The sequence below is a fragment of the Variovorax sp. SPNA7 genome, from assembly GCF_033807855.1.
GTDB lineage: Bacteria > Pseudomonadota > Gammaproteobacteria > Burkholderiales > Burkholderiaceae_C > Variovorax > Variovorax beijingensis.
This window is the reverse complement of the sequence record NZ_CP138513.1, coordinates 2,807,855-2,919,572: the sequence shown is the minus strand read 5'-3', so window position 1 is coordinate 2,919,572 and position 111,718 is coordinate 2,807,855. Positions and strand designations below refer to the sequence as shown.

The 111,718-nt window shown below is 67.7% G+C and carries 106 protein-coding genes, 1 tRNA gene and 1 riboswitch (1 of these 108 only partly in view); of the genes, 51 read left to right on the top strand and 56 right to left on the bottom strand.

Going from position 1 to position 111,718, the window contains the following annotated elements; all coding sequences use genetic code 11:
- The 9 genes from RZE77_RS13585 to RZE77_RS13545 form a co-directional block, all read right to left on the bottom strand.
- Positions 1-689, bottom strand: partial view of a 3-hydroxyacyl-CoA dehydrogenase NAD-binding domain-containing protein gene (locus RZE77_RS13585; RefSeq protein ID WP_319442268.1) — the 5' end (the start) only. Its footprint begins 1,417 nt before the window's first position; only the first 689 of its 2,106 coding nucleotides appear in the window; its start codon is at positions 687-689; its stop codon lies beyond the left edge, outside the window.
- Positions 690-841: 152 nt separating this feature from the next.
- Complete coding sequence (locus tag RZE77_RS13580; RefSeq protein ID WP_319442267.1) at positions 842-1,537, bottom strand: ABC transporter ATP-binding protein; 696 nt, start codon at positions 1,535-1,537, stop codon at positions 842-844.
- Between the two features lie 349 nt (positions 1,538-1,886).
- Entirely contained in the window at positions 1,887-2,663 is a 777-nt protein-coding gene (locus RZE77_RS13575; protein WP_319442266.1) for an ABC transporter ATP-binding protein, read from the bottom strand.
- Positions 2,663-4,015, bottom strand: coding sequence for a branched-chain amino acid ABC transporter permease (locus RZE77_RS13570; protein ID WP_319442265.1), 1,353 nt, complete (start codon positions 4,013-4,015; stop codon positions 2,663-2,665). The genes RZE77_RS13575 and RZE77_RS13570 overlap by 1 nt, the downstream gene beginning before the upstream one ends.
- Positions 4,016-4,019: 4 nt before the next feature.
- On the bottom strand, positions 4,020-4,973 hold the full coding sequence (locus tag RZE77_RS13565; RefSeq protein WP_012748031.1) for a branched-chain amino acid ABC transporter permease: 954 nt from the start codon (positions 4,971-4,973) through the stop codon (positions 4,020-4,022).
- Between the two features lie 82 nt (positions 4,974-5,055).
- A complete protein-coding gene (locus RZE77_RS13560) occupies positions 5,056-6,294 on the bottom strand; it encodes a branched-chain amino acid ABC transporter substrate-binding protein (RefSeq protein WP_319432515.1) in 1,239 nt (412 codons plus the stop codon).
- A gap of 199 nt (positions 6,295-6,493) precedes the next feature.
- A complete protein-coding gene (locus RZE77_RS13555; RefSeq protein WP_319442264.1) occupies positions 6,494-7,723 on the bottom strand; it encodes a branched-chain amino acid ABC transporter substrate-binding protein in 1,230 nt (409 codons plus the stop codon).
- A 140-nt stretch (positions 7,724-7,863) separates the two neighbouring features.
- On the bottom strand, positions 7,864-9,510 hold the full coding sequence (locus RZE77_RS13550) for a 3-(methylthio)propionyl-CoA ligase (protein WP_319442263.1): 1,647 nt from the start codon (positions 9,508-9,510) through the stop codon (positions 7,864-7,866).
- Positions 9,511-9,639: 129 nt separating this feature from the next.
- The gene (locus tag RZE77_RS13545) at positions 9,640-11,442 is read right to left on the bottom strand and encodes a carboxylesterase/lipase family protein (protein WP_319442353.1); all 1,803 of its coding nucleotides are present in this window, start codon (positions 11,440-11,442) and stop codon (positions 9,640-9,642) included.
- A 200-nt stretch (positions 11,443-11,642) separates the two neighbouring features.
- On the opposite strand from RZE77_RS13545, the gene RZE77_RS13540 reads away from it, so the two are divergent.
- The 6 genes from RZE77_RS13540 (at position 11,643) to RZE77_RS13515 (ending at position 16,449) form a co-directional block, all read left to right on the top strand.
- A complete protein-coding gene (locus RZE77_RS13540) occupies positions 11,643-12,719 on the top strand; it encodes an AraC family transcriptional regulator (RefSeq protein ID WP_319442262.1) in 1,077 nt (358 codons plus the stop codon).
- A 75-nt stretch (positions 12,720-12,794) separates the two neighbouring features.
- Positions 12,795-14,279, top strand: coding sequence for a protein adenylyltransferase SelO (locus tag RZE77_RS13535; RefSeq protein WP_319442261.1), 1,485 nt, complete (start codon positions 12,795-12,797; stop codon positions 14,277-14,279).
- Positions 14,276-14,686 (top strand): peptide-methionine (R)-S-oxide reductase MsrB, encoded by a 411-nt coding sequence (gene msrB / locus RZE77_RS13530; protein WP_124957863.1) that lies wholly within the window; start codon positions 14,276-14,278, stop codon positions 14,684-14,686. The genes RZE77_RS13535 and msrB overlap by 4 nt, the downstream gene beginning before the upstream one ends.
- A gap of 29 nt (positions 14,687-14,715) precedes the next feature.
- Positions 14,716-15,258 carry a septation protein A gene (locus RZE77_RS13525; RefSeq protein WP_021007207.1) on the top strand — a complete coding sequence of 181 codons (543 nt, stop codon included), beginning with the start codon at positions 14,716-14,718 and terminating at the stop codon, positions 15,256-15,258.
- Positions 15,255-15,536: a BolA family protein gene (locus tag RZE77_RS13520; RefSeq protein ID WP_319442260.1), complete on the top strand. Its 282-nt coding sequence runs from the start codon at positions 15,255-15,257 to the stop codon at positions 15,534-15,536. The genes RZE77_RS13525 and RZE77_RS13520 overlap by 4 nt, the downstream gene beginning before the upstream one ends.
- A gap of 127 nt (positions 15,537-15,663) precedes the next feature.
- Positions 15,664-16,449 carry a peptidylprolyl isomerase gene (locus RZE77_RS13515; RefSeq protein ID WP_021007205.1) on the top strand — a complete coding sequence of 262 codons (786 nt, stop codon included), beginning with the start codon at positions 15,664-15,666 and terminating at the stop codon, positions 16,447-16,449.
- Between the two features lie 68 nt (positions 16,450-16,517).
- Here the strand turns inward: RZE77_RS13515 and purL are convergent, their stop codons facing one another.
- Positions 16,518-20,552, bottom strand: coding sequence for a phosphoribosylformylglycinamidine synthase (gene purL / locus RZE77_RS13510; protein ID WP_319442259.1), 4,035 nt, complete (start codon positions 20,550-20,552; stop codon positions 16,518-16,520).
- Between the two features lie 196 nt (positions 20,553-20,748).
- Here purL and map point away from each other — a divergent pair, with 196 nt between their 5' ends.
- The 4 genes from map (at position 20,749) to RZE77_RS13490 (ending at position 26,505) form a co-directional block, all read left to right on the top strand.
- The gene (gene map, locus RZE77_RS13505) at positions 20,749-21,573 is read left to right on the top strand and encodes a type I methionyl aminopeptidase (RefSeq protein ID WP_124957859.1); all 825 of its coding nucleotides are present in this window, start codon (positions 20,749-20,751) and stop codon (positions 21,571-21,573) included.
- A 34-nt stretch (positions 21,574-21,607) separates the two neighbouring features.
- Positions 21,608-24,214, top strand: a complete 2,607-nt coding sequence (locus tag RZE77_RS13500; RefSeq protein ID WP_319442258.1) for a [protein-PII] uridylyltransferase — start codon at positions 21,608-21,610, stop codon at positions 24,212-24,214.
- 88 nt (positions 24,215-24,302) lie between these two features.
- Positions 24,303-25,958: a phosphoglucomutase (alpha-D-glucose-1,6-bisphosphate-dependent) gene (pgm, locus tag RZE77_RS13495; protein WP_319442257.1), complete on the top strand. Its 1,656-nt coding sequence runs from the start codon at positions 24,303-24,305 to the stop codon at positions 25,956-25,958.
- A gap of 28 nt (positions 25,959-25,986) precedes the next feature.
- Complete coding sequence (locus RZE77_RS13490; RefSeq protein WP_319442256.1) at positions 25,987-26,505, top strand: hypothetical protein; 519 nt, start codon at positions 25,987-25,989, stop codon at positions 26,503-26,505.
- Here RZE77_RS13490 and RZE77_RS13485 read toward each other — a convergent pair.
- Genes RZE77_RS13485 through RZE77_RS13475 form a run of 3 tightly spaced genes read right to left on the bottom strand, consistent with a single transcriptional unit; the run spans position 26,460 to position 29,544 of the window.
- Complete coding sequence (locus RZE77_RS13485; RefSeq protein ID WP_319442255.1) at positions 26,460-27,518, bottom strand: amino acid ABC transporter permease; 1,059 nt, start codon at positions 27,516-27,518, stop codon at positions 26,460-26,462. The two genes, RZE77_RS13490 and RZE77_RS13485, sit on opposite strands and share 46 nt — an antisense overlap.
- Positions 27,515-28,513, bottom strand: coding sequence for an ABC transporter permease subunit (locus RZE77_RS13480; protein WP_319442254.1), 999 nt, complete (start codon positions 28,511-28,513; stop codon positions 27,515-27,517). The genes RZE77_RS13485 and RZE77_RS13480 overlap by 4 nt, the downstream gene beginning before the upstream one ends.
- Positions 28,510-29,544 carry an amino acid ABC transporter substrate-binding protein gene (locus RZE77_RS13475; protein WP_319442253.1) on the bottom strand — a complete coding sequence of 345 codons (1,035 nt, stop codon included), beginning with the start codon at positions 29,542-29,544 and terminating at the stop codon, positions 28,510-28,512. The genes RZE77_RS13480 and RZE77_RS13475 overlap by 4 nt, the downstream gene beginning before the upstream one ends.
- Positions 29,545-29,716: 172 nt before the next feature.
- On the opposite strand from RZE77_RS13475, the gene RZE77_RS13470 reads away from it, so the two are divergent.
- Complete coding sequence (locus RZE77_RS13470) at positions 29,717-30,112, top strand: DoxX family protein (RefSeq protein ID WP_319442252.1); 396 nt, start codon at positions 29,717-29,719, stop codon at positions 30,110-30,112.
- A 35-nt stretch (positions 30,113-30,147) separates the two neighbouring features.
- On the opposite strand, the gene def is transcribed toward RZE77_RS13470, so the two are convergent.
- From def to smc, 5 genes are all read right to left on the bottom strand, one after another.
- Positions 30,148-30,687 carry a peptide deformylase gene (gene def / locus RZE77_RS13465; protein ID WP_319442251.1) on the bottom strand — a complete coding sequence of 180 codons (540 nt, stop codon included), beginning with the start codon at positions 30,685-30,687 and terminating at the stop codon, positions 30,148-30,150.
- A 34-nt stretch (positions 30,688-30,721) separates the two neighbouring features.
- Positions 30,722-31,171, bottom strand: coding sequence for a hypothetical protein (locus tag RZE77_RS13460; RefSeq protein WP_319442250.1), 450 nt, complete (start codon positions 31,169-31,171; stop codon positions 30,722-30,724).
- 107 nt (positions 31,172-31,278) lie between these two features.
- Entirely contained in the window at positions 31,279-33,363 is a 2,085-nt protein-coding gene (gene ligA, locus RZE77_RS13455) for an NAD-dependent DNA ligase LigA (RefSeq protein WP_319442249.1), read from the bottom strand.
- Between the two features lie 22 nt (positions 33,364-33,385).
- Complete coding sequence (locus tag RZE77_RS13450; protein ID WP_319442248.1) at positions 33,386-34,489, bottom strand: cell division protein ZipA C-terminal FtsZ-binding domain-containing protein; 1,104 nt, start codon at positions 34,487-34,489, stop codon at positions 33,386-33,388.
- 12 nt (positions 34,490-34,501) lie between these two features.
- On the bottom strand, positions 34,502-38,017 hold the full coding sequence (smc, locus tag RZE77_RS13445; RefSeq protein ID WP_319442247.1) for a chromosome segregation protein SMC: 3,516 nt from the start codon (positions 38,015-38,017) through the stop codon (positions 34,502-34,504).
- A gap of 113 nt (positions 38,018-38,130) precedes the next feature.
- Between smc and RZE77_RS13440 the strand changes: the two genes are divergently transcribed.
- The 4 genes from RZE77_RS13440 (at position 38,131) to RZE77_RS13425 (ending at position 41,349) form a co-directional block, all read left to right on the top strand.
- A complete protein-coding gene (locus tag RZE77_RS13440; protein WP_319432473.1) occupies positions 38,131-38,892 on the top strand; it encodes a hypothetical protein in 762 nt (253 codons plus the stop codon).
- A 68-nt stretch (positions 38,893-38,960) separates the two neighbouring features.
- Positions 38,961-39,290 carry a helix-turn-helix domain-containing protein gene (locus RZE77_RS13435; RefSeq protein WP_319442246.1) on the top strand — a complete coding sequence of 110 codons (330 nt, stop codon included), beginning with the start codon at positions 38,961-38,963 and terminating at the stop codon, positions 39,288-39,290.
- Complete coding sequence (locus tag RZE77_RS13430; protein WP_319442245.1) at positions 39,287-40,585, top strand: type II toxin-antitoxin system HipA family toxin; 1,299 nt, start codon at positions 39,287-39,289, stop codon at positions 40,583-40,585. The genes RZE77_RS13435 and RZE77_RS13430 overlap by 4 nt, the downstream gene beginning before the upstream one ends.
- A gap of 71 nt (positions 40,586-40,656) precedes the next feature.
- The gene (locus RZE77_RS13425; protein ID WP_319442244.1) at positions 40,657-41,349 is read left to right on the top strand and encodes a P-loop NTPase family protein; all 693 of its coding nucleotides are present in this window, start codon (positions 40,657-40,659) and stop codon (positions 41,347-41,349) included.
- On the opposite strand, the gene RZE77_RS13420 is transcribed toward RZE77_RS13425, so the two are convergent.
- The 8 genes from RZE77_RS13420 to RZE77_RS13385 form a co-directional block, all read right to left on the bottom strand.
- On the bottom strand, positions 41,350-41,853 hold the full coding sequence (locus RZE77_RS13420) for a disulfide bond formation protein B (RefSeq protein ID WP_319442243.1): 504 nt from the start codon (positions 41,851-41,853) through the stop codon (positions 41,350-41,352). It lies immediately after the preceding gene.
- Complete coding sequence (locus RZE77_RS13415; RefSeq protein WP_047783468.1) at positions 41,850-42,947, bottom strand: sulfate/molybdate ABC transporter ATP-binding protein; 1,098 nt, start codon at positions 42,945-42,947, stop codon at positions 41,850-41,852. Before RZE77_RS13415 ends, RZE77_RS13420 begins: the two co-directional genes overlap by 4 nt.
- Before the next feature lie 90 nt (positions 42,948-43,037).
- Entirely contained in the window at positions 43,038-43,931 is an 894-nt protein-coding gene (cysW, locus tag RZE77_RS13410) for a sulfate ABC transporter permease subunit CysW (protein ID WP_319442242.1), read from the bottom strand.
- A 1-nt stretch (position 43,932) separates the two neighbouring features.
- Positions 43,933-44,820 (bottom strand): sulfate ABC transporter permease subunit CysT, encoded by an 888-nt coding sequence (cysT, locus tag RZE77_RS13405; protein WP_319442241.1) that lies wholly within the window; start codon positions 44,818-44,820, stop codon positions 43,933-43,935.
- Positions 44,821-45,837 (bottom strand): sulfate ABC transporter substrate-binding protein, encoded by a 1,017-nt coding sequence (locus RZE77_RS13400; protein WP_319442240.1) that lies wholly within the window; start codon positions 45,835-45,837, stop codon positions 44,821-44,823.
- A complete protein-coding gene (locus tag RZE77_RS13395) occupies positions 45,834-46,409 on the bottom strand; it encodes an RBBP9/YdeN family alpha/beta hydrolase (protein WP_319442239.1) in 576 nt (191 codons plus the stop codon). Before RZE77_RS13395 ends, RZE77_RS13400 begins: the two co-directional genes overlap by 4 nt.
- A 20-nt stretch (positions 46,410-46,429) precedes the next feature.
- On the bottom strand, positions 46,430-47,071 hold the full coding sequence (locus tag RZE77_RS13390) for a peroxiredoxin (protein ID WP_012748065.1): 642 nt from the start codon (positions 47,069-47,071) through the stop codon (positions 46,430-46,432).
- Positions 47,072-47,185: 114 nt separating this feature from the next.
- Positions 47,186-48,100, bottom strand: coding sequence for a LysR family transcriptional regulator (locus RZE77_RS13385; protein WP_319442238.1), 915 nt, complete (start codon positions 48,098-48,100; stop codon positions 47,186-47,188).
- A 131-nt stretch (positions 48,101-48,231) separates the two neighbouring features.
- On the opposite strand from RZE77_RS13385, the gene RZE77_RS13380 reads away from it, so the two are divergent.
- Complete coding sequence (locus tag RZE77_RS13380; protein ID WP_319432451.1) at positions 48,232-48,879, top strand: FMN-dependent NADH-azoreductase; 648 nt, start codon at positions 48,232-48,234, stop codon at positions 48,877-48,879.
- A gap of 70 nt (positions 48,880-48,949) precedes the next feature.
- Here RZE77_RS13380 and RZE77_RS13375 read toward each other — a convergent pair whose 3' ends face one another.
- Positions 48,950-49,507 (bottom strand): NADPH-dependent FMN reductase, encoded by a 558-nt coding sequence (locus RZE77_RS13375; protein ID WP_319432449.1) that lies wholly within the window; start codon positions 49,505-49,507, stop codon positions 48,950-48,952.
- Between the two features lie 173 nt (positions 49,508-49,680).
- On the opposite strand from RZE77_RS13375, the gene panE reads away from it, so the two are divergent.
- Both panE and RZE77_RS13365 read left to right on the top strand, forming a co-directional pair.
- Positions 49,681-50,613, top strand: a complete 933-nt coding sequence (gene panE, locus RZE77_RS13370) for a 2-dehydropantoate 2-reductase (RefSeq protein WP_319442237.1) — start codon at positions 49,681-49,683, stop codon at positions 50,611-50,613.
- A gap of 16 nt (positions 50,614-50,629) precedes the next feature.
- Positions 50,630-51,334 carry an Asp/Glu/hydantoin racemase gene (locus RZE77_RS13365; protein ID WP_319442236.1) on the top strand — a complete coding sequence of 235 codons (705 nt, stop codon included), beginning with the start codon at positions 50,630-50,632 and terminating at the stop codon, positions 51,332-51,334.
- On the opposite strand, the gene RZE77_RS13360 is transcribed toward RZE77_RS13365, so the two are convergent.
- The 13 genes from RZE77_RS13360 to RZE77_RS13300 all read right to left on the bottom strand — a co-directional run bounded on the left by RZE77_RS13360 (position 51,321) and on the right by RZE77_RS13300 (position 62,344).
- Complete coding sequence (locus tag RZE77_RS13360) at positions 51,321-52,688, bottom strand: NAD(P)/FAD-dependent oxidoreductase (protein WP_319442235.1); 1,368 nt, start codon at positions 52,686-52,688, stop codon at positions 51,321-51,323. The genes RZE77_RS13365 and RZE77_RS13360 overlap by 14 nt on opposite strands.
- A 72-nt stretch (positions 52,689-52,760) precedes the next feature.
- Positions 52,761-53,660, bottom strand: a complete 900-nt coding sequence (epsC, locus tag RZE77_RS13355; protein ID WP_319442234.1) for a serine O-acetyltransferase EpsC — start codon at positions 53,658-53,660, stop codon at positions 52,761-52,763.
- Positions 53,661-53,799: 139 nt separating this feature from the next.
- Positions 53,800-54,015: a TOBE domain-containing protein gene (locus tag RZE77_RS13350; protein ID WP_007829250.1), complete on the bottom strand. Its 216-nt coding sequence runs from the start codon at positions 54,013-54,015 to the stop codon at positions 53,800-53,802.
- 62 nt (positions 54,016-54,077) lie between these two features.
- Positions 54,078-55,367: an O-acetylhomoserine aminocarboxypropyltransferase/cysteine synthase family protein gene (locus RZE77_RS13345; protein WP_319442233.1), complete on the bottom strand. Its 1,290-nt coding sequence runs from the start codon at positions 55,365-55,367 to the stop codon at positions 54,078-54,080.
- Between the two features lie 36 nt (positions 55,368-55,403).
- Positions 55,404-56,234, bottom strand: a complete 831-nt coding sequence (locus RZE77_RS13340; RefSeq protein WP_319442232.1) for an ATP-binding cassette domain-containing protein — start codon at positions 56,232-56,234, stop codon at positions 55,404-55,406.
- Entirely contained in the window at positions 56,231-57,205 is a 975-nt protein-coding gene (locus tag RZE77_RS13335; RefSeq protein WP_319442231.1) for an aliphatic sulfonate ABC transporter substrate-binding protein, read from the bottom strand. The genes RZE77_RS13340 and RZE77_RS13335 overlap by 4 nt, the downstream gene beginning before the upstream one ends.
- Before the next feature lie 11 nt (positions 57,206-57,216).
- Entirely contained in the window at positions 57,217-58,071 is an 855-nt protein-coding gene (gene ssuC / locus RZE77_RS13330; RefSeq protein WP_319442230.1) for an aliphatic sulfonate ABC transporter permease SsuC, read from the bottom strand.
- 9 nt (positions 58,072-58,080) lie between these two features.
- Positions 58,081-59,250 (bottom strand): FMNH2-dependent alkanesulfonate monooxygenase, encoded by a 1,170-nt coding sequence (gene ssuD, locus RZE77_RS13325; RefSeq protein ID WP_319442229.1) that lies wholly within the window; start codon positions 59,248-59,250, stop codon positions 58,081-58,083.
- A gap of 22 nt (positions 59,251-59,272) precedes the next feature.
- The gene (locus tag RZE77_RS13320) at positions 59,273-59,422 is read right to left on the bottom strand and encodes a hypothetical protein (protein ID WP_319442228.1); all 150 of its coding nucleotides are present in this window, start codon (positions 59,420-59,422) and stop codon (positions 59,273-59,275) included.
- Positions 59,422-60,378, bottom strand: coding sequence for a sulfonate ABC transporter substrate-binding protein (locus RZE77_RS13315; protein WP_319442227.1), 957 nt, complete (start codon positions 60,376-60,378; stop codon positions 59,422-59,424). The genes RZE77_RS13320 and RZE77_RS13315 overlap by 1 nt, the downstream gene beginning before the upstream one ends.
- 35 nt (positions 60,379-60,413) lie before the next feature.
- Entirely contained in the window at positions 60,414-60,548 is a 135-nt protein-coding gene (locus tag RZE77_RS13310; RefSeq protein WP_012748080.1) for a hypothetical protein, read from the bottom strand.
- 119 nt (positions 60,549-60,667) lie between these two features.
- Positions 60,668-61,252 carry an NADPH-dependent FMN reductase gene (gene ssuE, locus RZE77_RS13305; protein WP_319442226.1) on the bottom strand — a complete coding sequence of 195 codons (585 nt, stop codon included), beginning with the start codon at positions 61,250-61,252 and terminating at the stop codon, positions 60,668-60,670.
- A gap of 51 nt (positions 61,253-61,303) precedes the next feature.
- Positions 61,304-62,344: a sulfate ABC transporter substrate-binding protein gene (locus tag RZE77_RS13300; protein ID WP_319442225.1), complete on the bottom strand. Its 1,041-nt coding sequence runs from the start codon at positions 62,342-62,344 to the stop codon at positions 61,304-61,306.
- A 137-nt stretch (positions 62,345-62,481) separates the two neighbouring features.
- Here RZE77_RS13300 and RZE77_RS13295 point away from each other — a divergent pair, with 137 nt between their 5' ends.
- From RZE77_RS13295 to msrA, 5 genes are all read left to right on the top strand, one after another.
- Entirely contained in the window at positions 62,482-62,754 is a 273-nt protein-coding gene (locus RZE77_RS13295; RefSeq protein ID WP_012748083.1) for an oxidative damage protection protein, read from the top strand.
- Between the two features lie 7 nt (positions 62,755-62,761).
- Positions 62,762-64,624, top strand: a complete 1,863-nt coding sequence (gene mnmC, locus RZE77_RS13290) for a bifunctional tRNA (5-methylaminomethyl-2-thiouridine)(34)-methyltransferase MnmC2/FAD-dependent 5-carboxymethylaminomethyl-2-thiouridine(34) oxidoreductase MnmC1 (protein ID WP_319442224.1) — start codon at positions 62,762-62,764, stop codon at positions 64,622-64,624.
- 33 nt (positions 64,625-64,657) lie between these two features.
- Positions 64,658-65,557, top strand: coding sequence for a transglutaminase family protein (locus RZE77_RS13285; RefSeq protein WP_230537788.1), 900 nt, complete (start codon positions 64,658-64,660; stop codon positions 65,555-65,557).
- Between the two features lie 184 nt (positions 65,558-65,741).
- Positions 65,742-67,256, top strand: a complete 1,515-nt coding sequence (locus RZE77_RS13280; protein ID WP_319442223.1) for an alpha/beta hydrolase family protein — start codon at positions 65,742-65,744, stop codon at positions 67,254-67,256.
- Positions 67,257-67,422: 166 nt separating this feature from the next.
- Entirely contained in the window at positions 67,423-68,124 is a 702-nt protein-coding gene (msrA, locus tag RZE77_RS13275) for a peptide-methionine (S)-S-oxide reductase MsrA (RefSeq protein WP_319442222.1), read from the top strand.
- 3 nt (positions 68,125-68,127) lie between these two features.
- Here the strand turns inward: msrA and RZE77_RS13270 are convergent, their stop codons facing one another.
- Together RZE77_RS13270 and RZE77_RS13265 are read right to left on the bottom strand one after the other, a co-directional pair.
- A complete protein-coding gene (locus RZE77_RS13270) occupies positions 68,128-69,159 on the bottom strand; it encodes a class I fructose-bisphosphate aldolase (protein ID WP_319442221.1) in 1,032 nt (343 codons plus the stop codon).
- A 55-nt stretch (positions 69,160-69,214) separates the two neighbouring features.
- Entirely contained in the window at positions 69,215-70,387 is a 1,173-nt protein-coding gene (locus RZE77_RS13265) for an NAD(P)/FAD-dependent oxidoreductase (RefSeq protein WP_319442220.1), read from the bottom strand.
- Between the two features lie 87 nt (positions 70,388-70,474).
- Between RZE77_RS13265 and RZE77_RS13260 the strand changes: the two genes are divergently transcribed.
- The gene (locus RZE77_RS13260) at positions 70,475-71,368 is read left to right on the top strand and encodes a LysR substrate-binding domain-containing protein (protein WP_319432394.1); all 894 of its coding nucleotides are present in this window, start codon (positions 70,475-70,477) and stop codon (positions 71,366-71,368) included.
- On the opposite strand, the gene RZE77_RS13255 is transcribed toward RZE77_RS13260, so the two are convergent.
- Complete coding sequence (locus tag RZE77_RS13255; RefSeq protein WP_319442219.1) at positions 71,365-72,393, bottom strand: aldo/keto reductase; 1,029 nt, start codon at positions 72,391-72,393, stop codon at positions 71,365-71,367. The two genes, RZE77_RS13260 and RZE77_RS13255, sit on opposite strands and share 4 nt — an antisense overlap.
- Before the next feature lie 123 nt (positions 72,394-72,516).
- Between RZE77_RS13255 and RZE77_RS13250 the strand changes: the two genes are divergently transcribed.
- On the top strand, positions 72,517-72,975 hold the full coding sequence (locus tag RZE77_RS13250) for a GNAT family N-acetyltransferase (RefSeq protein WP_319442218.1): 459 nt from the start codon (positions 72,517-72,519) through the stop codon (positions 72,973-72,975).
- Positions 72,976-72,997: 22 nt separating this feature from the next.
- Here RZE77_RS13250 and RZE77_RS13245 read toward each other — a convergent pair whose 3' ends face one another.
- Positions 72,998-73,450 carry a MerR family DNA-binding protein gene (locus RZE77_RS13245; protein WP_319442217.1) on the bottom strand — a complete coding sequence of 151 codons (453 nt, stop codon included), beginning with the start codon at positions 73,448-73,450 and terminating at the stop codon, positions 72,998-73,000.
- A gap of 240 nt (positions 73,451-73,690) precedes the next feature.
- On the opposite strand from RZE77_RS13245, the gene RZE77_RS13240 reads away from it, so the two are divergent.
- The 15 genes from RZE77_RS13240 (at position 73,691) to RZE77_RS13170 (ending at position 90,356) form a co-directional block, all read left to right on the top strand.
- Positions 73,691-74,656 carry a MurR/RpiR family transcriptional regulator gene (locus RZE77_RS13240; protein ID WP_319442216.1) on the top strand — a complete coding sequence of 322 codons (966 nt, stop codon included), beginning with the start codon at positions 73,691-73,693 and terminating at the stop codon, positions 74,654-74,656.
- Positions 74,653-75,615 carry an isoaspartyl peptidase/L-asparaginase family protein gene (locus RZE77_RS13235; RefSeq protein WP_319442215.1) on the top strand — a complete coding sequence of 321 codons (963 nt, stop codon included), beginning with the start codon at positions 74,653-74,655 and terminating at the stop codon, positions 75,613-75,615. The genes RZE77_RS13240 and RZE77_RS13235 overlap by 4 nt, the downstream gene beginning before the upstream one ends.
- Before the next feature lie 24 nt (positions 75,616-75,639).
- Positions 75,640-77,517, top strand: coding sequence for a dipeptide ABC transporter ATP-binding protein (locus RZE77_RS13230; protein ID WP_319442214.1), 1,878 nt, complete (start codon positions 75,640-75,642; stop codon positions 77,515-77,517).
- 70 nt (positions 77,518-77,587) lie between these two features.
- A complete protein-coding gene (gene gsiB / locus RZE77_RS13225; RefSeq protein WP_319442213.1) occupies positions 77,588-79,141 on the top strand; it encodes a glutathione ABC transporter substrate-binding protein GsiB in 1,554 nt (517 codons plus the stop codon).
- Between the two features lie 81 nt (positions 79,142-79,222).
- Positions 79,223-80,143 (top strand): glutathione ABC transporter permease GsiC, encoded by a 921-nt coding sequence (gene gsiC / locus RZE77_RS13220; protein WP_319442212.1) that lies wholly within the window; start codon positions 79,223-79,225, stop codon positions 80,141-80,143.
- 10 nt (positions 80,144-80,153) lie between these two features.
- Entirely contained in the window at positions 80,154-81,074 is a 921-nt protein-coding gene (gene gsiD / locus RZE77_RS13215; RefSeq protein ID WP_319442211.1) for a glutathione ABC transporter permease GsiD, read from the top strand.
- 12 nt (positions 81,075-81,086) lie between these two features.
- The gene (locus RZE77_RS13210; protein ID WP_319442210.1) at positions 81,087-82,166 is read left to right on the top strand and encodes a P1 family peptidase; all 1,080 of its coding nucleotides are present in this window, start codon (positions 81,087-81,089) and stop codon (positions 82,164-82,166) included.
- The gene (locus tag RZE77_RS13205) at positions 82,163-82,984 is read left to right on the top strand and encodes a M55 family metallopeptidase (protein WP_319442209.1); all 822 of its coding nucleotides are present in this window, start codon (positions 82,163-82,165) and stop codon (positions 82,982-82,984) included. Before RZE77_RS13210 ends, RZE77_RS13205 begins: the two co-directional genes overlap by 4 nt.
- Before the next feature lie 810 nt (positions 82,985-83,794).
- Entirely contained in the window at positions 83,795-85,573 is a 1,779-nt protein-coding gene (locus tag RZE77_RS13200) for a nitrite/sulfite reductase (protein ID WP_319442208.1), read from the top strand.
- Positions 85,570-85,965: a DUF934 domain-containing protein gene (locus RZE77_RS13195; RefSeq protein WP_319432368.1), complete on the top strand. Its 396-nt coding sequence runs from the start codon at positions 85,570-85,572 to the stop codon at positions 85,963-85,965. Before RZE77_RS13200 ends, RZE77_RS13195 begins: the two co-directional genes overlap by 4 nt.
- Positions 85,966-85,985: 20 nt before the next feature.
- Entirely contained in the window at positions 85,986-86,618 is a 633-nt protein-coding gene (locus RZE77_RS13190) for a phosphoadenosine phosphosulfate reductase domain-containing protein (RefSeq protein WP_319442207.1), read from the top strand.
- 43 nt (positions 86,619-86,661) lie between these two features.
- On the top strand, positions 86,662-87,615 hold the full coding sequence (cysD, locus tag RZE77_RS13185; protein WP_319442206.1) for a sulfate adenylyltransferase subunit CysD: 954 nt from the start codon (positions 86,662-86,664) through the stop codon (positions 87,613-87,615).
- A complete protein-coding gene (locus RZE77_RS13180; protein WP_319442205.1) occupies positions 87,615-88,952 on the top strand; it encodes a sulfate adenylyltransferase subunit 1 in 1,338 nt (445 codons plus the stop codon). Before cysD ends, RZE77_RS13180 begins: the two co-directional genes overlap by 1 nt.
- A 43-nt stretch (positions 88,953-88,995) precedes the next feature.
- Positions 88,996-89,325 (top strand): ferredoxin FdxA, encoded by a 330-nt coding sequence (gene fdxA, locus RZE77_RS13175; protein ID WP_012747513.1) that lies wholly within the window; start codon positions 88,996-88,998, stop codon positions 89,323-89,325.
- Positions 89,322-90,356 (top strand): NAD(P)/FAD-dependent oxidoreductase, encoded by a 1,035-nt coding sequence (locus RZE77_RS13170; protein WP_319442204.1) that lies wholly within the window; start codon positions 89,322-89,324, stop codon positions 90,354-90,356. Before fdxA ends, RZE77_RS13170 begins: the two co-directional genes overlap by 4 nt.
- On the opposite strand, the gene RZE77_RS13165 is transcribed toward RZE77_RS13170, so the two are convergent.
- On the bottom strand, positions 90,343-91,647 hold the full coding sequence (locus RZE77_RS13165) for an aspartate aminotransferase family protein (protein ID WP_319442203.1): 1,305 nt from the start codon (positions 91,645-91,647) through the stop codon (positions 90,343-90,345). The two genes, RZE77_RS13170 and RZE77_RS13165, sit on opposite strands and share 14 nt — an antisense overlap.
- 117 nt (positions 91,648-91,764) lie before the next feature.
- Positions 91,765-91,872: riboswitch (TPP riboswitch) on the top strand.
- A 76-nt stretch (positions 91,873-91,948) separates the two neighbouring features.
- Between RZE77_RS13165 and RZE77_RS13160 the strand changes: the two genes are divergently transcribed.
- Positions 91,949-93,289 carry a purine-cytosine permease family protein gene (locus RZE77_RS13160; RefSeq protein WP_319442202.1) on the top strand — a complete coding sequence of 447 codons (1,341 nt, stop codon included), beginning with the start codon at positions 91,949-91,951 and terminating at the stop codon, positions 93,287-93,289.
- Here the strand turns inward: RZE77_RS13160 and thiD are convergent.
- Entirely contained in the window at positions 93,237-94,100 is an 864-nt protein-coding gene (gene thiD / locus RZE77_RS13155) for a bifunctional hydroxymethylpyrimidine kinase/phosphomethylpyrimidine kinase (protein ID WP_319442201.1), read from the bottom strand. The genes RZE77_RS13160 and thiD overlap by 53 nt on opposite strands.
- Positions 94,101-94,240: 140 nt before the next feature.
- On the opposite strand from thiD, the gene RZE77_RS13150 reads away from it, so the two are divergent.
- From RZE77_RS13150 to RZE77_RS13125, 6 genes are all read left to right on the top strand, one after another.
- On the top strand, positions 94,241-95,332 hold the full coding sequence (locus tag RZE77_RS13150) for an FAD-dependent oxidoreductase (protein ID WP_319442200.1): 1,092 nt from the start codon (positions 94,241-94,243) through the stop codon (positions 95,330-95,332).
- Positions 95,329-95,532 (top strand): sulfur carrier protein ThiS, encoded by a 204-nt coding sequence (gene thiS, locus RZE77_RS13145; protein WP_319442199.1) that lies wholly within the window; start codon positions 95,329-95,331, stop codon positions 95,530-95,532. The genes RZE77_RS13150 and thiS overlap by 4 nt, the downstream gene beginning before the upstream one ends.
- 34 nt (positions 95,533-95,566) lie before the next feature.
- A complete protein-coding gene (locus tag RZE77_RS13140) occupies positions 95,567-96,388 on the top strand; it encodes a thiazole synthase (protein ID WP_405547534.1) in 822 nt (273 codons plus the stop codon).
- 61 nt (positions 96,389-96,449) lie between these two features.
- A complete protein-coding gene (gene thiE / locus RZE77_RS13135) occupies positions 96,450-97,382 on the top strand; it encodes a thiamine phosphate synthase (RefSeq protein ID WP_319442198.1) in 933 nt (310 codons plus the stop codon).
- Positions 97,379-99,553: a TonB-dependent siderophore receptor gene (locus tag RZE77_RS13130; protein ID WP_319442197.1), complete on the top strand. Its 2,175-nt coding sequence runs from the start codon at positions 97,379-97,381 to the stop codon at positions 99,551-99,553. The genes thiE and RZE77_RS13130 overlap by 4 nt, the downstream gene beginning before the upstream one ends.
- Positions 99,554-99,643: 90 nt before the next feature.
- Positions 99,644-99,719: transfer RNA gene (locus RZE77_RS13125), tRNA-Asn, on the top strand.
- Positions 99,720-99,788: 69 nt separating this feature from the next.
- Here RZE77_RS13125 and RZE77_RS13120 read toward each other — a convergent pair.
- Positions 99,789-100,073, bottom strand: a complete 285-nt coding sequence (locus RZE77_RS13120) for a hypothetical protein (protein WP_319442196.1) — start codon at positions 100,071-100,073, stop codon at positions 99,789-99,791.
- A 268-nt stretch (positions 100,074-100,341) separates the two neighbouring features.
- On the opposite strand from RZE77_RS13120, the gene RZE77_RS13115 reads away from it, so the two are divergent.
- The gene (locus RZE77_RS13115) at positions 100,342-100,746 is read left to right on the top strand and encodes a hypothetical protein (RefSeq protein ID WP_319442195.1); all 405 of its coding nucleotides are present in this window, start codon (positions 100,342-100,344) and stop codon (positions 100,744-100,746) included.
- Between the two features lie 113 nt (positions 100,747-100,859).
- Positions 100,860-101,093, top strand: coding sequence for a hypothetical protein (locus RZE77_RS13110; RefSeq protein WP_145743679.1), 234 nt, complete (start codon positions 100,860-100,862; stop codon positions 101,091-101,093).
- An 18-nt stretch (positions 101,094-101,111) separates the two neighbouring features.
- Here the strand turns inward: RZE77_RS13110 and RZE77_RS13105 are convergent, their stop codons facing one another.
- The gene (locus RZE77_RS13105) at positions 101,112-101,321 is read right to left on the bottom strand and encodes a hypothetical protein (RefSeq protein ID WP_319442194.1); all 210 of its coding nucleotides are present in this window, start codon (positions 101,319-101,321) and stop codon (positions 101,112-101,114) included.
- 239 nt (positions 101,322-101,560) lie between these two features.
- Here RZE77_RS13105 and RZE77_RS13100 point away from each other — a divergent pair, with 239 nt between their 5' ends.
- Positions 101,561-101,770, top strand: a complete 210-nt coding sequence (locus RZE77_RS13100; protein ID WP_319442193.1) for a hypothetical protein — start codon at positions 101,561-101,563, stop codon at positions 101,768-101,770.
- 15 nt (positions 101,771-101,785) lie between these two features.
- Here RZE77_RS13100 and RZE77_RS13095 read toward each other — a convergent pair whose 3' ends face one another.
- From RZE77_RS13095 to RZE77_RS13075, 5 genes are all read right to left on the bottom strand, one after another.
- Positions 101,786-102,088, bottom strand: a complete 303-nt coding sequence (locus RZE77_RS13095; RefSeq protein WP_319442192.1) for a hypothetical protein — start codon at positions 102,086-102,088, stop codon at positions 101,786-101,788.
- 23 nt (positions 102,089-102,111) lie between these two features.
- A complete protein-coding gene (locus RZE77_RS13090; RefSeq protein WP_319442191.1) occupies positions 102,112-103,587 on the bottom strand; it encodes a DegQ family serine endoprotease in 1,476 nt (491 codons plus the stop codon).
- Positions 103,588-103,684: 97 nt separating this feature from the next.
- The gene (locus RZE77_RS13085; protein ID WP_319442190.1) at positions 103,685-105,013 is read right to left on the bottom strand and encodes an ATP-binding protein; all 1,329 of its coding nucleotides are present in this window, start codon (positions 105,011-105,013) and stop codon (positions 103,685-103,687) included.
- Positions 105,010-105,669, bottom strand: a complete 660-nt coding sequence (locus RZE77_RS13080; RefSeq protein ID WP_012747494.1) for a response regulator — start codon at positions 105,667-105,669, stop codon at positions 105,010-105,012. The genes RZE77_RS13085 and RZE77_RS13080 overlap by 4 nt, the downstream gene beginning before the upstream one ends.
- 54 nt (positions 105,670-105,723) lie before the next feature.
- Positions 105,724-106,494 carry an IclR family transcriptional regulator domain-containing protein gene (locus RZE77_RS13075; RefSeq protein WP_012747493.1) on the bottom strand — a complete coding sequence of 257 codons (771 nt, stop codon included), beginning with the start codon at positions 106,492-106,494 and terminating at the stop codon, positions 105,724-105,726.
- Positions 106,495-106,625: 131 nt separating this feature from the next.
- On the opposite strand from RZE77_RS13075, the gene pobA reads away from it, so the two are divergent.
- Entirely contained in the window at positions 106,626-107,807 is a 1,182-nt protein-coding gene (gene pobA, locus RZE77_RS13070; RefSeq protein ID WP_319442189.1) for a 4-hydroxybenzoate 3-monooxygenase, read from the top strand.
- On the opposite strand, the gene RZE77_RS13065 is transcribed toward pobA, so the two are convergent.
- From RZE77_RS13065 to RZE77_RS13055, 3 genes are all read right to left on the bottom strand, one after another.
- Complete coding sequence (locus RZE77_RS13065; protein ID WP_319442188.1) at positions 107,804-108,205, bottom strand: SRPBCC family protein; 402 nt, start codon at positions 108,203-108,205, stop codon at positions 107,804-107,806. The two genes, pobA and RZE77_RS13065, sit on opposite strands and share 4 nt — an antisense overlap.
- Before the next feature lie 65 nt (positions 108,206-108,270).
- On the bottom strand, positions 108,271-108,675 hold the full coding sequence (locus RZE77_RS13060) for a helix-turn-helix transcriptional regulator (RefSeq protein WP_319442351.1): 405 nt from the start codon (positions 108,673-108,675) through the stop codon (positions 108,271-108,273).
- A gap of 542 nt (positions 108,676-109,217) precedes the next feature.
- Positions 109,218-111,548, bottom strand: coding sequence for a xanthine dehydrogenase family protein molybdopterin-binding subunit (locus RZE77_RS13055; RefSeq protein ID WP_319442187.1), 2,331 nt, complete (start codon positions 111,546-111,548; stop codon positions 109,218-109,220).
- Positions 111,549-111,718 lie beyond the last annotated feature (170 nt).

Sequence of the window (111,718 nt, the reverse complement as noted above, 5' to 3'; positions counted from 1 at the left end):
GACATGCCGCCGACCATGTTCTTCGCGAACTGGAAGTAGGCATCGCCCTGCGGGTGCTTGCACGGCAGGTTGCGCACCAGCGGCAGCGCTTCGCCGGTCTTGCCCGCGACGCTCTTGGCGAATGCAACGGCTTCCTCGAACACCGATTCGGGCGAAGCCGCGAGCTTGTCGAACAGCTTCTGGCCCGGCAGGCCGGCGAGCAGTTCGCTCTTGACGGGCTCGCCGCTCACGATCATGTTGAGCGCGGTCTCCACGCCCAGCACGCGCGGCAGGCGCTGCGTGCCGCCGGCACCCGGAATAAGGCCGAGCTTGACCTCGGGCAGCGCGATGCTGGTGCCGGGCGCCGCCACGCGGTAGTGGCAGCCGAGCGCCAGTTCGAGCCCGCCGCCCATGCACACCGAATGGATCGCCGCGACGATCGGCTTGGGCGAAGCCTCGAGCGCGAGGATCACGCTCAGCAGGTTGGGTTCCTGCAGCGCCTTGGGCGTGCCGAATTCCTTGATGTCCGCACCGCCCGAGAACGCCTTGCCGGCACCGGTGATGACGATGGCCTTGACGGCATCATCGGCATTGGCCTTCGCGAGCCCGTCGGTGATGCCGATGCGGGTCGAGAAACCGAGACCGTTGACCGGAGGGTTGGTCAGTGTGATCACGGCGACATCGCCGAGCACTTTGTATTCAGCCGTCATGCTGCGTTCCTTGGTGTGTGAAGAAAAAGAAGAAAAAGCACGAGTGTTCTTTTTCGGGAGATTCTAGGCGTTTGGCGTGGCGCAACAATGGCACGCAGTCGCTGTTGGGACAAGGGGATCCGGGGCGCGGCCCGGATCCCCGGAGGGCTTCTTCAGACCTCGAGCCACTCTTTGCGAGTGGTGGCATCGGCACGCAGGCTGTCGGGCGTGCCGTCGAACACGATGCTGCCGTGGCCCATGACGAGCGCGCGGTCGGAGATCTGCATCGCGATGGTCAGCTTCTGCTCGATCAGCAGCACCGAGATGCCCTTCTCCTTGAGCGTCTTCAGGTACTGCCCCACCAGTTCGACGATCTTGGGCGCGAGGCCTTCGGTGGGCTCGTCGATGATGATCAGGTCGGGGTCGCCCATGAGCGTGCGGCAGAGCGTGAGCATCTGCTGCTCGCCGCCCGAGAGCACGCCGGCCTCGGTGTGCTGGCGCTCCTTCAGGCGCGGGAACATGCCGTACATGTCGTCGAAGGACCAGCGGCTTCCCTTGCCCGATCCTTTCTGGCCGAGCAGCAGGTTCTGGTGCACCGTGAGCTTGGGAAAGATCTCGCGGTTCTCGGGCACGTAGCCGATGCCCAGGTGCGCGATCTCGTAGGCCTTCCTGCGCAGGATGTCCTGGTCCTTCCAGCGCAGCGTGCCCTCGGCGTGCACCAGGCCCATGATGGCCTTGGCGGTGGTCGAGCGGCCCGAGCCGTTGCGGCCCAGCAGCGCGACGATCTCGCCGGCTCCCACGTTGAAGGAAACGCCATGCAGCACATGGCTCTTGCCGTAGTAGGCGTGGATGTCGTGAAGCTTCAGCATGTCAGTTGGTCCGCGGCACGTTGTTGTTGCGGGTTGCCCGTGTTTGAGCGCTCTTGTTCAGGGCGCGTGCACAGGCCACCGGGTACTCCCCTCCGCGAATGTCCCCCGCCTTCGGCTCCTCCTTTATTTCGCTGCGGGGAGCACCCGATGCCCTGTGCACTGGGGCACGCTCTGGGTGCACAGCCGATCAACGACCGTTGCGCATAACGCTCCCGTCGATGGGGTGCCTTGCGCAGCGAAATCAAGGGGGAGGCCGCAGGCCGGAGGACATTCGCTTCGCCGCGTACCCCGTCGGCGGGAGCGCGCCCTGAACGGCGAACAACGCGATGCAAAAAAGAACAGGAATTCATCAATGCCCCGCCCCCTGCGCATCCGCAACCGAAGACCCCAGATAGGCTTCCTGAACCCGCGCATTGGCGCGAACGGCAGCCGGCGTGTCGAAGGCGATGACTTCGCCATACACCACCACCGCGATCTTGTCGGCCAGCCCGAAGACCACGCCCATGTCGTGCTCCACCGTCAGCAGCGTCTTGCCGACCGTCACGTGCTTGATCAGCGAGATAAAGTGCGCCGTCTCGGTCTTGCTCATGCCGGCAGTGGGCTCGTCCAGAAGAATGACGCCGGCGCCGCCCGCAATGGTCACGCCGATCTCGAGCGCGCGCTGCTCCGCATAGGTGAGGTTCACCGCATGCACGTCGCGCTTGCGCTGCAGGCCGATCTGCTTCATGAGCTCTTCGGTGCGCGCGTTGGCGTCGTCCAGGTTCGAGAGAAAGCGCAGGAAGGTGTAGCGGTAGCCCAGGCTCCACAGCACGCCGCAGCGCAGGTTCTCGAACACGCTGAGCTTCGGGAAGATGTTGGTGATCTGGAAGCTGCGCGACAGGCCCAGCCGATTGATCTCGTAGGGCTTCTTGCCGTCGATGCGCTGGCCGTTCAGCAGCACCTCGCCGCTGGTGGGTGCGAGCCGCCCGCTGATCAGGTTGAACAGCGTCGACTTGCCCGCCCCGTTCGGGCCGATGATGGCCACGCGTTCCCCGGCCTTCACGGCCAGGTCCACGCCGCGGATGATTTCGGTCTTGCCGAAATTCTTGCGCAGCGACTTCAGTTCCAATGCGAATTGCGCGCTCATTACGCAGCCTCCCGGCGCTTGATTTCTGCTTCGATCTCTTCCTGCGCCTGGCCCCAGACACGCACGAAGCGGCGGCGCGCCACCTCCAGCGCAGCCAGGCCCACGGCCAGGATCGCGGCGGCGCCGAGCCAGCTTGCCGCACCCGAGGTGTCCAGCGCCATGCCGAAGTAGTTCAGGTTGGGCCCGAGCGCCGCGTTGAGCTGGATGTGATAGATCATCTCGATCAGCGCGGCAGCGCCCACCACCACCGGCACCAGCGCCACGGCCAGCGCCACGTACAGCAGCCAGAAGCGGTTGAACTTGCCGAACTTGGCGACCCGCAGGTTCATCATCACCAGGCTGGCGATGCCGCCGGGCGCGAACATCACCATGAACACGAACACCAGGCCGAAATAGAGCTGCCAGGCCTTCGAGAGCTCCGACAGCAGGATGGACGCGAACACCAGCAGCACCGCGCCGATGATCGGCCCGAAGAAGAACACCGCGCCACCCAGGAAGGTGAACAGCAGGTAGCCACCCGAGCGGATGGCGCTCAGGCTGTCGGCCGCGTTCACGATCTCGAAGTTGATCGACGCCAGCCCGCCGCCGATGCCCGCAAAGAAGCCCGCGATGATGAAGGCGAAGTAGCGCACGCGCTGCGTGTTGTAGCCGATGAACTCCACGCGCTCCGGGTTGTCGCGCACCGCGTTCAGCATGCGGCCGAGCGGCGTGCCGGTGAAGGCATACATGAGCGCGGTGCAGACGAAGCAGTAGGCGGCGATCAGGTAGTACACCTGGATCTGCGGGCCGAAGTTGAAGCCGAAGAAGGTCGGGCCGTACACGCGGTTGGTGGTGATGCCGCCCTCGCCGCCGAAGAAGCTCGGGAACATCAGCGCCATGGAGGCCACCAGCTCGCCGATGCCCAGCGTGATCATCGCGAAGGTGGTGCCCGACTTCTTGGTCGTGACGAAGCCCAGCAGGATGGCAAAGAACATGCCGGCCAGGCCGCCCACCAGCGGAATGGCCACCAGCGGAATCTGCAGCCCGCCCTTGTCGCCCATGTTCATCACGTGGATGGCAAGGAAGGAACCGAGCCCGACATACACGGCATGGCCGAAGCTCAGCATGCCGCCCTGCCCCAGCAGGATGTTGTAGCTCAGGCAGATGATGATCAGGTAGCCCATCTGCGAGAGCATGGTGAGCGCCAGGCTGCTCTTGAACAGCATCGGCGAGACGATCAGCACGATCGCGAACAGCGACCAGATCAGGAAGCGGCCGATGTTCCAGGGCTTGAAGCGGTAGTACTGCGTGGTGGCCGCAGTGGCCGCAGTGGCCGCCGTGGTCGCAGTGGTTGTGGTGGTTGTGCTTGTCATGGCTTCAGTCCTCCCGGGTGCCAAGAAGACCCTTGGGCCTGAAGATGAGAATCAGCACCAGGAACAGGTACGGCAGGATCGGCGCGACCTGCGAGATCGTGAGCTTGAGCAGCTCGTAGCCGAAGGTCTGGTCGGTCACCGTGAAGCCCAGCATCTGCAGGCCGCCGGCAAACGACTGGTCCATGGCCACCGCGAAGGTCTGGATGATGCCGATCAGGAGCGACGCCAGGAATGCGCCGGCCAGCGAGCCCATGCCGCCGACCACCACCACCACGAAGATGATCGAGCCCACGGAGGCCGCCATCGCGGGTTCGGTGACATAGGTGTTGCCGCCCACCACGCCCGCAAGGCCCGCGAGCGCGGCACCGCCGCCGAACACCAGCATGAAGACGCGCGGCACGTTGTGGCCCAGCGCCTCGACCATGTCGGGGTGCTTGAGCGCCGCCTGGATCACCAGGCCGATGCGCGTGCGCGTGAGCAGCAGCCACACCGAGATGAGCATCAGCACGGCCACCAGCATGATGAACGAGCGCGACTTGGGAAACTGCGTGCCGTACAGCGAGAACAGCGGCCCCTGCAGCTGCGGCGGCAGGCCGTAGGGCACCGTCGAGCGGCCCCAGGCGAGCTGCACCAGCTCCAGGATGAGGTACGAAAGCCCGAAGGTCACCAGAAGCTCCGGCACGTGGCCGAACTTGTGGACCCGGCGCAGGCTGTAGCGCTCGAAGGCGGCGCCCAGCAGGCCCACCAGCAGCGGCGCGATGAACAGCGCCGGCCAGAAGCCGACGATGCCCGAAAGCGTGTAGGCGATGTAGGCCCCCAGCATGTAGAAGCTGGCGTGCGCGAAGTTGAGCACGCCCATCATGCTGAAGATCAGCGTGAGGCCGGAGCTCAGCATGAACAGCAGCAGCCCGTAGCTGACGCCGTTGAGCAGCGAGATGACGAAGAATTCGACGTTCATCGGTCTTTCGTGTCAGGTAAGAAAAGAAAAAAGGCCCGAGTGTTGAAGTCGGGCCTCGACCGGTCGGCGCGCGATCAGGCGATCACGAGTTGTTGGGCCGCTTCATCTGGCACGTGGTGGGCGTGCTCGCAACGTAGGCTTCGTAGAACTTGACGGGCGCCAGCGTGTAGCCGGTGTTCTCCGGGCTGTAGGGGTTCTTGGCGTCGGCCTTCTGCCAGCGCGTGATCCACAGGCCCTGCTGCAGCTGGTGGTCGGACTTGCGCATCTCGACATCGCCGTTGAAGCTCTTGAACTTCATGCCTTCCATCGCAGCCGCCACCTTGACGGGCTCGGTCGACTTGGTGCGCACGAAGGCTTCGCTGAGCATGGCGTACACCGTGTAGATGTCGGTGGTGTACATGTCGTCGTTGAACTTCTTCTTGAACTCGTTCATCAGCGGCTGGACGGGGCCGGGCGCGTTGTAGTGGCTGTAGCCCACCTGGTAGACCTTGCCGTCCGAAGCCGCGCCCATGGCGGTGGGCGTGCCGTTGGTCACGGCGTAGTAGGTGTAGAACTTGACGTTCAGGCCCGAGTCGTTGGCCGACTTGATGAGCAACGCCAGGTCGGAGCCCCAGTTGCCGGTGATGACGGTGTCGGCACCCGAGGCCTTGATCTTGGCGATGTAGGGCGAGAAGTCGCGCACCTGGGCCAGCGGATGCAGGTCGTCGCCCACGATCTCGACATCGGGCCGCTTGTCCTTGAGGTTCTGCTTGGCGAACTTGGAGACCTGCTGGCCGTGCGAATAGTTCTGGTTGATGAGGTAGACCTTCTTGATGTCGGGCTGCTCCTTCATGAAGGCGGTCAGCGCTTCCATCTTCATGGAGGTGTCGGCATCGAGGCGGAAGTGCCAGTAGCTGCACTTGCTGTTGGTGAGGTCGGGGTCGACGGCCGCGTAGTTGATGTAGAGCACTTCCTTGCCCGGGTTGCGGGCGTTGTGCTTCTCGAGCGCGTCGATGATGGCCAGCGCCGGGCCGGAGCCATTGCCCTGCACCACGTAGCGCGCACCCTGGTCCATGGCGGAGCGCAGGGCGCTGGTGGTTTCCTGCGGGCTCAGCTTGTTGTCGATGGCGATGACCTCGAACTTCACGCCGGCCGCGTTCTTCTTGTTGAACTCCTCGGCCAGGAACTGGAAGGTCTTGAGCTGGTTGGTGCCAACGGCCGCCATCAGGCCCGACAGCGGGTCGAGCCAGGCGATCTTCACGGTCTCGCCCTTCTGGGCCAGGGCGCCGGCGGCGCTCGCTGCAAGGATGGATGCGGTAGCGATTTTCAGAGCGAACTTCACGATCTATTTCTCCTGGTCAAACCGATTCAAATGGCCGCACGAGAGTACAAGCGTTTGTGGCCCCTACCCTCAGGGAATGCCCGTAAGGAGGCGGCCGCAAGGCCCGTTTCTATCGCGCAGGCGACACTGCAATTCTCAAGGTTGCTACCGCGCGGTAGGCAGCTGCTACCAGCGGGTAGGAATGCGTCCGGATGGACGCTCAGGGGCGCTTCATCTGGCAGGTGGTGGGCGTGCTCGCCACATACGACTCGTAGTACTTCACGGGGACATTCGTGTAGCCGGTGTTCTCGGCGTCGTAGGGGTACTTGGCGCTGGCCTTTTCCCAGCGCGAGATGTAGAGGCCCTGCTGCAGCTGGTGGTCGGCCTTGCGCACCTCGACCTCGCCGTTGAAGCTCTTGATCTTCATGCCTTCGAGTGCGGCCGCGACCTTGACCGGATCGGTCGATTTGGTCTGGACGAAAGCGGCATCGAGCAATGCGAACGTGTGGTAGATCGAGGACTGCGTCAGGTCGTCGTTCATCTTCTTCTTGTAGCCGGCGAGCAGCTTCTGGATCTCGCCGCCCATGTTGTAGTGGCCATAGGCCACCGTATAGATCTTGCCGGCGGAGGTAGCGCCCATGGCCGTTGGGGTGCCGGTGCCGAATGCGTAGTAGGTGAGGAACTTGACGTCCAGGCCCGAGTCGTTCGCCGCCTTGATGAGCAGCGACAGGTCGGAGCCCCAGTTGCCGGTCATGACAGTGTCGGCACCCGATGCCTTGATCTTGGCGATGTAGGGCGAGAAGTCGCGCACCTGGGCGAGCGGGTGCAGGTCGTCGCCCACGATCTGGATATCGGGGCGCTTGGTCTTGAGGTTCTCTTTGGCGAACTTCGACACCTGCACACCGTGCGCATAGTTCTGGTTGAGGAGGTAGACCTTCTTGATGTCGGTCTGGTCCTTCATCCAGGTGGTCAGCGCCTCCATCTTCATGGAGGTGTCTGCGTCCAGGCGAAAGTGCCAGTAGCTGCACTTGCTGTTGGTGAGGTCTGGGTCGACCGCCGCATAGTTCAGGTAGAGCAGTTCCTTGCCCGGATTGCGCGCGTTGTTCTTCTCGACGGCATCGATGATTGCCAGCGCCGGGCCGGAGCCATTGCCCTGGGTGATGTAGCGCGCCCCCTGGTCCTGCGCCGAGCGCAGCGCCGCGGTCGTCTCTTGCGGGCTCAGCTTGTTGTCGATGGCAATGATCTCGAACTTCACGCCCGAGGCGTTCTTCTTGTTGAACTCTTCAGCCAGGAACTGCGTGGTCTTGAGCTGGTTGGTTCCCACCGCCGCCATCAGGCCCGACAGCGGATCGAGCCAGGCGATCTTGACGGTCTCGCCCTTCTGGGCGAGTGCGGCCGTCATGCCGACCAACATGGCACAGGCGGCTGCTGACTTGATGGCAAATTGCATGAAGAGTCTCCGGAGTGAAAGGCGGGATGCCAGCGTACAAGCGCCCCTTTCTTCGCCGCACAGGGATTGCCCGGAAGAAAGGCCGCCGAAGCGGCCTTGCTATCGCATGCGCGACAGTGCGGCCGAAGTTTGGCGCTTGGTCAGGTGGTGGTGGGAAGCTTGTAGTCCTTGAGCAGTTCGCGAAGCTTGGTCTTGAGGATCTTGCCGGTGGCGCCGATCGGAATCGCCTCGACGAACACCACGTCGTCGGGGATCTGCCACTTGGCCGTCTTGCCCTCGTAGAACTTCAGCAGCTCCTCGCGCGCGACCTCGGCGTTGGGCTTCTTCACCACCGCGATGATCGGACGCTCGTCCCACTTGGGGTGGTACACGCCGATGCAGGCGGCCATGGCGACGGCCGGGTGCGCGACGGCGATGTTCTCGATCTCGATGGAGCTGATCCACTCGCCGCCGGACTTGATCACGTCCTTGCTGCGGTCGGTGATCTGCAGGTAGCCCTCGGCGTCGATGGTGGCGACGTCGCCGGTGGGAAACCAGCCGCGGCCCTGCTCGTCGCGGATGAGCGGATCGCCGCCCTCGCCCTTGAAGTATTCCTTCACGATCCACGGGCCCTTGACCAACAGGTCGCCGTAGGCCTTGCCGTCCCAGGGCAGCTCCTTGCCGTCGCCGTCGACGATCTTCATGTCGACGCCGAAGATCGCGCGGCCCTGCTTCATGCGGATCTGCAGCTGCGCATCGGGCGGCAGCGACAGGTGCTTGTTCTTGAGCGTGCACAGCGTGCCGAGCGGGCTCATCTCGGTCATGCCCCAGGCATGCAGCACCTCGACGTTGTAGCTCTCCTGGAACGCCGTGATCATGGCCGGCGGGCAGGCCGAACCGCCGATGACGGTGCGGTTGAGCTTGCTGAACTTCAGGCCGTTGGCCTGCATGTGGCCGAGCATCATCTGCCACACGGTGGGCACGCCGGCCGCGAAGGTCACGCCCTCGGATTCGATCAGCTCGTACACCGACTTGCCGTCGAGCGCCGGGCCGGGAAACACGAGCTTGCAGCCCACCAGCGCGGCCGAGTACGGAATGCCCCAGGCGTTGACGTGGAACATCGGCACCACCGGCAGCACGGAGTCGCGCGCCGACAGCCGCATGACGTCGGGCAGCGCCGCGGCGTAGGCATGCAGCATGGTCGAGCGGTGGCTGTAGAGCGCGGCCTTGGGGTTGCCCGTGGTGCCGCTCGTGTAGCACATGCTCGAGGCCGAGTTCTCGTCGAAGGTGGGCCAGTCGTACGCGGTGGACTGCCCGCCGATCCAGCTTTCGTAGCTCACGAGGTTGGGCACGCCGCTGTCCGCCGGCAGCTTGTCGGCATCGCACAGGGCAATCCATTTGCGGACCGTCGGGCACTTGGCATGCACCGCCTGCACCAGCGGCAGGAAGCTCAGGTCGAAGCACAGGATCTGGTCTTCGGCGTGGTTGGCGATCCATGCGATCTGGTCGGGGTGCAGGCGCGGGTTGATGGTGTGCAGCACGCGGCCGCTGCCGCTCACGCCGTAGTACAGCTCCAGGTGCCGGTAGCCGTTCCACGCCAGCGTGGCGATGCGGTCGCTGAACAGCAACTGCTCGCCGTCCAGCGCATTGGCCACCTGCCGGGCGCGCGATGCGATACCGCCCCACGTCGTGCGGTGGATGTCGCCCTCGACCCGGCGCGAGACGATCTCGCCGTCGCCGTTGTGGCGCTCGGCGAACTCGATCAGCGACGAGATCAAAAGCGGTTGGTCTTGCATCAAACCCAGCATCTACGGACTCCTTTTTGAAATGACTTCATGAAAGCTTGCGAACAACGGATTCACGCAAGCTTCGGCCACTTCCACAATGACACAAACCCGCACTGCCGGATTGAACGGAGCGGCTCTTCGGGGGCCTGATCAAGGCACGGCCGGCACCGGCGTGATCACGGCCGCCGAGGGCGTGGCGTCGAGCCGCAGCTGCGACGGCCATGTCGCCCAGGCTGCACCAAGTTCGGGCGTGTTCGGGTCGCCCTTGCGCATGAAGGCGCCGACGCTGGCCATGACGGCATTGGACAGCGCGAGCCGGCCCGCCTGGTTGGCCTTGCCGCCCATCACGTTGCTGAGCAGCGAGCCGCTGAAGTTGCCGAACACGAACGGCAGGTCGAAGGCATGCGCGGCCCCGTACACGTCGTTCCACGGCGAGGGCTCCCCTGCCCAATCGAGGCGGTAGTGCCAGATGTTCGACTGCTGCGTCTTCATGGTGTTGAGCAGGTTGTCGCGGTTGGCTTCGAACAGGCCCTTCGTGATGACGGCGGTCGCCGCGTTGTAGCCCGTGCCGGGCGTGTCTACCGGAAGGTAGGACGGATCGATGATGTCGGCCACCGTGAGCGTAGGCGGCGCGTCGGGGTCGAAGTTGAACATCATCGAGAAGCGCTGGGCATCGGTGACGATCCAGCCCGGCTTCGGGAAGCCGATGGTTCCCAGCAGCGAGGCGAAGAGCTTGCCCTCGTCGCGCGTGTTGCCGGCCAGCATCGGCACCTTGGCGTAGTTGCCGGCTGCGATGGCGCCGATCGGATCGGCAGGAAGCACCGTGCCGTCGGGAATCGGCGCGACGCTGCCCAGGCCGTTGGCAACCACCGTGGCCAGCATCGCCCCACCCTCCTGCGCGCGCAGGTAATCGGCAATCTGCGCCGGCGTGCGCGTGCCGATGTAGGCCTTGGCGGCGGCCGCGTCGGCGGCGGTGCCGTCGGCCACGAGCAGCTTCTCGAGAATCGACTGCCCCTGCGCGAGCGAAGCCGAGGCCGGCGCCAGCGTCGGCAGCGTGCCTGGCGGCAGGTTGCTCGCGAGCGAGATGCCGCCGCTCATCTCGAAGGCCTTGTGGAACAGGCCCTTGGCCATCGGCGAGGTCATCACCGCCAGCAGGTTGGTGGCGCCGGCCGACTCGCCCGAGAGCGTGACGTTGCCCGGATCGCCGCCGAAGTTCGCGACGTTGTTCTTGATGAAGCGCAGCGCCGCCATGTTGTCGAGCAGCGCGAAGTTGCCCGAGTCGTCGCCCGCGCTGCCGCCCGGGCGCAGCTGCGGCATGTTCAGGAAGCCCAGGATGCCCAGGCGGTAGCTGGCGGTGACGACCACCGCGTTGGCGGCCTTGGCGAGCCGGGCGCCGTCGTAGAGCGGATCGGCCGTGTAGCCCGAGATATTGCTGCCGCCGTGCACGAACAGCAGCACCGGCAGGTTCTGCTCGTCCGTGGCGGGGCGCCAGATGTTGACGAACAGGCAGTCCTCGCTGCCGACCGGCTTGCCCAGCATGGTGCCGATGGTGGCGTCGTAGGTGTTGTTGGCGCCGGGGCTGAAGAGCCGGCCGATCTGCAGGCAGGCATTGCCGAACTTCGCGGCCGGGCGGATGCCGCTCCAGGCCTCGGGTTCCACCGGCTCACGCCAGCGCAGCGCGCCGACCGGCGGCTGCGCAAAGGGAACGCCCTTCCAGAACCAGGTGCCCGAGCTGGCGCTGTCGTCCACGCCCTCGATCTTGCCGGCGGTGGTCTGGCGCACCATGGGGCCATCGGCGGCCGGCGGCGGCGCGGCCGGTGGGGGCGGCGCAGGCGGCGCGGCCGGCAGGAACGAGAACGACGAGCCCGAGGAGCCGCCGCCGCAGGCCGCGAGGGCCAGGCAGGCCGCCGCGGCCAGTGCCCGCGCCGCCGCCGCTGTGGCCGTTGCCGCCATGCCCTGGTTTTCTGGCCGGGCGCGTGCCGCTGCTGTCAGTGCCGTATTCATTTTTTGTCTCCACACCGGGTTAATCGGAATTCCTGCCTGCGCGTCCGGTGGCCATACTCCGGCCCGCCGAACCCCTCAAAAATTCTAGGAACGCACGCCGTTTCCCCCGCTATCGCAAGCGCGCCAATTCAATGACTTCAGGAGCCTCCATGCCGCATGCCCAGCGCCGGCCGCAACGCCGGTCCGGCTGCGCGCAGCAGCCCGAGTTGCGGACCAGTTCGGCCGCCTGGCTCGAAGGCGTGCTCTCGATGTTCGAGGCCGAGGGGCTCGACGTGCCCTCGCTGCTGCGCGATGCAGGCTTCGACCCCGATTCGCTCCATCGGCAGAACGCCCGCATTCCGGTCGACGAGATCTCGGTGCTCTGGCAGCTGGCGGTGGCGCGCGCCGGCAAGCCCACGCTGGGCCTCGCCCGCGACCTGGCCGCCACGCACAGCAAGCTGGGCACGGTCGGCCACGCCATGGCCTGCAGCGCCGACCTGGGCGCAGCGCTCGTGCGGCTCACGCGCTACATGGCTGTCATCTCCGACGCGACCGCCTTCTCGCTGCAGCGCGAGGCGCGCGGCTGCTGGATGGTGATGGAGCACACCGGCGGCAGCCTCCCGATTCCGCGCCAGCGCGTCGAATACGCCCTGCTGACCGTCTTCATGCAGTGCCAGTGGCTCACGCGGCGCGAGCTGCAGCCGCTGGCGCTCGAATTCGTCTATCCGCCGCCCGCCGACGACCGGCTGCACCGCGAGGCCTTCGGCTGCGGGATCCGCTACAACGCGCCGGCCAACCGCCTGCTGCTGTCGGCGGCCGACATGGCGATGCCGCTGCCCACCCACCACCCCACGCTCGGCGAAATGCAGGAGCACCTGCTGGACGACCAGCTGAACCTGCTGGGCCAGACCACCACCAGCACCCTGGTGTGCGCCGAGATCGCGCGCCGGCTGCCGCAAGGCGAACCGCGCCGGCAGGACGTGGCCGCGGGCCTCGGTCTCGCGGAGCGCACCCTGCAGCGGCGGCTGCAGCAGGAGTCGGTGTCGTTCCAGTCGCTGCTCGACCGCACCCGCCGCGAACTGGCGCAGCAATACCTGGCGGAAGACCGCCACACGCTCACCGACGTGGCCGACATGCTGGGCTTCGTCGACAGCAGCAACTTCTTCCGGGCCTGCAAGCGCTGGTTCGGGCTGCCGCCCGCCCAATACCGGGCGCGCATCTGGGACACGCCAGCGCTGGCCCACTGAACAGATTTCGAACGCGTCTTGGCCTCCGATGGCCCGCATCGCCAGGGGTCTCGCGCTCTGCCGGACAATCCGGGCATGAGCTTGCTTGCTGAAGACACGGCCGCCGCGGACCTGGGATTGCGCTGGAAACCCGGATTCCGGGCGCTGGGCCCCGCCTTTCTCACCGAACTGCGGCCGACGCCCCTGCCCGATCCCCCCTACTGGGTGGGCCACAGCGAGGCGGCGGCCCGCCTGCTCGGCCTGCCGGCCGATTGGCGGCAATCGGACGCTGCGCTGGCGGCCCTCACGGGCAACATGCCCGTCGCTGGAACGCAGCCCTTCGCCACGGTGTACAGCGGCCACCAGTTCGGCGTCTGGGCCGGCCAGCTCGGCGACGGCCGCGCCATCATGCTCGGCGAAACCGAGGGCGGCCTCGAGGTGCAGCTCAAGGGCGCGGGCCGCACGCCCTACTCGCGCGGCGCCGACGGCCGCGCCGTGCTGCGCTCCAGCATCCGCGAATTCCTCTGCAGCGAGGCCATGCACGGCCTGGGCATTCCGACCACCCGCGCGCTCTGCGTCACGGGCTCCGACGCCCGCGTGTACCGCGAAATGCCCGAAACCGCCGCCGTCGTGACCCGCGTGGCGCCCAGCTTCATCCGCTTCGGCCACTTCGAGCACTTTGCGGCCAACCAGCGCGACGCGGAGCTGCGCGCGCTGGCCGACTACGTCATCGACCGCTACTACCCGGCCTGCCGCAGCACCGGCCGCTTCAACGGCAATGCCTACGCGGCCTTCCTGGAAGCCGTGAGCGAGCGCACCGCCGCCCTGCTCGCGCAATGGCAGGCCGTGGGCTTCTGCCACGGCGTGATGAACACCGACAACATGAGCATCCTCGGGCTCACCATCGACTACGGGCCGTTCCAGTTCCTGGACGGCTTCGATCCGCGCCACATCTGCAACCACAGCGACACCAGCGGGCGCTATGCCTTCAACCAGCAGCCCAACGTGGCCTACTGGAACCTGTTCTGCCTCGCGCAGGCGCTGTTGCCGCTGATCGGCGACCAGGAAATCGCCGTCGCCGCGCTGGAGTCCTACAAGACGGTGTTCCCACGCGAATTCGAGGGCCGCATGCGCGCCAAGCTCGGCCTCGCGGAGCCCGCCGAAGGCGATCGCGCGCTCATCGAGGGCGTGCTGAAGCTGCTGGCCGCCGAAAAGGTCGACTACACCATCTTCTGGCGCCGCCTTTCGCAGCACATGGCCGACGGCAACGCCGAACCGGTGCGCGACCTGTTCCTGGACCGCGCAGGCTTCGATGCCTGGCTGCTATCCTTTTCGCAGCGCCATGCGCAGGTGCCGCGCGCCCAGGCCGCGGACCTGATGCTCAAGTCGAATCCGAAGTACGTGCTGCGGAACCACCTGGGCCAGCAGGCCATCGAAGCGGCCAGCCAGAAAGACTTCTCGGCTGTGGCAACCTTGCTGGCCCTGCTCGAAACCCCATTTGAAGAACATCCCGGCGCCGATGCCTATGCCGGGTTCCCGCCCGACTGGGCTTCCACGATCGAAATCAGCTGCTCATCATGACCACTCCCATCGAGAAAACCGACGCCGAATGGAAGGCCCTGCTTGCCGAAAAAGGCGCCGAGCCTGCGGCCTTCGAGGTCACGCGCCACGCGGCCACCGAACGGCCCTTCACCGGCAAGTACGAGGCGCACTGGGACGACGGCACCTACCACTGCATCTGCTGCGGCGCCAAGCTGTTCGAATCGGGCACCAAGTTCGACGCGGGCTGCGGCTGGCCGAGCTTCTCGGAAGAGGCCGTGCCGGGCGCCATCCGGAACATCGTCGACCGTTCGCACGGCATGGTGCGCACCGAGAACGTCTGCGCCAATTGCGGTGCCCACCTGGGCCACGTGTTCCCCGACGGCCCCACCGAAACCGGCCTGCGGTACTGCATGAACTCCGCCTCGCTCGACTTCAAGAAGAAATAAGCAACCACCGAACCGGCCCCGCCCAGCGCATGAAACTGATCCTCGACTTCTTTCCGATCCTGCTGTTCTTCGGCGCCTACAAGCTGGCCGACATCTACACCGCCACCGGCGTGCTGATGGCCGCCACCGTGCTGCAGATGGGCATCATCTACGCGCTGGACCGCAAGCTGCAGGCCATGCAGAAGGCCACGCTGGTGCTGATCCTGCTGTTCGGCACGCTCACGCTGGTGCTGCACGACGACCGCTTCATCAAATGGAAGCCCACGGTCCTCTACGGCGCCATGGCCATCGCCCTGGCGGTGGCGCTCTGGGCGCTGAAGAAGAACTTCCTCAAGATGCTGCTGGGCTCGCAGCTCCAGCTGCCGGACCGCATCTGGGGCCGCCTTAACGTGGCGTGGATCGGCTATTGCCTCTTCATGGCGGCCATCAACGGCTACGTGGCGGCCTACTTCACCACCGAGGCATGGGTCAACTTCAAGCTCTGGGGCTACGTGTTCCCGATCGTGTTCCTGGTGGCGCAGGGCCTCTACATCTCGCCGCACCTCAAGGGCGACGACAAGCCCGCATCATGAGCGCAGACCTGAGCCACCCCCTGCCGACCGCGCGCGACCTCGAAGCGGCGCTGCGCGAAGCGCTCCGGCCCACCACGCTCGAGGTGATCGACGAGAGCGGCGCCCATGCCGGCCATGCGGGCGCCAATGCCGAGGGCCGCGGCACCCATTTCCGGGTTCGCATTGCTTCCCCACTGTTCGAAGGGAAGCCCCGCGTGGCGCGCCATCGCCTTGTGTATGATGCCCTCCAAGTTTTTATCGCACAGGGTCTGCACGCCATCGCCATCGAGGTGCTCTGAGTCGTCCGATTGCCGGCACGCGCCGAAACGGCCGCGGCAGCCCCGCCCCCTTTCTTCCCGCTTCTCCGCTTTTTTCCACGCGCTTTTTCCTACACGCGCATTTCCCCTCCAGCCTGATATTCATTTCATGAAAAAACAACTCTTGCAGGCCGTTGCGGCCGCAGCGCTGCTCGGTGCGATTCCTCTGGCGGCCGTGGCGCAGAACGCAGCCATCGTCAACGGCAAGCCCGTGCCCAAGGCGCGCATGGACGTGCTGGCCCAGCAGCTGGCCGCGGCCGGCCGCCCGGTCACGCCGGAGATGCAGGGCCAGCTGCGCGAGGAAATCGTCGCGCGCGAAGTGTTCATGCAGGAAGCGCAGAAGCAGGGCCTGGACGCCACCGACGACTACAGGAACCAGCTCGAACTCGCCCGCCAGGCCATCCTGATCCGCGCGCTGTTCGAGAACTACCGCAAGACCAGCCCGGTCTCGGACGCCGACGTGAAGGCCGAGTACGACAAGTTCGTGGCGGCCAATGGCGGCAAGGAATACAAGGCGCGCCACATCCTGGTCGAGACCGAAGACCAGGCCAAGAAGATCATGGCCGACCTGAAGAAGGGCACCAAGTTCGAGGACATCGCCAAGAAGCAGAGCAAGGACCCGGGATCGGGCGCCAATGGCGGCGATCTCGACTGGGCCAACCCCGCGAGCTTCGTGCCCGAGTTCTCCGAGGCAATGATCAAGCTCAAGAAGGGCGAGACCACCGCCGCCCCCGTCAAGACGCAGTTCGGCTACCACATCATCCGCGTCGACGACATCCGCCAGGCGCAACTGCCGAAGCTGGAAGAAGTGCAGCCGCAGATCACGCAGCAGCTGCAGCAGCAGCGCCTGCAGAAGTACCAGGAAGAGCTGCGCGCGAAGGCAAAGGTCGAGTAAGCCCCGCGGCTTTCCTGCCCCTGAAAAAAGCGGCCTGCGGGCCGCTTTTTCGTTCCGGGCTCTTTCTTTCAGCCCACCCAGCGGCGCGCATTGCGCCAGATGCGCATCCAGGGGCTCAGCTCGCTCCTGTCGCCGCCGGTCCAGCTCATCTGGATGTTGCGGAACACGCGCTCGGGGTGCGGCATCACGGCGGTGAAGCGACCGTCCGGCGTGGTCACCGAAGTCAGGCCGCCGGCGCTGCCGTTCGGGTTGAACGGGTACTGCTCGGTCGGGTTGCCGTGGTTGTCCACGAAGCGCATCGCCGCAATGGCCTTGGCGGCATCGCCGCGGTGCTTGAAGTTGGCATAGCCCTCGCCATGCGCCACCGCGATCGGCAGGCGCGTGCCCGCCATGCCCGCGAAGAAGATGCTCGGCGATTCGAGCACCTCGACCATCGACAGGCGCGCCTCGAAGCGTTCGCTCTGGTTGGTGGTGAAGCGCGGCCAGGCCTCGGCGCCCGGAATGATGTCGGCCAGCTCGGCGAACATCTGGCAGCCGTTGCACACGCCCAGGCCGAAGGTGTCCTCGCGGCCGAAGAAGGCCTTGAACTGCTCGGCGAGCTTCGGGTTGAAGGTGATGCTGCGCGCCCAGCCGATGCCGGCGCCCAGCGTGTCGCCGTAGCTGAAGCCGCCGCAGGCCACCACGCCCTTGAAGTCGGCGAGGTCCGCCCTGCCGGCCTGCAGGTCGGTCATGTGGACGTCGAAGGCCTCGAAGCCGGCCTCGGTGAAGGCGTAGGCCATCTCGACATGCGAGTTGACGCCCTGCTCGCGCAGGATGGCGACCTTGGGGCGCGACTGCAGGACGGCGGGGGCGTTGAGGCTGCTGCCCTCACCCCGGCCCTCTCCCGGAGGGAGAGGGAGGAAGACGTGCATGCCGGGGTCCGAAGGTTCGCCGGCCGCGGCGTGCTCGGCATCGGCGCAGGCCGGGTTGTCGCGCTCGCGGGCGATCTTCCAGCTGACCGAATCCCACACCTGGTGCAGGTCCTGCAGCGTTGCGCTGAACACCGACTTGGCATCGCGCCAGACTTCGAGCTTGCCCTTGCCGGCCTCCATCGTGGAGCTGGCGGGCCGCGTCTTGCCGACGAAGTGGCTGTGGGCGCTGAGGCCGTGGGCGCGCAGCACCTGCATCACCTCGTTGCGCTCTTCGGTGCGCACCTGCAGCACCACGCCGAGCTCTTCGTTGAACAGCGCCTTGAGCGTGAGCTCTTCGCGCCGCGCGCTGACCTGCTGCGCCCAGTTCTTGGCGTCGCCGGTTTCCATGCGGCTGTCGGAGATGCCGTCGCCTTCGGTGACCAGCATGTCGACGTTGAGCGCCACGCCCACGTGGCCGGCAAAGGCCATTTCGCAGGCGGTGGCGAACAGGCCGCCGTCGCTGCGGTCGTGCATGGCCAGGATCTTGCCGTCGGCGCGCAGCGCGTTCACGGCGTTGACCAGCGCGACGAGCTGCGCGGGGTCGTCGAGGTCGGGCACCGTGTCGCCGCTCTGGTTGAGCGTCTGCGCGAGGATGCTGCCGGCCATGCGGTGCTGGCCGCGGCCCAGGTCGATGAGCACCAGCGTGGTGTCGGCCTCGGCGGCATCGAGCTGCGGCGTGAGCGTGCCGCGCACGTCGGCCAGCGTGGCGAAGGCGGTCACGATCAGGCTCACGGGCGAGGTGACCTTCTTCGCTTGCTCGTCGTCCTTCCACTGCGTGCGCATCGACAGCGAATCCTTGCCGACCGGAATCGACACGCCCAGCGCCGGACACAGCTCCAGGCCCACGGCCTTGACGGTTTCATACAGCGCGGCATCTTCGCCGGGCTCGCCGCAGGCCGCCATCCAGTTGGCCGAGAGCTTCACGCGCGAGAGCTCGATCGGCGCGGCCAGCAGGTTGGTGATGGCCTCGGCCACGGCCATGCGGCCCGAGGCCGGCGCGTCGAGCGCGGCCAGCGGCGTGCGCTCGCCCATGCTCATCGCCTCGCCGGCAAAGCCCTTGTAGTCGGCCAGCGTGACGGCGCAGTCGGCCACGGGCACCTGCCAGGGGCCGACCATCTGGTCACGATGGCTCAGGCCGCCCACGGTGCGGTCGCCGATGGTGATGAGGAAACGCTTGGAAGCCACGGTCGGATGCGAGAGCACGTCGATGGCGGCCTTCTGCAGGTCGACGCCCGTGAGGTCGAGCGGCTTGAAGCTGCGGGCGACGCTCTTCACGTCACGGTGCATCTTGGGCGGCTTGCCGAGCAGCACGTCCATGGGCATGTCGACGGGTTGCATGGCCCCGCCCTCGTCGGCCACCAGCAGCTGGCGCTCCTCGGTCGCCACGCCCACCACCGAGAACGGGCAGCGCTCGCGCTCGCAGAAGGCCCTGAACTGTTCGAGCGATTCGGGCGCGATGGCCAGCACGTAGCGCTCCTGGCTTTCGTTGCACCAGATTTCCTTGGGTGCCATGCCCGATTCTTCGAGCGGCACCGCGCGCAGGTCGAAGCGCGCGCCGCGGCCGGCGTCGTTGGTCAGCTCGGGGAAGGCATTGCTCAGGCCGCCCGCGCCCACGTCGTGGATCGCGAGGATCGGGTTGGCCGCGCCCTGCTGCCAGCAATGGTTGATGACCTCCTGCGCACGGCGTTCGATCTCGGGGTTGCCGCGCTGCACCGAGTCGAAGTCGAGCTCGGCGGCGTTGGCGCCCGTGGCCATCGAGCTCGCGGCGCTGCCGCCCATGCCGATGCGCATGCCGGGCCCGCCAAGCTGGATCAGGAGCGAGCCGGCCGGGAACTGGATCTTCTTGGTCTGCGTGGCGTCGATGCTGCCAAGGCCGCCCGCGATCATGATGGGCTTGTGATAGCCGCGCTGCACCGTGTCGACGTCGCTCGCCACGGTCTGTTCGTATTCGCGGAAGTAGCCCAGCAGGTTGGGCCGGCCGAATTCGTTGTTGAATGCGGCCCCGCCCAGCGGGCCCTCGGTCATGATCTGCAGCGGGCTCGCGATGTGCTCGGGCTTGCCGTAGTGGCCCTCTTCGGGCCAGAGCTTCGACACCGTGAAGCCCGTCAGGCCGGCCTTGGGCTTCGAGCCGCGGCCGGTGGCGCCTTCGTCGCGGATCTCGCCGCCCGCGCCGGTCGAGGCGCCCGGGAACGGCGAAATGGCGGTCGGATGGTTGTGCGTCTCGACCTTCATCAGCACATGGCTCAGTGCGCTATCTTTTTGATAGCTTTGCGAGCCCGAAGCCGGAATGAAGCGCTCGAGCGTCGTGCCCTCCATCACCGAGGCGTTGTCGGCATAGGCGATGACGGTGTGCTGCGGGTTCTCTTTCTCGGTGTGGCGGATCATCGAGAACAGGCTCTGCGGCTGGGCCTGGCCGTCGATGGCGAAGCTGGCATTGAAGATCTTGTGGCGGCAGTGCTCGCTGTTGGCCTGCGCGAACATCATCAGCTCGACGTCGCTCGGGTTGCGTCCGAGCCGGGTGAAGGCTTCGACCAGGTAGTCGATTTCGTCTTCCGCCAGCGCCAGGCCGAAACCCGTGTTGGCCGCCACCAGCGCGGCGCGGCCGCCGCCCTGCACGTCGACCAGCGCCATCGGCTGGGCCGGCAGCTCGCTGAACAGGCTCGCGGCCTGCTCGACGCTGGCCAGCACCGATTCGGTCATGCGGTCGTGCAGCGGGCCGGCCACGGCCGCCAGCAGGTCGCCTTCGAGCACGGGCGCCTTGCCGATCAGCGGGGCCTTGAGCTTCAGGTGGTACTGGGTGACCCGCTCGACCCGGCGCAGCGCCAGGCCGCAGTTGTGGGCGATGTCGGTGGCCTTGGACGCCCAGGGCGAGACGGTGCCCAGGCGCGGCGTGACGACCACCGAGGTGCCCGCCTTGGCCGGCGCCTCGAAGGGCTCGCCGTAGGCCAGGAGCGCGGCAAAGCGCTCGTGGCTGGCCGCATCGAGCGCCGTATCGGTGACCACCAGGTGCACGAAACGGGCGCTGACGCCCTCGATGCGCGCATCGATCGCCTGCAGCTTCGGCAGCAGCTGCCGCGCGCGGAAATCGCTGAGTGCGCTGCCGCCCTCGAAAAAGGTTACGACGGGAAGGGCTTGAGATGCGGGCTGCGTCACGGTCGGATGGGCCTGGGGCCGCGTTGGGAATCAGAAAAATCGAGGGGATGGCCGCTGACTGGGGCCATCCGCGTAAGCCCTGAATTTTAGGCCAATGCCGGGTCGCCCCAAGTTGGCCGCCCCCCTCGGGGGGCAGCGGGGCACGAAGTGCTCCGCGTCGGGGGCAGGTTCTTCTGGTGAATGGGATAATTCCGGGATGAGCATTACCTACAAAGACGCCGCAGGCATCGAAGCCATGCGCGTCGCCTGCCGCCTGGCTTCCGAGGTGCTGGACTACCTCACGCCCCTCATCAAGCCTGGCATCACCACGAACGACGTCGACCGGCTGGCCGCCGAATACATGGTCAAGCAGGGCACCACCTCGGCCACCGTGGGCTACATGGGCGCGAGCAGCGTGCCTTTTCCGAAGTCGCTCTGCACCTCGGTGAACCACGTGGTGTGCCACGGCATTCCCAATGACAAGCCCTTGAAGAAGGGCGACATCATGAACGTCGACGTGACCGTCATCAAGGACGGCTGGTTCGGCGACAACAGCCGCATGTACATCATCGGCGATGCCTCCATTGCCGCCAAGCGCCTGTGCAGCATCACCTTCGAAGCCATGTGGCACGGCATCCTGCAGGTGCGCCCGGGCGCCCACCTGGGCGACGTGGGCCATGCGATCCAGAAGTTCGCCGAGGGCCAGGGTTTCTCGGTGGTGCGCGAATTCTGCGGCCACGGCGTGGGCCAGCGCTTTCACGAAGAACCGCAGGTGCTGCACTACGGCCGTCCGGGCACCCTGGAAGAACTCAAGCCCGGCATGATCTTCACCATCGAGCCGATGATCAACGCCGGCAAGCGCGAGGTGAAGGAAGACTTCAAGGGCGGCCAGTACGACGGCTGGACCATCGTCACCCGCGACCATTCGCTGTCGGCGCAATGGGAACACACGGTGCTGGTCACCGAAACGGGCTACGAGGTGCTCACGCTGTCGGAAGGCAGCCCACCCCTGCCCTCGTTCGTCACTTCCACGAAAACGTGAGCCGCGCGAGCGGCGCACGGCCGAGGACACAGCCGTGATCGAACCTGCCAAGATCGATGTCGCCACCTTGCGCGAAGCCTATCGCGCGAAGAAGCTGGCGCTGTTCGACACCCTGCGCTTTGCGCGCGCGCCCACGCGCAGCGTGCACACGGTGCTGCGGCAGCTGTCGGCCCTGGCCGACCAGACGCTGTGCGCGCTCTGGCGCGAAGCCGATTTCGGCGACGCGCTCGCGCTGGTGGCCGTGGGCGGCTTCGGCCGCGGCGAGCTGTTCCCCTACTCCGATGTCGACGTGCTGCTGCTGCTGCCGCCCGAGGGCGAGGCCGGCGCGATCGATCCGGCCCGCATCGAGGCCTTCATCGGCCACTGCTGGGACGCGGGGCTTGAAATCGGCTCCAGCGTGCGCACCGTCGACGAATGCCTGGCCGAAGCCGAGAAGGACGTCACGGTCCAGACCTCGCTGCTCGAATCGCGGCTGATCACGGGCGACAAGAAGCTCTTCGTGGCGTTTCGCAGGCGCTTTGCACGCGCCATCGATCCGCAGGCTTTCTTCGTGGCCAAGTCGCAGGAAATGCGCCACCGCCACCAGAAGTTCGACAACACGCCCTACGCGCTCGAGCCCAATTGCAAGGAATCGCCGGGGGGCCTGCGCGACCTGCAGACCATCCTCTGGATGACCAAGGCCGCCGGCTTCGGCAGCCGCTGGGACGACCTTGCCAAGAACGGCCTGGCCACCCAGTTCGAGGCGCAGCAGATCAAGCGCAACGAAGCGCTGCTCTCGCTGATCCGCGCGCGCCTGCACGTGATCGCCAACCGGCGCGAGGACCGCCTGGTGTTCGACCTGCAGACCGCGGTGGCGGCAAGCTTCGGCTACGAGAGCGAATCGCAGCGCAAGTCGAGCGAGGCGCTGATGCGGCGCTACTACTGGGCGGCCAAGGCGGTTTCGCAGCTCAACCAGATCCTGCTGCTGAACATTGCAGAGCGCCTGCAGCCGATGGACGAGCAGCACACGCCGATCAACGAGCGCTTCTTCGAGCGCGCGGGCCTGATCGAGATTGCAAGCGACGACCTCTACGAGCGCGAGCCGCACGCCATTCTCGAAACCTTCCTGCTCTACCAGAAGACCATCGGCGTGAAGGGCCTGTCGGCACGCACGCTGCGCGCGCTCTACAACGCGCGCCACGTGATGGACAGCAAGTTCCGCAACGACCCGGTCAACCACCAGACCTTCATGCGCATCCTGCTGCAGCCTTACGGCATCACGCATGCGTTCCGGCTCATGAACCAGACCTCGGTGCTGGGGCGCTACCTGCGAGTGTTCCGCAGCATCGTGGGGCAGATGCAGCACGACCTGTTCCACGTGTACACGGTGGACCAGCACATCCTGATGGTGCTGCGCAACGTGCGGCGCTTCTTCATTGCCGAACATGCGCATGAATACCCGTTCTGCTCGCAGCTCGCGGCCGGCTGGGACAAGCCGTGGATCCTTTACGTGGCGGCGCTGTTCCACGACATCGCCAAGGGGCGCGGCGGCGACCATTCCACGCTCGGCGCACGCGACGTGCAGCGCTTCTGCAAGCAGCACGGCATCGCGCGCGAAGATTCCAGGCTGATCGAATTCCTGGTCGCGGAGCACCTGGTGATGAGCCAGGTCGCGCAGAAGCAGGACCTGAGCGACCCCGAGGTGATCGGCGCCTTCGCCAGGCGCGTGGGCAACGAGCGCTACCTCACGGCGCTCTACCTGCTGACGGTGGCCGACATCCGCGGCACCTCGCCGCGCGTGTGGAATGCCTGGAAGGGCAAGCTGCTCGAAGACCTGTACCGCTACACGCTGCGCGCGCTCGGCGGCCGCATGCCCGATCCCGACGCCGAGGTGGAATCGCGCAAGCGCGAGGCGCTGGTGCAGCTTGCCCTGCACGCGCAGCCCTTCGAGGCCCACAAGGCCCTGTGGGCCACGCTCGACGTCGGCTACTTCATGCGCCACGAAGCCACCGAGATCGCCTGGCATGCCAAGCAGCTCTCGCGCTTCGTGCCGCCGCCCAACGTGCCGGTCGACCCCAAGGCGCCGCCGATCGTGCGGGCCCGTCTTTCGCCGGTGGGCGAAGGCCTGCAGGTGGTGGTCTACACGCCCGACCAGCCCGACCTGTTCGCGCGCATCTGCGGCTACTTCGACCAGGCCTCGTTCAGCATCCTCGATGCGAAAGTACACACCGCGACCAACGGCTACGCGCTCGACACGTTTCAGGTGGTGACCACCTTCCTGCCCGACCACTACCGCGATCTCATCAGCATGGTGGAGTCGGGCCTGGCGCAGACGCTGACCGAAGCCGGCCCCCTGCCCCCGCCCAGCGTGGGCCGCGTGTCGCGGCGCGTGCGCAGCTTTCCGATCAAGCCGCGCATCAGCCTTTTGCCCGACGACAAGGCCCAGCGCTGGCTGCTCAACATCTCGGCCAGCGACCGCGCCGGGCTGCTCTATTCGGTGGCGCGCGTGCTCGCCCGGCATCACCTGAACCTGCAGCTCGCGAAGGTCACCACGCTCGGCGAGCGCGTGGAAGACACCTTCCTGATCAGCGGTCCGGAACTGCAGGGCCAGAAAACGCAGCTGGCCATCGAGACCGACCTGATGGAAGCGCTGGCCTCCTGAGGCACGCTTGCCGCTTGTTTCATCCGCGGGCGGATCCTGCGGCATGATGGTGCCGACTCTTGATTCAACTCGAACGGCAACCCTCGACATGAGCCAGAAAACCAATCCCCTCGCAGGCCAGCCCGCACCGCTGGACCTGCTCGTCAATGTCCCGCGCCTCGTCTCCGCCTACTACGCGGGTCGGCCCGATCCCTCGGTGCCTTCGCAGCGCGTGGCCTTCGGAACCTCGGGCCACCGCGGCTCCTCCTTCGACGACGCGTTCAACGAATGGCATGTGCTGGCCATGAGCCAGGCCATTGCCGACTACCGGCGCCAGAAGGGCATCGACGGTCCGCTGTTCCTCGGCATCGACACCCACGCGCTTTCGACGCCCGCCTTCAACAGCGCCGTGGAAGTGCTGGCGGCCAACGGCGTCGAGCTGATGCTGTCGAAGGACGACGAGTACACGCCCACGCCCGCCGTCTCGCACGCCATCCTGGCCTACAACCGCGGACGCACCGCGGGGCTGGCCGACGGCATCGTGATCACGCCTTCGCACAATCCGCCCGAAAGCGGTGGCTTCAAGTACAACCCGCCGAACGGCGGTCCCGCGGGCACCGACATCACCTCGGCCGTCGAAGCCGCGGCCAATGCCTTTCTTGCGGCGGATCTCAAGGGCGTGAAGCGCCTGCCGCTCGCCCAGGCGCTGCGCGCCTCGACCACGCACCGCCACGACTACCTGAACACCTATGTCGAAGACCTCGCGCAGGTGCTCGACATGGATGCGATCCGCGGCGTGGAGATCGACCTGGGTGTCGACCCGCTGGGCGGCGCGGGCGTGCGCTACTGGCCGGCCATCGCCGAGCGCTACAAGCTCGGGCGCCTCAACGTCCTGAGCCAGGAAGTCGATCCCACCTTCCGCTTCATGTCGCTCGACTGGGACGGCCGCATCCGCATGGACCCGTCGTCGCCCGATGCGATGCACCAGCTGATCGGCCTGCGGGAGCGCTTCGGCATCGCCTTTGCCTGCGACACCGACCATGACCGCCACGGCATCGTCACGCGCAGCGCGGGGCTGCTGCCGCCCAACAACTATCTGGCGGTGATGGTCGACTACCTCTTCACGCATCGGCCGCAGTGGGCGGCGCATGCGGCCGTGGGCAAGACGGTGGTCAGCAGCCAGATGATCGACCGCGTGGCCGCCAGGCTGGGCCGCAAGCTGTACGAGGTGCCGGTCGGCTTCAAGTGGTTCGTCGACGGGCTGGTGGATTCGTCGCTGGGCTTCGGCGGCGAGGAAAGCGCGGGCGCCACCTTCCTGCGGCGCGACGGCACGGCCTGGACCACCGACAAGGACGGCATCGTGCCCGCCCTGCTCTCGGCCGAGATTGCCGCGCGCACCGGTCGCGATCCCGGCGAACGCTTTGCCGAACTGGCGCAGGCGCTGGGCCAGCCGGTGGCCAATCGCGTGGATGCGGCGGCCACCGTCGAGCAGAAGAAGAAGCTTTCGAGCCTGTCGCCGCAGCAGGTGCTGTCCACCGAACTCGCCGGCGAGAAGATCCAGAACGTGCTGAGCCACGCGCCCGGCAACGGCGCGGCCATCGGCGGCGTGAAGGTGGTCACCGAGAACGGCTGGTTCGCCGCGCGGCCCTCGGGCACGGAGAACATCTACAAGATCTACGGCGAGAGCTTTCTCGGTACCGAGCACCTGGGCCGCATCCTCGAGGAAGCGCAGCAGCTGGTGGACAAGGCGCTGGCGGCGGGCTGAAGAGCGTCATCGAGCGTCCAGCGCTGCCATGAACACCGAACTGTCGCGTCTCGCCGCCGAGCTTGGCCTGAACGATCCGGGGCACGCATCGCTGCGCCTGGCTTTCGGCCTGGCTTGCGCGGACCGCATCGGGCATCTGCTGGAAGACCCGCGCGCGATCGAAGGCCTCGCGGTGGCGCATGCCTTTCTCGACGGCAAGGCCGACGAAGCGGCCTTGGCGGCGGCCCGCGCGGAGCTGGCGGCGGTGGCAAACGGGCACCGGGGCTCGAATTCGATCGATGGCTCGGCACATGCGGCGGTTTCCGCCACGTATGCGGTGGCCAATGCCCTGGCCGGCCGGGCCCTCGAGGCCGCGAGCTACGCAGCCTATGCGACGGTCTATGCCTACGGCGGCTATGCGATCACGGACCCGACGGCCTTCGAGGATGAATTCGCGTGGCAGGTCCAGACTCTCGAGACACTGGCGCAATCGCATGCGAAGGCATCCTCGGCCGGCCCGGCTCAGCGCGTGCCCTCTCCCAGCCGCCGCTCGAGCCACACGCTGTAGCGCGACAGCCCGAAGCACAGCGCCCAGTACACCGCCGCAATGAAGAGGTAGCCCTCGAGATAGAACGGCCGCCAAACCGGATCGCCGCCGAGCGCCAGGCCCAGCGCGCCGGTCAGCTCGAACAGGCCGACCACCGTGACCAGCGAGGTGTCCTTCAGCGTGCCGACCACGCTGTTGGTCAGCGCCGGCACCACCAGCCGCAGGGCCTGCGGCAGCACGATGTCGCGCTGCACCGGCCAGCGCCCGAAGCCCAGCGCCATGGCCACTTCGGTCTGCCCGCGCGGCACGGCCTGCAGTCCGCCGCGGATGATCTCGGCCAGGTAGGCCGCGACGAACAGCGCCAAGCCCGCCAGCACGCGCACCAGCACATCGGGCTGCCAGCCTGCGGGCCACAGCAGCGGCAGCAGGAACGACGCCATGAACAGCACCGAGATCAGCGGCACGCCGCGCACCAGTTCGATGTAGCTCGCGCAGAGCGTGCGAACCACCGGCCAGCCCGAGCGGCGCCCCAGCGCGAGCAGCAGCGCGAGCGGAAACGCCAGCGCCAGGCCCACCACCGCCAGGCCGATGGTGAGCGGCAATCCGCCCCAGCGGCTGGTCGGCACGGAGGCGAGGCCCGCCACGCCGCCGCGCATCAGCAGCACGAACAGCACGAGCGCCGCCATCCAGAGCGGCGCCAGCCACCAGCGCCAGCTGCGCGGCCAGGCGCTCAGCATGGTGACGGCCGACAGCACGGTCACGGCAATGGCCGGGCGCCATTGCTCTTCGTAGGGAAAGCGGCCGAACAGCATCGGCCGCCATTTCTCGGCCACCACGCCCCAGCAGGCACCATGCTGCACCGCGCGGCAGGCTTCTGCATCCGGCCGGAACACCGCGTGCAGCACGCCCCATTCGACCGCGTGGAAGCCGCCCCACGCCAGCAGCGCGAGCAGCAGCACGGTGGCCAGCGCCCGCAGCGGCGAACCCCAGAGCTCGCTGCGCCACGCGATCGGGCCCTGGGCGACGTTCCTCATCGCCAGCCCCTGAGCGCGACGCGCGCGTTGTAGCGGTTCATGCCGAAGGAGATCAGCAGCGACAGCAGCAGGTAGACCACCATGATGATGGCAATGCACTCGAAGGCGCGGCCGTTCGAGCCGATGGTGGTGTTGGCTACCGACACCAGTTCCGGATAGCCCACGGCCACCGCGAGCGATGAATTCTTGACGAGGCTCAGCAGCTGGTTGGTGAGCGAGGGCACGATCACCCGCAGCGCCTGCGGCAGGATCACGATGCGCAGCTGCTGCACCGGCGCGAGGCCCAGCGCCTGGCCCGCAAGCACCTGCCCCTGCGGCACCGAGAGGATGCCGGCGCGCACGATCTCGGCCACGAACGCGGCCGAATAGAAGGACAGGCCCGCGACGATGGTCACGTATTCCGGGCTCAGCGCCGCACCGCCGCTCACGCCGAAGTCGCCACGCTCGGGCCATTCGAAATGCGTGGGCCACCAGCCGCCCTCGCCCGACGCCGGCCAGGGCACGCTGAGGCCGCCCTTGCTGAGCCACACGCCCGGCAGCAGCCGCACGGGCTCGGTGGGGTCGGGCAGCAGGTTGGCAATCGCAAAGGCCAGCATCAGCAGCTGCACGAGCAGCGGCACGTTGCGCAGCAGTTCGACATACGCGGTGCAGATGCCGCGCAGCAGCACATGCGGCGCGAGCCGGCCGATGCCGATCAGGGTGCCGAGCACGACCGAAAAGATGGCGGCGGGCACCGAGGCGCGCACCGTGTTGACCAGGCCCGCGAGGAAGGCGCGCCAGAACGGCTGGCTGGCATCGAAGTCAAGCCAGCCTTCGCTGATGGAGAAGCCCGCGGGCTCAGTGAGAAAGTCGAAGCCCGAGCGGACGCCGCGCGCCCGCAGGACCTCGAGCGCATGGTTCACGACCCAGGCCGCGCCGGCCACGACGGCCAGCACCAGCAGCGCCTGGACGACCCAGGCCAGCCAGGCGCCGCGGCGCGCGGCTCCACTGCTCATCGAACGGGTGGTGCGTAGATCAGGCCGCCCTTGCTCCAGAGGTTGTTCGAGCCGCGCGGCAGCTTCAGGACCGACTTGGGGCCCACGTTGCGCTCGAACATCTCGCCGTAGTTGCCCACGGCCTTGATGGCGCGGAACGACCAGTCCTTGTCCAGGCCCAGCAGCTTGCCCAGGTCTTCGCCGGCGCCGAGCAGGCGCTGCTGCGCCGGGTCCTTGCTGCTGGCCTTGAGCTCGTCGGCATTGGCCTGCGTGACGCCGAATTCCTCGGCCTCGATGAGCGCGTTGGGCACCCACTTGGCAATGGCGAACCATTCGTCGTCGCCGCGGCGCACCAGCGGCGCGAGCGGCTCCTTGGAAATGAGCTCGGGCAGGATCAGGTAGTCGTCGGGGTTCGGCGCCTCCTTGTTGCGCAGGCCCGCCAGCGCCGAGGCATCGGTGGTGAAGGCCTGGCAGCGGCCCGAGAAGAAGGCCTTGAACGAGGCCTCGAAGCTCTCGAACACCACCGTCTTGACCGGGATGTTCTGCGCGCGGAAGTAGTCGGACACGTTCTTCTCGTTGGTGGTGCCCGACTGCGTGCAGATGGTCGCGTTCTTGAGCTGCTTGGCGCTGGTCACCTTGAGCTTCTTCGGCACCAGGAAGCCCTGGCCGTCGTAGTAGGTGATGGTGGTGAAGTTGAAGCCCAGCGACGCATCGCGCGTGAGCGTCCAGGTGGTGTTGCGCGCGAGGATGTCGATCTCGCCGGCCTGCAGCGCCGAGAAGCGTTGCTGCGAATTGAGCGGCACGAAGTCGACCTTCTTCGGATCGCCCAGCACGGCCGCCGCAATGGCGCGGCAGGTGTCGACGTCCAGGCCCGACCAGTTGCCCTGCGTGTCCGGCGCGGAAAAGCCGGCCACGCCATTGGTCACGCCGCACTTGACGGTGCCGCGCTGCTTGACGGCATCGAGGGTCTTGCCGGCAAGGGCGGGGGCGGCAGCGGCAAGCGCTGCAACGGCTGCGGCCACGGCCAGTGCGGGACGGAATCGGTTCTTCATTGGTGTGTTCTCCTCAACAACAAGCAAAAGGCAGTGTACGGGGCTGCGCGCCACCCTGCCAAGGAACGAACGGTTGAATGCATATGCTGCGTGCGCCGCCGTCTACGGGGTTTTCTTGCCGGCCGCATTCACTAACATACGGGCCTCCAACAACTTCACCAGGAATCTGCACATGACCAAATCCGATGACACCGGCAAGCTCGTTCTGCGCGTCGCACTCGGCATCCTCATCCTGCTGCACGGCATTGCGAAGGTCGGCAAGGGCGTCGACGGCATCGGCGGCATGCTGGCCTCCCACGGCTTGCCGGCGGCCATGGCCTACCTGGTCTATGTTGGCGAGATCCTTGCGCCCGTGCTGCTCATCGTGGGCCTGTTCACCCGTCCGGCCGCACTGATCGTTGCCCTCAACATGCTGGCAGCCATCTGGCTCGTGCATCAGAAGGACCTGGGTGCGCTCAATGGCCAGGGCGGCTGGGCGCTCGAACTGCAGGGCATGTTCCTGTTCTCGGCGATTGCCATTGCGCTCTTCGGCGGCGGCCGCTTCGGCCTGGGCGGCAAGTACAACTGAAAGCAAGCGGCCGGTGATGAACCGGCCGTGTTTTCTCAGTCGTCGTCGTTGGCGTCGAGCCCTGGAAACAGGACGTCGGTATAGCCGAAGCGCGAGAAGTCGCGCACCCGCATCGGATAGAGCTTGCCCAGCAGGTGATCGACCTCATGCTGCACCACGCGCGCATGAAAGCCACTCGCGACGCGGTCGATCGGATCACCGTAGGGATCGAAGCCGGTATAGCGGATGTTGGCGAAGCGCGGCACCACGCCGCGCAGGCCCGGCACCGAGAGGCATCCTTCCCAGCCCTCTTCTTCTTCGTCGCCGATCGGCGTGATGACCGGATTCAGCAGCACGGTGCGGGGCACCGGCGGCGCATCGGGGTAGCGGGGATTGACGACATCGGTGCCGAAGATCACGAGCTGCTGGTCGACACCGATCTGCGGTGCGGCCAGGCCCGCGCCATTGACGGCCAGCATGGTCTCGAACATGTCGCGCACCAGCAGGTGCAGTTCGTCGGTGTCGAAGGCAGCCACCGGCTGCGCAATGCGCAGCAGCCGGGGATCGCCCATCTTGAGGATTTCGCGGATGGCCATGGCGGGGATTATCGCGAGCAGCCCCGCCACGCTGTCACGGAGGGGTTTGGCTTGGCGTCTTGGAATCCGGCGACGACCACATCCGCGAGCCGCGCGGGTCCGGCCGGTATTGCGGCAGCGGCGACACGCCGGTATTGCCGGTCGGCGGCACGATGGCGCCACCACCGGGCGGTCGCCCGCCGCCCCAGCCGGGACGGGAAGGCACAGGCACCGGCACCGGTCGCACCGCCGGGTAGCCCGGTCGCCCGTAATAGGGCCTGCCGCCGTAGTAGGGCCGGTCATAGTCGTAATAGCGGCGCCTGCCTTCGTAGTAGCCGCCGCCCTGGATGTAGACCGGCGCCGGGTTCACCACCACCGGGTCCGAGTAGTACGGCTGCGAATAGCCCCCGCTGTAGTAGGGGTCGCCGGGAACAGCCACGCAGCCGCCAAGCAGCGCGAAGCCGCCGATGGCGACACAGATACCGAGAACACGAATTTTCTGCATGAGGGACTCCTTGTCAGCCTTCAGTTTTCAACGCCGGCTTGCAGGCCCTGTTGACTGCGCTGGTGTGAAGTCGCGTAACCGCCGGTAAGAACAGCGCCTTCAAACCTTCAACCAGGCCCGCCGCTGGCGAGCAGCTCCAGCATACGCGCCTCGTCGATCACGTCCACGCCGATCTCGCGCGCCTTGTCGAGCTTGCTGCCGGCTTCCTCGCCGGCCACCAGGTAGCTGGTCTTCTTGCTGACGGAGCCCGCCACCTTGGCACCGGCTGCTTCCAGTTTGTCCTTCGCCTCGTCCCGGCTCAGCGTAGGAAGGGTACCGGTGATCACGAAGGTCAGTCCCGCCAGTGGCTTGGGCGCCCGGGCAGCGGGTTCGCCCTCTTCCCAGGTCAGCCCGCAGGCGCGCAGCTGCTCGACCACTTCGCGGTTGTGCGGCTGGTCGAAGAAGGTGCGCAGGCTTTGCGCGACGACCGGCCCCACGTCGTTGACCTCGAGCAGCTGTTCCTCGGTCGCATCCATGATCGCGTCGAGCTTGCCGAAATGCTTGGCAAGGTCCTTGGCCGTGCTCTCGCCCACGTGCCGGATGCCCAGGCCGAACAGGAAGCGCGGCAGCGTGGTCTTTTTCGAGGCCTCGAGCGCATCGACGAGGTTCTTGGCCGACTTGTCGGCCATGCGGTCCAGCCCCGCCAGGGTGGTGAACCCGAGCCTGTAGAGGTCGGGCAAGGTGCGGATCAGGTTGGCGTCGACCAGCTGTTCGACCAGCTTGTCGCCGAGCCCGTCGATGTCGACCGCGCGCCGCGCCGCAAAGTGCAGGATGGCTTCCTTGCGCTGGGCCGCGCAGAACAGGCCGCCGGTGCAGCGGTAGTCGACCTCGCCCTCTTCGCGCAGCGCCTCCGATCCGCACACCGGGCATTGGTGCGGCATGGTGAACAGCGGGCCCCGCTCGCTGTCGGACCTGGCGAGGCTTTCGGGCACCACGCCGACCACTTCGGGGATCACGTCGCCGGCCCGCCGCACGATGACCTTGTCGCCCACGCGCACGTCCTTGCGGCGCGCCTCGTCCTCGTTGTGCAGCGTGGCATTGGTCACGGTCACACCGCCCACGAACACCGGCGCGAGCTTGGCCACCGGCGTGAGCTTGCCGGTGCGCCCGACCTGCACCTCGATGCCCAGCACCTCGGTGATCTGCTCCTGCGCCGGATACTTGTGCGCCACCGCCCAGCGCGGTTCGCGCGAGACGAAGCCCAGCCGCCGCTGCAGCTCGATGCTGTCGACCTTGTAGACCACGCCATCGATGTCGTAGGGCAAGGCATCGCGCTGGCGCCCGATGTTCTCGTGGAAGGCAATCAGTTCAATGGCGCCGGTCGCACGCGCAGTCTGTTTGGCCACCGGGAATCCCCAGGCATCGAACTGCTGCAGCCATTCGAACTGGGTCGGAAAGTCCGGCCCGCCTTCGCCGGCCGGCGTGACCTCGCCGAGGCCATAGGCAAAAAAGCTCAGCGGCCGCGCCGCCGCAATGGCCGGATCGAGCTGGCGCACCGCGCCGGCCGCGGCATTGCGCGGGTTGACGAAGACCTTCTCGTTCTTCTGCCCGGCCGCGATCTTCTCGCGCTGGCGCTCGTTGAGTGCCTCGAAGTCGGCGCGCTTCATGTAGATCTCGCCGCGCACCTCGACCACGGGCGGCGCCTTGCCGTTGAGCCGCAGCGGAATCTCGCGCACGGTGCGGATGTTCTGCGTGACCTCCTCGCCGACCTCGCCGTCGCCCCGCGTTGCGGCCTGCACCAGCACGCCGTTCTCGTAGCGCAGGTTCATGGCCAGGCCATCGAACTTGAGTTCGCAGACGTACTCGACCTGCGGTCCGTCCTCGGCCAGGCCCAGTTCCTTGCGCACGCGGGCATCGAAGGCGCTGGCGCCGCCGGGCGAGATGTCGGTCTCGGTGCGGATCGACAACATCGGCACCTTGTGGCGCACCTTCACGAAGCCTTCGAGCACCTTGCCGCCGACGCGCTGCGTGGGCGAATCGGGCGTGCGCAGTTCGGGGTATTCGGCCTCCAGTGCCTGCAGCCGCTGGAACAGCCGGTCGTACTCGGCGTCGGGCAGCTCGGGTGCATCGAGCACGTAGTAGAGATGGGCGTGCTTGTGGAGCTGTTCGCTCAGTGCGGCGGCTTCGCGTGCCGCTTCGTCGCGCGTGGTCATGGGTGTCTCCCGAACGATCGGATCAGCTGAAAAGGCGGCGCGCCAAGGGCGAGCCGGCGGCCAGGTCGCGCGACTCGAGCGTGTCGTAGAGCTGCTCGAGGTCGGCGCCGATCACGTCCATGGTTTCTTCGCGCAGCAGCTGGCCGTCGCTGTCGGTGACCACGCCGTCCATCTCGCGCGCCAGCGTGGCGGCGGCTTCGCGCATGCGGCGGAACGGCTGCTCGGCGCGGTCGACCTGCGGCACGTCCAGGCTCAGGCTGAGCTCGCGGATGGCCGATTGCGCCGGATCGTCGGCCAGCGCGGCCTGCGTATCGAATGAAAGCCCGAGGATCGGCGGCAGCCCGGCCTCGCTGGTCGGCAGCACCATGCGCCCCGGGATGATGCCCGCCACAAAGCCCAGCCGCGCCGCATTCTGCTGCACGTAGCCGGGACTCCAGGCGGCATGCAGCGCACGCAGCACGAAGCCCAGTTGCGCGTCGTGCGCGCTGGCGAACTGGTCGAGCTCGCGGGCGCGCGCCACCTCGTCGAGCATTTCAGGGAATTCGAGCGCGCCATTGACGGCATCGGCAAAGGCCTGCGCCTTGACGACGAATTCGGAGTATTCGATCTCGTTGAGCGCGCCGGTGCGGTTGGCCAGCTGCACGCCCACCTGGAAGGCGCTGTAGCGCTGGCCCGGCACGGGCGGCTCCCACTGGCCGGTGTGCTCGTTGAGGCCCTCGATGGCCACCGGCTTGCTGCCCGCGCGGCGCGTGGGCGGCATGGCCGCGATCGCGGCGTCGCCCGATGCGAGCCCGTCCAGCGACACCGGCGCGATCACGTCGATCAGCGGATCGAGCCCGCCGCGCCGCTCGGCCGTCGGCACCGGGTTCGCACTGGGCGCGGGCAGGTCCGGGTCGAACAGGGGCTCGTGGCGTTCGTGGCCCGGCGTCGAGTGCGGATCGACGTGCAGCATCGGCTCCACGCCGTCGGACGAAGACGATGGCCGATGGTCCGCGTCGGACAGGTCGCGGTCAGCGGCGTCGGGCTGGCGCGGCGCATTGCGGCGCGAGGTCAGGGTGTTGTAGGCAACGACGGCCGCGAGGACGAGGCCGCCGAGGATGGCCAGGGCGAGAGTGAGATTGCTCATGGGCTGCCCGGATCAAGCAGCTTCGACCATGGAGGCGGCCGCTTCCATGTCGACCGCGACGATCCGCGAGACGCCCTGCTCCTGCATGGTGACGCCGATCAGCTGCTCGGCCATTTCCATGGCGATCTTGTTGTGGCTGATGAAGAGGAACTGGGTTTCGCGGCTCATGGCGGTCACGAGTTTGGCATAGCGTTCGGTGTTGGCATCGTCCAGCGGCGCGTCCACTTCGTCGAGCAGGCAGAAAGGCGCCGGGTTGAGCTGGAAGATCGCGAACACCAGCGCAATGGCCGTGAGCGCCTTCTCGCCGCCCGAGAGCAGGTGGATGGTCTGGTTCTTCTTGCCGGGCGGCTGCGCCAGCACCTGCACGCCGGCATCGAGGATCTCGTCGCCAGTCATCACGAGCCGCGCATTGCCGCCGCCGAACAGCTCGGGGAACATGCGGCTGAAGTGCTCGTTGACGATCTTGAAGGTGCCGCCCAGCAGGTCGCGCGTCTCGGCGTCGATCTTGCGGATGGCGTCTTCCAGCGTGCCGATGGCTTCGTTCAGGTCGGCGGACTGCGCATCGAGGAAGGTCTTGCGCTCGCTGGCCACGGCGAGCTCGTCGAGCGCAGCCAGGTTGACCGCGCCCAGCGCGACCACTTCGCGGTTCAGGCGATCGATCTCGCCTTGCAGGCCGGTGAGCCGGACCTTGTCGGCTTCGATCGACTGGGCAACGGCCTCGAGGTCGGCGCCGGCGTCGTCGAGCAACTGCTGGTACTGCTCGAAGCCCAGCCGCGCGGCCTGTTCCTTGAGCTGGAATTCGGTGATGCGCTGGCGCAGCGGATCGAGTTCGCGCTCGAGCTGCAGCCGGCGTTCGTCGCTGGCGCGCAGCTTCAGCGTGAGGTCGTCGTACTGGCTGCGCGCCGCACCCAGCGCGGCTTCGCGCTCGAGCTTGAGCGCCAGCGCGTCCTGCAGGCCGGCCTGGGCCGCCGCATCGGAGAGGCGGCCGAGTTCGGCGCGGGCGCGCTCGTCTTCGTCGGTGAGCGACAGCACCTGCTGCGATGCGGTTTCGATTGCGCGGTTCAGCTCGCCGCGGCGGGCTTCGAGCGTGCGCTGCGAGAAGGTGGCCTCCTGCGCCTGCCGCTCCAGGCTGCGGTGCTGCTCGCGGCTCGCGGCCAGCGCGCGGCCGGCCTCGATCACGCGTTCGTCGAGCTGCGCATGGCGCTCCTGGCTGTCGGCCAGCTGCATGTCGAGCTCTTCGAAGCGGCCTTCGGCGGCCATGCGCTTTTCCTGCAGTTCCTCGAGCTGCGCGTCGACCTCGGCCAGGTCGGCGGCCAGCTGCTCGCTGCGCGCACGCGTCTGTTCGGCGAGCTGCGTCATGCGCAGGGTCTCGACCTGCAGTTCATGCGCACGCGATTGCGTTTCCGCGGCTTCGCGGCGCGCCGTGACGAGGCGCTGCGCGGCATCGGCGTAGGCGGCTTCGGCACGGACCAGCGCGGTGCGCGCCTCTTCGCTGATGAGCGCCTGGGCGCGCAACTGGCGCTCCAGGTTTTCCATTTCCTGCTGGCGTGCCAGCAGGCCGGCCTGCTCGGAATCGGGAGCGTAGAAATTCACGCTGTGCGAGAACACGGCGTGGCCGCTCTGCACATAGATGACTTCGCCCGGCTGCAGCGTTGCGCGCTGCGCGAGGGCTTCCTCGAAACTTTGCGCGGTGTAGCAGCCGTGCAGCCAGTCGGTCATCAAGGCCTGCAGGCCCGCATCGTTCAGGCGCAGCAGGTTCGACAGGCGCGGCAGCGCGGCCGCGCCCTGCGGCACGCCGGCCGCGGGCGGGCTGTAGAACGCGAGCTTGGCGGGCGGCGCATCGTTGCCGAAGGCGCGCACCATGTCGAGCCGGCTGACCTCGAGCGCGCCCAGGCGCTCGCGCAACGCCGCTTCGAGCGCGTTTTCCCAGCCCTGCTCGATATGGATGCGGCTCCACAGCCCCTGCATGCCTTCGAGTCCGTGCTTGGCGAGCCAGGGCGCCAGCTTGCCGTCGGTCTTGACCTTTTCCTGCAGCGCGCGCAGTGCCTCGAGCCGCGCCGAGAGCTCGGCATGGCGCGCGCCTTCGGTGTTGACGGCCTGCTGCTTCGCGCGGCGGTCGTCGTCCAGCTGCGGCACCGATTCCTGCAGTTCATGCAGGCGCGCATCGGCCTCGCTCGCGGTTTCCTGCGCGGCCGCGTGCTCTTCCTGCAGGGCTTGCAGGCGCGCCTCGTCGGGCGCGGCCAGTGCGTTCTGGTCGGCGCGCAGGCGTTCGCTGCGCTGCGTGAGCTGCCGGCTCTGCTCTTCGATGTTGCGCTGGTCGGCCGCCAGCACCTGGATCTGCTGCTGCACCTGCGAGACGGTGCTGCGCTGGGCATTGGCCTCTTCCTGGGCGCGCTGCACCGCTTCTTCGAGCTCGGGCATGCGCGCGTCGTGTTCCTCGAGCTGCGCGGCCAGCAGCACGGCCTGCTCCTCGGCGTCGACGCCCTGGCCGGCCAGGGTTTCGATCTCCGCCTCGGCTTCTTCGCGACGGCGGCCCCATTGGCCCATCTGCTCGCGCAACTGGACCAGCCGCTGCTCCACGCGCTGGCGGCCTTCGACCACGAAGCGGATCTCGCCTTCGAGGCGGCCCACTTCGGCGCTGGCTTCGTAGAGCTTGCCCTGGGCCTGGTTGACCTGGTCGCCGGCCGCGTAGTGGGCCTGGCGCACGGTTTCGAGTTCGGATTCGATGCGGCGCAGGTCGGCGGTGCGCGACTCGAGGTCGTTGATCGCCTTCTCCGAGTCGGCCTTGATCTTGGCCTGGTCGGCATCGCTTTCGCTGCGCTTGAGGAACCACAGCTGGTGCTGCTTTTTGGTGGCGTCGCCCTGCAGCGCGTTGTAGCGCGCGGCCACCTCGGCCTGCTTCTCGAGCTTTTCGAGGTTGGCGTTGAGTTCGCGCAGGATGTCTTCCACGCGCGTGAGGTTCTCGCGCGTGTCGCCCAGGCGGTTCTCGGTTTCGCGCCGGCGCTCCTTGTACTTGGAGACGCCCGCCGCCTCTTCGAGGAACAGGCGCAGCTCCTCGGGCTTGGATTCGATGATCCGGCTGATCGTGCCCTGGCCGATGATGGCGTAGGCGCGCGGTCCGAGGCCGGTGCCCAGGAACACGTCCTGCACGTCGCGGCGGCGCACCGGCTGGTTGTTGATGTAGTAGCTGCTGGTGCCGTCGCGCGTGAGCACGCGCCGCACGGCAATTTCGCCGAACTGGTTCCACTGGCCGCCCGCGCGGTGGTCGGCGTTGTCGAACACCAGTTCCACGCTCGAACGGCTGGCCTGCTTGCGCGTGGTCGTGCCGTTGAAGATCACGTCCTGCATCGACTCGCCGCGCAGCTCCGACGCGCGCGACTCGCCCAGCACCCAGCGCACCGCATCCATGATGTTCGACTTGCCGCAACCGTTGGGCCCGACGACGCCGACCAGTTGGCCCGGCAGCAGGAAGTTGGTGGGTTCGGCGAACGACTTGAAGCCCGAAAGCTTGATGGAATTGAGACGCACGACTTGTCGGCCTGGCTTGGCATGACGCCAAGGTATTGATTTGTAAGGAAAATTGCACGGACCTGCCGTTCGAGACAGGCCGCCGCCCCAGCCGTGGATGATAACGTCAGGGCATGAGCGATTCCCTGGTTTCATCCCCCCTTGCGGCGCGCCGCGCTTGCATGCTGGCCGGTGCGGCTGCCCTGCTGGGCCTTGGCGGCTGCGCGGCCGTGCGTTCCACCGACCGCGCCGAGCCCTATACCAACCAGGAATGGTTGCAGTCCAGCGCCAACCGCATTGCCAACCTCTCCCTGCGCGACAACCTGCAATCGATCCGGCGCGTGCAGACCACGCTCTACCGGCGCAACCCGCGCGAATGGCGCAAGTCGGCCGCCAGCATCGAGGCGGCCGCCCAGCGCGCCTGGGATGCGGTGCTGACCGGCCCGCCCCTGCCCGAATTGCGCGGCGCCACCGGCATCGATGCCATCCGCATGGCCTTCGATACCAGTCCGCAGGGCTACCAGGGCGACCGGGTGGCGGCGCTGGTCGTCGGCTGGGCCACGATGCTCAAGCAGGCCAATGGCGACACCTGGGACCAGACCATGCTCGACGGCGTCAACGCCGAGAACAGCTACCGGGCCGCGCGCAATTTCGAGATATCGCTCTGGCTGATCGCCTCCAAGACCGGCCCCGACGGCCAGCCGCTGCTGCTGGCCACAGAGATCAGCGAGCGCGGGCGCAACCTCGTGGCCGACCGCGAACTGTCCAAGGTGGTGGCGCGGCTCGACCTGCTGGCCGCCCAGGCCGACGAGAAATACCGGCGCGCGGCGCTCGATTTCGGCCAGAACTGGGTCATGGGCGTGGTGATGCCCTTCTTCACGCTGGTACCCCGGTAGAAAGATACGCCGAAATACGGCACTCGGAAACATATTTCCGAAACTGCAGTTTGCGGTAATATGTTTCCGTGAACAAGCAGGAACTCATTACCGCCCTGGCGGCCCGGCGCGAGGCCGCGGGCCTCGGCAACGCAGAAATCGCGCTGCGCTCGGGCCTCACCGAGCGTTCGGTGCGCAATGCGCTGAGCCTGAAGGGAAATCCGCAGATGTCCTCGCTGCTGGCGCTGGTGGACGCCCTGGGCCTCGAACTGCAGCTCGCGCCCAAGGGCTTTGGCGAACGCGCGGACACCGAGCCCGGCTATCGCCCGGTGCCCACGCGCATCGGCAACGCCGTCGGTGCTGCGGCTGCGCCGCCGGCTCCGGCTTCCGAGCCCCGTTCGCGGAAGCGTTCGCCATGAACGTCAAGATCCTCGAGATCTCGCTCGGCGCACGCCGCTTCGGCAAACTGTTCCAGTACGCCGACCTGTGCCGCTTCGTGGCAGAGCCGGAACTGGTGGCCGCACCGCCGCCCGAGGTGCTTTCGCTTTCGATGGTGGCCAGCGATCCCTCGGCCCAGGCCGCCCTGTGGAGCGACGTCAAGAACCCGCTCTTCAACGCACAGGGCGGGCAGCTGCCGCGCTTCTTCCAGAACCTGCTGCCCGAAGGCGTCCTGCGCAGCCATATCGCGCAGTTGCGCGGCTGCCGCGAGAACGACCACTTTGAGCTGCTTGCGGCCTGCGGCGGCGACCTGCCCGGCGCGGTGAGCGCCCGGCCGGTCTCGGTCGACCGCGGCACCTTGCAGCGGCTCATCACGCAGGACCAGGACGCGCTCGAAATGTCCGTGGTCGAGCTGCCGATGCCGCAGGGCATCTCGGTGTCGGGCGTGCAGCCCAAGCTCGGCCTGCGCCGGCAGGGCGGCCGCTACGTGGCCCGCACCCGCGCCGGCGCGAGCACGCGCGTGATCGCCAAGCTGCCCGTGGCCGGGCGCCCCCACATGCCGCAGCTGGAAATGCTGTCGCTCCAGCTGGCGGGTGCGGCCGGCGTCGAGGTCTGCCATGCCGAGCTCGCGCCGCTCTCGGCCATTGCCGCCGAGCACAGCTACGCACTGCCCGACGAGCCCGACTTCCTTGCCGTGACGCGCTTCGACCGCGAAGGCGCGCGCCGCATCCATTTCGAGGATTTCGCGCAGGTGCTCGCGGTCGATCCGATGCACAAGTACAGCGCGAGCTATCTCGACATGGCGCTGGCGATGCGCGCCTTTCCATCGCTCGGCGAGGAAGCGGTGCTCGAACTCGTGCGGCGCCTCGCGGTGAACGACCTGCTCGGCAACCCCGACGCGCATCTGAAGAACTTTGGCGTGCTGTACCCCGACGGCATCGCGCCGCGGCTGGCCCCGGCCTACGACATCGTGGCCTATGCCGCGCTCCAGGGTGTCGACGGCCATGCGCTGCCTCTTCTGCCGGCGGCGCCGGGCGGAGCCGCCCCCCGGCGCAGCGCCCTGTTCACGCCCGCCAACGTGCGTGCCTTCTGCTTCTCGGCCGGGCTGCACGAACCGCTGGTGCGGCGTACCGTTGCCGAGACGGCGCGGCTCGCGCGCAGCCGCTGGCCCTCGATGATCGAGGCGTCGACACTGCCGGCCGCGTGGAAAAAACGGCTGCAGCAGCGCTTGCAGGCACACCCCTTGCTGCAGGGCATGGCGAGGCGCGGCAAATGAAAAAAGGAAAACGCGCCCCCTAGAATGATCCGGCCCTTCACTCCTCCACCCATTCGAGGCAGCAGCAACTCATGAGCTCCATCAATTTCATCGGCGGCGAAAAAGGCGGTGTCGGCAAGTCGGTCACGGCGCGCGTGCTGGCCCAGTACTTCATCGACCACAGCCGGCCCTTCACGGGCTTCGACACCGACCGCTCGCACAGCTCGTTCACGCGCTTCTACGAAGGCTTTGCCTCGCCCATCGTGGTCGACAGCTTCGAGGGCCTGGACACCGTGGTGAACGGCTTCGAGACCAACCCGCAGCAAAGCGTCATCGTCGATCTGGCGGCCCAGACGCTCGCGCCGCTGTCGCGCTGGATCAAGGAATCGGACCTGTTCGACGTGTTCGACGAGCTGGGCGTGGCCGTCAACTTCTGGCATGTGCTGGACGACGGCAAGGACTCCACCGACCTGCTCGGCACGCTGATCGACACCTTCGGCAACCGGCCCAACTACATCGTGGTGCAGAACTACGGCCGCGGCAGCGACTTCGGCATGCTGCTGGCGTCGCAGTCGCTCTCCAAGGCCACCGCGAACGGCGCCCGCGTGATCACGCTGCCGCGCCTGCACGAGGCGAGCATGCGCAAGATCGATGCGCAGAACACCAGTTTCTGGAAGGCCGTGAACGACCGCGAAAGGTCGCATGCGCTCGGCCTGCTGGAGCGCCAGCGCGTGAAGTCCTGGCTGGCGACCGCCTACGCGGCCTTCGACACCCTGCCGCTCTAGCTAGCGCGCCGCGGGCCGGCGAAGCAGCAGCACGAGGAGCAGGACCGCCAGCACCACGAAGGCAATGAACGACCAGTTCGCCAGCGTCAGGCCGAACAGCGACCAGTCGACCTTCGAGCAATCGCCGCCGCCGCGGAAGATCATCGGCAGCGCCCGCTTGAGCGGAAAGGTCTCGATCATTCCGTAGAGGTCGCGCCCGCAGGTCACGACCTCGGGCGGGTTCCACTGGAGCCAGCTTTGCGAGGCGGCCGTGTAGGCGCCGCCCACGGCCGACACCAGCGCCAGCACACCGCCCGTTGCCTGCAGGCCGCGGCTCCTGAACACGCCGGCCAGGCCGGTGAAGAGTGCCACCAGCACCAGCGCATAGCGCTGCACGATGCACATCGGGCAAGGCTCGAGGCCCACCACGTGCTGCAGGTAGAGCCCGAAGGCCAGCATCAGGACACAGGCCAGGCAGATCAGCCCATACGCGCGGCGCGGCGCGCCGAAGTACCAATCGATCAAGGGGAAACCCAATCTTCTTCTACGAACACCCGGGCCTTGCGCGGCGTGGCGACAACCGTGTCGCCCTCCTGCAGGCCCAGTTCACGGAACTGTTGCGCAGGGAGTTGCGCCTCGATGATGGTTCCGGAGCCCGGATTATCTGGATTCGTTTCGGTGGGCTCAAGTTCCAGCCGCGCGATCGGTCCGACCACGATGGCGCGCGACAGGGTGGCCACGATGCCGGTGGCGCCGGCGGTGTAGCGCTCCACGGTCAGGTCGTGCGGGCGCACATAGGCCATGGCCTTGGCGTCGCGCGCGCCGCTGTGTTCGGGCGAATCCAGGCGCATGCCGTCCAGCTGCACCGCACCGTTGTCGGCGCGGCCATGGAACAGGTTGACGTCACCCAGGAAGCCGTAGACGAACGGGCTCGCGGGCTGGTCCCACACCTCCTGCGGCGAGCCGACCTGCTCGATGCGGCCCTTGTTGATGACCACCACGCGGTCGGCCACTTCGAGCGCTTCTTCCTGGTCGTGCGTGACGAAGATGGAAGTGACGTGCAGTTCGTCGTGCAGCCGGCGCAGCCAGCGGCGCAGTTCCTTGCGCACCTTGGCGTCGAGCGCGCCGAAGGGTTCGTCGAGCAGCAGCACCTTGGGCTCCACCGCCAGCGCGCGCGCCAATGCGATGCGCTGCCGCTGGCCGCCCGAAAGCTGCGAAGGATAGCGGTCGGCCAGCCAGTCGAGCTGCACCAGCTTGAGCAGGTCGGTCACCTTCTGCCTGATCTGCGCGTCGCTCGGGCGCTCCTTGCGCGGCTTCACGCGCAGGCCGAACGCGACGTTCTCGAACACCGTCATGTGGCGGAACAGCGCGTAGTGCTGGAACACGAAGCCCACCTGGCGTTCGCGCACATGCACGTCGGTGGTGTCCTCGCCCGAAAAGAGAATGCTGCCGGTGTCGGCCGTCTCCAGCCCCGCGATGATGCGCAGCAGCGTGGTCTTGCCGCAGCCCGAGGGGCCGAGCAGCGCGACGAGTTCGCCCGACTCGACGTCGAGGTTCACGTTGTTCAGCGCGCGGAAGTCGCCGAACTGCTTGCTGATGTTGCGGATTTCGATGCTCATGGAATCTCTTCCTCTGCCTTCTTCTGATTTCTCCCTCTCCCCTCGGGGAGAGGGCCGGGGTGAGGGTTGTTCCCCTCACTCGAAGCCTTCTCAAGCCGCCGTGGGCCGCTCTGGCGGCAGTTCGGCAATGGCCTTCATTTCGCGCTCATGGCGCCACTCGATGACCGACTTGATCACCAGCGTGACCAGCGCCAGGATGGCGAGCAGCGAGGCCACGGCAAAGGCCGCGACCGACTGGTATTCGTTGTAGAGCACCTCCACATGCAGCGGCATGGTGTTGGTCTGCCCGCGGATGTGGCCCGACACCACCGACACCGCGCCGAACTCGCCCATGGCGCGTGCGTTGCAAAGAATCACGCCGTACAGCAGGCCCCACTTGATGTTGGGCAGTGTCACGCGCCAGAAGGTCTGCCAGCCGGTTGCGCCCAGCACGATGGCGGCCTGCTCCTCGTCGGTGCCCTGCGCCTGCATCAGCGGCACCAACTCGCGCGCGATGAACGGGAAGGTCACGAACACCGTCGCCAGCACGATGCCCGGCACCGCGAAGATGATCTTGATGTCGTGCTCGGCCAGCCGCGGGCCGAGCCAGCCCTGCGCGCCGAACACCAGCACGTAGATCAGGCCCGCCACCACCGGCGACACCGCAAAAGGCAGGTCCACCAGCGTGGTCAGGAAGGCCTTGCCGCGGAACTCGAACTTGGCGATGGCCCAGGCCGCGGCCACGCCGAACACCAGGTTCATCGGCACCGCGATGGCGGCCGTGATCAGCGTCAGGCGGATCGCGCTCCAGGCGTCGGGCTCCTTCAGCGCTTCGAGATAGGCGCCCAGGCCCTTGCGCAGGGCTTCTGTCGCCACGGCGGCCAGCGGCAGCACGAGGAACAGGAACATGAACGCGAGCGCGATGCCGATGAGCAGCCAGCGCACCCAGGCCGATTCGGTGGTGCCGGCCTGCGCGCGGCGAATGATCTTGGAAGGTGCACTCATCTCAAGCTCCCGCGCGCTTGCGCTGCCACGCCTGCAGGCCGTTGATGACCAGCAGCAGGACGAATGAAATGACCAGCATCACGAGCGCGACCGCGGTGGCGCCCGCAAAGTCGTACTGCTCCAGCTTGCCGATGATGATGAGCGGCGTGATCTCCGAGATCATCGGCATGTTGCCGGCAATGAAGATCACCGAGCCGTACTCGCCGATGGCGCGTGCGAAGGCCATCGCAAAGCCCGTGAGCAGCGCCGGCGCGATCGACGGGAAGATCACCTTCGTGAAGGTCTGCAGCCGCGTCGCGCCGAGCGACGTGGCGGCTTCCTCGAGCTCTTTTTCGGCGTCTTCGAGCACCGGCTGCACCGTGCGCACCACGAAGGGCAGCCCGATGAAGATCAGCGCAATCACGATGCCCGCCGGCGTGAACGCGAGCTTGATGCCGTGCGGCTCGAGCAGTTGCCCGATCCAGCCGTTGCCCGCGAGCAGCGCCGTGAGCGAGATGCCGGCCACGGCCGTCGGCAGCGCGAACGGCAGGTCGACCAGCGCATCGACGATGCGCTTGCCCGGAAACTTGTAGCGCACCAGCACCCAGGCCACGAGCAGGCCGAACACCGCGTTCACCAGGGCCGCGATCAGCGAGGCGCCGAAGGTGAGCCGGTACGAGGCCATCACGCGCGGCGCGGTCACGGCCACCCAGAACTGCTCCCAGCTCAGCGTGAAGGTCTTGAAGACCAGCGCCGAAAGCGGAATCAGCACGATCAGGCTCAGGTAAAGAATGGAGAAGCCGAGCGTGATGTGAAAGCCCGGCAGCACCCGCTTGGAACCCCCTGCCCGGTTCACATGCGAAAGCGGCGCTCCCGCGGACGGGAGCGCCGAAGAAACAGCGCCGCTCATTTACTTTGCGCCGGGCGTGTAGAGCTTGTCGAACTGGCCGCCGTCGTTGAAGTGCACCTTCTGCGCATCGCCAAGGCTGCCGAACAGTTCCTGCACCGTGAACAGCTGCAGCGGCTTGAAGGTGGCGGCGTACTTCTTGAGCACGGCCTGCGAGCGCGGGCGCAGCGCGTGCTTGGCGGCGATTTCCTGCGCTTCTTCAGAGTAGAGCCAGTCGAGGTAGGCCTTGGCGAGTTCGCCGGTGCCCTTCTTCTTGGTCGTGCGCTCGACCATGGCCACCGGGTTCTCGGCCACGATGCTGATCGACGGGTAGACCGAGTCGACCTTGCCCGTGCCGAACTCGCGGTCGATCGACACCACTTCGGATTCGAAGGTGATCAGCGCATCGCCGATGTTGCGCTGCAGGAAGGCGGTGGTGGCGTCGCGGCCGCCGCGCGCCAGCACCGGCACGTTCTTGAACAGCTTGCCGACGAACTCGGCCGCCTGGGCGTCGGTGCCGCCCTTCTTCTTGACGTAGCCCCAGGCCGCCAGGTAGGCGTAGCGCCCGTTGCCGCCGGTCTTGGGGTTGACGATCACGACCTGCACGCCGGGCTTGACGAGGTCTTCCCAGTCCTTGATGCCCTTGGGGTTGCCGTTGCGCACCAGGAACAGCATGGTCGAGGTGGTGGGCGATGCGTTCTCGGGGAACTTCTTGTTCCAGTCCTTCGCGACCACGCCGGTGCTGGCCAGGAAGTCGATGTCGGTGGTGGTGTTCATGGTCACCACGTCGGCATCGAGGCCGTCGGCCACCGCGCGCGCCTGGGCGCTGGAGCCGCCGTGCGACTGGTCGATCTTCACGTCCTTGCCGGTGGTCTTCTTGTAGTTGGCCACGAACGCCGCGTTGTAGTCCTTGTAGAACTCGCGCGCCACGTCGTACGAGGCGTTGAGCAGCGTGCTGCCCTGGGCGAAGGCGCTGGTGCCCGCGAATGCGGAAGACGCCAGCGCGAGCACGGCGGCGAAGGTCTTGAATCTGGAAGTCATGTGGTTGCCAAGTTTTCTGAAAATTCACGGCCCCCCGGCCAGGCGGCGGGCTCGTCGGTCAGCGACTGGAGCAAGGCGAGGCCGAGCGGCCAGTCTCCATGTCCCGAATCGATGTTGATATGGCCCGCATTCTGCATGCGGACAAACTCACTGCCCCAGGCGCGGGAATAGGCGCCGGCCAGGCGGATCGGGCAATACGGATCGTTGCTGCTCGCCACCACGATGCTGCGGTACGGCAGCGCCGCATAGGGCACGGGCGCGAAGTCCGACAGCACGGCCCGGCGCTCCGGATCGGCCGGCGCCACCAGCAGAGCCCCGCGGATGCGCGCGGCCGCCTCGGCCGGCAGGTGCGCCGTGGCGATGCAGCCCAGGCTGTGCGCGGCAATCACCACCGGCCCGGGGCTTTCGAGCACCAGCCTGGCCAGCGTGGCCACCCAGGCCTCGCGTTTGGGCGATGCCCAGTCGTCCTGCACCACCCGCGCCGCGCCCGGAATGCGCTCTTCCCACAGGCTCTGCCAATGGCCGGGCCCGGAGTCGCGCCAGCCGGGCACGATGATCACGGAAGTCTGCATGAAGGCGCCGCCCTGCCCGCTTACTTGTTGGGCTGCGGCGTGATGCGCAGGTAAGGCTTCACGGCCTTGAAGCCCTTGGGGAAGCGCTCGGCCAGCTCGGCCGGATCCTGGATGCTCGGGATGATGACCACGTCGTCGCCGTCCTTCCAGTTCACCGGCGTGGCCACCTTGTGGCTGTCGGTGAGCTGCAGCGAGTCGATCACGCGCAGGATCTCGTCGAAGTTGCGGCCGGTCGATGCCGGGTAGGTGATGGTCGCGCGGATCACCTTCTTCGGATCGATGATGAACACGCTGCGCACTGTGGCGGTGGCCGATGCGTTCGGGTGGATCAGGTCGTACAGGTCGGCCACCTTGCGGTCGTGGTCCGCAATGATCGGAAAGTTGACGGTGGTGTTCTGCGTCTCGTTGATGTCGCCGATCCACTCCTTGTGCTTGGTGGCCGGGTCGACGCTCAGCGCGATGGGCTTCACGCCGCGCTTGGCGAATTCGCCCGACAGCGCCGCGGTCTTGCCGAGTTCGGTGGTGCACACGGGCGTGAAATCGGCCGGGTGCGAGAAGAACACCACCCACGAATCGCCGGCCCACTGGTAGAAGTCGAGGGGGCCTTCGCTGGAATCCTGGGTGAAATTGGGGGCTGTGTCGCCGAGTCGCAGGGTCGCCATGGTCGCTCCTTGGATGGATGGGAGCCTGGGATTGTGCGAAGTGCAGCTTCAATGCCAAACGAATATCTACTTGTTTGGTTATGGCGTTTTCCGCATAAGGGGCGGCCAATCCGGCTAATACATGCCCGATTGGCTCCCGCTCATGTGCTCGGCCAGGAAGTCGATCAGCTGGCGAACCGCGGGCACCAGGGCGCGGCGCTGCGGAAAGACCATGTGCGCGATCACCGGCGCCGGCCCCCAGCCGGGCAGCACCTGCGCGAGCCGGCCCGCCTCCACGTCGGCGCGGCACATGTAGCCCGGCAGCAGCGTCGCGCCCACGCCCTCGAGCGCAACCAGCTGCAGCGTCGCTAGGTCGTCCGCCACGCAGCGCGGCGTGTGGACGTGCACATGGATCTCGCCGTTCGGCCCCTCGAGCCGCCATTCGCTGCGGCCTTCGCCGTTGGCCGACATGGCCGTCGTCGGCAGCCGCTCGAGGTCGGCCGGGGTGCGGACCGGGCCCAGGCGCTGCAGCAGCTCGGGCCGGGCCACCAGCACGGCGCGGCTGGTGCCCAGCACCTTGGCCACGAGCGTGGTGCTGTCCTCGATGGCGGGGCGCACGCGCAGCGCGATGTCGATGCCCTCCTCGATCAGGTCCACCGGCCGGTTCATGACGCGCAGGTCGACGCGCACCGCCGGGTAGCGCTCCATGAAGCGCGGCAGCAGCTGCGCGAGCCCGCTGTGGGCGATGGTGATCGGGCAGCTCAGGCGGACCGTGCCGCAGGGATCGGTGTGCACCTGCGCCACCGCCTCGGTCGCCGCCTGGGCCGCGTCCCGCACCGCGGCCGAATGCCGCAGGAAGATCTCGCCCGCCGGCGTGAGCGACAGCCGCCGGGTGCTGCGCTGCATCAGCTGCACGCCGAGCCGGTCTTCCAGCTCCGCCACGCGGCGCGACAGGCGCGACTTGGGAATGCCGAGCGCGCGGCTGGCCGCGGCAAAGCCGCCGCGCTCTGCCACTTCGGCGAAGAAAACCATGTCGTTGAGGTCTTGCATGCGAAGATTGTCCTGCATATGGAACGATGTAGTCAAAATTTGGCTACTTATCGCCCACTCGCATCAAAAATAGAATTACGCCATCGCCGGCCACCTTTGAGCGCCGACCCTCCACACGAAAGTGATCGACCATGAAGCTGCTCCACATCGACTCCAGCATCCTGAGTGCCAATTCGACCTCCCGCCTCCTCACGGCCGAGATCGTGGCCGCCTGGAAAGCCGCGCATCCCGACACCACGGTCGAGTACCTCGACCTCGCCGCCAACGCCCCGTCGCACTTCGGCGCCGACGCCCTGGGCATCAAGACCGGCGTGCAGGCCCAGCCGACCGAAGCCCAGCAACGCGAGAACGCGCTCTCGGAACAGCTCGTGAGCCAGTTCCTGGCTTCCGACGTCATCGTGGTGGGCGCGCCGCTGTACAACTTTTCGGTGCCGACCCAGCTCAAGGCCTGGATCGACCGGCTCGCGCAGATCGGCCGCACCTTCAAGTACACCGACAAGGGCCCCGTGGGTCTGGCCGGCGGCAAGACCGTGATCGTGGCGTCCAGCCGCGGCGGCATCTACTCGACCACCGAAGGCGGCCAGGCCGCGGAACACCAGGAGAGCTACCTGAAGGTGGTGTTCGGCTTCTTCGGCATCACCGACGTGCGCTTCGTGCGCGCCGAAGGCGTGGCCATGGGCGATGCCACCAAGACCGCCGCGCTGGCCGCGGCACGCGTCGACATCCGGGCCGCGACGGCCGAAGCCGCCAACCAGAAGGACGTGGCGCAGGCGGCCTGAGCCTTTCTGCTTGCCCCAACGAAAAATGCCGCCCCCGGGGCGGCATTTTTCGTTGGCGGGTTCGGCTGCCTCAGGCGGCCGCGTGGCTCTTGACCCAGGCCACGTACTTGTCCATCCAGCCCTGCAGGAACTTCTTCGTGCCTTCGTTGCCGATGTGGCCCTTGTCGTCGAAGAGGCCCTCCTTGAACTGCAGGAAGATCTCCGGCGCGCCCATCGTCGGAACGTCGAGATAGGCCAGCACGTTGCGCAGGTGCTGCTGTGCCAGCGCGGTGCCGGTGGCGCCCACCGAAATGCCCACCACGCTCGCGGGCTTGCCGGCCCAGGCGCTCTGCCCATAGGGGCGCGAGGCATGGTCGATCGCGTTCTTCAGCACGCCGGGAACCGAGCGGTTGTATTCGGGCGTGACGAACAGCAGGCCCTGGGCCGCCGCGATCTCGGTCTTGAGCCGTTTCACCGAAGGCGCCTGGTTGCCGTCATCGTCCTGGTTGTACAGGGGCAGGTCGTCGATGCGCAGGTGCTCGAACGTGAAGTCCGACGGCGCGAGGTGCGCCAGCGCAAGAGCCAGCTTCTGGTTGAACGAATCCTTGCGAAGGCTGCCGACGATCACCGCAATTCGGGTCTGGCTCATGGATGAAGCTCCTTTTGGGTTGGGGAAAACATGACCGGAACGATTATGCGAAGCGCCCAAGACCTTTTCCAGAAAAGCTCTTCGGCCCCGCCGTGGCTTTGCGGCATGCGCAGCAGGCTTGCGCAATCGCGTGCATCATCGCCCGAGCCTTTTGGTTCGAGGAGCAGTTCACGATGCGATTTCTGATGGTGGGTGCCGGTGCACTCGGTGGTTATTTCGGCGGCCGGCTGTTGGAGGCGGGGCGCGACGTCACCTTCCTTCTGCGAGCGCGGCGGGCGGCACAGATCGCGAAGACCGGGCTGGTGGTGCAGAGCCCCTTCGGCAACCTGCAGCTGCCCTCGCCTCCCCACGTGCTGGCCGAGGACATCCGGGCGCCGTTCGACGTGGTCGTGGTCGGCAGCAAGGCCTACGACCTCGACGCGACCATGGCGTCTTTCGCGCCGGCCGTCGGCCCGGACACGGTCATTCTTCCGCTGCTCAACGGCATGAGCCACATCGACCGCCTGGCCGAGCGCTTCGGCAGCGAACGCGTGCTCGGCGGCCTGTGCATGATCTCCGCCACGCTGGACGACGAAGGCCGCGTGCTGCACCTCAACGACATGCACGGCCTGGCCTTCGGCGAGCGCGCGGGCGGACGCTCGGCGCGGGTCGATGCCATTGCCGCGCAGTTCGCGGGCGCGAAGTTCGACGCCACGCTGAGCGAGAACATCTCGCAGGACATGTGGGAGAAGTGGGTCTTCATCGCCTCGGCCGCCGGGCTCACGAGCCTGATGCGCGCGTCCATCGGCGACATCGCGAGCGCGGGCGGCCAGGACGTGGCGCTCGCGATCTTCGACGAGTGCTGCGCCATTGCCGCGCACAACGGCTTCACGCCGCGCCCGGAAGCCGTCGAGCGCGGCCGCGCCATGATGACGGCGCCGGGCTCCCCGATGACCGCCTCCATGTACAAGGACATCGTGCGCGGCGCGCCGATCGAGGCCGACCACATCGTCGGCGACCTGCTGGGCCGCGCGCCCGCCGCCTCTTCGTCCTCTCCTTCGGTGCTGCGCACGGCCTACGTCCACCTGAAGGCCTACGAGGCGCGGCGCGCCCGCGAAGCGGCCTGATGAGGCTTTCTGCGCGATGAACGACGCCATCGCCTTCCTCCACACGGCGCAGGTCCATGTGCCGACCTTCGAGCGCCTGACCCGCGAGATCGCGCCCGAGCTGGAGGTGCGCCACCTGGTGATGGAGGAACTGCTGCACGAAGCCCGCGCCGTGGGCATCGAGAACCCGATGCTGGCCGCGCGCGTGCACGAGGCCATGCGCGAGGCTGCATCCGAGGGCGCCGCCGTGGTGGCGTGCACCTGCTCGACCATCGGCGCCATTGCGGAAAAAACCCCCACCGGCGGCGCCTTCGCGGCCCAGCGCATCGACCGCGCGATGGCCGACCGCGCCGTGCGCGCGGGCCCGCGCGTGCTGATTGCGGCGGCGCTCGAAAGCACGCTGGAGCCGACCACCGCGCTGGTTCTTTCGGCCGCCGCGCAGGCCGGCGTCGGCGTCAGGCCGAGCGCGCTCCTGGTCGCCGAGGCCTGGCCGCACTTCGAGGCCGGCGACAGCGCCCGCTATATCGAGATGCTGGCCAGCGCAATCCGCAGCGCCGCCATCGGCGCCGACGTGGTGGTTCTGGCGCAGGCCTCGATGGCCCCCGTCGCGGGCGAACTGGCAGACCTCGGCATCGAGGTGCTCGGCAGTCCCGGGCCGGGCGTTGCGCATGCCGTGGCCACGCTGCGCGCCTCGCGCTCGGCGTGGGCGCCGTGGGGCACGACCCCGGCTACTCCGACTTGAGGATCGTCTCGCCCTTCAATGCGCCCAAGTCGCGGATGTTGAAGCGGTGCCGCTTCCAGCCGGCCCACGTGCGGCGCAGGTGGGTGATCGAGATGAAGTAATAGAGAAACTTGAACATGCCGAGCGCCCGCCATATCGGCGTGCCGCGGTAGATGTCGCCGGCCAGCAGCGACATCAGCCCCTCCTTCACGCGGAAGGGATTGCCCGGGTACATGAACATGTCGCGGATGGTCGGGTTGGTCACGCGGTAGATGAACCACGAATACTCCCGCGGCCCCTTGCGCATCATGGCCTCGAAACTCTCGCGCACCGGCGCCAGTTCGGCCGGCCGGTCGAGCGCGGTGGCCACCAGCTCCGCGCCGTCGAAGGCGCTGTGCATCGCCAGGTACACGCCCGACGAGAACATCGGGTCGATGAAGGTGAAGGCGTCGCCCAGCATCAGGTAGCGGTCGCCCGTCGCGTGCGTGCTCGAATACGAGAAGTTGCCGGTGGCGTGCACCGCATCGTCCACCAGCGTGGCGTGCTTCAGCCGCTCCACCAGCACCGGGCACAGCGCGATGGTGTCGTAGAAGAAGTCTTTCAGCGGCTTGTCGCGCGTCTTCAGGTAGTACGGCCAGCAGACCGCGCCGACGCTGGTGGTTCCGTCGGCCAGCGGAATGAACCAGAACCAGCCGTGCGCAAACCAGCAGATGCTGATGTTGCCTTCCTTCTTGCCCTCGAGCCGTTCGGCGTTGGTGAAATGGCCGAACAGCGCCGTGCTGTTGTGGTCGGGGTTCTTTTCCTTGCAGCGGAATTTGTTGGCCAGCAGCGTGTCGCGGCCCGTGGCATCGACCACGAAGCGCGCGCGCCAGCTGCGCCGGGCGCCGTCGTCCATCTGGGCCTGCACCGTGGCGCCATCGGCATCGAAGGCCACGTCGCGCACCTTGCAGCCTTCGAGCGCCTGCGCGCCGCGCGTGGCGGCATTGCGGAACAGCAGCTCGTCGAGTTCCGAGCGGCGCACCTGCCAGGCCGAATCGAGCGACTTGTCCCAGCCTTCGGCAAAGTCCACGTAGCTGCGGTGCTCATGCTCGGGAGAGACGAACTCGATGCCGAACTTCGGCATGCCGATCTTCTCGACCTGGTCGCGCACGCCGAGCTTGTCGAACAGCTCCACGTTCGCCGGCAGCAGCGATTCGCCGATGTGAAAGCGCGGGTGGTGCTCCTTTTCGAGCAGCACCACCTTGCGGCCCTGCTGCGCGAGCAGCGCCGAGATCGTGGAGCCCGCGGGGCCGCCGCCGATGACGAGGACGTCGCAGGACTCATCGGCCGCCGGGGGAGCGGAAGAAGCGGAGGAAGTAGCTTGAGGCAAGGACATGCGAAGGCAAGCAACATGAGTGACAACCGCCAAGCATAGCGCGGCCGAAGCCGCCCGCCCCTCGGTGCCTTCCTATGGCGCGTTCTGCAGGCTGGCCTGCGTGACGCTCGCGCCCGCGGGCACGTCGTCGGTGATCCACACGTTGCCGCCGATGACCGCACCCTTGCCGAGCGTCACGCGCCCGAGGATGGTGGCGCCCGCATAGATCACCACGTCGTCCTCCACCACCGGGTGGCGCGGCAGGCCCTTCTGCAGGTTGCCCTCGGCATCAGTCGGAAAGCGCTTGGCCCCCAGCGTCACGGCCTGGTACAGCCGCACTCGCTTGCCGATGACCGCCGTCTCGCCGATCACCACGCCCGTGCCGTGGTCCATGAAGAAGCCCGCGTCGATCTGCGCGCCGGGGTGGATGTCGATGCCGGTCTGCGCATGCGCGAGCTCGGCCACGATGCGCGCCAGCAGCGGCAAGCCGAGTGTGTAGAGCTCGTGCGCCAGCCGGTGGTGGATCATCGCGAGCACGCCCGGGTAGCACAGCAGCACCTCGTCCACGCTGCGCGCCGCCGGGTCGCCCTGGTAGGCGGCGAGCACATCGGCGTCGAGCTGGCGGCGCAGCTGCGGCAGCGCGTTCGCGAACTGGCGGATGGCCTCGGTGGCGATGCCGTCGATCTCGCTCGAGGGGCGCGGCTCGTGGCGGGCGTTGTAGTTGAGCTCCAGCCGCGCCTGCACCAGCAGTGCCTGCAGGGCGGTGTTCAGCGTGTGGCCGACGTAGAAATCCTCGCTCTCGTGGCGCAGGTCGGGCGGGCCGAGCCGCATCGGAAACAGAGCGCCCTTGAGCGATTCGATGACCTGCGTCAGCGCATCGCGCGACGGAAACTCGCGCGTGCCGGGCTCGCGCGAGCGGCGCTGTGAATCGCGCCACTCGTCGCGCGCCGCGTGCAGCGCGCGGACGATGTCGCCTACTTCGAAATTGGCCATGGCTTTCTCTCCGGGCGTTTTGTACATCACACTGTAGAAGCCCGCGGCTGATGTGCCAAGAACTGAAAACCCGGCTGCTGCAACCGGAAAAAACCCGGCGCCAACACGGCGCCGGGTTGTTCGCAAGCCCGAGGGTCCGTCAGAGCTTCGCGATCGAAACCTCCGTCGACTTCACGAGAGCGACCACGTCGGAGCCCACCTTGAGCTGCAGTTCGTCGACCGAGCGCGTGGTGATGACCGAGGTGACGATGCCCCAGGCGGTTTCGACGTCGACTTCGGAGACGACGTCGCCGCGGATGATCTCGCGGACCTTGCCCTTGAACTGGTTGCGGACGTTGATGGCTTGGATGGACATGGTGTTTCTTTCTCTTTGAGGTTGAAGGAAGGGTTCTGGCATGAGGAACAGGGGCAAGGCGGTCACCCCGCGGCGGCAGCCAGCGCCTGGTCGAGGTCGGCGACCAGGTCGTCGATGTGCTCGATGCCGACCGACAGGCGCACGGTGTCTTCCGTGACGCCGGCCCGCGCCAGCTCTTCGGGCGAGAGCTGCCGGTGCGTGGTGGAGGCCGGGTGCGTGGCGAGCGAGCGCACGTCGCCGATGTTCACGAGCCGCGTGAAGAGCTTGAGCGCATCGAGGAACTTCGCCCCGCCTTCGCGGCCGGCGCCGATGCCGAAGGTCAGCACGCCGCTGGACCGGCCGCCGAAGTACTTCTTTGCCAATGCATGGTCGGGATGGTCCTCGAGCGCCGCGTAGTTGACCCAGTTCACGGCCTTGTGCGTCTTCAGGTGCTGGGCCACCGAAAGTGCATTGCTGCTGATGCGGTCCATGCGCAGCGCCAGCGTCTCGATGCCCTGCAGGATCAGGAAGGCGTTGAACGGCGAGATCGCCGCACCGGTGTTGCGCAGCGGCACCACGCGCGCGCGGCCGATGTAGGCGGCCGGGCCCAGCGCCTCGGTGTAGACCACGCCGTGGTAGCTCACGTCGGGCTCGTTCAGGCGCCTGAAGCGCTGCTTGTGTTCCGCCCACGGGAACTTGCCCGAATCGACGATGGCGCCGCCAATGCTGGTGCCGTGGCCGCCCAGGTACTTGGTGAGCGAGTGCACCACGATGTCGGCGCCGTGTTCGATGGGCCGGCTCAGGTAGGGCGAAGGCACCGTGTTGTCCACGATCAGCGGCACGCCGTGGCGGTGCGCGATCTCGGCGATGGCCGCAATGTCGGTCACGTTGCCGGCTGGGTTGCCGAGCGATTCGACGAACACCGCCTTGGTCTTCTCGTCGAACAGCTTCTCGAAGCTGCTCGGGTCGCGGTGGTCCGCGAAGCGCGTGGTGATGCCGAACTGCGGCAGCGTGTGCGCGAACAGGTTGTAGGTGCCGCCATACAGCGCGGTGCTGCTGACGATGTTGTCGCCCGCCTCGGCAATGGTCTGGATCGCATAGGTCACGGCCGCCTGGCCCGAGGCCAGCGCAAGTGCCGCGATGCCGCCCTCGAGCGCGGCCACGCGCTGCTCGAGCACGTCCTGCGTCGGGTTGTTGATGCGGGTGTAGATGTTGCCCGGCACCTTCAGGTCGAACAGGTCGGCGCCGTGCTGCGCGCTGTCGAAGGCATAGGCCACCGTTTGATAGATGGGCGGCGCCACGGCGCGCGTGGTCGGCTCGGGCGAGTAGCCGGCGTGCACCGACAGGGTTTCGAATTTCCAGTTCTGCGACATGCGACTGCCTTTCTTCTTTGTGGATGAACGGTGGATTCAGATCGCCCAGCGCAGCGTATGCGCCGAAGGCTGCAGCCAGTTGGCGTCCGTGGCGGCGGATTCGGTGTCTTCGGGCTTCTGCAGCACGCGGTCGAGGATGCGTTTCTCGATGGCCGCGAACGCCGAGTCGCCCTGCGAGCGCGGCCTGGCAAGCGCAATGTTCTCGTCGAGCGCGATGCGCCCGTCCTCGATCAGGATCACGCGGTCCGCGAGCGCCACGGCCTCCTGCACGTCATGCGTCACCAAGAGCGCGGTGAAGCGGTGGCGCTGCCACAGGTTCTCGATGAGGCGATGCATCTCGATGCGCGTGAGCGCGTCCAGCGCGCCCAGCGGCTCGTCGAGCAGCAGCAGGCGCGGGTGATGCACCAGCGCCCGTGCGAGCGCCACCCGCTGGCGCTGGCCGCCCGACAGGCGCGCCGGCCATTCGTTCTCGCGGTCGGCCAGGCCCACCTGCGCGAGCACCTCCTTGCCGCGCGCCTTGGCCTCGGCGGGCAGACCGAGCGTCACGTTGTCGAGCACGCGGCGCCACGGCAGCAGGCGCGCTTCCTGGAACATGATCCGGGTGTCGTCGTGCAGGCCGTCGATGGCCTTGCCGTCCGTGTAGAGCCCGCCGGCGCTGGCCTTCTCGAGTCCGGCAATGAGCCGCAGCAGCGTGCTCTTGCCGCAGCCGCTGCGCCCGACGATGGCGATGAACTGCCCCGGCTCGATGGCGAGCTGCGCGTTGCGCAGCACCTCGCGCTCGCCATAGCGCTTGTGCAGGCCGCGCGCCTCCAGGCGAACGCCGCCCGAGATGGCCAGCGGCCGTGTGTCTTTCAGAACAGCATTCATGATGATTTCAGGCCCGGTTGGAAGAGCGCCACGTCGAGCGCGTTGATCTTTCTAGGCAGCAGCTTTTCCGCGAAGAAGGCATCGGCGATGCGCTGCTGTTCGGCCAGCGCTTCGGCCACCACCGGACGCACCGCGTAGCTGCGGCGGGCGTTGGCCTGCTCGATGGTTGCCGCGTCCAGGCCCCATACGGGCGACAGCGGCGCCGCGGCTTCCTTCGGGTTCTGCTTGACCCATCGGCCGGTTTTCTCGAGCTCGGCATAGACCACGCGCAGCACGTCCGGGCGCGCCTTCGCGAACTTGGTGCTGGCAAGGTAGTAGCGCTGGTACGAGGCGATGCCCGTGCCATCGGCCAGCACGCGCACCCTGGCCTGGCGCTGCGCGGCCGCCAGGAACGGGTCCCACACGACCCAGGCGTCGATGGCGCCGCGCTCGAAGGCGGCACGGCCGTCGGCCGGCGTCAGGTAGGCGGGATCGATGTCCCTGAACGACAGGCCGGCCTTCTCCAGCGCCGCGATCAGCAGGTAGTGCGCGCCGGCCGCCTTGGCGAAGCCGACCTTCTTTCCCTTCAGGTCGGCCACCGACCGGAGCGGCGAGTCCTCGCGCACGAGAATGGCCTGCGCGGCCGGCGACGGCGCTTCCTGCGCGACAAAGGTCAGGTCGGCGCCGGCGGCCTGCGCGAACACCGGCACGGTGTCGGCCACGTCGGCACTGATGTCCAGGTTGTCGAGGTTCAGCGCCTCGAGCAGCGGCAGGCCGCTGGTGAACTCGTGCCAGCTCAGCGTGGCGTTGAGCGGGGCGAGCTGCTTTTCGAGCGTGCCCTGCACCTTCAGCAGCGCGATCAGCGTCGAGGATTTCTGGTAGCCGAGCCGCACGGTGACGGGCCGCGTGGCCCCGCCCTGCGCGAACGCGGCACCGGCGCCCAGTGCGCCCAGCGTGGCGATGGCCGCGCGTCGCGAAAGGATGTTCTTCATGTGCCCTGCCCTCACTTCGCCGTCTTCTTCTGGTAGCCCGGATGCCAGCGCAGCCACCATTGCTCCAGCCCGCGCGCGAACAGGTCGGCCAGCTTGCCGAGCAGCGCATACAAGAGGATGCCCACCAGCACGATGTCGGTCTGCAGGAACTCGCGGGCGTTCATCGTGAGATAGCCGATGCCGGCCTGCGCCGAGATGGTTTCGGCCACGATCAAAATCACCCACATCAGCCCCAGCGAAAAGCGCAGGCCCACCAGGATGGACGACAGCGCGCCGGGCAGGATCACCTCGCGGTACAGCTGCCAGCGCGAAAGCCCGTAGGTGCGCCCCATCTCGATCAGCTGCGGATCGACGTTGCGGATGCCGTGGAAGGTGTTGAGGTAGATCGGAAAGAACACCGACACCGAGATCAGGAACAGCTTGGCCGATTCGTCGATGCCAAACCACAGGATCACGAGCGGAATGAGCGCCAGCGCGGGAATGTTGCGCACCATCTGGATGGTCGAATCGAGCAGCGTCTCGAAGAACTTCACCGAGCCCGTCAAGAGGCCCAGCACCAACCCCGTTCCGCCGCCGATCGCAAGGCCCGCGAGCGCACGTCCCGCGCTCACCTTGACGTGCGTCCAGAGCTCGCCCGACACCGCCAACCCCCAGGCGGCCTTGACCACGTCCACCGGTGCCGGCAGCACCCGCGTGGAGAGCCAGCCCAGCGACGAAGCGATCTGCCAGAAGACGATCAGCCCCACCGGCACCAGCCACGGCACCAGCCGAACCGCCACGCTGGCGCCGAAGGCCTTGAGCGCGCCGCCGGCGTTTTCTTCTGAAGAAGGCGCAACCGCCGGCAGTTCCTGTACTTGTTCCGTCATGGGAGGTCCTTAGCTTTGGGAGGCGAGGCGCGAAGGCGCATCGAGATTGGCGACCACTTCGCCGAACGGCCCGCTCAGCGAGCCGCCCGCGAGCCGCGACCGCGCCTTGCGCGAGAGCAGCGGGAACACCAGCTCGGCGAAGCGGTAGGCCTCTTCGAGATGCGGGTAGCCCGAGAGAATGAACTTGTCCAGGCCGAGCGCCGCGTATTCCTCGATGCGCGCCGCCACGGTCTGCGGGTCGCCCACCAGCGCCGTGCCCGCGCCTCCGCGCACCAGGCCGACGCCGGCCCAGAGGTTGGGGGAAATCTCGAGCTCGGCGCGCGAGCGCCTGGCGCCACCGGCATGCAGGGCGGCCATGCGGCGCTGGCCTTCGGAATCCATGCGCGCGAAGGCAGCCTGGGCGCGGATCACGGTCTCGTCGTCGACGCGGCTGATCAGCTCTTCGGCGGCCTTCCATGCGGCGTCCTCGGTCTCGCGCACGATCACGTGCAGCCGGATGCCGAACTCGACCGTACGGCCCTTGCGCGCGGCGCGGTTGCGCACGTCGGCGATCTTCCTGGCCACCTCCGCGGGCGGTTCGCCCCATGTGAGATAGGCATCGACCTGCTCGGCCGCAAGCTCGTGCGCGGCGGCCGACGAGCCGCCGAACCACACCGGCGGATAGGGTTCCTGCACCGGCGGATAGAGCAGCTTCGCGCCCTTCACGCTCAGGTGCCGGCCTTCGTAGTCGAAGGCTTGCCCACTGTGGCTGCGCGCAAGGATCTCGCGCCAGATGCGGATGAACTCGGCCGTTTGCTCGTAGCGCGCCGCATGGTCCAGGTACACGCCGTCGCCTTCGAGCTCGGCCTGGTCGCCGCCGGTGACCAGGTTCACCAGCAGGCGGCCGCCCGAGAGCCGGTCGAAGGTCGCGGCCATGCGCGCCGCCAGGCTGGGCTGGTGCAGGCCGGGCCGCACCGCCACCAGGAACTTGAGGTTCTTGGTCGCGCCGATCAGGCTCGAGGCGATCACCCACGGGTCTTCGCAGGAGCGGCCGGTGGGAATCAGCACGCCTTCGTAGCCGAGCTGGTCGGCCGCGCCCGCGATCTGCTGCAGGTAGGCCAGGTCGATGGGCCGCGCGCCTTCGCTGGTGCCGAGATAGCGGCTGTCGCCATGGGTGGGGAGAAACCAGAATATCTGCATGTCGTCTTTCCGTGGTGCTGAGTCAGATCGCGAAGAAGACACCGCGCACGCGGGGCAGCGCGCAGCGCAAGCGCGGCAATGCGGTGCGCACACGCCGCCGCTCGGCAATGCCCCAGGCGCGCGTGGTCGTGGCAAGCACGCGGGCGGCGCGGTCGCGCAAGACTTCCTGCATCACGCGATGCCCGCCGCGGCGGCCTCGAGCACGTTGATCCTTCGGGGGATCAGCTTCAGGTCGAAGAAGGCGTCGGCGATCTTCTGCTGCTCGGCGAGCACGGCCTTGCTGATGGGACTGGTCCCGTAGGCCGCGCGTGCCACCGACAGGTCGGCCACCGGCTTCGGCAGGCCCCAGAGGGCGGCCAGCTCGGCGGCAAGTTCGTTCTTGTTGGCGGTGCCCCAGAGGTCGACCTTGTTGATCTCTTCGATCGCAATGGCCAGCACGTCGGCGTTCTTTGCCGCGTAGCCGAGCGACGAGAAGTAGTAGCCGCGGTTGCCCACCACGCCGGTCGCGTCGGCCAGGATGCGGGCCTCGAGCGATTTCTCGGCGGCGGCAAGGAACGGGTCCCAGATCACCCATGCATCGACCGAGCCCTTTTCGAACGCCGCGCGCGCGTCGGCCGGCGGCAGGTAGACGAGGTTCAGGTCGCTGTAGGCAAGGCCGTGCTTCTCGAGCAGCTTGACGATGAAGTAGTGGACGTTCGAGCCCTTGTTGAGCGCGACCTTCTTTCCCTTCAACTCGGCCACGGTCCTGATGGCCGAGCCCTTGGGCACCAGCACGGCTTCCGACTGGGGCCGCGGCAGCGTGGTGGCCACGTAGGCCAGCGGCGCGCCGGCGGCCTGCGCGAAGATCGGCGGCGCCTCGCCCACGTCGCCGAAGTCGATGGAGCCGACGTTGAGGGCCTCCAGCTGCACCGGGCCGGCAGTGAACTCGGTCCACTTCACGGCCACGCCGAGCGGCGCCAGCCGCTTCTCGAGCGTGCCGCGGCCCTTGAGGATGCTGAGCGAACTCTTCTGGTTGCCGATGCGCAGTTGGCGCGCCGGCGCCTGGGCCAGCGCGGCGAAGGAAGGCAACGCAATTGCGGTAGCGGCGCCCTGCAGCAGGCGGCGGCGCGGAATGGAGATGGAAGTCATGGGCTCGTCCTTTTCGAATGCCGATGCTGGTGGCCTCAGGCCGAGATGAAGCCGACGATGAGCGCGATGGCGGTCACCACGATCGTGCTGATGGCCAGGTCCCGCAGCGCCTTCCAGATGGAGCGGGGCTGCGCGTCGAGTGCGGAGTCTTCGGTGGCAACGGGGTTCATGCGTGGATTCCTTGAGCAAAAACTTCAGGCAAAGCTGTGCCCTGGTCGCGCAAGACGCGACTTCAAAAACGGGAACAGGAATGGGGCTGGCCGGACTCGGGTTCGATCAAGAACCCGTTCTAGACACTACATCGCACCCTGGAGAACGGCACCGGCTCGAAGCCATGCGTGGCCGGCAGCTTCAGCCCTTCGGTCGCGAGCACCTCGACGGCCTCGTTGAGCCGCTCGGCCAGGTCGGCGTGCACCTGGTAGGCGTTCTCGGGCGTGAGCGTGATCTGCGAATCGGTCGCGTAGACGCCCGGCAGGATGTGGCGCGCCGACAGCGCATGCAGCACCGGCCGCAATGCGTAGTCGAGCGCGAGCATGTGGTGCGGGCTGCCGCCGGTGGCCAGCGGCAGCACGGTCTTGCCCTTGAGCGCGTTCTGCGCCAGCAGGTCGAGAAAAACCTTCAGCACGCCGCTGTAGGCGGCCTTGTAGACCGGCGTCGCCACCACGACCACGCGCGCATGCGCCACCTGCGCAATGGCGCGCTCGATGGCCGGATGGTTCCAGTCGGCCAGGAGCAGCGCCTGGGCCGGCAGGTCGCGGATCGCGAGCCGTTCGATATGGGCGCTGCGGCCGGCCAGCCGCTCGCCCACGGCCTCGAGCAAGGCGCTGGAACGCGAAGGTGCGGAAGGACTGCCGGCAATCAGGAGAACGGACACAGGGGGACTTTCGGTTTTCTTCGGAATTTCGCTTCGAGGGTGCGGGGCGAATTACTTCTGCTTGGCCGTGTAGATCTGGTCGAAGGAAGCGCCGTCGGCAAAGTGCTCCTTGTCGGCCTTGGCCCAGCCGCCGAAGGCCTGGTCGATGCTCACCAGCGTGAGCTTGGGAAACTGCTTGTCGTACTTGGCCCTGGCCTTTTCCGAGGTCGGGCGGTAGAAGTTGCGGCCCGCAATGTCCTGGCCTTCGTCCGAATACAGGTATTTGAGGTATTCCTCGGCCACCGCGCGGGTGCCCTTCTTGTCGACCACCTTGTCGACCACCGCCACGGTGGGCTCGGCCAGGATGGAAATCGACGGCACCACGATCTCGAACTTCTCGGCGCCGAATTCCTTCAGGGCCAGGAAGGCTTCGTTCTCCCAGGCCAGCAGCACGTCGCCCACGCCGCGCTGCACGAAGGTGATGGTGGCGCCGCGCGCGCCGGCGTCCAGCACGGGCACGTTCCTGAACAGATTGCCGATGTATTCCTTGGCCTTGGCGTCGCTGCCGTACTTGCGCTTGGCAAATTCCCAGGCGGCCAGGTAGTTCCAGCGCGCGCCGCCGGAGGTCTTGGGGTTGGGCGTGATCACCTGCACGCCGGGTTTCACGAGGTCGTCCCAGTCCTTCAGGCCCTTGGGATTGCCCTTCTTCACCAGGAACACGATGGTCGAGGTGTAGGGCGCCGAGTTCTGCGGAAGCCGCTTCTGCCAGTCGGCCTTGACGAGGCCGCCGTGCTTGGCGAGCGCGTCGATGTCGCCGCCCAGCGCCAGCGTGGCAACGTCGGCATCGATGCCGTCGATGATCGAGCGCGCCTGCTTGCCCGAACCGCCGTGCGACTGCTTGACGGTCACGTCCTGGCCGGTCTTGCCCTTCCAGTATTTGGCGAACGCGCGGTTGTAGTCGACGTAGAGCTCGCGCGTCGGGTCGTACGACACGTTGAGCAGCGTCACGGGGGCCGCGCCCTGCTGCGCGAACGACGGCAATGCCGTCAGGGCCATGGCACCGGCCACGCCGGCACCCAGGGAAAGCTTGATAAAGTCGCGGCGAAGGCTCATGGTGTCTTGCTCAAAAAGGCATATCAATGAAGCTGCGTATTCTCAATACGACATATAGAAACTGGAACGACCGAGTTTTCAGTTCTAAATAGCCAAATCAACTAAGCAACCGCTTTCCCCACCAGAGGCAATCAAAAATGGCACGCATGGTTCAGTGCATCAAGCTCGGCAAAGAAGCCGAAGGGCTCGACTTCCCGCCCTACCCCGGGGAACTGGGCAAGCGCCTGTGGGAGAACGTCAGCAAGGAAGCCTGGGCCGCCTGGCTCAAGCAGCAGACCATGCTGGTCAACGAGAACCGGCTGAACCTGGCCGATCTGCGCGCCCGCCAGTACCTGGCCCGCCAGATGGAAAAGCACTTCTTCGGCGAAGGCGCGGACGTCGCGCAGGGCTACGTTCCCCCCTCGAACTGAGCCCGCCTTGGCCGCCGAGCCCGTCGCCTGGCGCGCCGACGGCGTGCCGTCCAGCGAGCGCTTCGACGACATCTATCACACCGAAACCGGGGCGCTGGCGCAGTCGCGCCACGTGTTCCTGGGCGGCTGCGGCCTGCCCGGCGCCTGGTCCGGGCGGCCGCAATGGCGGATTCTCGAAACCGGATTCGGGCTCGGCCTCAATTTCCTGACAAGCTGGCAGGCGTGGCGCGCGGATGCGAACCGGCCGCGGATGCTGCACTACGTCTCGGTCGAGGCGTACCCGGTCGGGCCCCATGACCTGCTGCGCGCCGCCGGGGCCTACCCCGAGCTGATGCCGCTGGCCGAGCAACTGGCCGCGCAGTGGCATGGGCTGCTGCCGGGCTTTCACCGGCTGGCCTTCGACGCCGGCCACGTGCTGCTCACGCTGTGCATCGGCGACGTGCAGCCGATGCTGCGCGCGCAGCGCTTCGAGGCCGACAGCATCTTTCTCGACGGCTTCAGCCCGCAGCAGAACCCGGCCATGTGGTCGGCCGACACGCTGAAGGCGGTGTCGCGCTTTGCGCGCCAGGGCACCGGCCTTGCCAGCTGGACCTATGCCCGTGCGGTGCGCGATGCGCTCTCGCAGAACGGCTTCCAGCTCGAAAGCCGCCCAGGCCTGCCGCCCAAGCGCGACTGCCTGGCCGGCGTGTTCGCGCCGGCCTGGACCGTACGCCGCCGCGGCCCCGCGCCCGCGCACATCGAAGCACCGGGCCGCTGCGCCGTGATCGGTGCCGGGCTGGCGGGCGCGGCCGTGGCCGCCAGCCTGGCGCGGCGCGGATGGCAGGTCACGGTGCTCGATGCGGCCGAACGTCCCGCGGCCGGCGCGTCCGGACTGCCGGTCGGCGTGATGGCGCCGCATGTCTCGCCAGACGATGCCCTGCTGTCGCGGCTCACGCGCGCCGGCATCCGCGCGACGTGGCATGAACTGGAACGGCTGCTGGAGGAAGGCCGCGATTGGCGCGCCAGCGGCGTGCTGGAACGCCGGCCCGAGGGCGATACGCGGGTTCCCGCCGGGTGGAGCGACGGCGGCCCCAATGAGTCGTGGCCCGCGAGTGCCGCGCAGTTGGCAGAGGCCCGCTTGCCGGCCGATGCGCCGGCCCTCTGGCATGCGCGCGCGGGCTGGGTACGGCCGCAGCGGCTGATCACGGCCTGGCTGCGCGGGCCGGGGATCGAGTTCCGCGCTAACACGCGGGTGGCGCGCATGGCGCACGGCGGCGGCGCCTGGCAGCTGTTCGATGCGGCGGACCAGTTGCTGGCCGAGGCGGAGCGCGTGGTCATCGCCGCAGGTTTCGAATCGGGCCGCTTCGCACCGGGGCTTCCATTGCAGCCCGTGCGCGGGCAGGTCATGTGGGGTGCCATGGCAGCGGATGACGGGCTGCCCGCGACACCCATCAACGGTGATGGCCACCTGATCGCGCACGTACCCGCCGACGACGACGGCACCCAGCTCTGGCTGGCCGGCGCCACCTTCGACCGCGACAGCACCGATCTCGAGGCGAACGGCGCCGATGCCGCCGCCAACCGCGAGCGCCTGGAGCGGCTGCTTCCCACAGCGGCCGCCGCACTGGCCGCGAGCTTCGATCGCGGCCAGGTCAACGCATGGGTCGGCGTGCGCTGCGCATCGGGCGACCGCCGGCCGCTGGTCGGCCCGCTCGATGCCGATGATGCAGCCGGTGCGCCGGGCCGCTGGGCCTGCACCGCGCTGGGCTCGCGCGGCCTGAGCTTCGCGGCCCTGTGCGCCGAACTGCTGGCCGCGCAATGGCATGGCGAACCGCTGCCGCTGCCGGCCAATCTGGCCAAGGCGCTTGCCACCCAGCGAACGCAAGCGTAGGCGCTGCCGCGCCAAGGCCCCAGAATGCAGCGCATGGCCATCCAATACGACATCACGCACACCACTGTCTACCGCTACAAGAAGCCGGTCACCTTCGGTCTGCACCGGGTGATGTTCCGCCCGCGCGACAGCCACGACCTGCGCGTGCTCGCCACCGACCTGCAGGTGAGCCCCGAGTCGTTCACGCGGCTGATCCAGGACCCGCATTCGAATTCGGTCGCGCTGGTGCAGCCCATGGGCGAGGCCACGGAGCTGCGCATCGTGTGCTCCTTCACCATCGAGCACGTGCCGGCGCAGCAGGACCAGCTCGCGCTCGACCCGGCCGCCGAGTTCCTGCCCTTCGCCTATTCGGTGCAGGAGCGCCTCGACCTCGAGCACTACCTGCGCCCGCACCACGACGACGACGCCAACGGCACGCTGATCCGCTGGGCCCACCAGTTCCTGCACACCGACCAGCCCAACAGCACGCGCGAAGTGCTCGCGCGCATGAACGCGCACATCGGCCAGAGCCTCGAATACAAGGCGCGCGACGAGGAAGGCACGCAGACGCCGCTGCAGACGCTGGCGCTCGGCAGCGGCAGCTGCCGCGACTACGCGCTCCTGATGATGGAGGCCGCGCGGCGCCTGGGCATTGCCACGCGCTTCGTCTCGGGCTATCTCTACGACGCCGCGCTCGACCGCGCGGCCCAGGCGCCCGGCGAATCGATGACCGGCGCCGGCACCACGCACGCCTGGCTGCAGGCCTACCTGCCGGGCATCGGCTGGCTCGCCTTCGATCCCACCAACAACCTCATGGGCAGCGGCCAGCTGATCCGCGTCGGCGTCACGCGCGACCCGGCGCAGGCCGCACCGATCTCGGGCAGCTGGTATGGCGACGCCGAGGCCTACGACGGCCTCGAAGCCACGGTGGTGGTGACGCGCCGCAAGGGCTGACGCAGCGCGCAAGGGTGTCGCGCAGGAGATAGCAGCTACGGGAAAGCCCGGGCCGATGCGCCCGGCAACGCCCCTACGCTGCGCCGCCGGTCCAGCGAAATAGCACGGTCGTTCTCTACGGCCGCGCGAGGCTGCGCTGCGCCGGGCTTCTTCCCAACAACACAAGAACGGAGAGAGACATCCCATGCATTCCGCGCGCCTGACATTTCTTGCCCTTGCAGCCAGCCTTGCCGTCGCATCCTGCGGCGGGGGCGGCGGCGGCAACGGCTTTGCCTTCACGCCACTGCCGCCGGCTCCGGCACCCGCGCCGCCGGCACCGCCTCCTCCGCCCCCGCCACCCCCGCCGCCCGAAGAAACGCGCCTGCAGGACAGCCGCAATTCCTTCGCGCCCGCCGATCCCGCGGCCACCACCTTCGCGGCGCTCGCCCCAGATGCCGGCGACACCATCGACAACACCACCACCAGCCGCTGGGCCGGCATGCTCGGCGGCGCGCAGTACCGCATCGAGGTGCCCGCCAACTGGAACGGCAAGCTCGTGATGTACGCGCATGGCTACGCCGGCGAAAGCAACCTGCTGCAGGTGAACAACCCCTCCATCCGCCGCTTCCTGATCCAGAACGGCTACGCCTGGGCCGCCTCGAGCTACAGCAAGAATTTCTACGACGTGCGCGCGGGCGTGGAAGACACCAACGCGCTGGCCCTGCAATTCAACGCCATCGCCAAGGCCAACGGCCGCGAGCTCGCGGCGCCCTCGAGGATCTACATCACGGGCCATTCGATGGGCGGCCACATCACGGCGGCGGCCATCGAGGACGAGGCCTATGCCACCGCCAACCACAAGGTGAAGTACCACGGCGCGGTGCCGATGTGCGGCGTGATGGGCGACACCGAGCTGTTCGATTACTTCGCGGGCGCGCAGGTCGCCGCGCAGGCGCTGGCGGGGCTGCCCAAGTACCCGAGCGTCAACTGGCTGGACATCCGGGCGCAGGTCACGGGCACGCTGTACACCGCCTTCCCGGGCACGCCCACGGCCACCGGCCTGAAGTTCGGCTCGGTGGTGAAGAACCTCACGGGCGGCGAGCGGCCGATGTTCGACCTGGGCTTCACGCAGGGCGGCTCGTTCGCGGCGGTATGGGGCGTGTTCGGCAGCGACGGCACGGTCAACGGCATCCTGAACAGGAGCACGCTCGACACCAACCGCTTCACCTACACCATCGACGGCGACGAGCCGGGCACGACGGCGCTGAACGCCGCGGTGCTCAAGCTCAGCGCGGCGGCCGATGCGAACCGCCTGCGCACCGACGGCCTGCGCTGGATCCCCAAGGCCAACGGCGAGTTCAGGATTCCGGTGGTCTCGCTGCACACGCTGGGCGACCTCTACGTGCCCTTCAGCATGCAGCAGATCTACCACCAGCGCGTGGCGGCCAAGGGCAACGGCGGCTGGCTGGTGCAGCGCGCGGTGCGCGGCATCTCGCACTGCGACTTCACGATCGCCGAGCAGGCCGAGGCCTTCGACGCGATGGTCAAGTGGGAGCGCGATGGCGTGAAGCCGGCGGGCGACGACGTGGTCACTGCGGCCACGGTGGCGGACCCGGCCTATGGCTGCACGTTCACGCGCCCGCTCGGCACGGTGGACGAAAGCAGCACCAGCCAGGCGACGCGTCCGAACGCAGCCGCCGCGCGCCCCTGCCCGCCCTGAGCGGTGTGATCGGCCTGTGGATCGGCAGATGCTCGGCGCCCACGCTGTGGCATCGCCTCCACCCACAGGCCACCCGCGAGCGCTGCCCCGGACATTGACGTCCGCTGGAATCGGCTGCAATGTCGCCCCATCGGCCTGGCACCCCAGCCTCCTTCAAGGACAGCACATGAGAATCCCCGCACTCACCGCCGGCATGCTCGCCGCCGTGGCGCTGGCCTGGCATGCCGCGCCTTCGTTCGCAGAGCCGGCCCGGCGCGTGCCGGCGCCCGCGGTCGACCTGCCGGCCTCGCCCACCACGAAATACGACATCGCCGTGTTCGCCGGTGGTTGCTTCTGGGGCGTGCAAGGCGTGTTCCAGCGGGTCAAGGGCGTGAACAACGCCGTGTCCGGCTATGCAGGCGGCGAAGCGAAGGTGGCGCGCTATGACGACGTGCGCTCGGGCCGCACCGGCCATGCCGAATCGGTGCGCATCACCTACGACCCGCGGCAGATCAGCTACGGCAAGCTGCTGCAGATCTATTTCTCGGTGGCGCACGACCCGACCCAGCTGAACCGGCAAGGGCCGGACACAGGCCCTCAATACCGCTCCACCGTGTTTGCCGAGAACGCCGAACAGGCCCACATCGCGAAGGCCTACGTCGTGCAGCTGAACCAGGCCAGGACCTTCGGCAAGCCGCTGGCGACCACCATCGAAATGGCGAAGCCGTTCTATGCGGCCGAGGCCTATCACCAGGACTTCCTCACGCGCCATCCGAGGCACGCATACATCGTGTTCAACGACCAGCCGAAGATCGAGGAACTGAAGAAGCTGTTCCCGGAGAGCTACCGGTCGACCCCCGTGCTGGTGAATGCGGCAAAGGGCGGCTGATGCTCAGCCGGGTTTCGGCGCGTCCGCCAGCGCGTCGTAGGCGCCGCGGCGCGCGGCCTGGTTGCAGCGGGCACGGTGCACCAGCGCCTGCTGCGCCACCGCAACGTTGGCGGCATCGCCTTTCCAGGCATCCAGCGCCGGCTGCTGGACGGCGCGCGAGTATGAAAACGCCAGCGCCCACGGCAGCCGCGACCCGGCTCTCGCGTTCATGGCATTCAACCGGGCCGACGCAAGCTGCGCCGACTGCCCGCCCGACAAGAAGGCGATGCCCGGCACGGCCGCGGGCACGATGCGCCGCAGGCACGACACCGTGGCGTCGGCGACTTCTTCCACGCTCTCCTGCTTCGGGCAGTCCTGCCCGGGCAGCACCATGTTCGGCTTCAGCAGCATGCCTTCGAGCAGCACGCCCTGCAGGCGCAGCTGGACGAACACCGTGTGCAGCGTCTCTTCCGTGATTTCCGCGCAGCGCGCGAGGGAATGGTCGCCCTCCATCAGCACCTCGGGCTCGACGATGGGAACGAGTCCGGCCTCCTGGCACAGGGCCGCGTAGCGGGCCAGCGCATGGGCGTTGACCTCGATGCATGCACGGCTGGGCAGGCCGGGGCCGGGCGTGATGACGCCGCGCCATTTGGCAAAGCGCGCGCCCATGCCGGCATATTCCGCCAGCCGTTCGCGCAGGCCATCCAGGCCTTCGGTGACCGTCTCCCCGGGGTGGCCCGCCAGCGGCTTCGCCCCGGTATCGACCTTGATGCCGGGAATGATGCCCGCGCCGCCGAGCACCGAGACGAAGGACGCGCCCGATTTCGTTCGCTGGCGGATGGTTTCGTCGAAGAGGATGGCGCCGCTGATGGACGCGCCGAGGTTCGGCGCGGTGACGATCAGCTCGCGCCAGTCGCGCCGCGCGTCCTCGGTCTGCGGAATGCCCAGTTTGGCAAAGCGCTTGTGGCAGGTGGCGTTGCTCTCGTCCATCGCGAGCAAGCCCTTGTCGCCGGCGACCAGCGCCCGGGCGGTGTCGATCAGTGCCTGTGCAGTCATGATGATGAGACCCTCACTTGCTTGCAAAGATCGTACGCCTCCACCCGCGCCGAGGCTAGATCACATTCTTCTCGAGCAGCGGCCGGTTCTCCAGAATCCGCGCGAACGACACCGGCGACAGGTCGAGGCTGCGGTATTCGCCATAGCGGATGAGTTCCGCCACGCCGCGCCCCGCCGCCGGGCACTGCTGGAGCCCGTGCCCGGAGAAGCCGTTGGCGAAGAACAGGTTGTCGCAGTCCGGGTGCAGGCCGAGGATCGCGTTGTGGTCGAACAGGTTCATCTCGTAGTAGCCGGCCCATGCGCCGGTCATGCGGATGGCCTCGAAGGCGGGCACGCGGCGCGCCAGTGCGGGCCAAATGAAATCGTCGAAGACGCGGTAGTCGACTTCGAGCGGCGCGTCGTCGCGGTCGCGGTCCTGGGGCGGCGCAAAGCCGCAGATGAAGCGGCGGCCTTCGGGGCGCAGCCAGATGCCCGAAGTGTCGATCACCAATGGGCAGCCCGGCAGGGTCTCGGGACACGAAAAGCTGAACACCATGCGGCGGCGCGCGCGCACCGGCAGATCGATGCCGGCCCAGCCCGCCACCCTTGCGGCCCAGGCGCCGGCGGCGTTGACCACCACGTCGGCCTCCAGCACATTGCCGATGTCCAGTTCCACGCCGGCCACCACGCGGCCGCTGCACTTCAATCCCGTGGCCTGCGACTGCACATAGCGCGCCCCCTGCGATACGGCTTTCTTGCGAAAGGCCTGCAACAGGCTGTAGCCGTCGTACCAGCCCTCGCCCGAAAGGCCCAGCGAGGCCAGTGCGATGCCATCGGCCGACATCCATGGAAAGCGCGCCTGCAGCGCGTCGGGCGCCAGCAGGACCACGTCGACGCCGTGCGCCTTCTGCACCGCGTGGTTCTCGCGCAGCACCTCGACGCCCTCCGGCGGCGCCAGGTACAGGTAGCCCGGCTCGACCAGGCCGATGTCGGGCACGTTGTCGCCGACGCGCAGGTTTTCGCCCAGGTGGCGGAAGAAGTCGATGCCGTAGAGCGACATCTCGATGTTGATGGCGCTCGAAAACTGCTGCCGGATCGAGCTGGCCGACAAGGCCGACGAGGCCTGCGTGTACGAAAAATCGCGCTCGACCACGGTGATGTCGAACGGCTCCTCCTGCGGATCCCGGTTGAGAAAATAGGCGATGGCGGAGCCGATGGCACCGCCGCCGATGATCACCACACGACGCATGAAATTCCTTTCTTGCTGTTCGCCGACAGGTCCAATCCGCGCGAGCCGCCGCAAAAAACCGCGAGCCCGGCACGCAGAATAGCAACGATGAGAAAAGACATTCCCAACCTGGGTGCCTTGCAGGCCTTCGAGGCCTCGGCGCGCCTGGGGAGTTTCACCCGCGCGGCGGCCGAACTCGCGCTGACGCAAAGCGCCGTCGGGCGGCAGGTGGCCACGCTGGAGCAGCGGCTGGGCGTGGCGCTGTTCTCGCGCGTGCGGCGGCGCCTCACGCTCACCGACACCGGGCGCGAATATGCGGCGCGCATCCGCCGCCACCTCGACCAGATCCGGCGCGACACGCAGGAGATCAGCGCCGGCCACGACATGGGCTTCGTGCTCGAAGTGGCCGTGGTGCCCACCTTCGCGACGCAATGGCTGATCCCGCGGCTGCCCGATTTCAGCCGGCGGCATCCCAACATCACCGTCAATCTCTCGGCGCGCTCGCAGCCCTTCTCGTTCCAGGAGAACGCCTACGACGCGGCCATCTATTTCGGCGACCAGTTCTGGCCCGGCACGCAAGGCGGACTGATCTTTTCCGAAGGCCAGATGGTGCCGGTCTGCAGCCCCGCCTTCCGCGACGCCAACGGCCCGTGGGACGAGTCGGCCTTCGAGCGCTGCCGCCACGTGCACCTGGGCACGCGCGCCCATGCCTGGCGCGACTGGTATGCGCAGCAGGGCTGGGACTACACGGTGCAGGCCTCGCGCGGGCCGCGCTACGAGCTCTTCACCATGGTGACCGCCGCCGCAACCGCCGGCATGGGCGTGGGCCTCGCGCCGCGCATCCTGATCGAGCGCGAACTGCGCACCGGCGAGCTCGTGATCCCGATCGACCGGCACCTGGAAGTGCGCCAGGGCTACTACTTCGCCTACCCCGAGGGCCGGCCGGCTTCAGGAGCACTGGAGCATTTCAAGCGCTGGGTGCTCGGGCTCGCGCCGGCCTAGACGGGATTGGGATTGCGCTCGAGGAAGCCCTGCTGGTGCCAGTACGGATAGGCGCGCGTGGTGGCGCTGGCCGCATCGAGCTCGGCCACTTGCGCGGGCGTGAGCGCCCAGCCCGCGGCGCCCAGGTTCTGGCGAAGCTGCGCCTCGTCGCGCGCGCCGATCACCACGCTCGACACGGTCGGGCGCTGCAGCAGCCAGTTCAGCGCCACCTGCGGCACGGTCTTGCCGACTTCGGCCCCGACCTTCTCGAGCGCATCGACCACGCGGAAAAGCAGCTCGTCGGGCACCGGCGGGCCCATGTCGGCCGTCGCGTGCAGCCGGCTCGTGGCCGGCAGCGGCTGGCCGCGCCGGATCTTGCCCGTGAGCCGGCCCCAGCCCAGCGGGCTCCAGACCACCGCGCCCACGCCCTGGTCCTGCGCGAGCGGCATCAGCTCCCATTCGTAGTCGCGCCCGACCAGCGAGTAGTAGGCCTGGTGCGCCACGTAGCGCGCATAGCCGTAGCGCTCGGCCACCGCCAGCGACTTCATCAGGTGCCAGCCCGAGAAGTTCGACGCGCCCACATAGCGCAGCTTGCCCGCGTGCACCAGGTCGTCGAGCGTGGACAGCGTTTCTTCCACCGGCGTGCCCGCGTCGAAACCATGCAGCTGGAACAGGTCGATGTAGTCGGTGCCGAGGCGCCTGAGCGCGCCATCGACCGCACGCACCAGGTGGTGGCGCGAAGAACCCACCTCGTTCGGCCCCTCGCCGCTGCGAAAGGTGGCCTTGGTCGAGATGAGGAGCTGGTCGCGCGGGCGGCCCTTGATCGCCTCGCCGAGCACCGACTCGGCCGCGCCGGCCGAATAGATGTCCGCGCTGTCGAACATGTTGACGCCCGCCTCCAGACAGATGTCGATGAGCTTGCGCGCCTCGGCCACGTCGGTGCTGCCCCAGGCGCTGAAAAGCTCGCCCTTGCCGCCGAAAGTGCCGGTGCCGAAACTCAATACGGGGACCTTGAGGCCCGATTTGCCGAGGTGACGGTATTCCAAGGTATTACTCCTTCGATCGAACGAACCAACGAACAGGATGAATGACGTATCCATTGTTGGCCGCTGCAGGAACCACGTCGCGCGCCGGGCTTTGCGCTCCATCGAGCTCGATACGATCGAGCGATGCAGATCGCGATCGAAAACCCCGGCCAACCCGACGTCATCCAGCTCATCGACGACCTCGATGCGTACCAGAAGCCGCTGTACCCGCCCGAGAGCCACTACGGCATCGACATTGCCGCGCTGTCGGCGGCCCACGTGCTGTTTGCGGTCGCGCGCGACGAGGCGGGCATGGCCATCGGCTGCGGTGCCCTGGTCATGAACGCGGGCTACGGCGAACTCAAGCGCATGTACGTGCGGCCGCAGAACCGCGGGCAAGGCGTGGCCACGAAGGTGCTGGGCTTTCTCGAAGCCGAAGCAGCGGTACGCGGATGCGCCGTGTTCCGGCTGGAGACGGGCGTGCGCCAGCCCGAGGCGCTCGCGTTCTATGCGCGCGCGGGATATGCGCGGCGCGAGCGCTTCGGCGACTATCCCGACGATCCGTTGAGCGTCTTCATGCAGAAGGAGAAGGCGGCGGCATAACCCGCTGCACGGGGCTTCCGGCTCACCGCGCTTCGCAGTTGGCGAACCCCTGGAGTCCTGCCAGCTCATCCAGGATGGGACATTCCGGACGACTGTCGCCTTCGCAGCAATGGGCCAGGCGCTCGAGCAGGCGCTTCATGTGCGCGAGCTCCTCGATGCGCTGGGCCAGGTCGTCGGCCCGTTCGAGCGCGACGCGCTTCACATCGAAGCTCGCGCGGTGTCCGTCGCGCCACAGCGCGTGCAACTCGACGACTTCCGGTGTTTCGAAACCCAGCGCGTGCGCCCTTCGCACGAAGCGCAGCGTCGACACGGCGCCTTCGTCATAGCGGCAGCCATCGTCGTCGGTGCGCGCCATGCCCTCGAGCAGCCCGAGCGACTCGCAGTCGCGCAGCAATTGCGCGGATGCGCCGGACCGGGCAACAACGCCGGCAAGAGACAAGCGCGACGCAGCAGCCGGTGCCGTGGGATGTTCCATGGAGTTCTCCTTTCAGCCAAAGAACAAAGTCTCGGCCTTCACACCATGGGAGAGTCAAGAAGCCGCATGGTGGGCTTCCAAGATGAAGTCAGGGTAATCCCTTGGTTTTACGCCAAAGCCCCCCGTTCCTGGCCCGCTACTTGCGATATCGTTCGAAAATGACAGAAAATTTTCTTATCTGACATATATTTGTAAATTCATTTTCATCACGCGCACCCTTCGAGGTGCATCGCCCGTCCCATGAGCACCAACGTCGACACCAATGGCACCACCGTGGCCCAGCGCATTGCGCAGGCGCTGCCGCGGCTGACGCGTTCGCACCGCCAGGTCGCCGATTTCGTGCTGGAGCACCCGCTGCAGGTCGCCACGCTGCCGATCGACGAGCTCGCGGCCGCGGTGGGCGTGTCGGTGGCCACGGCCAACCGCTTTGCGCGGGCGCTGGACTTCGACGGCTACGCCACCTTCCGCGCCGAGCTCGTGCGCGGCTTCGAATCGCTGGTGGCGCCTGTGGAGCGGCTGCGCGGCAACCTGGAGCGTCCGACCACGGTGGCCGAGGTGTTCGCCACCGCGCTCGACGAGAGCCGGCGCAACATCGAGGCCACGCGCCAGTCGCTCGACTACGCCGCCTGCGAGGCCGCGGTGCAGCGCATCCTGAAGGCGCGCTCGGTCTACATCGGAGGCTTTGGCGCCAGCGCCTGGCTCGCGGGGCTGTTGCAGCACGGGCTCGACGGCAGCTGCAGCGACGTGCGGATGCTGTCCAGCGTCAGCGGCGTCACGCATGCGGCGCGCACGCTCACGCACGCCGGCCCGCAGGACCTGTTCGTCGGCCTGACCTTTCCGCGCTACCTCACCGACACGGTGGCGCTGGCGCAGATCGCCAAGGGCCAGGGCTGCGCCGTGCTGGCGCTGACCGACCGCCCGAGTTCGCCGCTGGCGCCGCTGGCCGACGTGGCGCTCTATTGCCAGACCGAAACCAGCTACCGGCCGAACTGCGAAACCAGCGTGCTCGCATTGATCGAGGCACTGACCAGCGCGGTGGCGCTGCGCGCGCCGCGCGCGGTGCAGTCCGCGAGCCGCATCCTGCAGGCGGTGCGGCCCTGGCTGCATGGCGCGCAGGGCCTGCCGCGGGCGGAAGTCTCCTCGGCACTGCCCGCCGGCGCGGCACCGGCCGGCGCCGCCAGGAAAAAGAAGAAAGCCTCCTCATGAAGAACAACAGCATCACGCCCGTCATCGCCATTCACGGCGGTGCCGGCACCATCAGCGCCGCCACCACCAGCGCGACCCAGGCGCAGGCCTACCACGACGCCTTGCGCAAGATCGTGCAGGCCGCGCAGGCGCAACTGCTCAAGGGCGCATCCGCGCTCGATGCCACCTGCCTCGCGGTCGAACTGCTCGAAGAGTGCCCGCTCTTCAACGCGGGCCACGGCGCGGTGTTCACACACGAGGAAACCCATGAACTCGATGCCGCCGTGATGGACGGCGCCACGCTCGCGGCCGGCGCCATTGCCGGCGTCTGCCACGTGCGCCGCCCGGTGCGTGCCGCGCGTGCCGTGCTGGAAGACGGCGCGCACGTGCTGCTGGCCGGCGCGGGCGCCGAAGCCTTCGCGCGCGAGCACGGCCTCGAAATGGTCGAGCCCTTCTTCTTCTCCACCGAGGCGCGCCGCCAGCAGCTCTACCGCGTGCGCGACACCGGCCGCGTGGTGACGGACCATGAAGGCGCGGCCATGACGCCGCCGCTCGACGAGGACAAGAAGTTCGGCACCGTGGGTGCGGTCGCGCTCGACATGCACGGCCACCTGGCCGCGGCCACCTCGACTGGCGGCATGACCAATAAGCGCGTCGGCCGCATCGGCGATTCGCCGCTGATCGGCGCCGGCACCTATGCAGACGACCGCACGGCCGCCGTCTCGTGTACCGGCAGCGGCGAAATGTTCATCCGCGTCGCCGCCGCCTACGACATCTGCGCGCGCATGGCCTACGGCGGCGCCACGCTCGAAGCCGCCACGCATGCCGTGGTGCACCAGTCGCTGCCCGCCATCGGCGGCACCGGCGGGCTGATCGCCATCGACCGCCACGGCAACCTGAGCCTCGCCTTCAACACCGAAGGCATGTACCGCGGCCACGCGCGCGGCGACGAGGCACCCGCAACAGCCATCTTCGCCTGACACGCACACGTTTTTTTTCGCACCATGTCCTCCCCTGCCCTCGCCCTGCCAGACGGCCGCGTTCTCGCCGTCGACGATCTCACCGTGCGCTTCTCGACCTCCGAGCGCACCGTCGATGCGGTCAAGAACCTTTCATTCCACGTCGACCATGGCGAAACGCTCGCGGTGGTGGGCGAGTCGGGCTCGGGCAAGTCGGTGACCTCGCTCGCGCTGATGCGGCTGGTGGAACACGGCGGCGGACGCATCCTGGGCGGACGCATGGCCTTTCGCCGCCGCAATGGCGAAGTGCTCGACCTCGCGCAGGCGCGCGACGCCGAGATGCGCAACATCCGCGGTGCCGACATCGCGATGATCTTCCAGGAGCCGATGACCTCGCTCAACCCGGTGTTCACCGCCGGAGATCAGATTGCCGAGGCCATCCGCATCCACCAGGGCAAGAGCAACGCGGCCGCACGCGCCGAGGCGCTGCGCATGCTGGAGCTGGTGCGCATTCCCGAAGCGCGCAACGTGCTCGACCGCTTTCCGCACCAGCTTTCGGGCGGCATGCGCCAGCGCGTGATGATCGCGATGGCGCTCTCGTGCAAGCCGCAGCTGCTGATTGCCGACGAGCCCACCACCGCGCTCGACGTGACCATCCAGGCGCAGATCCTCCAGCTCATCCGCGAGCTGCAGAAGGAGATGCGCATGGGCGTGCTCTTCATCACGCACGACATGGGCGTGGTGGCCGAGATTGCCGACCGTGTGCTCGTGATGTACCGCGGCGACAAGGTGGAAGCGGGCGGTTCCGATACCGTGTTCGCATCGCCGCAGCACCCCTACACCAAGGCGCTGCTGTCGGCCGTGCCCAAGCTCGGCGCGATGCAGGGCACCGACCTGCCCGCCAAGTTCGAGCTGCTGCGTACCGAGGGCACGCCCGAGACGGTGCCGAGCACAAGCACCACGCCGCAGAGCACCGTGCGCGAAGGCGCCGGCCCGATCCTGCGCGTGCGTGACCTCGTCACGCGCTTCGACGTGCGCAGCGGCCTGTTCGGCCGCGTGAAGCGCCGCGTGCACGCGGTGGAAAAGATCAGCTTCGACCTCTACCCCGGCGAGACGCTGGCGCTGGTCGGCGAATCGGGCTGCGGCAAGTCGACCACCGGCCGCTCGCTGCTGCGCCTGGTCGAGAGCCAGAGCGGCGCGATCGAGTTCGGCGGCCAGAACATCCGCGAGCTGCCCACGCGCGAGCTGCAGGCGCTGCGCCGCAACATCCAGTTCATCTTCCAGGACCCGTTCGCCTCGCTCGATCCGCGCGTGACGGTGGGCTTCTCGATCATGGAGCCGCTGCTCATCCACAACATCGCCAAGGGTGCCGAGGCGCAGCAGCGCGTCGACTGGCTGCTGCAGAAGGTCGGCCTGCCGCCCGAGGTGGCGCAGCGCTATCCGCACGAGTTCTCGGGTGGGCAGCGCCAGCGCATCGCGATTGCGCGCGCCCTCGCGCTCAACCCCAAGGTGGTGGTGGCGGACGAGTCGGTGTCGGCGCTCGACGTGTCGATCCAGGCGCAGATCGTCAACCTCATGCTCGACCTGCAGCGCGAGCTGGGCGTGGCCTTTCTTTTCATCTCGCACGACATGGCGGTGGTCGAGCGCATCAGCCACCGCGTGGCCGTGATGTACCTCGGGCAGATCGTCGAGATCGGCCCGCGCCGCGCCGTGTTCGAAGCACCGCAGCACGCCTACACCCGCAAGCTGATGGCCGCGGTGCCGGTGGCCGACCCGTCGCGCCGCCACAAACCGCGCGCGCTGCTCGAAGGCGAGATCCCGAGTCCGATCCGCGCCGTGGGCGACGAGCCCGACGTGCCGCCGCTGGTGCAGGTGGCGCCCGGCCACTTCGTGGCTCGGCACGCCATCGGCGGCGCCTTCTGAGCGCGCCGGCAGATTTTTTCAACCCGCAGGCCCTCCTGCTTTTTTCTCGAACCGACTGGAGTTTCTTTCCATGAAGCAATCTTCTTCCTCCCTGCGATGGGCATCGGCACTGCTGGGCCTGGCCGCTCTGGCGATGACTGGCACGGCGATGGCCGCGAAAGACGCGGTGCTGTCGATCGGCTACCAGCCCGAAACGCTGGACCCGTACAACACCAACACCACCATCACCACGGCCGTGACCAAGACCTTCTATGAAGGCCTGTTCCAGTTCGACAAGGACCTGAAGGTGCAGAACGTGCTGGCCGAGAGCTACGACGTGTCGAAGGACGGCCTGGTCTACACCATCAAGCTGCGCACCGGCGTCAAGTTCCACGACGGCACCGACTTCAACGCCGAAGCCGTGAAGTTCACGCTCGACCGCGTGCTGAACCAGGACAACAAGCTGCTGCGCTACAACCAGTTCAACCGCGTGAGCAAGGTCGAGGCACTCAACCCCACCACCGTGCGCATCACGCTGAAGGAGCCCTTCGGCCCCTTCATCAACTCGCTGGCGCACGCCTCGGCCGCGATGATCTCGCCCACCGCACTCAAGAAATGGGGCAACAAGGACATCGCCTTCCACCCCGTGGGTACCGGCCCCTTCGAATTCGTCGAATGGAAGCAGACCGAAGCCGTCAAGGCCAGGAAGTTCGACGGCTACTGGAAGAAGGGCTATCCGAAGATCGACAACCTGCAGTGGAAGCCGGTGCTCGAGAACAACACGCGCGCCGCCATGCTGCAGACCGGCGAGGCCGACTTCGCCTTTCCCATTCCCTACGAGCAGGCCGAGCTGCTGAAGAAGAGCGAGAAGCTCGAAGTGGTGGCCACGCCGTCGATCATCACGCGCTTCCTGGCCTTCAACATGCTGCAGAAGCCCTACGACAACCCGAAGGTGCGCGAAGCCATCGGCTATGCCATCAACAAGGAAGCGCTCGCCAAGGTCGCGTTCGGTGGCTATGCCTTCCCCGCGCAGGGCGTGGTGCCGCAGGGCGTGAAGTACGCCGAGAAGATGGCGCCCATTCCCTACGACGTGAAGAAGGCCAAGGAGCTGCTGAAGGAAGCCGGCTATCCGGACGGCTTCGAGTCGGTGCTGTGGAGCGCCTACAACAACACGACCAGCCAGAAGACCATCCAGTTCGTGCAGCAGCAGCTTGCGCAAGTGGGCATCAAGCTGCAGGTGCAGGCGCTCGAAGTGGGCCAGCGCGCCGAGATGGTCGACGCATGGCCCGATGCCAAGACGGCCAAGGTGCGCATGTACTACACGGGCTGGTCGTCGTCGACCGGTGAAGCCGACTGGGGCCTGCGTCCGTTGTTCGCCTCGGAAGCCTGGGCGCCCAAGCTCAACAACATGTCGTTCTACAAGAGCGAGGTGGTGGACAACGCGCTGGCCAAGGCGCTGGTCACGGTGGACGACAAGGAAAAGGCCGCGCTCTACAAGACCGCGCAGGAAGAAATCCGCAAGGACCTGCCGCGCGTGCCGCTGGTCACGGAGCAGAACCTGTCGGCGCACTCGAAGCGCCTGTCGGGTGTGTTCGTGATGCCTGACGGCAACATCAACATCGACGCTATTTCAGTGTCGAATTGATCGCCGGCTCCCTGTTTTCCTGACTGACTGTCCGACGGGCGATGGCATGCCGCCATCGCCCGCTCGCGACAACCGCACCCCATGCTGAATTACTTCCTCAAACGACTGTTGGGCCTGATCCCCACGCTGCTCATCGTGGCAGTGCTGGTGTTCCTGTTCGTCCACATGCTGCCCGGCGATCCGGCGCGCCTTGCCGCGGGCCAGGACGCCGACGAACAGACCATCGCCATGGTTCGCGCTGAGCTCGGCCTCGACAAGCCGCTGCCGCAGCAGTTCGTGAGCTTCTTCACCCACATGCTGCAGGGCGACTTCGGCACCTCGATCCGCACGCGGCGGCCGGTGTCGATGGAGATCGGCGAGCGCTTCTTCCCCACGGTGATGCTGACCATCACCAGCATGGTGTGGGCCGTGATCTTCGGCATGGGCATCGGCATCGTCTCTGCCGTGTTCCGCAACCAATGGCCTGACCGGCTCGGCATGACGCTGGCCGTGTCGGGCATCTCCTTTCCGGCATTTGCCCTGGGCATGCTGCTGATGCAGATCTTCTCGGTCCAGCTCGGATGGCTGCCCACGGTGGGCGCGAGCAGTTGGAAGCACTACATCCTGCCCTCGATCACGCTGGGCGCCGCGGTGGCCGCGGTGATGGCGCGCTTCACGCGCGCATCGTTCGTCGAGGTGATCCAGGAAGATTTCGTTCGCACCGCACGCGCCAAGGGCGTGCGCGAGCGCAGCGTCATCATCAAGCACTGCCTGCGCAACGCGCTGATCCCGGTGGTCACGATGATGGGCCTGCAGTTCGGCTTTTTGCTGGGCGGCTCGATCCTGGTCGAGGCGGTTTTCAACTGGCCGGGCCTCGGGCGCCTCCTGGTCGATGCCGTGCAGATGCGCGACTACCCCGTGATCCAGACGCTGGTGCTGCTGTTCTCGCTCGAATTCATCCTGATCAACCTGGTGGTGGACGTGCTGTACGGCTACATCAACCCCACCATCCGCTACAAGTGAGGCAGCCGACATGACGCAAGCTACCGGCACGACTGCCGAATCGATCGCGCCGCCCATCGTGGCGGTTCAAACCGCGGGCAAGGTCCGCACGCCCTGGGGCGAATGCTGGCGCCGCTTCAAGAAGCAGCCCGTGGGCATCGTCGCGGCGCTGTTCGTGCTGCTGCTGGTGTTCGTCGCGGTGTTCGCGCCGTGGATCGTGCCCTTCGACGCGGAGAACTTCTTCGACTACGACATGCTGAACACCGGGCCTTCGGCCACGCACTGGTTCGGCGTCGATCCGCTGGGGCGCGACATCTTCAGCCGCATCCTGATGGGTGCGCGCATTTCGCTGATGGCGGGTTTTCTCTCGGTGCTGGTGGGCGGCTTCATCGGCACGGCCTTCGGCCTGCTCGCGGGCTACTACGAAGGCTGGTGGGACCGCATCGTGATGCGCATCTCCGACGTGCTCTTTGCCTTCCCCGGCATTCTTCTGGCGCTCGGCGTGGTCGCCATCCTCGGCAGCAGCATGACCAACGTGGTGGTGGCGGTGTCGGTGTTCAGCGTGCCGGCCTTCGCGCGCCTGGTGCGCGGCAACACGCTGGTGCTCAAGCAGCAGACCTACATCGAGGCCGAGCGCAGCATCGGCGCGTCGGACTGGACCATCATCGTGCGGCACATCCTGCCGGGCACCATCTCGTCGATCGTGGTGTACTTTTCGATGCGCGTGGGCACGTCGATCATCACGGCGGCCAGCCTCTCGTTCCTGGGCATGGGCGCGCAGCCGCCCACGCCCGAATGGGGCGCGATGCTCAGCGAAGCCCGCGCCGACATGGTGACATCGCCGCACGTGGCGCTGTTCCCGAGCCTGGCCATCTTCTTCACCGTGCTGGCGTTCAACCTGCTGGGCGATGCACTGCGCGACGCGCTCGATCCGAAGATCGACCGCGAATAACCCATTCATTTGATGCCAGCGAACTCCCTGCCCTACATCGGCACCCTGCTGCAAGGCGCGCGCAACGCCATCACCGACGTCGAAGGCGTCACGGTCGGCCACCAGACGCTCGATGACGGCGGCGTGCAGACTGGCGTGACGGTGATCCGTCCGCACGCGGGCGATCCGTTCCGCGACAAGGTGCCGGCCGCCGCCGTGGTGCTCAACGGCTTCGGCAAGAGCGTGGGGCTGGTGCAGTTGGCAGAGCTCGGCGTGCTGGAGACGCCGATCGCGCTGACCAACACTTTCTCGGTCAGCACGGTGGCGACGGCACAGATCCGCCATTGCATTGCTTCCAACCCCGAGAGCGGCCGGTCGCTGCCGACGGTGAACCCGCTGGTCTTCGAGTGCAACGACGGCTTTCTCAACGACATCCAGCGGCTGGCCGTGACCGAGGCGGACTACCTGCGCGCGCTCGAGAGTGCCGGCGCCGACTTTGCGCAGGGCTCGGTCGGCGCGGGGCGCGGCATGTCGAGCTTCCAGCTCAAGGGCGGCATCGGCAGCGCCTCGCGCCGCGTCTCGGCGCCCGGGGGCGAGCTGCACACCGTGGGCACGCTGGTGCTCGCGAACTACGGGCGCCAGCCGCAACTGGTGCTGGCCGGGCATCCGGTCGGCGAGCGGCTGGCCGCGCACAGCACGCGCGAATCCAAGGAGCCCGAGAAGGGCTCGATCATCATCGTCGTCGCCACCGATGCACCGCTCGACGCGCGCCAGCTGCGCCGCCTCGCGCTGCGCGCGGGCGCGGGGCTGGCGCGCACCGGCTCGGTCTTCGGGCATGGCAGCGGCGACATCGTGCTGGCCTTTTCGACCGCCTACACCGTGCCCGACCACGTCGACCGCCCGATGCCGGCGATCGCGATGCTGCACGACGGATTGCTCGACGGCCTCTTCCAGGCCGCGGCTGACAGCACCGAGCAGGCGATCCTGCATGCGCTCTGGCGCGCCACGGCCGTGACCGGCCGCGATGGCCATCACCGGGCGGCGCTGTCGGAATTGCTGTCGCCTTCTTCCCTTCTTTCTTCTTCCTTCGCGCAACCGCACTCCCTCCCATGAAAGTCCTGATCTCCACCGACATCGAAGGCGTGGCGGGCGTCTACCACCACGAGCAGGCGCGGCCCGGCAACCCCGAGTACGAGCGCGCTCGCCTGCTGATGGCGCACGAGGCCAACGCGGCCATTGCCGGTGCCTTCGAGGCCGGTGCCAGCGAGGTGCTGGTCAACGATTCGCACGGCGGCTTTCGCAACATGCCGCCCGACGTGCTCGATGCGCGCGCCCGCGTGGTGCAGGGCAAGCCGCGCTACCTGAGCATGGTGGCCGGCGTGGAAGAAGAAGGCGTGGAAGCGGTCTGCATGGTGGGCTACCACTCGCGCGCCCAGGGCCGCGGCATCCTCGCCCACACCATCAACAGCTTTGCCTTTGCGGGCATCCGGCTCGGCGAGCAGGAACTGGGCGAAGCCGGGCTCTACGGTGCGCTGGCCGGCGAATACGGCGTGCCGGTGGTGATGGCCAGCGGGGACGACGTGTTCATTGCCGAGAACCGGGCGCTCTTTCCGCACGCGACCTTTGTGCAGACCAAGCGTGCCACGGGGTTCAGCAGCGGCGTGTCGCTCTCGCCCGAGCAGTCGCGCGCGGCCATCCGGGCCGGCGTGGCTGAGGCGCTGGCTGCGCGCGGCAATGCGAGGCCGTTGGTGTTCGAGGGGCCGCAGGTGGTCACGCTGCGTACGCAGTCGCCGATGATGGCGGATCTGTTCTGCCAATGGCCTTCGTTCGAGCGCGTCGACGGTGTCACGCTGCGGTTTTCTGCTGAGACGGTGGAGGCGGCGGTGCGGATGCTGAACTGCTGTTCGGCGATGTCTTCTATGTTGCGGTGAGTTTTTTGGGTTCCGGGGCCGGGTCTCGCCCCGGCGGGCGACTCACTTTCTTTTGCTTCGCCAAAAGAAAGTAAGCAAAGAAAAGGCGACCCTGCTGTCTGCGTCCCTCCGCTTCGCTGCGGGCAACCTGCGGTGCTCGATTACGGCGGGGGTCCGCAGAACTCGCTCCACTGCGTTCCGCTCAAACAGCTGCGGCCCTGATCCCGCCTCCATCTGCGCTCCTCGGCGCATACAGAAGGGGTGGGAGCGGGCAGCCTTCGCTTCGCTCGGCCCCAATACCAAACCCAACAGCCAATCCCAACCACCGCGGCGCTGCGCGCCGCGGTGGCTTGGTGGCCGAGCGAAGCAAAGGCCCGTGTGGTTTGCCCTCCCCTCTGTATGCGCCGAGGAGCGCAGCGTTTCGCGGATCAGGGCTCGCCCTTGTCTGAGCGAAGCGAGTTTGGGCGAGACCCCGCGAAACGCGAGCACCGCAGGTTGCCCCGTAGCGAAGCGAAGGGGTCGCAGACAGTGGGGTCGCCTTTTCTTTGGCTACTTTCTTTTGGCGAAGCAAAAGAAAGTAGCTCGCCCGCCGGGGCGAGACCCGGCCCCGGAACTCAAAAAAACCAGCCCCAAAAAACCCTCCCGCCCTTATCCAGAATAAGCATCCAACCGCCCGCAAACCCGCATGGGCACTGGAGAATAAGCTTATCCGCATAAAGCCCGAACCAAAAAATAGTTTGCTTCCATAAGGCCCGGTTTCAGAATCTCCGCTTCTTGCTGGGGCGCCCCGTTGTACGTGCGGCACCGCACTTCTTCAAGATCACACGCACGATGTACCAATACACAGAATTCGATCGCCAGTTCGTCCACCAACGGGCTGCCCAGTTCAGAGACCAGCTCGAGCGCTGGCAAAAGGGCCGCCTGCACGAAGACGAGTTCCGCCCCCTGCGGCTGCAAAACGGCTGGTACGTGCAGCGCTACGCGCCGATGCTGCGCGTGGCCGTGCCCTACGGCGAGCTTTCCAGCCGCCAGCTGCGCGTGCTGGCCCGCATCGCCCGCGAGTACGACGAGCCCGAAGCCGAGGTCTACCGCAAGGCCATCGAGACGCAGGGCCTGCTCGGCAGCCACAAGCTCCCCACGCACTACGCCCACTTCTCGACGCGCCAGAACGTCCAGTACAACTGGATCCCGCTTGCCAAGTCAGCCGACGTGATGGACCTGCTGGCCTCGGTCGACATGCACGGCATCCAGACCAGCGGCAACTGCATCCGCAACATCACGAGCGACGAGCGCGCCGGCATCGCGGTCGACGAGATCGCCGACCCGCGCCCGTTCGCGGAGATCATGCGCCAGTGGAGCACGCTGCACCCTGAATTCGCCTTCCTGCCGCGCAAGTTCAAGATCGCGATCACCGGCGCAGCCGAAGACCGCGCCGCCACCGGCTGGCACGACGTGGGCCTGCACGTGGTGAAGAACGAAGCTGGCGACATCGGCTTCCGCGTGCAGGTGGGCGGCGGCATGGGCCGCACGCCGATCATCGGCACCGTGCTGCGCGAGTTCCTGCCCTGGCAGCAGATCATGAATTACCTCGAAGCGGTGATCCGGGTCTACAACCGCTATGGCCGCCGCGACAACATCTACAAGGCGCGCATCAAGATCCTGGTGAAGGCCGAAGGCCAGCGCTACATCGATGACGTCGAGGCCGAGTACAAGCAGATCATCGAGCACGACGGCGCGCCGCACACCATCACGCAGGAAGAGTACGACCGCGTGGCCGCCTCCTTCGTGCCGCCGACGCTCGCCACCCGCGTGCTGCAAAGCGCCGAGAAGACCGACGCCGAGCTGCGTGCCCACGCCGCCGACGACGTGATGTTCGCGCGCTGGCTGGCCCGCAACGTGGCCGCGCACAAGAACCCCGCGCTGCGCGCCGTCACGCTGTCGTTCAAGCGCCTGAAGCAGGCGCCCGGCGATGCCTCGGCCGACCAGCTCGACACGCTCGCCGAACTGGCCGACCGCTTCTCGGCCGGCGAAGCCCGCGTCACGCACGACCAGAACATCGTGCTGCCCTGGGTGCATGCCGAAGACCTGCACGCGCTGTGGCTCGCCGCCCGCGCGGCCGGCTTTGCCAGCGCCAACGTGCACCTCTTGACCGACATGATCGCCTGCCCCGGCGGCGACTTCTGCGCGCTGGCCAATGCGCGCTCCATCCCCATTGCCGAAGCCATCACCGAGCGCTATCAAGACCTCGACGAGCTCGACGACCTGGGCGAGATCGACCTGCACATCAGCGGCTGCATCAACTCCTGCGGGCACCACCACAGCGGCCACATCGGTATCCTGGGCGTCGACAAGGACGGCAAGGAGTGGTACCAGGTCACCCTCGGCGGCTCCGACGGCTCGGCCCTCAGCGGCGCGCCGCAGGCCGGCAAGGTGGTCGGCCCCTCGTTCTCGGCGGCCGAAGTGCCGGGCGTGATCGAGGCCGTGCTCACCACCTACCGCGACACCCGCGAAGGCGGCGAGACCTTCATCGACACGCTGCGCCGAGTCGGCCACGACCCATTCAAGGCCGCGGCCAACGGTGCGCGCTTCAAGGTGGAGGAAGCAGCATGAACAGGCGCCTCAACATCCTTGCCGCCGAAGAGCACGTCGACGACGGCGACCCGAAGGTGCTGCAGTTGCCCAACGATGCCGATCCGCTCGCCATCGAGGTGTGCCTGGAAGACATCGAGCGCATCGACCTGAGCTTTCCGAAGTTCACCGACGGCCGCGCCTACAGCCAGGCCTTCCTGCTGCGCCGCCGGCTCGGCTTCAAGGGCGACATCCGCGCCACCGGCGACGTGCTGATCGACCAGCTGGTGCAGATGGAACGCACCGGCTTCTCGAGCGCCGTGCTGAAGGAAGGCGTGGACGCCACCGACGCACAGCGCCAGTTCGACCGTTTCTCGGCCTTCTACCAGGGCGATGCGGTAAAACCCGCACCGCACTTCGCGGCCGGCACCTGAGCCCGCACGGAACCATCGACATGAGCATTGCCACGGACATCGACTTCGCACGCATCAACGCCGAACTCGGCCGCAACGCCGAGGGCCTGGTGGACTGGGCCGTCGGCCTGGGCCAGCGCGCGATCGTCACCACCAATTTCCGCCCGTTCGAGGCGGTGATCCTGCACATGGTCACGCGCGCCAAGCGCGACGTTCCCGTGGTCTGGATGGACAACGGCTACAACACCGAGGCCACCTACCGCTTTGCCGACGAGGTGACCAGGCAGCTGGGCCTGGATCTTCACATCTACCTGCCGCGCCGTTCGCGTGCACATCGCGAAGCGGTGGAAGGCCCGACCCCAGCGCTCGACGATCCGCGCCACGCCGCCTTCACGGAAGAGGTGAAGCTCGAGCCCTTTGCCCGCGCACTGCGCGAGACGGCGCCACAGGTCTGGTTCACCGCGCTCCGGGCCACCGACACGGCCGTGCGCGCGCAGATGGACCCGGTCAGCGTCAATCCGGACGGATTGATCAAGGTCGCGCCGCTCCTGCACTGGTCGTCCAAGGACCTGTACACGTACTGCGAAGCGCATGGCCTGCCCAACAACTTCGACTACGTGGACCCGACCAAGGGCGAAGACAACCGCGAGTGCGGATTGCACCTCTCGCACTGAGCGCCGACGCCTTACCGATCCTCTGCATTCAGCACCCATCCCGATGAACGCCCGTACCGAAACCGAACTGCTGCTGCCGCCCATGCACTCTCCCGCGCGCCTGTCCAACACCCATCTCGATGCGCTGGAAGAGGAAACCGTCTTCATCCTGCGCGAAGTGGCGGCCGCCTTCGAGCGCCCCACCCTGCTGTTCTCGGGCGGCAAGGATTCGCTGGTGCTGCTCAAGTGCGCGGAAAAGGCCTTCGGCGCCGGCCGCATTCCGTATCCGCTGCTGATGATCGACACGGGCCACAACTTCCCCGAAGTGACGGCCTACCGCGACCAGCGTGCGAAGGAACTGGGCGCCGAGCTCATCGTGCGCAGCGTCGAAGATTCGATGAAGCGCGGCACCGTGCGCCTCGCGCACCCCGGCGAATCGCGCAATGCGCACCAGTCGGTCACGCTGCTCGAGGCCATTGAAGAATTCCGCTTCGACGCGCTGATCGGCGGCGCCCGCCGCGACGAAGAGAAAGCACGCGCCAAGGAGCGCATCTTTTCGCACCGCGACAGCTTCGGCCAATGGCAGCCCAAGGACCAGCGCCCCGAACTGTGGACGCTGTTCAACACCCGCCTCGCACCGGGCGAACACTTCCGCGTGTTCCCGATCTCGAACTGGACCGAGCTCGACGTGTGGCAATACATCGAGCGCGAGCACGTCGGCCTGCCGTCGATCTACTACACGCACAAGCGCCAAGTGGTCGAGCGCCGCGGCCTGCTGGTGCCCGTGACCGAGCTCACCCCGCCGCGCGACGGCGAAACCGTGCAGGTGCGCGACGTGCGCTTTCGCACCGTGGGCGACATCACGACCACCTGCCCGGTCGAGAGCCTGGCGGCCGATGCGGGCGACGTGGTGCTCGAGACGCTGAGCGTCGACGTCAGCGAGCGCGGCGCGACGCGGATGGACGACATGACTTCGGAAGCTTCGATGGAGAAGCGCAAAAAAGACGGGTATTTCTGATGAGCACGACAACGGCAACCCTTGACAACCCCGCCCTCCACGGCGACACCGGCACCGCCCTGCGCTTCATCACCTGCGGCTCGGTCGACGACGGCAAGAGCACGCTGATCGGCCGCCTGCTGGTCGACAGCAAGACCGTGCTGCAGGATCAGCTCGCCGGCGTGCAGCGCGGCGGCGAAACCGACCTGGCCCTCCTGACCGACGGCCTCTCGGCCGAGCGCGAACAGGGCATCACGATCGACGTGGCCTACCGCTACTTCTCGACCGCCAAGCGCAAGTTCATCATCGGCGACGCGCCGGGCCATGAGCAGTACACCCGCAACATGGTCACGGCAGCCTCGGCCGCCGATGCCGCCGTGGTGCTGGTCGATGCCACCAAGCTGGCCTGGGCCGCCGAAGTGGAAGACGGCACCGTGGTCAAGCGCGAGCTGCTGCCGCAGACGCGCCGCCACACGCTGCTGGCCCACCTGCTGCGCGTGCAGTCGGTGGTGTTCGCGGTCAACAAGCTCGACGCCATCGACGACGCCGGCCTGGCCTTCGAACGCATCTCGACCGCGCTGAACGCCTTTGCCGAAGCGGCCGGCGTGCAGGTGGCGGCCATCGTGCCGATCTCGGCGCTCAAGGGCTGGAACGTGGCCACGCGCCACGCCGACTGGGTCGGCTACGAGGGCCCGAGCCTGCTCGAACTGCTCGAGGAACTGCCGGTCACCGCGCAGGATGAGGATGTGCCCTTCGCCTTCCCGGTGCAGTGGGTCGAGAAGTTCTCGGCCTCGGCCGACACCTCGCAGGGCCGCCGTGTGTTCTGGGGCCGCGTGGCTTCCGGTCATGTGGAACCGGGCCAGCGCGTGACCGTGCTGCCGAGCAACCAGACCGCCACGGTCGCGCAGGTGCTGAGCCATACGCGGCAACCGAAGGTGGTGCATGCGGGCCACAGCGCCGGCATCGTGCTCGACCGCGAGGTCGACGTCTCGCGCGGCGATTGGCTGCTGGCGCCCGGCGCCTTCGAGCCGGTGCGCGAGATCACCGCCACCGTGGCCTGGCTCGACGACGAGCCGCTGGTCGCGGGCCGCGTCTACTGGGCGCTGCAGGGCCACCGCTGGGTCAAGGCCAAGGTGGCGCGCATCGTCGACCGGGTGAACATCACCACGCTCGAGTCCGAGCCCGCAACGCAGCTGGAAGCCAATTCCATCGGCGACGTGGTGCTTTCGCTGCAGCAGCCGCTGGCCGTGCTGCCCTTCACGCAATCGCGCGCCCTGGGCTCGCTGGTGCTGGTCGATACGGCCTCCCACAAGACCGCTGCCGCCGTGCTCGTGCAGCCTGCCGCCGCAAAGGCCTAAAATCTGGGGTTTTCCCCGACCTCACACTGACGTTAGAAGACAAATGACCCACGTCGTCTCCGAAGCCTGCATCCGCTGCAAATACACCGACTGCGTGGACGTATGCCCCGTGGATTGCTTCCGCGAAGGCCCCAACATGCTGGTGATCGACCCCGACGAGTGCATCGACTGCGCGGTCTGCATCCCCGAGTGCCCGGTCAATGCGATCTATGCCGAGGAAGACCTCCCGGCCAACCAGATCGCATTCATCAAGCTCAACGCCGAACTCGCGGTGGCCGATGGCTGGAAGAGCATCACCAAGCGCAAGCCGGCGCTGCCCGACGCCGAAGAGTGGAAAGACAAGACCGACAAGGTCGGCGAACTGGTCCGTTGAACCCCGAAGGCCGAGCCCCCATCGAAACCGGCGCGCTCATCATCGGCGCCGGTCCGGTCGGGCTGTTCCAGGCCTTCCAGCTCGGCCTGCTCGAGATCTCCTGCCACATCGTCGATGCACTGCCCGCCGCGGGCGGCCAGTGCGTGGCGCTCTACGGCGGCAAGCCGATCTACGACATTCCGGGCACGCCCGTCACCAGCGGAAGCGAGCTCGCGCAATCGCTGCTCAAGCAGGTCGAACCCTTCAAGCCCCAATTCCATTTTGGCGAACAGGTGGCCACGCTCGAAAGGCAGGCCGACGGGCGGCTGCTCTTGACAACCTCGGCCGGCACGGCTTTCCTCGCCAGGACGGTGTTCATCGCGGCCGGTGTGGGTGCCTTCGTGCCCAAGCGCATCGCGGTCGAAGGCATTGCGCAGTTCGAAGGCCGCTCGCTTTTCTACCACCCCGATTCGCTGGACCGCTTTGCCGGGCAGGCGGTGGTGGTGAATGGCGGCGACGACGTGGCGCTGGAAACCGCCATCGCGCTCACGGCCATTGCAAGGCAGGTCACGCTGGTCCACCGGCGCGACGGCTTCCAGGCCGGCGAGGCGCTGGTCGCTTCGATGCGCGCGCTGGTCGCCGAAGGCAAGCTCGCGTTCAAGGTCGGCCAGCCCACCGCTTTCGACGGCAGGCAGCTGCAGATCACCACGCCCGACGCGACCACGGCCGACCTGCTGCTCGACGCGCTGATCGCCTGCCTGGGCATCTCCCCGCGCCTCGGCCCCATTGCCGACTGGGGCCTGGAACTGGAGCGCAAGCAGGTGCCGGTCGACACCGAGAAGTACGAAACCCGCGAGCGCGGCGTGTTCGCGGTGGGCGACATCAACACCTATCCGGGCAAGAAGAAGCTCATCGTCTGCGGCTTCCACGAAGCCACGCTGGCGGCCTGGGGTGCGACCGCCATCGTGTTCCCGGGCAAGGCGATTCCGCTGCAGTACACGACCACCAGCACGCGGCTGCACGAACTGCTGGGCGTGGCTACTTCGCGCTAGGCAGCAGCGCGCGGTATTCGCCGGTGAAGCGGCCGATGGCGGCGGCGAATCGGTCGATGTCCGCGTCGGTCAGCGGCAAAGACAGCACAATGAAGCCGCGCGGCGAGGCGTAGATGCCTTCGCTCAGCAGGTGGAAGAACAGCAGCTGCCGCAGCCGCCCGTCGACCGCCGCCAGGTCGTCCACGCACCGCACCTCCCCACGCACGAAATGTGCGTTCATCAGCGAGCCGACGCCGGTGAACTGCATGGCCACGCCCTCCTTTGCACACAGCGCGTTGAGCCGCGCACGCATCGCCTCGCCGCGCTCGGCCAGCGCGCCGGCCGCCTCGGACGTGAACAGCTTCGTGAGGCCCGCGTACCCGGCCGCCATGGTCATCACGTTGTTGTTGAAGGTGCCCGAATGGGAGAGCGGCCCGGTGCGCGGATCGAACTGCGCCATCACGTCCGAACGCCCGCCGAAGGCGCCGAACGACATGCCGCCGCCGATGTACTTGCCGAGCGTGGTGAGGTCCGACCGGATGCCCAGCTTGTTGGCAAGGCCGTTCGGTGCAAGGCGCGAGGTCATGACCTCGTCGAAGACCAGCAGCGCGCCCACCTTCGTCGCGCCATCGCGAAGTGTCTGCAGAAAGCCGGGGCGCGCCGGAATGCAGCCGCTCGCACCCTGCATCGGCTCGACCAGGACCGCGGCGATCTCCGGCCCGTGCTTCTCGATCTGCTCGCCCGCAGCCTGGGCGTCGTTGTAGGGCAGCACCAGGAAGTCGAAGGGCACGGTGGTCGGCAGCGGCTTGGCGCCGAAGCCGAGCACGCCGCCGTGGTAGCCGCCCGAGAACACCACGATCTTTCGCCGTCCCGTGAAGTGCAGCGCCGCCGTGAGCGCCATCAGGTTGGCCTCGGTGCCCGAATTGGTGAAGCGCAGTTGCTCGATCTGCGGAAAGCGCTCGCAGATGGTCTTGGCGAGCCTTCCTTCGAGCAGGTTGTGGCCCGTGAGGTTGATGCCGCCCTGCATCGCCTCGATGACCGCATCGCGGATCTCGGGTGCCGAGTGGCCGTAGACCCCGGCCGTGTACTCGGCGATGAAGTCGGCATAGCGGTGCCCGTCGGCGTCCCAGAGCGCCGCGCCCTCGCCCTTGGCGATGGTGAGCGGAAACGGTGCATAGAACAGCACCGAGCGGCTGTTGGCACCCGGCATGTAGCGCGCCTGCGCCTCGAACTGGCGCTGGCTGGCCGGGTTGGCGTCGGTGAAGCGCTGGAAGGCCTGGGCAAGGGACTGATCGATTGCGGAATCGCTCATGGAACACATCCTCGAAGTGGCGGCACGCAGGTTGCCATATCCGGACCATCATCCATGGTTTGGAGGCTGGGCGCACAGGCTCGTACAATAGTTCCCGCTTTGCGCCACGGCGCGGAGCACCACCGCTAGGGGTGTCGAACCGGGATCCGTTCCGGGGCTGACTGAGAGAGTCCCTTTGAACCTGACTGAGGTAATCCTCGCGCAGGGAAGCTGGTCCGGCGGCCTGTCGCGTTGTCTCGCGCGATGGCTCCACCGCCGGAGCCTCGCCCACCTGCCAAACCTTTTGCACTGGAGCAACTGGATGGCACACGACAACAAACTTTCTTCCGCCAACGAGGCGCTCGTGCCCTTGCCCGCGTCGCAGCGCGTGTTCGGCTGGCACGACCACGCATCGCTCTGGTTCAGCCTGGGCGTGGGGCTGCTGGTGATGCAGATCGGCGCCTACCTGGTGCCGGCGGTGGGCACGCGCGACGCGGCCATCGCGATCGTGCTGGGCTCGCTGCTCGGCGCGGGCCTGCTGGCCTGGACCGCGCGGCTCGGCTGCGAGAGCGGCCTGGCGAGCGCCGGGCTGATGCACGCCACCTACGGCAGCGCGTTCGCACGGCTGCCGGTGCTGCTCAACATCGTGCAGCTGGTGGGCTGGACCACCTTCGAGCTCGTCATCATGCGCGAGGGCACGCAGGCGATCGGCCAACAGGCCTTCGGCCTGGCGCTCGGCGGACCGCTGGGCGGTGCTCTCACCACGCTGCTCTGGGGCGCGGTGCTGCTGGCGCTTCTGGCGGGCTCCATGGTGAAGCTGGTGCGGCGCTTCGTGAGCCGCTTCGGCCTGCCGCTGGTGGTGCTTTCTCTGCTCTGGCTGACATGGCAGTTCGCGACCCGCCTGCAAGCCAAGGGACTCGACGCCTTCTGGGCGCGCCCCGGCAACGGCGGCATGGGCATGTTCAGCGCGCTCGACCTGGTGATTGCCATGCCGGTCTCGTGGCTGCCGCTGGTGGCCGACTACGCGCGCCATGGCAAGCGCAGCGCGGGCGGCCTCGGCAGCGCCTTCAGCGGCACCTGGATCGGCTACGCGCTGGCCAACGTCTGGTGCTATGCGCTCGGCGTGATGGTGGTGAGCGTGGCCGAACCGGGCACCGGCCTGGTCACCGCCCTGCTGCTCGCCCAAGGCGGCCTGGTGGCGCTGGGCCTGATCCTGATCGACGAACTCGACAACGCGTACGGCGACGTGTACTCGGGCTCGGTGTCCACCCACAGCCTGCTGCCGCGCTGGAGCGTGCGGCGCTGGGGCCTCCTGCTCGCGGCGCTGTGCACCGCGCTCGCGCTGGTGCTGCCGATGCACACGCTCGAGCCGTTCCTGCTGATGCTGAGTTCGGTGTTCGTGCCGCTCTACGGCGTGATCCTGGGGCGGCTGGGCACGGGCCAGGCGGTCTTGTCGGTGGGCACGCGCCGGGTCGACCTGGGCGCGGCGCTGATCTGGATTGCGGGCATCGCGGCCTACCATGCGCTCGCCAAGTGGGCGCCGCAGTTCGGCTCGGCACTGCCGACGCTGGCCGCGACCTTCCTGCTGGCCTGGGCCAGCCGGCCCAAGGCTACGCCGACGGCGGCAGGCGGTGCGTCGGCACTGGCGCAAAACCGTGGTTGAGCGGACCGTGTCCCGCACCGGTCTTCACATGCGCACCGGCGGCCATCGCGCCGAGGATGTAGGCGCGCGCGCTCTCGACGGCCTCGGGCAGCGCGAGCCCCAGCGCCAGGTGCGCGGCAATGGCGGACGACAGCGTGCAGCCCGTGCCATGCAGGTTGCGGCTCGCGATGCGCTGCGAGGCCAGCCGCTTGCGAGTGCCGTCGGACTGCAGCAGCACGTCGACCACCTCGTCGCCCGGCAGGTGGCCGCCCTTGAGCAGCACGGCCTGCGCGCCGAGCGCCAGCAGTTCGCTGGCCGCGTCGTCGAGCGCGTCGATGCCGCCGATCGCATGGCCGATCAGCAAGGCCGCTTCGTCGAGGTTGGGCGTGACCACCACGGCGCGCGGAAACAGCTCGCGCACCAGCACCTGCACGGTCTCGGAGGCGATCAGGCGGTCGCCGCTGGTGGCGACCATCACCGGGTCCAGCACCACGTTGGGCAGCCGGTAGTGATCGATGGCCCAGGCCACCACCTCGACCACCTCGGGCGCATGCAGCATGCCGAGCTTGACCGCATCCACGCCGATGTCCTCGACCACCGCCTGGATCTGCGCCTTGAGGAAAGCCGGCGGCACGCCATGGATGCCCGACACGCCGAGCGTGTTCTGCGCAGTGAGCGCCGTGATGGCCGTCATGCCATAGCAGCCGAGCGCCGCAAAGGTCTTCAGGTCGGCCTGGATGCCGGCACCACCGCCGCTGTCGGAGCCGGCGATGGAGAGCACGCGTGCATAGCGCAGGGGCGCCTGGGGCGCGTCGGAAAGTGCTTGGGTCATGCTGAAAATTATCGGCGACTGGCCCTGCCTTGCTCCCTCCCCTTCCGGGGGAGGGCTGGGGTGGGGGCGCGCGGCGCATCCACGGGGCGCTCTGGTGGCCCCCATCCCCACCCTCCCCCGGCGGGGGAAGGAGCAAAGCCATGAGCCTCCCCTTCCAATCGGCCGCCATCCTCGGCGCCGGCCTCATGGGCCGGCTGCTCGCGGTCACGCTGGCGCGGGCCGGCTGCAAGGTCGAGCTGTTCGAAGCGGGCAGCCCTGAGGCCGAAGGCGCCGCCGCACGCGTGGCGGCCGCCATGCTCGCGCCGCTGGCCGAATCGGCCGTGGCGCCGGTGCCGGTCGTGCGCATGGGGCAGTACGCGCTGAGCCGCTGGCCCGAGCTGCTGGCACCGCTGGCGCAGCCCGTGTTCTTCCAGCGCGAAGGCACGCTGGTGCTGTGGCACCGTCAGGACGCCGCCGAGGCCGCGCGGCTCGCGCGCGTGCTGGCGCGCACCGGCACGCAGGTGCCCGAGCTCGCTCCGATGGAGACGCTCGACGGCAGCGGCATTGCCGCGCTGCAGCCGTCGCTCGGCCAGCGTTTCGCGCAAGGCTTGTTCCTTCCGGGCGAAGGCCAGCTCGACAACCGTGCGCTGCTCGCTTCGCTGCTTGCCACACTCCAGGCCAGCCCCGGCGCGAAACTGCATTGGCAGTCGCCACGCGAACCCGGCGATTTTTCTCCAGGCAGGCCGGGCCAGCCCGACTGGGTGATCGACTGCCGCGGCCTCGGCGCCAAGCCGCAGTGGACCGCGCTGCGCGGCGTGCGCGGCGAAGTCGTCCGCGTGCATGCGCCCGAGGTGAGGCTGCAGCGGCCCACGCGGCTGGTGCATCCGCGCTATCCGCTCTACATCGCACCCAAGCCCGGCAGCGTGTTCGTGATCGGTGCGACCGAGATCGAATCGGACGACATGTCGCCCGCCAGCGTGCGCTCCACGCTCGAACTGCTGAGCGCGGCCTACGCGGTGCACAGCGGCTTCGCCGAAGCCCGCATCCTCGAGATCGCGACCCAATGCCGGCCCACGCTGCCCGACAACCTGCCCGCCATCCGCCAGCCGCAGCCGCGCGTGCTGCAGATCAACGGCCTGTACCGCCATGGCTTCATGATCGCGCCCGCCGTGCTCGACGCCGCCATGGAGCTGCTCGCGCACGGCCGCTCTGCGCTCGCGCAGAAGCTCGGCCTGGAGACATCCGAAGCATGACGATGAATGTCCTGATCAACGACAAGCCCTACACGCTGCCGGACGGCGCCACCGTGGTCGACGCGCTGGCGGCACTCGATGCCGTGCCGCCGTTCGCGGTGGCCGTGAACCGCGAATTCGTGCCGCGCTCCACCCATGCGGCGCGCGCGCTGCAGCCCGAAGACCGCATCGAAGTGATCCGCCCCGTGACCGGCGGCTGAACAAGCACCCACAGAGATGGAGACAACACGCACCATGACGACCGCATCTGCAATTCCGGACAACGATCCGCTGGTTCTCTACGGCCAGACCTTCCAGAGCCGCCTGCTGCTGGGCACCGCGCGCTATCCCTCGCCGGACCTGCTCGAAGCCGCGGTGAAGCGCGCCAGGCCCGCCATGCTGACGGCCTCGCTGCGCCGCCAGTCCGCCAGCCCCGGCGCGGGCGACAGCGGCAACGGCTTCTGGGAGCTGCTGCGCCGGCTCGCGGTGCCGGTGCTGCCCAACACCGCCGGCTGCCACAGCGTGCAGGAAGTGATCGCCACCGCGCAGATGGCGCGCGAGCTCTTCGACACGCCGTGGATCAAGCTCGAGCTGATCGGCGACGACTACACGCTGCAGCCCGACACGCTGAACCTCGTCGATGCCGCATCGCAGCTGATCCGTGACGGTTTCCAGGTGCTGCCCTACTGCACCGAGGACCTCGTGCTGTGCCAGCGGCTGGTCGACGTCGGCTGCCAGGCCGTGATGCCCTGGGCGGCGCCCATCGGCACCGGCCGCGGGCCGGTCAATCCCTACGCGCTGCAACTGCTGCGCGAGCGGCTCAACGTGCCGATGCTGGTCGATGCGGGACTGGGCCTGCCCTCGCATGCCTGCCAGGTCATGGAATGGGGCTACGACGGCGTGCTGCTCAACACCGCCGTGGCGCTGGCGCAAGACCCGGTGTCGATGGCCGGCGCCTTCGCCGACGCCGTGCAGGCCGGCCGCGCCGCCCACCGCGCCGGTGCCATGGCCGCGCAAGACTCGGCACAGCCCAGCACGCCGGTGCTCGGCACGCCCTTCTGGCATCACGCACCATGAGCGCCGCGCCGGGCCGCCCCAAGCAAGCTCGCACCGCAGTGCGAAGCACGAAGGTCATCCAATGAACACTTCGATCGACTCCCGCGCCATCTCCCACGCAATCGTCGCGGCCCATGGGCTGCGCTTCGGCACCAACACGCCCGCGGCCATTTCGGCGGGCCGCTTTTCCTCGGACGAGCCGGTGTACCGCGGCGCGAAGCAGGCCTGCACGGCGCTCGGCTTCATCGAGATCGATGCCGAATGCCTGGCGCGGGCCTGGCAGGCGCAGACGGCGCGCACCGGCGCTTTCGATGCCAACCAGTGGCCCGAGACGCCCGCCGATTTCGGCATGCGCGCGTTCCCGCCCACCGAACGCGACGACGCCTTCGCGCCCTGCCCCGAACGGCTCGGCCTCTACGCCGTGCTGCCCGATGCGCAATGGGTCGGCCGCATGGCGCGCGCCGGCGTTCCCACGGTGCAGCTGCGCTTCAAGTCGGACGACGCGGCAGCCACCGAGCGCGAAGTGCATGCCGCGGTCGATGCCGTGCGCGGCACGGGCGCACTGCTCTTCATCAACGACCACTGGCAGACCGCCATCGCCGCGGGTGCCTACGGCGTGCACCTCGGCCAGGAAGACCTCGACGCGCTCGCGCCCGAACAGGTGCGGCAGATCCGCGATGCGGGCCTGCGGCTCGGCGTCAGCACCCACGGCTATGCCGAGATGGTGCGCGCCGATGCGGTGAGCCCGAGCTACATCGCGATGGGTGCGGTGTATCCGACCACCCTCAAGAGGATGGCGACCGCACCGCAGGGCGTGGCGCGGCTTGCGGCCTATGCGCGCCTGCTGCGCGGCTATCCGCAGGTGGGCATCGGCGGCATCGACGCCGTGCGTCTGCCCGAGGTGCTCGCCACCGGCGTCGGCTCCATCGCCGTGGTGCGCGCGCTTGTCGCCGCTGAAGATCCCGAGGCCACGGCCGCGCAATGGATGGCGGCCATGGGTGCTGCCTCCGCATGAACGAACAAATGACAAAAAAGCAATTCCGATCCTGGCCGCTGTCGCCGGTCTCTCAAGCAGTGGCCACCGCCTTTCTTCTTCTGGCGGCCGGCGGTGCACAGGCGCAGCAGCCAACCGAGCAGTTGCCCGCCATCACGGTGAACGAAAGCAGCGCAGCTCCGCAAGCCGACGTCAGCGGCTTCGGCGACGTGCCGCTGCGCGAACTGCCGCTCTCGGCCACGGTGGTCGACAGCGCGCAGCTGCGCACGAGCGGCGCGCGCCGCCTCGCCGACCTCACGCAGTTCGACTCCTCGGTGACCGATGCCTACAACTCGGCCGGCTACTGGGACTACCTCACGGTGCGCGGCTTCGTGCTGGACAACCGCTTCAACTACCGGCGCGAGGGCCTGCCGATCAGCGCCGAGACATCGATCCCGCTCGACAACAAGGAGCGCATCGAGATCCTGCGCGGCACCAGCGGCATCCAGGCCGGCACCAGCGCGCCGGGTGGCCTGGTCAACTACGTGGTCAAGCGGCCCACCGAGCAGGACCTGCGCACGCTGCGCATCGAAACCACCAGCCGCGGCAGCGTGCTCGGTGCACTCGACCTGGGCGGGCGCTTCGGTGCGAACCGCGAGTTCGGCTACCGGCTCAACGTGGCGAGCGAAAACCTCAAGCCGCTCGTGCACAACCTGGACGGCAACCGCAACATGTTCTCGCTGGCGGGCGACTGGCGCATCACGCGCGATTCAGTGCTCGAGTTCGAGATCGAGCGCAGCCACAAGACGCAGCCGAGCCAGAACGGCTTCAGCCTGCTGGGCAGCACGCTGTCCGCGCCGGTCGATCCAAGGATCAACCTCAACAACCAGCCGTGGTCGCAGCCTTCGGAATTCAACGCGCTCACCGGCAGCGTGCGCTTCAACCAGGCGCTCAATGCCAACTGGCGCTGGAGCGCGCAGATCGGCCAGCAAAGGCTCAAGACCGATGACCGCCTGGCCTACGCCTTCGGCTGCGGCGCCGAAGGCAACTACGACCGCTATTGCTCCGACGGCACCTTCGACTTCTACGACTTTCGCAGCGAGAACGAGCGGCGCACGCAAACGGCCGGCAGCCTCAACCTCAAGGGCAACGTGATGACCGGCAGCGTGCGCCACGAACTCGGCTTCGGCCTGCTCGCGAGCCGCGTGCGCAACCGCTTCCAGGACCAGGCCTACAACTACGTCGGCACCGGCAACGTGTGGGCCACGGCCATCGTGCCGCCCGACCCCACGCTGACCGACGCCAACACCAACCGAGACGAGCGCTCCACCGAGCTCTCGGTGCAGGACGCGATCCGCTGGAACAGCCGCTTCACCACCTGGCTCGGCGTGCGCCACACGCGGCTGGACCGCGACAGCATCCGCACCGATGGCACGCGCCCCACCGGCTACAAGGACGGCATCACCACGCCATGGATGGCCGCCAGCTTCGCCATCCAGCCGGGCCTGCTGGCCTATGCGAGCTGGGGCAAGGGCGTCGAGTCGCAGGTGGTGCCGAACAAGAGCTCGCAGTACAACAACGCCGGCGAGGCGCTGCCCGCGCTGACCTCGCGCCAGTGGGAGCTGGGCCTGAAGGGCGGCAGCGACGTCTTCGCCTGGCAGCTCGCATGGTTCGACATCAAGCGCCCGATGACGAATCTCGACGCCTGCAACCGGCTCGGCACCACGCCCTGCGACGGACGCTACGACGGCAGCGCAGTGCACCGCGGGCTCGAAGCGGGCGCGCAGTGGAACACGGGGCCCTGGCGCCTTGCGGGCAGCCTGACATTGATCGACGCGAAGCGCCGCGGAAGCACCGCCGAGCCCGCCACCAACGGCCAGTCGCCCACCAACGTGCCCAAGCAGGTGCTGCGTGCACAGGCCGGCTACCGCGTGGCTTCGGTGCCCGGCCTCGAGCTGCTCGGACAGCTCTCGCATGAAGGCCGCCGCAACGTGCTGCCCGATGGTTCGATCGCTCTTCCCTCATGGACGCGCGTCGACGCGGTGCTGCGCTATGACACCCGGCTGCGCGGCGTGAACACGAGCTGGAGCATCGCCATCGACAACCTGTTCGACCGCCGCTACTGGAAGGAATCGCCCTACCAGTTCGGCCATGTCTATCTCTTTCCCGGAGCGCCGCGCACGCTGCGGCTGGGCTTGAGCGTGTCGCTCTGAGTGCGGGCCCGAATTTTTTTCAGAAATTTATTGCGGCCACATTGGTGTGTTCGAAAGGCCCAAAAAATCACGCTATAATCTGAGGCTTGTTCCTCGATAGCTCAGTTGGTAGAGCGCCGGACTGTTAATCCGTAGGTCCCTGGTTCGAGCCCAGGTCGAGGAGCCAAAATAAGCCGCAAGGCCTCTGGATGCCCCGCTACTCAAAAGGTAGCGGGGCATTTCCCTTTGGGGCGTCTCAGCCCATCTTCGGCAGCCCGAATCCGAAGCCGAAGACAGAGCCGCTCTTCTTCTTGGCCTTCGCGGGCTCGGGCTCATCCTCGCGCGGCCCGGCATCGAGATCCTCGACCATCTTCTGCAACTCGAGCAGCCCCGCGGCCATCGCGGCCTTGTAGGTCTTCATGGATCTCGACTGCTGGGCAAGGACATGCCAGCCCTCGCCCTCGAGTTCGACCAGGCGCCAACGGTAGGCGCCCTCTTCCTCTTCGATCACGGTGACGGCGATCCGGCGGAGTGGCTGCATGGCGCGATGCTCGCCCGGATCTGGAGTCCGGCACGTCGGACAAGCTCGACTGTCCGGTCGCCATCAGACAAAAAAACGCCCAGCACGCGGCTGGGCGGAATCCTTGGCGATGTCGCCAAGGGCCCCGCAAAACCAAGATTCGGGGGCAACTGCAATGGAGTTCGAGCATTCGATATTACTGTATATTCATACAGGTTTGATGCAGAGGGTTGAGATACCCGTTCGAAGGTCAGGCGCTTTCCAGCAAGAAGGCGCAGGAGAAATGAACATGAACCAGGCCGAACTTTTTTACCCCCAGGCTGCGGCTCCAGAAGGGGCCGCGATCCCGCAGGCCGATGCCTCGGAAGAGCCGCCTTTCAGGTTCGAGGACATCGAGCCCGAACCCCGGGTTGCCTACATCGTGCGGCTTGCCGACTATCCGCACCCGGCAGCGGATGCCGTCAAGGTCTCGGAGCAGCGCTTCCGGCGCGAGCTCGACCGGCAGTTCGGCGGCGACGTCATGCGCGCGCTGCGCGCGTTCCACAATGCCAGCGAGTCCAGCGAAACCGATCTCACGAGGGAAGAGATGGCGCTCGCCAAGCGATGGATGAAGGCCTACGACGCGGCCCGAACCGCCGGCTTTCGCGATCTTGGGGACACCGACGAAGCGTTCTTCGACGTGCGGCCGGTCTGAGCACCAGGCCTGCCGGCCATGCACCCCGTCCGACGCCTGTAGGGTGATCCGCACGAATCTCATCAACGCAGACTGAACACAAGCCGCCACGGTTGGGCCATGATGTTCCCATCGTGCCAGCTACACCCATTGAGTACCTGCTCGAACTCGAACATGCCAGGTTCCCGGTTCATGTCCGGGATCCGGAGTTGATCCAGGCCATCGCGACCCTCAAGGCGCTGGGCTGTGTGGAAGCAGACATCTCCCCACCGCTCGATCTTCGCAGTTCGTTCAGGAACTACGAATCGGCGGTGGTCGTGAAGATCACCTCGGAAGGAATCACGGAACTCGCACTGGCGTACGGGTGACCGCCCCCTTCACTCGCTTCAGGTTCTTCCGGTCTGGGACGAGTGGTTCATCCCTTCCTTCGAGTTCGTCTGCTCGCCGACAGATTCGTCGCGCGGCGAACCGGCCGTCGCTTTCACGGTGTCGATATCCCTGTTGCGGTGTCCCTTGGGCGGAATCACGGCCGAGGGATCCTCGGATGCCAGCTTCGGATCTTCGGAAGGCTGGAAAGGCTTGCGCGTACGCGGCATGGCTGGTACCTCCGGTGTTTCAGACACCGTAGGACAACTCGCTTGCGCATGCATGTAGGAGTGAGCCGCGCAAGAACCATCGATGGAGCGCTACGCTTCTTGCGGCATGCCGGGCCGGGAGCCGCCGGCGTCTGATGCAGGTCGAGAAATGTCAAAAAGAGGGTATTTCCCAAACCACAAATCGGGCGCCGAACGGTAACGACGCGTACATTAGCGCCAACGTACTATCGCCTCGCGCCATGCACTTGAAATCTCTACTCATCACCGCGCTGCTGCTCGTTGCGGGCGGTCTGTTCTGGTGGTGGGCCTTCGGCGGCGGATTCATTGCCGTGATTGTTGCCATCGGCCTGGGTGCCGTGCTCTTCCTGGCCCTTCGGGGCAACAAGTCCATCAAGGACGAACTCGACGCGCAGGTTCCTGACAAGGATCCGGGCAACAAGGAATCCTGAGCCGGGGCGCCAGCCTCAGCGCAGCGCAAACGCCAGCGTTACCGCGCCCAGGGCCAGCAGCGCCAGGCCCGCGATGAAAACCATCTCGCCCCAGGCCTCCAGCCGCACGCCCGAGCTGCGCGAGCGCATCGAGATGAAAGACAGCAGCGCGCTGGCCAGGAAGACCAGCGCGTCGACGGCCAGCAGGCGGTCGATCAGGAGCCGCAGATCGTCGCGCGGGCCCAGGTGGCCGATCGACATCACGGTCATGCACACGCCGATCATGGTGGCCGACGTGGGCAGGATGTGCGCCGAAAGGCCGCCCGCGGATGACGCCATCTTTTTTTGTCCTGGCGCGGGCTTCACCCGATCCGCACCGGCACGAAGATCTTGTCTTCGCCGCGCTGGATCAGGAGCGCCACCGACTTGTCGGCCTTGGCCACCACCTCGCGCACCTGCTCCAGGCTCCTGGCGGGCGTGCCGTTGATGGCCAGCAGCACGTCGCCCGCCTGCACGCCGGCGATGGCGGACGGGCCCGCCACATCCTCGACGAGCAGCCCGTTCTCGATGGCGGCTTCGCGCTTTTCCTGCGGCTGCAGCGGCCGCAGCGCAAGGCCGAGCTTGCCCTGCCCCGCCGCACTCTCGTTCCTGGCAACCTGCGCGGGCTTGTCGCTCGCATCGCCGAGCTTGGCCGAAAGCTCCTGCCGCTCGCCCTGGCGCCAGACTTCGAGCGTGACCTTCTTGCCCGGTGCCTGCTGCCCGATGACCGCGGGCAGGTCGCCCGACGAGACGATGGGCTGGTTGTCCACCTTGCGTATCACGTCGCCCGCCTTCAGGCCGGCCTTGTCGCCAGGGCCGCCCTTCTCGATGTTGGAGACCAGCGCGCCCTCGGGCTTGTCGAGCTTGAAGGAGTCGGCAAAGGCCTGGTTCACTTCCTGCACCGCCACGCCAAGGCGCGCATGCGTGGCCTTGCCGGTCGCGACGATCTGGTCCTTCACCTGAACCGCTACGTCGATCGGAATCGCGAACGACACGCCCTGGTAGCCGCCGCTGCGGCTGTAGATCTGCGAGTTGATGCCGACCACCTCGCCGCGCGTGTTGAGCAGCGGGCCGCCGGAGTTGCCGGGGTTCACCGCGACGTCGGTCTGGATGAACGGCACGTAGCTGTCGTCGGGCAGCGAGCGGCCCTTGGCGCTCACGACGCCGGCCGTCACCGTGCTCTCGAAGCCGAAGGGCGAGCCGATGGCCAGCACCCATTCGCCGACCTTCAGGTCCTTGGTGTTGCCGAGCGCGAGCGTGGGCAGGTTCTTGGCGTCGATCTTGAGCACCGCGATGTCGGTCTTGGCGTCGGCGCCGAGCACCTTCGCGCGGTATTCGCGCCGGTCGGTCAGCTTGACGGTGACCTCCTTGGCGTCCTTCACGACGTGCGCATTGGTCATGATGATGCCGTCGGGACTCACGATGAAGCCCGAGCCCTGCGCGCGCACCGGCACTTCGCGCTGCTGGGCGCGCGGGCCGATCTGGCCCTGGAAGCGGCGGAAGAACTGGAACATCGGATCGTCCGGATCGATGCCCTGCATCTCGGCCGCGGCCTGATCCTCGGACGCCTTGGCGGTGCCGGTCACGCTGATGTTGACCACCGCGGGGCCGTCGCGCGAAGTGATGGTCGAAAAGTCGGGCAGCGTCACCATGGCCGCAGGGGCCACGCTCGCAGCGTTGGTGGTCGGCGCATTCACGGCACGGGCACTGGTGTAGGCGCCGGCACCGACGGCGCCGATCACCCCGGCGGTCGCCAGGGCAAGCACCAGGGCATGGGGAGAAGTCAGTCGGGTGTTCATTTCTAGCTTTCCTTTCAATGCGTCTGCACGCAAACACGATGAAAGGAATGTCGGCCCGCTGGCTTAAGCGCGGCTTAAACGAAGCGCGCGCGCCGATTCAGGCCTTGTCGGCAAAGCGCACCAGCACCCGCAGGCCGCCCAGCGTCGGAGAGGCCGCGAGCGCGACCGTGGCGCCATGCATCTGCGCGATTGACTTCACGATGGCCAGGCCGAGCCCGCTGCCCGGCGCCTGCGGCTCGCCCGAGCGGTAGAAGCGGTCGAGCACGCGCTCGCGCTCTTCCTGCGGCAAGCCGGGGCCGCTGTCGTCCACGCTCAGTTCCACCGCCGCGCCCAGGCTTGCAATGCCGACGTCGACGCGACCCTCTTCGGGCGTGTACTTGACGGCGTTGTCGATGAGGTTGCGCAGCAGCATGCGCAGCGCCTCGGGCTGCCCGTTCACCATGGCCGGATCGGCATGCGAGATGCCGATGTCGATGCGCCGGGCCTGCGCCGCCGCGACCGCGTCCGAGATGGCGAGGCGCGCCACTTCGCCCAGGTCGACCGGTTCGGACTTTGCCCCCGCCGCCATGCTGGCCTCATGCCGGGCCAGCGCGAGCATCTGCTCGACCAGGCGCGTCGCGCGGTCGATACCGGCGACCAGCCGGCTCACGGCCAGCTCGCGCGACGCAGCGTCGGACGCGCGCTGCAGGCCCTGCACCTGCAGCTTCAGCGCGGCCAACGGCGAGCGCAATTCGTGCGCCGCATCGGCGACGAAGTGCTTCTGGGCATCGAAGGCATGCCGCACCCGGTCGAACAGGAGGTTGAGTTCCTGCACCAGCGGGCGTACCTCGTCGGGCAGGTTCTCCTCGCTCACGGGGGAAAGATCGTCGGCCTGCCGCGAGGCGACCTGCCCGCGCACGCGCGCCACCGGCGCGAGCGACCGGCTCACCACCCACCACACCACCAGCATGAGCAGCGGCGCCATCAGCGCCACCGGCGCGATGGTGCGCAGCGCCAGCGCGCCGGCCATGTTGCGGCGCGCCGCCATGTCCTGCGCGACCTGGATCACGAGCCCGCTGGTCTGCATCGAGAACACGCGGTAGGTGGTGCCGCGCGCACGCACGTCGGCAAAGCCCAACACCGCCAGTTGCGGCAGCGCGGCCTGCTCGGCCGATTCGAAGATGCGCACGCCGTCGGCGGTCCACACCTGCACCACGAAATCGAAGTTCTGCTCGCCGCTGCCCAGGCCACCCACGGCCGCGCTCGGCGGCAGGCCGGCGCGCAGCGAGAGCGCCATCTGCTGCATGTGGTAGTCGAAGATGTCGTCGGCCTCCTTCAGCACCGTGCGGTAGGCCACCACCGCCTGCGCACCGGCGGCCAGCACGATGGCCGCGAGCAGGAACCACAGCAGGCGCGCGCGCAGGGATCCGGTCAGCGCGCGGATCATGCCTTTGGCACCATGTAGCCCACGCCCCGCACGTTGCGGATCAGTTCTGCACCGAGTTTCTTGCGCAGGCCGTGCACGTAGACCTCGACCGCATTGCTGCTGATCTCGTCCTTCCAGCTGTAGAGCTTTTCCTCGAGCTGGGCGCGCGACAGCACCATGCCGGGCCGCGCGATGAGCGGTTCGAGCACCGCCCATTCGCGCGCCGAAAGCACCACCGGCTGGCCCTCCACCGCGACCTCGCGCGTGGCCGGGTTGATGCTCACGCCCATGTGCTCGTACACCGGCTCGGCGCGCCCCGCGGCCCGGCGCAGCAAGGCGCGGATGCGGGCCAGCAGCTCATCGAGATCGTAGGGCTTGAGCACGTAGTCGTCGGCGCCCGCATCGAGCCCTTCGATGCGCTGCTGCACCGAGTCGCGCGCGGTGGCAATCAGCACCGGCATGCGCTGCTTGCGGGCGCGCAGGCTGCGCAGCACCTCGAGCCCGTCGCGGCGCGGCACGCCCAGGTCGAGCAGCACGAGGTCGTACTGCTGGGTGCGCAATGCGGACTCGGCCGCCTCGCCGTCCTTCACCCAGTCCACGGCGTACTGCTCGGCGCGCAGCAGGTCGAGCACGGCCTCGCCGATCATCACGTCGTCTTCGAGAAGCAGGAGTCGCATGGTGTTGTTTGGTCCGTTTCGGGATTCGAGGCGATGGCTATGCGGAAGTTCATCTCACAGCAGCGACCGGACTTCGCGCGCCGCCTCGAAGAGCAGCGGCAGCATCTCGCGCTGGAGCGTCTCTTCCTGGTAGCGCGTGCCGGACAGCACCACGTTGAGCGCGGCCACCGTGCGGCCCTGCATGTCGCGCAGCGGCACCGCGAGCGCCTGCACGCCGAGCTCGTGCTCTTCGCTGGCAAAGCAGTAGTCGTCCTTGCGCACGCGGGAGATCAGCTGGCGCAGGCCGCGCGCCTGGGTGGTGGTGTGCGGCGTGAGCCGCGCGAGGTGGCGCCCCTTGAGCCATTGCGTGAACTGGGCCGGCGCCATGGCCGCGAGCAGCACCCGTCCGGTCGATGTGGCATGCGCCGGCAAGCGGGCGCCAAGATGCAGGCCGTAGGCCAGCACGCGGGTCGGCGTGCCGTAGGCGCCGCTGCGCGCGATGATGACCGCCTCTTCGCCATCGAGCACCACGGCCGAGAACGATTCGCCGGTCTGCGCCGCCAGCCGGTTCAGCGTGGGCTGCAGCGCGCGCGGCAGCCGCGACGATGCCAGGTAGCTGCCCGAGAAGCGCAGCACCTTGGGGGCCATCCAGAAATAGCTGCCGTCGGTCTCCAGGTAGCCCAGGTGGGCCAGCGTGAGCAGGTGCCGGCGCGCGGCGGCGCGCGTGAGGCCGGCGCGCTCGGCGGCCAGCGTGGCGTTGAGGCGCTGGCGCTCGGTGTCGAAGCTTTCGAGCACCGCCATTCCCTTGGCGATGCCCTCGATGAAGTCGGCCTTGGCGATGGTCATTTCGGTCAATGTACGAAGTGTTGCGCGATGATCGCGCAGCCATTCGCATGATCGCACAGAGCCTTGGTGCACGCCGCGACAGCCGGCCGCGTACGTTCTACGCTCCCGGAAAACCCATTGGAGACACGAACATGCGCACACAGGTCGCGATCATCGGCGCAGGTCCGGCAGGCCTGCTTCTCGGACAGCTGCTTTTCAAGGCCGGCATCGACAACGTCATCGTCGAGCGCCAGAGCGGCGACTACGTGCTCGGACGCATCCGCGCCGGCGTGCTCGAGCAGGTCACCATGGACCTGCTGGCGCGCGCGGGCGTCGATGCGCGCGCCAAGGCCGAAGGGCTGCCGCACGAAGGCATCGAACTGCTGTTCAAGGGCGCGCGGCACCGCATCGACATGCACGGCCTGACAAACGGCAAGCAGGTCACGGTCTACGGCCAGACCGAAGTGACGCGCGACCTGATGGAAGCGCGTTCGGCCGAAGGCCTTGCCACCATCTATAGCGCCGCCAACGTCAGCCTGCACGGCTTCGATTCGCAGCGCCCGCGCGTGCGCTATGAAAAAGACGGCCAGACGCACGAGATCGAGTGCGACTTCATCGCCGGCTGCGACGGCTACCACGGCGTGAGCCGCGCCAGCGTGCCGGCCGACGCCATCCAGACCTATGAAAAGATCTATCCCTTCGGCTGGCTCGGCGTGCTGGCCGATGTGCCGCCGGTGTCGCACGAACTGATCTACGCCAACACCGAACGCGGCTTTGCGCTGTGCAGCATGCGCAGCGCGCACCGCAGCCGCTACTACGTGCAGGTGCCGGCCGACGAGAAGGTCCAGAACTGGAGCGACGAGGCCTTCTGGGACGAGCTGCGCGCACGGCTCGACCCCGAGGCCCGCGCGCGGCTGGTGACAGGCCCTTCGCTCGAGAAAAGCATTGCGCCGCTGCGCAGCTTCGTGGCCGAACCGATGCGCTTCGGCGCGCTGTTCCTGGCCGGCGACGCCGCGCACATCGTGCCGCCGACCGGCGCCAAGGGCCTCAACCTGGCAACGGCCGACGTGGGCTACCTCTCGCGGGCACTCGAGATCTTCTACGGCGAGAAATCGGCCTCAGCGCTCGACCGGTATTCCGACCTCTGCCTGCGCCGCGTCTGGAAGGCGGAGCGCTTCTCGTGGTGGTTCACCTCGCTGATGCACCGCTTCCCCGAGACCGGCGCCTTCGGCCAGAAGATCCAGGAAGCCGAACTCGACTACCTCGTGCATTCGCACGCGGCCTCCACCGCGCTGGCGGAGAACTACGTAGGCCTGCCGCTCGAAGACTTCTAGCCGGCCGCTTCGAGCGTCTTCTTCATCGCCACGCCGCCCTGCGCCATCATCGGTTCGATGTAGGCGGCCAGCTCGTCGGGCAGCACGTCGGTGATCCAGACGAAGCGCGAGCGCGCCTCGCCGTGGGCGAACACCTGGGCCGAGGCATGGTGGTGGCTCGCCTTGCCGCCGGTGATGGTGTAGGCCAGGCGGCGGTTGGCCTCGTCGATGCCCACGAGCAGTTCGCGCGCCACCAGGCCGTTGGCAAAGCTGACGATGCGCGCGCCTTTGCCGTCCAGCTCGCAGCCGGTGAGAAAGCCGGGCGCAAGGCGCGTATGCACGGCGCCGAAGTCGCGCAGCGCGTCCCAGACCTGCCCCGCATCGGCTTCGACGATGAATTCCTTGTAGATCGTTGCCATGGTTGTGCGCCTTCAGGGGCAGACCGCCGCGTGGAAGCGCCGGCTCGCGGCAAGGTCTCTGGCTTTCAGTCCGATGGGGTCGTACATGGCGATGGCTTTCTGCTCGATGGGTGAATCAGGCGGTCATCATCGGACAGTGCGGCCAGGCGGTCTTGGAAAATCTTGCGGTCGCCCTTGGCGGCCTGGCGAAAGCCGCGCGGCGATACCCCGGCCGCGCGGTGGAAGGTGCGAACGAAGTTGCTCAGGTCGGCAAAGCCGACGTCGAAGGCCACGTCGGTCACGGCCCGGTCGTCGTCCGCCAGCAACCGCGCCGCGTGGCGCAGGCGCGAACGGACCAGGTACTGGTGCGGCGTGACGCCGAGCATCTGCGAGAACAGGCGCAGGAAGTGGAACGAACTCAGTCCCGCTTCGGACGCCGCAGTTTCGAGGCCGATGTCGTCGTGAGTTCGCGTCGATCCACATCGCCGCATCGACCGCACGACGCCTGTCGCGTGCCGCAGCGGATGGCGGCGGGGGTTTGCTGCGCCCTTCCACCACCTCGACGAAGCGGCTCGCGAACCACATGCCCAGCTCGTCGAGGCCCGCATCGCCCTGCCCCTCGACCGCGGCCTGCGCAAGTTCGCCGAGCACCATCAGCTCGGGCAGCGGCGGAAGCCCTGCCGTACGCCAGGTCCGCTGGTCGCCGCCGATCAGGTCGACGAAGCCCGGCGACAGATGAAACGCCAGGCATTCGTCGCCGCAGACATGGTGGTCGTGGGTGCAGACGTATTCATCGCCTGGACAGCCCTCCAGCACCGAGCCGGCCACCAGTTCATAAGCGTTGCCGCGCGTGCGGTAGCCGAAGCTGCCCTTGCGCACGTACGAGACCGAATACTCGGCGTGCATCTCGGCGAACGGCCGCGCGCCGGGCTGGGCATCGCAGCGGTAGCTCGACACGCGGATCGCATCGGTCTGCAGTTCGGTGGTGACGAGCATGGTGCGTGCGCCCTTCGATCACCCGGCCTGGAGATGCTCAGTCGACGGTGTGCATGGCCTGCCACACGCGCGCCGGGCTCAGCGGCATGCGCAGGCGCGGAGCGCTCGCCGCAAGGCCGTTGCGCGCAAAGGCATCGGCCACGGCGTTCACGATGGCGGGCGTGGCGCCGATGGTGCCCAGCTCGCCCACGCCCTTCACGCCCAGCGGGTTGTTGGCGCACGGTGTCGACTCGTCCATTTCCATGTGGAACATGGCCTGGACGATATCCGCGCGCGGCGCCGCGTAGTCCATGAGGCTGCCGGTGAGCGGCTGGCCGGTCTCGTTGTCGTACACCACCTGCTCGTACAGCGCCTGGCCGATGCCCTGCACCGCGCCGCCTTCGAGCTGGCCGCGAACGATCATCGGATTGATCACGCGGCCCACGTCGTTGACCGAGCTGTAGGCCACCACGCTGATCTCGCCCGTGGGCGGATCGATTTCGATCTCGCAGACGTGGCAGCCGTTGGGCCAGGTCGGCCCGGCCACGGTGCTGGTGGAATCGACGAAGATCTCGCGCTCGGGCTGCTTGCCCGCCAGCGCGAACAGGTCGAGCTCCAGATCGGTGCCCGCCACGGTGAAGACGCCGCGGGTGTAGGTGATGTCGTCGATGGCGGCTTCGAACTCCTGGGCCGCGAGCGCGCGCGCCTTGTCGATGGTGCGTTCGGCGCCGATGCGGACCGCCGAACCGCCGGTGAAGAGGGAGCGCGAGCCGGCGCTGCCGAAGCCGTCGCCGCGGTCGGTGTCGCCGAGCACGACGCGCACCTTTTCGATCGGCACGCCGAAGGCATCGATCGCTAGCTGCGCAAGCGAGGTGGCAATGCCCTGCCCCATGGCATTGACGGCGGAGAACACCTCGATCACGCCGTCGGCCTGCACCGAGACCGTGACGCGCTCCTCGAACACATTGCCGCCGGTCCACTCGAGAAAGGTGGCAATGCCCAGGCCGCGGTGCTTGCCGTTGTTCGCCGACTCGGCAGCGCGGGTGTCGAAACCCTGCCAGTCGGCCAGCGCCAGCGCCTGGTCCATCACCGACTCGAACTTGCCGGTGTCGTAGGTCTGCGCCATCGGGTTCTTGTAGGGCATCTGCTCGGGGCGGATGAAGTTGCGGCGGCGCAGCGCGATGCGATCGATGCCGGTCTGGCGGGCGGCTTCGTCCATCAGGCGCTCGATGGTGAAGATCGCCTCGGGACGGCCCGCACCGCGGTAGGCGCCCGTGGGCGCGGTGTTGGTGAGCACCGCCTTGAAATGGAAGTCGATGGTCTGGATGTCGTAGACGCTGGTCTGCACCCAGGGGCCGATCAGCAGCTGGATCGCAACGCCGGTGCCGGTGGCGTAGGCGCCGACGTTGGCCAGCGTCCTGATGCGCAGCGCAAGGATCTTTCCGTCCGCATCGAGCGCGAGTTCGGCCTTGGCCTCGATGTCGCGGCCGTGCGCGCTCGAAAGAAACTCCTCGCTGCGGTCGGCCACCCATTTCACGGGGCGCCCGACCTGCAGCGCCGCAAATGCAACGGCAATGTCCTCCGGATAGGCGCCGGTCTTCATGCCGAAGCCGCCGCCCACGTCGCCCACCACCACGCGCACCTTTTCCTTGGCGAGGCCGATGGCGGCGCACACCGAATCGCGCACGCCCGACGGCATCTGGGTGCTCATGCGGATGGTGAGGCGGCCCGATTCGGCATCAGGCGCCGCGAGCACCGAGCGCGGTTCGATGGTCAGCGCCACCACGCGCTGGTTGACCACGTCGAGCGCCACCACGTGCTTCGCCTTGGCAAAGGCGGCCGTTGCAGCGTCGCTGCTGCCGTGGCGCATTTCAGCGGCGACGTTGCCGGTGGCTTCCTCGCACAGCAGCGGCGCGCCGTCGGCGGTGGCGCTTGCGAGATCGACCACCATGGGAAGCGCTTCGTAGTCGACCATCACCGCCTCGGCGGCATCGCGTGCCTGCTGGAGGGTTTCGGCCACCACCACGGCCACGGGCTCGCCCACGAAGCGCGTCGTGCCATGCGCCAGGGCCAGGCGCGGGGGGCTGGCGCAGTCGCTGCCGTCGGCCCGCTTGAAGCCCACGGCGCCCGGCATCGGCTTGACGCCGGCTTCGGCCAGTTCAGAGCCGGTGATCACGCGCAGCACGCCGGGCATGGCGGCGGCGGCGGCCGTATCGATCGACACGATGCGCGCATGCGGGTAGGGGGACCGAAGGAAGACGAGATGCGTCTGGCCGGGGAGCGCGACGTCGTCGGTGTAGCGGCCTGCGCCGGACAGCAGGCTCTCGTCCTCGAGGCGGCGCACTGCCTGGCCGCTGCCGAAACGCGTGGGGGTGGAATCAGTGGTCAACGTGGTCCTCTTGGGCGGGCCTCGGCCAGGCAACGCTGGCCCGGCGGGTCCGCATGGAGTGCAAATGGGAAGCAGCACTATATGGGCTTCGGATAGTCTTGTGCGCTTCACGGGCGGCGCCTGTGGCGCGCGGGCCGCAATCGTTTGCCCGTCCCGCTGCGGGGCGGGCA

Bases quoted from the DNA above. Each gene is read 5' to 3' on its own strand.
- RZE77_RS13580 (WP_319442267.1), bottom strand. From the start codon at position 1,537: ATGCTGAAGCTTCACGACATCCACGCCTACTACGGCAAGAGCCATGTG.
- RZE77_RS13575 (WP_319442266.1), bottom strand. From the start codon at position 2,663: ATGAGCGCGCAATTCGCATTGGAACTGAAGTCGCTGCGCAAGAATTTC.
- RZE77_RS13570 (WP_319442265.1), bottom strand. From the start codon at position 4,015: ATGACAAGCACAACCACCACAACCACTGCGACCACGGCGGCCACTGCG.
- RZE77_RS13565 (WP_012748031.1), bottom strand. From the start codon at position 4,973: ATGAACGTCGAATTCTTCGTCATCTCGCTGCTCAACGGCGTCAGCTAC.
- RZE77_RS13555 (WP_319442264.1), bottom strand. From the start codon at position 7,723: ATGCAATTTGCCATCAAGTCAGCAGCCGCCTGTGCCATGTTGGTCGGC.
- RZE77_RS13550 (WP_319442263.1), bottom strand. From the start codon at position 9,510: ATGCTGGGTTTGATGCAAGACCAACCGCTTTTGATCTCGTCGCTGATC.
- RZE77_RS13545 (WP_319442353.1), bottom strand. From the start codon at position 11,442: ATGGCGGCAACGGCCACAGCGGCGGCGGCGCGGGCACTGGCCGCGGCG.
- RZE77_RS13540 (WP_319442262.1), top strand. From the start codon at position 11,643: ATGCCGCATGCCCAGCGCCGGCCGCAACGCCGGTCCGGCTGCGCGCAG.
- RZE77_RS13535 (WP_319442261.1), top strand. From the start codon at position 12,795: ATGAGCTTGCTTGCTGAAGACACGGCCGCCGCGGACCTGGGATTGCGC.
- msrB (WP_124957863.1), top strand. From the start codon at position 14,276: ATGACCACTCCCATCGAGAAAACCGACGCCGAATGGAAGGCCCTGCTT.
- RZE77_RS13525 (WP_021007207.1), top strand. From the start codon at position 14,716: ATGAAACTGATCCTCGACTTCTTTCCGATCCTGCTGTTCTTCGGCGCC.
- RZE77_RS13520 (WP_319442260.1), top strand. From the start codon at position 15,255: ATGAGCGCAGACCTGAGCCACCCCCTGCCGACCGCGCGCGACCTCGAA.
- RZE77_RS13515 (WP_021007205.1), top strand. From the start codon at position 15,664: ATGAAAAAACAACTCTTGCAGGCCGTTGCGGCCGCAGCGCTGCTCGGT.
- map (WP_124957859.1), top strand. From the start codon at position 20,749: ATGAGCATTACCTACAAAGACGCCGCAGGCATCGAAGCCATGCGCGTC.
- pgm (WP_319442257.1), top strand. From the start codon at position 24,303: ATGAGCCAGAAAACCAATCCCCTCGCAGGCCAGCCCGCACCGCTGGAC.
- RZE77_RS13490 (WP_319442256.1), top strand. From the start codon at position 25,987: ATGAACACCGAACTGTCGCGTCTCGCCGCCGAGCTTGGCCTGAACGAT.
- RZE77_RS13485 (WP_319442255.1), bottom strand. From the start codon at position 27,518: ATGAGGAACGTCGCCCAGGGCCCGATCGCGTGGCGCAGCGAGCTCTGG.
- RZE77_RS13480 (WP_319442254.1), bottom strand. From the start codon at position 28,513: ATGAGCAGTGGAGCCGCGCGCCGCGGCGCCTGGCTGGCCTGGGTCGTC.
- RZE77_RS13475 (WP_319442253.1), bottom strand. From the start codon at position 29,544: ATGAAGAACCGATTCCGTCCCGCACTGGCCGTGGCCGCAGCCGTTGCA.
- RZE77_RS13470 (WP_319442252.1), top strand. From the start codon at position 29,717: ATGACCAAATCCGATGACACCGGCAAGCTCGTTCTGCGCGTCGCACTC.
- def (WP_319442251.1), bottom strand. From the start codon at position 30,687: ATGGCCATCCGCGAAATCCTCAAGATGGGCGATCCCCGGCTGCTGCGC.
- RZE77_RS13460 (WP_319442250.1), bottom strand. From the start codon at position 31,171: ATGCAGAAAATTCGTGTTCTCGGTATCTGTGTCGCCATCGGCGGCTTC.
- ligA (WP_319442249.1), bottom strand. From the start codon at position 33,363: ATGACCACGCGCGACGAAGCGGCACGCGAAGCCGCCGCACTGAGCGAA.
- RZE77_RS13450 (WP_319442248.1), bottom strand. From the start codon at position 34,489: ATGAGCAATCTCACTCTCGCCCTGGCCATCCTCGGCGGCCTCGTCCTC.
- RZE77_RS13440 (WP_319432473.1), top strand. From the start codon at position 38,131: ATGAGCGATTCCCTGGTTTCATCCCCCCTTGCGGCGCGCCGCGCTTGC.
- RZE77_RS13430 (WP_319442245.1), top strand. From the start codon at position 39,287: ATGAACGTCAAGATCCTCGAGATCTCGCTCGGCGCACGCCGCTTCGGC.
- RZE77_RS13425 (WP_319442244.1), top strand. From the start codon at position 40,657: ATGAGCTCCATCAATTTCATCGGCGGCGAAAAAGGCGGTGTCGGCAAG.
- RZE77_RS13415 (WP_047783468.1), bottom strand. From the start codon at position 42,947: ATGAGCATCGAAATCCGCAACATCAGCAAGCAGTTCGGCGACTTCCGC.
- cysW (WP_319442242.1), bottom strand. From the start codon at position 43,931: ATGAGTGCACCTTCCAAGATCATTCGCCGCGCGCAGGCCGGCACCACC.
- cysT (WP_319442241.1), bottom strand. From the start codon at position 44,820: ATGAGCGGCGCTGTTTCTTCGGCGCTCCCGTCCGCGGGAGCGCCGCTT.
- RZE77_RS13400 (WP_319442240.1), bottom strand. From the start codon at position 45,837: ATGACTTCCAGATTCAAGACCTTCGCCGCCGTGCTCGCGCTGGCGTCT.
- RZE77_RS13395 (WP_319442239.1), bottom strand. From the start codon at position 46,409: ATGCAGACTTCCGTGATCATCGTGCCCGGCTGGCGCGACTCCGGGCCC.
- RZE77_RS13390 (WP_012748065.1), bottom strand. From the start codon at position 47,071: ATGGCGACCCTGCGACTCGGCGACACAGCCCCCAATTTCACCCAGGAT.
- RZE77_RS13385 (WP_319442238.1), bottom strand. From the start codon at position 48,100: ATGCAAGACCTCAACGACATGGTTTTCTTCGCCGAAGTGGCAGAGCGC.
- RZE77_RS13380 (WP_319432451.1), top strand. From the start codon at position 48,232: ATGAAGCTGCTCCACATCGACTCCAGCATCCTGAGTGCCAATTCGACC.
- RZE77_RS13375 (WP_319432449.1), bottom strand. From the start codon at position 49,507: ATGAGCCAGACCCGAATTGCGGTGATCGTCGGCAGCCTTCGCAAGGAT.
- panE (WP_319442237.1), top strand. From the start codon at position 49,681: ATGCGATTTCTGATGGTGGGTGCCGGTGCACTCGGTGGTTATTTCGGC.
- RZE77_RS13365 (WP_319442236.1), top strand. From the start codon at position 50,630: ATGAACGACGCCATCGCCTTCCTCCACACGGCGCAGGTCCATGTGCCG.
- RZE77_RS13360 (WP_319442235.1), bottom strand. From the start codon at position 52,688: ATGTCCTTGCCTCAAGCTACTTCCTCCGCTTCTTCCGCTCCCCCGGCG.
- epsC (WP_319442234.1), bottom strand. From the start codon at position 53,660: ATGGCCAATTTCGAAGTAGGCGACATCGTCCGCGCGCTGCACGCGGCG.
- RZE77_RS13350 (WP_007829250.1), bottom strand. From the start codon at position 54,015: ATGTCCATCCAAGCCATCAACGTCCGCAACCAGTTCAAGGGCAAGGTC.
- RZE77_RS13345 (WP_319442233.1), bottom strand. From the start codon at position 55,367: ATGTCGCAGAACTGGAAATTCGAAACCCTGTCGGTGCACGCCGGCTAC.
- RZE77_RS13340 (WP_319442232.1), bottom strand. From the start codon at position 56,234: ATGAATGCTGTTCTGAAAGACACACGGCCGCTGGCCATCTCGGGCGGC.
- RZE77_RS13335 (WP_319442231.1), bottom strand. From the start codon at position 57,205: ATGAAGAACATCCTTTCGCGACGCGCGGCCATCGCCACGCTGGGCGCA.
- ssuC (WP_319442230.1), bottom strand. From the start codon at position 58,071: ATGACGGAACAAGTACAGGAACTGCCGGCGGTTGCGCCTTCTTCAGAA.
- ssuD (WP_319442229.1), bottom strand. From the start codon at position 59,250: ATGCAGATATTCTGGTTTCTCCCCACCCATGGCGACAGCCGCTATCTC.
- RZE77_RS13320 (WP_319442228.1), bottom strand. From the start codon at position 59,422: ATGCAGGAAGTCTTGCGCGACCGCGCCGCCCGCGTGCTTGCCACGACC.
- RZE77_RS13315 (WP_319442227.1), bottom strand. From the start codon at position 60,378: ATGACTTCCATCTCCATTCCGCGCCGCCGCCTGCTGCAGGGCGCCGCT.
- RZE77_RS13310 (WP_012748080.1), bottom strand. From the start codon at position 60,548: ATGAACCCCGTTGCCACCGAAGACTCCGCACTCGACGCGCAGCCCCGC.
- RZE77_RS13300 (WP_319442225.1), bottom strand. From the start codon at position 62,344: ATGAGCCTTCGCCGCGACTTTATCAAGCTTTCCCTGGGTGCCGGCGTG.
- RZE77_RS13295 (WP_012748083.1), top strand. From the start codon at position 62,482: ATGGCACGCATGGTTCAGTGCATCAAGCTCGGCAAAGAAGCCGAAGGG.
- RZE77_RS13285 (WP_230537788.1), top strand. From the start codon at position 64,658: ATGGCCATCCAATACGACATCACGCACACCACTGTCTACCGCTACAAG.
- RZE77_RS13280 (WP_319442223.1), top strand. From the start codon at position 65,742: ATGCATTCCGCGCGCCTGACATTTCTTGCCCTTGCAGCCAGCCTTGCC.
- msrA (WP_319442222.1), top strand. From the start codon at position 67,423: ATGAGAATCCCCGCACTCACCGCCGGCATGCTCGCCGCCGTGGCGCTG.
- RZE77_RS13270 (WP_319442221.1), bottom strand. From the start codon at position 69,159: ATGACTGCACAGGCACTGATCGACACCGCCCGGGCGCTGGTCGCCGGC.
- RZE77_RS13265 (WP_319442220.1), bottom strand. From the start codon at position 70,387: ATGCGTCGTGTGGTGATCATCGGCGGCGGTGCCATCGGCTCCGCCATC.
- RZE77_RS13260 (WP_319432394.1), top strand. From the start codon at position 70,475: ATGAGAAAAGACATTCCCAACCTGGGTGCCTTGCAGGCCTTCGAGGCC.
- RZE77_RS13250 (WP_319442218.1), top strand. From the start codon at position 72,517: ATGCAGATCGCGATCGAAAACCCCGGCCAACCCGACGTCATCCAGCTC.
- RZE77_RS13245 (WP_319442217.1), bottom strand. From the start codon at position 73,450: ATGGAACATCCCACGGCACCGGCTGCTGCGTCGCGCTTGTCTCTTGCC.
- RZE77_RS13240 (WP_319442216.1), top strand. From the start codon at position 73,691: ATGAGCACCAACGTCGACACCAATGGCACCACCGTGGCCCAGCGCATT.
- RZE77_RS13235 (WP_319442215.1), top strand. From the start codon at position 74,653: ATGAAGAACAACAGCATCACGCCCGTCATCGCCATTCACGGCGGTGCC.
- RZE77_RS13230 (WP_319442214.1), top strand. From the start codon at position 75,640: ATGTCCTCCCCTGCCCTCGCCCTGCCAGACGGCCGCGTTCTCGCCGTC.
- gsiB (WP_319442213.1), top strand. From the start codon at position 77,588: ATGAAGCAATCTTCTTCCTCCCTGCGATGGGCATCGGCACTGCTGGGC.
- gsiC (WP_319442212.1), top strand. From the start codon at position 79,223: ATGCTGAATTACTTCCTCAAACGACTGTTGGGCCTGATCCCCACGCTG.
- gsiD (WP_319442211.1), top strand. From the start codon at position 80,154: ATGACGCAAGCTACCGGCACGACTGCCGAATCGATCGCGCCGCCCATC.
- RZE77_RS13210 (WP_319442210.1), top strand. From the start codon at position 81,087: ATGCCAGCGAACTCCCTGCCCTACATCGGCACCCTGCTGCAAGGCGCG.
- RZE77_RS13205 (WP_319442209.1), top strand. From the start codon at position 82,163: ATGAAAGTCCTGATCTCCACCGACATCGAAGGCGTGGCGGGCGTCTAC.
- RZE77_RS13200 (WP_319442208.1), top strand. From the start codon at position 83,795: ATGTACCAATACACAGAATTCGATCGCCAGTTCGTCCACCAACGGGCT.
- RZE77_RS13195 (WP_319432368.1), top strand. From the start codon at position 85,570: ATGAACAGGCGCCTCAACATCCTTGCCGCCGAAGAGCACGTCGACGAC.
- RZE77_RS13190 (WP_319442207.1), top strand. From the start codon at position 85,986: ATGAGCATTGCCACGGACATCGACTTCGCACGCATCAACGCCGAACTC.
- cysD (WP_319442206.1), top strand. From the start codon at position 86,662: ATGAACGCCCGTACCGAAACCGAACTGCTGCTGCCGCCCATGCACTCT.
- RZE77_RS13180 (WP_319442205.1), top strand. From the start codon at position 87,615: ATGAGCACGACAACGGCAACCCTTGACAACCCCGCCCTCCACGGCGAC.
- fdxA (WP_012747513.1), top strand. From the start codon at position 88,996: ATGACCCACGTCGTCTCCGAAGCCTGCATCCGCTGCAAATACACCGAC.
- RZE77_RS13165 (WP_319442203.1), bottom strand. From the start codon at position 91,647: ATGAGCGATTCCGCAATCGATCAGTCCCTTGCCCAGGCCTTCCAGCGC.
- RZE77_RS13160 (WP_319442202.1), top strand. From the start codon at position 91,949: ATGGCACACGACAACAAACTTTCTTCCGCCAACGAGGCGCTCGTGCCC.
- thiD (WP_319442201.1), bottom strand. From the start codon at position 94,100: ATGACCCAAGCACTTTCCGACGCGCCCCAGGCGCCCCTGCGCTATGCA.
- RZE77_RS13150 (WP_319442200.1), top strand. From the start codon at position 94,241: ATGAGCCTCCCCTTCCAATCGGCCGCCATCCTCGGCGCCGGCCTCATG.
- thiS (WP_319442199.1), top strand. From the start codon at position 95,329: ATGACGATGAATGTCCTGATCAACGACAAGCCCTACACGCTGCCGGAC.
- RZE77_RS13140 (WP_405547534.1), top strand. From the start codon at position 95,567: ATGACGACCGCATCTGCAATTCCGGACAACGATCCGCTGGTTCTCTAC.
- thiE (WP_319442198.1), top strand. From the start codon at position 96,450: ATGAACACTTCGATCGACTCCCGCGCCATCTCCCACGCAATCGTCGCG.
- RZE77_RS13130 (WP_319442197.1), top strand. From the start codon at position 97,379: ATGAACGAACAAATGACAAAAAAGCAATTCCGATCCTGGCCGCTGTCG.
- RZE77_RS13120 (WP_319442196.1), bottom strand. From the start codon at position 100,073: ATGCAGCCACTCCGCCGGATCGCCGTCACCGTGATCGAAGAGGAAGAG.
- RZE77_RS13115 (WP_319442195.1), top strand. From the start codon at position 100,342: ATGAACCAGGCCGAACTTTTTTACCCCCAGGCTGCGGCTCCAGAAGGG.
- RZE77_RS13105 (WP_319442194.1), bottom strand. From the start codon at position 101,321: ATGCCGCGTACGCGCAAGCCTTTCCAGCCTTCCGAAGATCCGAAGCTG.
- RZE77_RS13100 (WP_319442193.1), top strand. From the start codon at position 101,561: ATGCACTTGAAATCTCTACTCATCACCGCGCTGCTGCTCGTTGCGGGC.
- RZE77_RS13095 (WP_319442192.1), bottom strand. From the start codon at position 102,088: ATGGCGTCATCCGCGGGCGGCCTTTCGGCGCACATCCTGCCCACGTCG.
- RZE77_RS13090 (WP_319442191.1), bottom strand. From the start codon at position 103,587: ATGAACACCCGACTGACTTCTCCCCATGCCCTGGTGCTTGCCCTGGCG.
- RZE77_RS13085 (WP_319442190.1), bottom strand. From the start codon at position 105,013: ATGATCCGCGCGCTGACCGGATCCCTGCGCGCGCGCCTGCTGTGGTTC.
- RZE77_RS13080 (WP_012747494.1), bottom strand. From the start codon at position 105,669: ATGCGACTCCTGCTTCTCGAAGACGACGTGATGATCGGCGAGGCCGTG.
- RZE77_RS13075 (WP_012747493.1), bottom strand. From the start codon at position 106,494: ATGACCATCGCCAAGGCCGACTTCATCGAGGGCATCGCCAAGGGAATG.
- pobA (WP_319442189.1), top strand. From the start codon at position 106,626: ATGCGCACACAGGTCGCGATCATCGGCGCAGGTCCGGCAGGCCTGCTT.
- RZE77_RS13065 (WP_319442188.1), bottom strand. From the start codon at position 108,205: ATGGCAACGATCTACAAGGAATTCATCGTCGAAGCCGATGCGGGGCAG.
- RZE77_RS13060 (WP_319442351.1), bottom strand. From the start codon at position 108,675: ATGCGGCGATGTGGATCGACGCGAACTCACGACGACATCGGCCTCGAA.